This window comes from Streptomyces sp. NPDC057702, from assembly GCF_042799315.1.
Taxonomy (GTDB): domain Bacteria; phylum Actinomycetota; class Actinomycetes; order Streptomycetales; family Streptomycetaceae; genus Streptomyces.
On the sequence record NZ_JBHVJC010000032.1, the window covers coordinates 1 to 113,090 of the forward strand.

Annotated in this window: 87 protein-coding genes, 1 tRNA gene, 2 pseudogenes, 5 CRISPR repeat arrays and 1 riboswitch; of the genes and pseudogenes, 51 read left to right on the plus strand and 39 right to left on the minus strand. The window is 74.8% G+C overall.

Annotated elements, in window-relative coordinates:
* Nucleotides 1–206, minus strand: a 206-nt coding sequence (locus ACFVFR_RS23710; protein WP_383704922.1) for a biotin carboxylase N-terminal domain-containing protein, incomplete at its 3' end; no start/stop codon positions are given.
* Between the two features lie 426 nt (nt 207–632).
* On the opposite strand from ACFVFR_RS23710, the gene ACFVFR_RS23715 reads away from it, so the two are divergent.
* Entirely contained in the window at nt 633–1,082 is a 450-nt protein-coding gene (locus tag ACFVFR_RS23715; RefSeq protein ID WP_383704924.1) for a hypothetical protein, read from the plus strand.
* Between the two features lie 46 nt (nt 1,083–1,128).
* Here the strand turns inward: ACFVFR_RS23715 and ACFVFR_RS23720 are convergent, their stop codons facing one another.
* The 4 genes from ACFVFR_RS23720 to ACFVFR_RS23735 form a co-directional block, all read right to left on the minus strand.
* Nucleotides 1,129–1,764, minus strand: a complete 636-nt coding sequence (locus tag ACFVFR_RS23720) for a Maf family protein (protein WP_383704926.1) — start codon at nt 1,762–1,764, stop codon at nt 1,129–1,131.
* Nucleotides 1,765–1,903: 139 nt separating this feature from the next.
* Nucleotides 1,904–2,035: a morphogenic membrane protein MmpB gene (mmpB, locus tag ACFVFR_RS23725; protein ID WP_383704928.1), complete on the minus strand. Its 132-nt coding sequence runs from the start codon at nt 2,033–2,035 to the stop codon at nt 1,904–1,906.
* Nucleotides 2,036–2,138: 103 nt separating this feature from the next.
* On the minus strand, nt 2,139–2,348 hold the full coding sequence (locus tag ACFVFR_RS23730; RefSeq protein ID WP_383704930.1) for an acyl-CoA carboxylase subunit epsilon: 210 nt from the start codon (nt 2,346–2,348) through the stop codon (nt 2,139–2,141).
* A gap of 13 nt (nt 2,349–2,361) precedes the next feature.
* On the minus strand, nt 2,362–3,951 hold the full coding sequence (locus ACFVFR_RS23735; protein ID WP_383704932.1) for an acyl-CoA carboxylase subunit beta: 1,590 nt from the start codon (nt 3,949–3,951) through the stop codon (nt 2,362–2,364).
* Between the two features lie 212 nt (nt 3,952–4,163).
* Between ACFVFR_RS23735 and ACFVFR_RS23740 the strand changes: the two genes are divergently transcribed.
* The 6 genes from ACFVFR_RS23740 to hutH all read left to right on the plus strand — a co-directional run bounded on the left by ACFVFR_RS23740 (nt 4,164) and on the right by hutH (nt 15,402).
* Nucleotides 4,164–5,147 carry a biotin--[acetyl-CoA-carboxylase] ligase gene (locus ACFVFR_RS23740; protein WP_383704934.1) on the plus strand — a complete coding sequence of 328 codons (984 nt, stop codon included), beginning with the start codon at nt 4,164–4,166 and terminating at the stop codon, nt 5,145–5,147.
* Nucleotides 5,148–5,393: 246 nt separating this feature from the next.
* The gene (locus ACFVFR_RS23745) at nt 5,394–6,629 is read left to right on the plus strand and encodes an adenylate/guanylate cyclase domain-containing protein (RefSeq protein WP_383704936.1); all 1,236 of its coding nucleotides are present in this window, start codon (nt 5,394–5,396) and stop codon (nt 6,627–6,629) included.
* Nucleotides 6,630–7,887: 1,258 nt separating this feature from the next.
* Complete coding sequence (locus ACFVFR_RS23750) at nt 7,888–8,682, plus strand: enoyl-CoA hydratase/isomerase family protein (RefSeq protein ID WP_383704938.1); 795 nt, start codon at nt 7,888–7,890, stop codon at nt 8,680–8,682.
* A gap of 283 nt (nt 8,683–8,965) precedes the next feature.
* Complete coding sequence (locus tag ACFVFR_RS23755) at nt 8,966–10,198, plus strand: diguanylate cyclase domain-containing protein (RefSeq protein ID WP_383705086.1); 1,233 nt, start codon at nt 8,966–8,968, stop codon at nt 10,196–10,198.
* A gap of 1,244 nt (nt 10,199–11,442) precedes the next feature.
* Nucleotides 11,443–13,812: a hypothetical protein gene (locus tag ACFVFR_RS23760; RefSeq protein WP_383704941.1), complete on the plus strand. Its 2,370-nt coding sequence runs from the start codon at nt 11,443–11,445 to the stop codon at nt 13,810–13,812.
* 39 nt (nt 13,813–13,851) lie between these two features.
* Nucleotides 13,852–15,402, plus strand: a complete 1,551-nt coding sequence (hutH, locus tag ACFVFR_RS23765) for a histidine ammonia-lyase (protein WP_383705088.1) — start codon at nt 13,852–13,854, stop codon at nt 15,400–15,402.
* Nucleotides 15,403–15,505: 103 nt separating this feature from the next.
* Here the strand turns inward: hutH and ACFVFR_RS23770 are convergent, their stop codons facing one another.
* Nucleotides 15,506–15,790: a hypothetical protein gene (locus tag ACFVFR_RS23770; RefSeq protein WP_383704943.1), complete on the minus strand. Its 285-nt coding sequence runs from the start codon at nt 15,788–15,790 to the stop codon at nt 15,506–15,508.
* Between the two features lie 110 nt (nt 15,791–15,900).
* Here ACFVFR_RS23770 and ACFVFR_RS23775 point away from each other — a divergent pair, with 110 nt between their 5' ends.
* The 3 genes from ACFVFR_RS23775 (at nt 15,901) to ACFVFR_RS23785 (ending at nt 19,489) form a co-directional block, all read left to right on the plus strand.
* Entirely contained in the window at nt 15,901–16,395 is a 495-nt protein-coding gene (locus ACFVFR_RS23775) for a hypothetical protein (protein ID WP_383704946.1), read from the plus strand.
* 292 nt (nt 16,396–16,687) lie between these two features.
* On the plus strand, nt 16,688–17,965 hold the full coding sequence (locus ACFVFR_RS23780; protein ID WP_383704947.1) for an Ig-like domain-containing protein: 1,278 nt from the start codon (nt 16,688–16,690) through the stop codon (nt 17,963–17,965).
* A 219-nt stretch (nt 17,966–18,184) separates the two neighbouring features.
* Nucleotides 18,185–19,489, plus strand: coding sequence for a DUF2786 domain-containing protein (locus tag ACFVFR_RS23785; RefSeq protein WP_383704949.1), 1,305 nt, complete (start codon nt 18,185–18,187; stop codon nt 19,487–19,489).
* A 307-nt stretch (nt 19,490–19,796) separates the two neighbouring features.
* Here the strand turns inward: ACFVFR_RS23785 and ACFVFR_RS23790 are convergent, their stop codons facing one another.
* Nucleotides 19,797–20,933, minus strand: a complete 1,137-nt coding sequence (locus tag ACFVFR_RS23790) for a helix-turn-helix domain-containing protein (protein WP_383704951.1) — start codon at nt 20,931–20,933, stop codon at nt 19,797–19,799.
* Between the two features lie 439 nt (nt 20,934–21,372).
* Between ACFVFR_RS23790 and ACFVFR_RS23795 the strand changes: the two genes are divergently transcribed.
* A complete protein-coding gene (locus ACFVFR_RS23795) occupies nt 21,373–21,942 on the plus strand; it encodes a class I SAM-dependent methyltransferase (RefSeq protein WP_383704954.1) in 570 nt (189 codons plus the stop codon).
* Between the two features lie 86 nt (nt 21,943–22,028).
* Here the strand turns inward: ACFVFR_RS23795 and ACFVFR_RS23800 are convergent, their stop codons facing one another.
* Both ACFVFR_RS23800 and ACFVFR_RS23805 read right to left on the minus strand, forming a co-directional pair.
* A complete protein-coding gene (locus ACFVFR_RS23800; RefSeq protein ID WP_383704956.1) occupies nt 22,029–22,451 on the minus strand; it encodes an acyl-CoA thioesterase in 423 nt (140 codons plus the stop codon).
* 235 nt (nt 22,452–22,686) lie between these two features.
* Entirely contained in the window at nt 22,687–24,183 is a 1,497-nt protein-coding gene (locus tag ACFVFR_RS23805; protein ID WP_383704958.1) for a DUF2079 domain-containing protein, read from the minus strand.
* Between the two features lie 393 nt (nt 24,184–24,576).
* On the opposite strand from ACFVFR_RS23805, the gene ACFVFR_RS23810 reads away from it, so the two are divergent.
* From ACFVFR_RS23810 to ACFVFR_RS23820, 3 genes are all read left to right on the plus strand, one after another.
* The gene (locus ACFVFR_RS23810) at nt 24,577–25,302 is read left to right on the plus strand and encodes an HNH endonuclease family protein (RefSeq protein WP_383704960.1); all 726 of its coding nucleotides are present in this window, start codon (nt 24,577–24,579) and stop codon (nt 25,300–25,302) included.
* Between the two features lie 285 nt (nt 25,303–25,587).
* Nucleotides 25,588–26,232, plus strand: coding sequence for a SurA N-terminal domain-containing protein (locus tag ACFVFR_RS23815; protein WP_383704962.1), 645 nt, complete (start codon nt 25,588–25,590; stop codon nt 26,230–26,232).
* Nucleotides 26,233–26,250: 18 nt separating this feature from the next.
* Nucleotides 26,251–27,402, plus strand: coding sequence for a MazG family protein (locus ACFVFR_RS23820; protein ID WP_383704964.1), 1,152 nt, complete (start codon nt 26,251–26,253; stop codon nt 27,400–27,402).
* Nucleotides 27,403–27,764: 362 nt separating this feature from the next.
* Here the strand turns inward: ACFVFR_RS23820 and ACFVFR_RS23825 are convergent, their stop codons facing one another.
* The 3 genes from ACFVFR_RS23825 to ACFVFR_RS23835 form a co-directional block, all read right to left on the minus strand.
* A complete protein-coding gene (locus tag ACFVFR_RS23825) occupies nt 27,765–29,027 on the minus strand; it encodes an MFS transporter (protein WP_383704967.1) in 1,263 nt (420 codons plus the stop codon).
* The gene (locus ACFVFR_RS23830; RefSeq protein ID WP_383704970.1) at nt 29,024–30,196 is read right to left on the minus strand and encodes a PLP-dependent cysteine synthase family protein; all 1,173 of its coding nucleotides are present in this window, start codon (nt 30,194–30,196) and stop codon (nt 29,024–29,026) included. Before ACFVFR_RS23830 ends, ACFVFR_RS23825 begins: the two co-directional genes overlap by 4 nt.
* Nucleotides 30,197–30,337: 141 nt before the next feature.
* Nucleotides 30,338–30,781 carry a hypothetical protein gene (locus ACFVFR_RS23835; protein ID WP_383704973.1) on the minus strand — a complete coding sequence of 148 codons (444 nt, stop codon included), beginning with the start codon at nt 30,779–30,781 and terminating at the stop codon, nt 30,338–30,340.
* A 174-nt stretch (nt 30,782–30,955) separates the two neighbouring features.
* On the opposite strand from ACFVFR_RS23835, the gene ACFVFR_RS23840 reads away from it, so the two are divergent.
* Together ACFVFR_RS23840 and ACFVFR_RS23845 are read left to right on the plus strand one after the other, a co-directional pair.
* Nucleotides 30,956–31,309 (plus strand): MerR family transcriptional regulator, encoded by a 354-nt coding sequence (locus tag ACFVFR_RS23840; protein WP_383705091.1) that lies wholly within the window; start codon nt 30,956–30,958, stop codon nt 31,307–31,309.
* A gap of 170 nt (nt 31,310–31,479) precedes the next feature.
* A complete protein-coding gene (locus ACFVFR_RS23845; RefSeq protein ID WP_383705093.1) occupies nt 31,480–32,421 on the plus strand; it encodes an arsenic resistance protein in 942 nt (313 codons plus the stop codon).
* A 242-nt stretch (nt 32,422–32,663) separates the two neighbouring features.
* Here ACFVFR_RS23845 and ACFVFR_RS23850 read toward each other — a convergent pair whose 3' ends face one another.
* The gene (locus ACFVFR_RS23850; RefSeq protein ID WP_383705096.1) at nt 32,664–33,845 is read right to left on the minus strand and encodes an MFS transporter; all 1,182 of its coding nucleotides are present in this window, start codon (nt 33,843–33,845) and stop codon (nt 32,664–32,666) included.
* 1,408 nt (nt 33,846–35,253) lie between these two features.
* On the opposite strand from ACFVFR_RS23850, the gene ACFVFR_RS23855 reads away from it, so the two are divergent.
* The 8 genes from ACFVFR_RS23855 (at nt 35,254) to ACFVFR_RS23890 (ending at nt 47,734) form a co-directional block, all read left to right on the plus strand.
* The gene (locus ACFVFR_RS23855) at nt 35,254–35,712 is read left to right on the plus strand and encodes a DUF6479 family protein (RefSeq protein ID WP_383704976.1); all 459 of its coding nucleotides are present in this window, start codon (nt 35,254–35,256) and stop codon (nt 35,710–35,712) included.
* Between the two features lie 2,275 nt (nt 35,713–37,987).
* Nucleotides 37,988–39,214 (plus strand): cytochrome P450, encoded by a 1,227-nt coding sequence (locus tag ACFVFR_RS23860; RefSeq protein WP_383704979.1) that lies wholly within the window; start codon nt 37,988–37,990, stop codon nt 39,212–39,214.
* A gap of 1,635 nt (nt 39,215–40,849) precedes the next feature.
* Nucleotides 40,850–42,007: a transglycosylase family protein gene (locus ACFVFR_RS23865; RefSeq protein ID WP_383704982.1), complete on the plus strand. Its 1,158-nt coding sequence runs from the start codon at nt 40,850–40,852 to the stop codon at nt 42,005–42,007.
* A gap of 275 nt (nt 42,008–42,282) precedes the next feature.
* A riboswitch (cyclic di-AMP (ydaO/yuaA leader) is annotated at nt 42,283–42,448 on the plus strand.
* A gap of 2 nt (nt 42,449–42,450) precedes the next feature.
* Nucleotides 42,451–43,215: a transglycosylase family protein gene (locus ACFVFR_RS23870; RefSeq protein WP_383704985.1), complete on the plus strand. Its 765-nt coding sequence runs from the start codon at nt 42,451–42,453 to the stop codon at nt 43,213–43,215.
* Between the two features lie 711 nt (nt 43,216–43,926).
* Complete coding sequence (gene eno, locus ACFVFR_RS23875) at nt 43,927–45,213, plus strand: phosphopyruvate hydratase (RefSeq protein ID WP_383704988.1); 1,287 nt, start codon at nt 43,927–43,929, stop codon at nt 45,211–45,213.
* 260 nt (nt 45,214–45,473) lie between these two features.
* Nucleotides 45,474–45,944 carry a septum formation initiator family protein gene (locus tag ACFVFR_RS23880; RefSeq protein ID WP_383704991.1) on the plus strand — a complete coding sequence of 157 codons (471 nt, stop codon included), beginning with the start codon at nt 45,474–45,476 and terminating at the stop codon, nt 45,942–45,944.
* A 117-nt stretch (nt 45,945–46,061) separates the two neighbouring features.
* On the plus strand, nt 46,062–46,742 hold the full coding sequence (locus tag ACFVFR_RS23885) for a DUF501 domain-containing protein (RefSeq protein WP_383704993.1): 681 nt from the start codon (nt 46,062–46,064) through the stop codon (nt 46,740–46,742).
* Complete coding sequence (locus ACFVFR_RS23890; RefSeq protein ID WP_383704995.1) at nt 46,739–47,734, plus strand: exopolyphosphatase; 996 nt, start codon at nt 46,739–46,741, stop codon at nt 47,732–47,734. Before ACFVFR_RS23885 ends, ACFVFR_RS23890 begins: the two co-directional genes overlap by 4 nt.
* A 67-nt stretch (nt 47,735–47,801) precedes the next feature.
* Nucleotides 47,802–48,685: a CRISPR direct-repeat array (repeat unit 28 nt; unit sequence GGGCCATCCCCGCGTGCGCGGGGACCAG).
* Nucleotides 48,686–48,830: 145 nt separating this feature from the next.
* On the opposite strand, the gene ACFVFR_RS23895 is transcribed toward ACFVFR_RS23890, so the two are convergent.
* From ACFVFR_RS23895 to ACFVFR_RS23930, 8 genes are all read right to left on the minus strand, one after another.
* Nucleotides 48,831–49,370, minus strand: coding sequence for a Scr1 family TA system antitoxin-like transcriptional regulator (locus tag ACFVFR_RS23895; RefSeq protein WP_383704998.1), 540 nt, complete (start codon nt 49,368–49,370; stop codon nt 48,831–48,833).
* Nucleotides 49,371–49,551: 181 nt separating this feature from the next.
* Nucleotides 49,552–49,992: a hypothetical protein gene (locus ACFVFR_RS23900; RefSeq protein WP_383705000.1), complete on the minus strand. Its 441-nt coding sequence runs from the start codon at nt 49,990–49,992 to the stop codon at nt 49,552–49,554.
* 93 nt (nt 49,993–50,085) lie between these two features.
* A complete protein-coding gene (locus ACFVFR_RS23905) occupies nt 50,086–51,669 on the minus strand; it encodes a hypothetical protein (RefSeq protein ID WP_383705002.1) in 1,584 nt (527 codons plus the stop codon).
* A 24-nt stretch (nt 51,670–51,693) separates the two neighbouring features.
* A complete protein-coding gene (locus ACFVFR_RS23910; protein WP_383705004.1) occupies nt 51,694–52,524 on the minus strand; it encodes a hypothetical protein in 831 nt (276 codons plus the stop codon).
* Complete coding sequence (locus ACFVFR_RS23915) at nt 52,521–52,868, minus strand: helix-turn-helix transcriptional regulator (protein WP_131123849.1); 348 nt, start codon at nt 52,866–52,868, stop codon at nt 52,521–52,523. Before ACFVFR_RS23915 ends, ACFVFR_RS23910 begins: the two co-directional genes overlap by 4 nt.
* A gap of 14 nt (nt 52,869–52,882) precedes the next feature.
* The gene (locus ACFVFR_RS23920) at nt 52,883–53,242 is read right to left on the minus strand and encodes a tyrosine-type recombinase/integrase (protein WP_383705098.1); all 360 of its coding nucleotides are present in this window, start codon (nt 53,240–53,242) and stop codon (nt 52,883–52,885) included.
* A gap of 1 nt (nt 53,243) precedes the next feature.
* Nucleotides 53,244–54,127: a CRISPR direct-repeat array (repeat unit 28 nt; unit sequence GGACCATCCCCGCACGCGCGGGGAGCAG).
* Nucleotides 54,128–54,388: 261 nt separating this feature from the next.
* Nucleotides 54,389–55,423 (minus strand): transcriptional regulator, encoded by a 1,035-nt coding sequence (locus ACFVFR_RS23925; protein ID WP_383705006.1) that lies wholly within the window; start codon nt 55,421–55,423, stop codon nt 54,389–54,391.
* Nucleotides 55,424–55,471: 48 nt separating this feature from the next.
* Entirely contained in the window at nt 55,472–56,395 is a 924-nt protein-coding gene (locus ACFVFR_RS23930) for a transcriptional regulator (protein WP_383705008.1), read from the minus strand.
* Between the two features lie 881 nt (nt 56,396–57,276).
* Between ACFVFR_RS23930 and ACFVFR_RS23935 the strand changes: the two genes are divergently transcribed.
* Both ACFVFR_RS23935 and ACFVFR_RS23940 read left to right on the plus strand, forming a co-directional pair.
* Nucleotides 57,277–57,657, plus strand: a complete 381-nt coding sequence (locus ACFVFR_RS23935; protein WP_383705010.1) for a hypothetical protein — start codon at nt 57,277–57,279, stop codon at nt 57,655–57,657.
* On the plus strand, nt 57,650–58,150 hold the full coding sequence (locus tag ACFVFR_RS23940) for a hypothetical protein (protein WP_383705012.1): 501 nt from the start codon (nt 57,650–57,652) through the stop codon (nt 58,148–58,150). Before ACFVFR_RS23935 ends, ACFVFR_RS23940 begins: the two co-directional genes overlap by 8 nt.
* Nucleotides 58,151–58,255: 105 nt before the next feature.
* A CRISPR array of direct repeats spans nt 58,256–59,016; the repeat unit is 28 nt; unit sequence GGACCATCCCCGCACGCGCGGGGAGCAG.
* A 304-nt stretch (nt 59,017–59,320) separates the two neighbouring features.
* Here the strand turns inward: ACFVFR_RS23940 and ACFVFR_RS23945 are convergent.
* Nucleotides 59,321–59,581 (minus strand): hypothetical protein, encoded by a 261-nt coding sequence (locus ACFVFR_RS23945; protein WP_383705014.1) that lies wholly within the window; start codon nt 59,579–59,581, stop codon nt 59,321–59,323.
* A gap of 30 nt (nt 59,582–59,611) precedes the next feature.
* Nucleotides 59,612–60,063: a CRISPR direct-repeat array (repeat unit 25 nt; unit sequence CCACCCCCGCACGCGCGGGGACCAG).
* A 396-nt stretch (nt 60,064–60,459) separates the two neighbouring features.
* On the opposite strand from ACFVFR_RS23945, the gene ACFVFR_RS23950 reads away from it, so the two are divergent.
* The 3 genes from ACFVFR_RS23950 to ACFVFR_RS23960 all read left to right on the plus strand — a co-directional run bounded on the left by ACFVFR_RS23950 (nt 60,460) and on the right by ACFVFR_RS23960 (nt 62,976).
* Nucleotides 60,460–61,674: a helix-turn-helix domain-containing protein gene (locus ACFVFR_RS23950; protein WP_383705016.1), complete on the plus strand. Its 1,215-nt coding sequence runs from the start codon at nt 60,460–60,462 to the stop codon at nt 61,672–61,674.
* Between the two features lie 413 nt (nt 61,675–62,087).
* Entirely contained in the window at nt 62,088–62,483 is a 396-nt protein-coding gene (locus ACFVFR_RS23955; RefSeq protein ID WP_383705018.1) for a hypothetical protein, read from the plus strand.
* Nucleotides 62,484–62,565: 82 nt separating this feature from the next.
* The gene (locus ACFVFR_RS23960) at nt 62,566–62,976 is read left to right on the plus strand and encodes a hypothetical protein (RefSeq protein ID WP_383702974.1); all 411 of its coding nucleotides are present in this window, start codon (nt 62,566–62,568) and stop codon (nt 62,974–62,976) included.
* 165 nt (nt 62,977–63,141) lie between these two features.
* Nucleotides 63,142–63,692: direct repeats of the CRISPR family, unit length 24 nt; unit sequence ACCACCCCCGCACGCGCGGGGACC.
* A gap of 580 nt (nt 63,693–64,272) precedes the next feature.
* Here the strand turns inward: ACFVFR_RS23960 and ACFVFR_RS23965 are convergent.
* From ACFVFR_RS23965 to ACFVFR_RS23980, 4 genes are read right to left on the minus strand one after another with little or no spacing between them, the layout of a single operon-like run.
* Entirely contained in the window at nt 64,273–64,821 is a 549-nt protein-coding gene (locus ACFVFR_RS23965; protein WP_383705021.1) for a MarR family winged helix-turn-helix transcriptional regulator, read from the minus strand.
* A gap of 51 nt (nt 64,822–64,872) precedes the next feature.
* Entirely contained in the window at nt 64,873–65,301 is a 429-nt protein-coding gene (locus ACFVFR_RS23970) for an STAS domain-containing protein (RefSeq protein ID WP_383705023.1), read from the minus strand.
* Complete coding sequence (locus ACFVFR_RS23975; RefSeq protein WP_383705025.1) at nt 65,298–66,392, minus strand: B12-binding domain-containing protein; 1,095 nt, start codon at nt 66,390–66,392, stop codon at nt 65,298–65,300. The genes ACFVFR_RS23970 and ACFVFR_RS23975 overlap by 4 nt, the downstream gene beginning before the upstream one ends.
* Nucleotides 66,389–67,966 (minus strand): PP2C family protein-serine/threonine phosphatase, encoded by a 1,578-nt coding sequence (locus ACFVFR_RS23980; RefSeq protein ID WP_383705100.1) that lies wholly within the window; start codon nt 67,964–67,966, stop codon nt 66,389–66,391. The genes ACFVFR_RS23975 and ACFVFR_RS23980 overlap by 4 nt, the downstream gene beginning before the upstream one ends.
* A gap of 796 nt (nt 67,967–68,762) precedes the next feature.
* Between ACFVFR_RS23980 and ACFVFR_RS23985 the strand changes: the two genes are divergently transcribed.
* The gene (locus ACFVFR_RS23985) at nt 68,763–70,154 is read left to right on the plus strand and encodes an NAD(P)/FAD-dependent oxidoreductase (RefSeq protein ID WP_383705027.1); all 1,392 of its coding nucleotides are present in this window, start codon (nt 68,763–68,765) and stop codon (nt 70,152–70,154) included.
* A gap of 1,199 nt (nt 70,155–71,353) precedes the next feature.
* Nucleotides 71,354–72,688, plus strand: a complete 1,335-nt coding sequence (locus ACFVFR_RS23990; protein ID WP_383705029.1) for a class I SAM-dependent methyltransferase — start codon at nt 71,354–71,356, stop codon at nt 72,686–72,688.
* Nucleotides 72,689–72,876: 188 nt separating this feature from the next.
* Here ACFVFR_RS23990 and ACFVFR_RS23995 read toward each other — a convergent pair whose 3' ends face one another.
* Nucleotides 72,877–75,405, minus strand: a complete 2,529-nt coding sequence (locus ACFVFR_RS23995; protein ID WP_383705031.1) for an ABC transporter permease — start codon at nt 75,403–75,405, stop codon at nt 72,877–72,879.
* Between the two features lie 48 nt (nt 75,406–75,453).
* On the minus strand, nt 75,454–76,224 hold the full coding sequence (locus ACFVFR_RS24000; protein WP_383705033.1) for an ABC transporter ATP-binding protein: 771 nt from the start codon (nt 76,222–76,224) through the stop codon (nt 75,454–75,456).
* Nucleotides 76,225–77,363: 1,139 nt separating this feature from the next.
* Here ACFVFR_RS24000 and ACFVFR_RS24005 point away from each other — a divergent pair.
* Nucleotides 77,364–77,448: transfer RNA gene (locus tag ACFVFR_RS24005), tRNA-Leu, on the plus strand.
* Between the two features lie 354 nt (nt 77,449–77,802).
* Here the strand turns inward: ACFVFR_RS24005 and ACFVFR_RS24010 are convergent.
* Complete coding sequence (locus ACFVFR_RS24010) at nt 77,803–78,867, minus strand: DMT family transporter (protein ID WP_383705035.1); 1,065 nt, start codon at nt 78,865–78,867, stop codon at nt 77,803–77,805.
* A 298-nt stretch (nt 78,868–79,165) separates the two neighbouring features.
* Here ACFVFR_RS24010 and ACFVFR_RS24015 point away from each other — a divergent pair, with 298 nt between their 5' ends.
* Nucleotides 79,166–80,032, plus strand: coding sequence for a LysR family transcriptional regulator (locus ACFVFR_RS24015; protein WP_383705037.1), 867 nt, complete (start codon nt 79,166–79,168; stop codon nt 80,030–80,032).
* 117 nt (nt 80,033–80,149) lie between these two features.
* Here ACFVFR_RS24015 and ACFVFR_RS24020 read toward each other — a convergent pair whose 3' ends face one another.
* Nucleotides 80,150–81,028 (minus strand): helix-turn-helix domain-containing protein, encoded by an 879-nt coding sequence (locus ACFVFR_RS24020; protein ID WP_383705039.1) that lies wholly within the window; start codon nt 81,026–81,028, stop codon nt 80,150–80,152.
* A 132-nt stretch (nt 81,029–81,160) separates the two neighbouring features.
* On the opposite strand from ACFVFR_RS24020, the gene ACFVFR_RS24025 reads away from it, so the two are divergent.
* The 3 genes from ACFVFR_RS24025 to ACFVFR_RS24035 all read left to right on the plus strand — a co-directional run bounded on the left by ACFVFR_RS24025 (nt 81,161) and on the right by ACFVFR_RS24035 (nt 84,665).
* A complete protein-coding gene (locus ACFVFR_RS24025; RefSeq protein WP_383705041.1) occupies nt 81,161–82,063 on the plus strand; it encodes an MBL fold metallo-hydrolase in 903 nt (300 codons plus the stop codon).
* Nucleotides 82,064–82,140: 77 nt separating this feature from the next.
* Complete coding sequence (locus ACFVFR_RS24030) at nt 82,141–83,628, plus strand: carboxylesterase/lipase family protein (RefSeq protein ID WP_383705043.1); 1,488 nt, start codon at nt 82,141–82,143, stop codon at nt 83,626–83,628.
* A gap of 152 nt (nt 83,629–83,780) precedes the next feature.
* Nucleotides 83,781–84,665, plus strand: a complete 885-nt coding sequence (locus tag ACFVFR_RS24035) for a Bax inhibitor-1/YccA family protein (RefSeq protein WP_383705045.1) — start codon at nt 83,781–83,783, stop codon at nt 84,663–84,665.
* A 190-nt stretch (nt 84,666–84,855) separates the two neighbouring features.
* On the opposite strand, the gene ACFVFR_RS24040 is transcribed toward ACFVFR_RS24035, so the two are convergent.
* A complete protein-coding gene (locus ACFVFR_RS24040; protein ID WP_383705047.1) occupies nt 84,856–85,086 on the minus strand; it encodes a DUF4287 domain-containing protein in 231 nt (76 codons plus the stop codon).
* A 121-nt stretch (nt 85,087–85,207) separates the two neighbouring features.
* Here ACFVFR_RS24040 and ACFVFR_RS24045 point away from each other — a divergent pair, with 121 nt between their 5' ends.
* Nucleotides 85,208–85,567 (plus strand): hypothetical protein, encoded by a 360-nt coding sequence (locus tag ACFVFR_RS24045; protein ID WP_383705049.1) that lies wholly within the window; start codon nt 85,208–85,210, stop codon nt 85,565–85,567.
* 80 nt (nt 85,568–85,647) lie between these two features.
* Here ACFVFR_RS24045 and ACFVFR_RS24050 read toward each other — a convergent pair whose 3' ends face one another.
* From ACFVFR_RS24050 to ACFVFR_RS24060, 3 genes are all read right to left on the minus strand, one after another.
* Nucleotides 85,648–86,526, minus strand: coding sequence for a hypothetical protein (locus ACFVFR_RS24050; protein ID WP_383705051.1), 879 nt, complete (start codon nt 86,524–86,526; stop codon nt 85,648–85,650).
* A 281-nt stretch (nt 86,527–86,807) separates the two neighbouring features.
* Nucleotides 86,808–88,028: an acetyl-CoA C-acetyltransferase gene (locus ACFVFR_RS24055; RefSeq protein ID WP_383705053.1), complete on the minus strand. Its 1,221-nt coding sequence runs from the start codon at nt 88,026–88,028 to the stop codon at nt 86,808–86,810.
* 406 nt (nt 88,029–88,434) lie between these two features.
* Nucleotides 88,435–89,430, minus strand: coding sequence for an SGNH/GDSL hydrolase family protein (locus tag ACFVFR_RS24060; protein ID WP_383705103.1), 996 nt, complete (start codon nt 89,428–89,430; stop codon nt 88,435–88,437).
* A gap of 922 nt (nt 89,431–90,352) precedes the next feature.
* Here ACFVFR_RS24060 and ACFVFR_RS24065 point away from each other — a divergent pair.
* The gene (locus ACFVFR_RS24065) at nt 90,353–91,741 is read left to right on the plus strand and encodes a cystathionine beta-synthase (protein ID WP_383705055.1); all 1,389 of its coding nucleotides are present in this window, start codon (nt 90,353–90,355) and stop codon (nt 91,739–91,741) included.
* Nucleotides 91,742–92,269: 528 nt separating this feature from the next.
* Here the strand turns inward: ACFVFR_RS24065 and ACFVFR_RS24070 are convergent.
* Nucleotides 92,270–93,358 (minus strand): DMT family transporter, encoded by a 1,089-nt coding sequence (locus tag ACFVFR_RS24070; RefSeq protein ID WP_383705057.1) that lies wholly within the window; start codon nt 93,356–93,358, stop codon nt 92,270–92,272.
* 200 nt (nt 93,359–93,558) lie between these two features.
* Here ACFVFR_RS24070 and ACFVFR_RS24075 point away from each other — a divergent pair, with 200 nt between their 5' ends.
* On the plus strand, nt 93,559–94,458 hold the full coding sequence (locus tag ACFVFR_RS24075; RefSeq protein ID WP_383705060.1) for a LysR family transcriptional regulator: 900 nt from the start codon (nt 93,559–93,561) through the stop codon (nt 94,456–94,458).
* A 126-nt stretch (nt 94,459–94,584) separates the two neighbouring features.
* Here ACFVFR_RS24075 and ACFVFR_RS24080 read toward each other — a convergent pair whose 3' ends face one another.
* Nucleotides 94,585–95,022, minus strand: coding sequence for a hypothetical protein (locus ACFVFR_RS24080; protein WP_383705062.1), 438 nt, complete (start codon nt 95,020–95,022; stop codon nt 94,585–94,587).
* Between the two features lie 302 nt (nt 95,023–95,324).
* Here ACFVFR_RS24080 and ACFVFR_RS24085 point away from each other — a divergent pair, with 302 nt between their 5' ends.
* Nucleotides 95,325–96,743, plus strand: coding sequence for an acyl-CoA synthetase (locus tag ACFVFR_RS24085; RefSeq protein ID WP_383705064.1), 1,419 nt, complete (start codon nt 95,325–95,327; stop codon nt 96,741–96,743).
* A 125-nt stretch (nt 96,744–96,868) separates the two neighbouring features.
* Here the strand turns inward: ACFVFR_RS24085 and ACFVFR_RS24090 are convergent, their stop codons facing one another.
* Nucleotides 96,869–97,915, minus strand: coding sequence for a helix-turn-helix domain-containing protein (locus ACFVFR_RS24090; RefSeq protein WP_383705066.1), 1,047 nt, complete (start codon nt 97,913–97,915; stop codon nt 96,869–96,871).
* A 96-nt stretch (nt 97,916–98,011) separates the two neighbouring features.
* On the opposite strand from ACFVFR_RS24090, the gene ACFVFR_RS24095 reads away from it, so the two are divergent.
* The 5 genes from ACFVFR_RS24095 (at nt 98,012) to ACFVFR_RS24115 (ending at nt 102,395) form a co-directional block, all read left to right on the plus strand.
* On the plus strand, nt 98,012–98,911 hold the full coding sequence (locus ACFVFR_RS24095) for an alpha/beta hydrolase (protein WP_383705068.1): 900 nt from the start codon (nt 98,012–98,014) through the stop codon (nt 98,909–98,911).
* A gap of 95 nt (nt 98,912–99,006) precedes the next feature.
* A complete protein-coding gene (locus ACFVFR_RS24100) occupies nt 99,007–99,399 on the plus strand; it encodes a cupin domain-containing protein (protein WP_383705070.1) in 393 nt (130 codons plus the stop codon).
* A gap of 264 nt (nt 99,400–99,663) precedes the next feature.
* Nucleotides 99,664–100,515 (plus strand): MurR/RpiR family transcriptional regulator, encoded by an 852-nt coding sequence (locus tag ACFVFR_RS24105; protein WP_383705072.1) that lies wholly within the window; start codon nt 99,664–99,666, stop codon nt 100,513–100,515.
* 299 nt (nt 100,516–100,814) lie between these two features.
* Nucleotides 100,815–101,411, plus strand: a complete 597-nt coding sequence (locus ACFVFR_RS24110; protein WP_383705074.1) for a hypothetical protein — start codon at nt 100,815–100,817, stop codon at nt 101,409–101,411.
* A gap of 771 nt (nt 101,412–102,182) precedes the next feature.
* Nucleotides 102,183–102,395 carry a cupin domain-containing protein gene (locus ACFVFR_RS24115; RefSeq protein WP_383705076.1) on the plus strand — a complete coding sequence of 71 codons (213 nt, stop codon included), beginning with the start codon at nt 102,183–102,185 and terminating at the stop codon, nt 102,393–102,395.
* A 480-nt stretch (nt 102,396–102,875) separates the two neighbouring features.
* On the opposite strand, the gene ACFVFR_RS24120 is transcribed toward ACFVFR_RS24115, so the two are convergent.
* The gene (locus tag ACFVFR_RS24120) at nt 102,876–103,970 is read right to left on the minus strand and encodes a hypothetical protein (RefSeq protein WP_383705078.1); all 1,095 of its coding nucleotides are present in this window, start codon (nt 103,968–103,970) and stop codon (nt 102,876–102,878) included.
* A gap of 308 nt (nt 103,971–104,278) precedes the next feature.
* Here ACFVFR_RS24120 and ACFVFR_RS24125 point away from each other — a divergent pair, with 308 nt between their 5' ends.
* Complete coding sequence (locus ACFVFR_RS24125; protein WP_383705080.1) at nt 104,279–104,782, plus strand: AAA family ATPase; 504 nt, start codon at nt 104,279–104,281, stop codon at nt 104,780–104,782.
* 348 nt (nt 104,783–105,130) lie between these two features.
* Here ACFVFR_RS24125 and ACFVFR_RS24130 read toward each other — a convergent pair whose 3' ends face one another.
* Entirely contained in the window at nt 105,131–106,738 is a 1,608-nt protein-coding gene (locus ACFVFR_RS24130; protein WP_383705082.1) for a diaminopimelate decarboxylase, read from the minus strand.
* A gap of 463 nt (nt 106,739–107,201) precedes the next feature.
* Here ACFVFR_RS24130 and ACFVFR_RS24135 point away from each other — a divergent pair, with 463 nt between their 5' ends.
* From ACFVFR_RS24135 to ACFVFR_RS24155, 5 genes and pseudogenes are all read left to right on the plus strand, one after another.
* The gene (locus ACFVFR_RS24135) at nt 107,202–107,894 is read left to right on the plus strand and encodes a helix-turn-helix domain-containing protein (RefSeq protein ID WP_383705084.1); all 693 of its coding nucleotides are present in this window, start codon (nt 107,202–107,204) and stop codon (nt 107,892–107,894) included.
* A 39-nt stretch (nt 107,895–107,933) separates the two neighbouring features.
* Nucleotides 107,934–109,118 (plus strand): annotated as a pseudogene (locus ACFVFR_RS24140) (NAD(P)/FAD-dependent oxidoreductase); the annotation flags it as partial.
* A gap of 381 nt (nt 109,119–109,499) precedes the next feature.
* Nucleotides 109,500–110,084, plus strand: coding sequence for a 2Fe-2S iron-sulfur cluster-binding protein (locus ACFVFR_RS24145; protein ID WP_383705105.1), 585 nt, complete (start codon nt 109,500–109,502; stop codon nt 110,082–110,084).
* A pseudogene (locus ACFVFR_RS24150) lies at nt 110,081–110,167 on the plus strand (FAD-dependent oxidoreductase); the annotation flags it as partial. The gene ACFVFR_RS24145 and the pseudogene ACFVFR_RS24150, both read left to right, overlap by 4 nt.
* A gap of 828 nt (nt 110,168–110,995) precedes the next feature.
* Complete coding sequence (locus tag ACFVFR_RS24155) at nt 110,996–112,999, plus strand: FAD-dependent oxidoreductase (protein WP_383705107.1); 2,004 nt, start codon at nt 110,996–110,998, stop codon at nt 112,997–112,999.
* Nucleotides 113,000–113,090 lie beyond the last annotated feature (91 nt).

Sequence of the window (113,090 nt, forward strand, 5' to 3'; positions counted from 1 at the left end):
GCCGCCGCCAACACCTTCCCCATATCCAGATAACTGGACGCCGGAGTCTCACCACCCAACGCATACGCCTCATCCGCGACCCGCACATGCACCGCGTCCCGATCCGGATCCGCGTACACCGCCACACTCCCGATCCCGGCATCCCGACAAGCACGGGCAACACGGACAGCGATTTCGCCACGGTTGGCGATGAGCACCTTGCGCACGATGGCTCCCTCCTTGAAACAAGCAGAGTTTAGGTACAGGCGACACTGCGCGCCGAGAAGCCTCCGGGAGTGAGCTTGACCACAGAGTGCGCGCATCGGGGCCCGTCAGAGGGACCACATCCCCCGATGCACCACGGTACGCCCCGGTTTCGTGCTGGCCGGAGGCCTTCCGGGTGTGGGCAAGGTCTCGCCCTGGTGCCCGGCTGGCCGAGGGGGATTCTTTGTGGGGAGTCTACTAACGGAGGGCGGAAACTTTGCCTTCTCGTCGTCCACGCCTGATGCTGCGGCGATCTTCGACTCGTGGGCGCGGCCGGCCGGTGCGGCCCCCTTGTCCGGGCGCCTTACCCGTTAGTAGCGTTCCGGAGATGGCATACCGCGGGTAACTGCTGTGGCCGGCGTGGCAGAGGCACGGAAGAGGTGACGTGAGTGGCGCGGAGAGCGGTGGCCGCCGTGGCGGCTGTGGTGCTGGTGATCGAGGCGGCCGTCATCGCGCTGCTGCACTGGATTCTGGGTCTGGTCGTGGACCACCAGGACATGTCGCTCGCCGACCTGGACCCGGGGGCGATGACCCTCGCCACCTGGGTCGCGGGCGGCCTCGTCGGGCTCTATCTGCTCGGCTGCGGGGTGGCGCTGTCGCGGATGGCCGTCCGCGACCTGCCGCCCGGCCGCTTCGCCCGCGTCCTGCTCATCACCTGCGCGGTCACCCACGGCCTGCTGGGCGCCTTCTCGGTGGGCCTGGTCGGCTGGGCCGCCTTCGCGTTCACGATGGTCGTGCTCGGGCTCATCGTCCTCAGCCTCTTCAACTACGACGGCGCGTACGAGGGTGAGGACCGTCCGGGGCCCGGGGGCGCGCCGGCGCCGCACGCGAGCGCGTAGCGCGCTCGCGCGCGGGTGCCGGGCGGTCTGGCGCCGGGCGGGGGCGTCAACGGGTCGGCGGCTGCCACAGGTCGGTGATGGCGGTGCCCAGGTCGGCCAGCAGGCGGCGCAGCAGCGGCAGCGAGAGCCCGATGACGTTGCCGGGGTCGCCGTCGATGCCGTCGACGAAGGGCGCCGAGCGGCCGTCGAGGGTGAACGCGCCGGCCACGTGCAGCGGTTCGCCGCTGGCCACGTACGCCGCGATCTCCGCGTCCGTCGGTTCGCCGAACCGGACGGTGGTGGCGGCCGTGGCGCTGGCGCGCGTACCGGTCGCGGTGTCGATGACGCAGTGGCCGGTCTGGAGGACGCCGGCGCGGCCCCGCATCGCCTTCCAGCGCGCGGTGGCCTCCTCGGCGTCCGCCGGCTTGCCGAGCGCCTGGCCGTCCAGCTCCAGCACCGAGTCACAGCCGACGACGAGAGCGTCCGCCGCCTCCGGGCGCTCCGCCACGGCCCGCGCCTTGGCCTCGGCCAGCAGCAGCGCCAGGCGGGCGGGTGTGTCGGCGCTGAGCGCGTCCTCGTCCACGCCGCTGACGATCACCTCGGGGGCCAGCCCCGCCTGCCGGAGCAGGCCGAGCCGGGCGGGGGACTGCGAGGCGAGGACGAGACGTCGGGGGCCGGTGTGGGCGGCGTGGTGGGCGTTCATGGGCACATCGTAGGAGGGCGGCCCCGCGACGCCGGACGGGCCCGCGCCCCACGCCACCGGTGCCGCCGCCCGGGCCGGTGCCGCGCCCCGCGCCCACCCGTGGCGCGTCCCGGGCGCCTCGCCGGGCGCCCGGTGGATGTCAGGCGCTCAGCGTGATGATCAGCATGAGGATGATCGCCGCGACCGCGAGGACCTTGCCCGCCCGGCGCACCATCGACTCCGTCACGCGGAGCTCGTCGGGCGGTTCATCGGGCGGGTCGGACCACAACATGCGGAACATGGTGCGCCGGAACGACGGTCGGCGCCTGAGTACGGGTACTCAGGCGCCGACGCGTGCCGTGCTGGTTTTCTGGCGGTTTACTCCCGGGCGGGGATCAGGCGGGCCAGTACGTGGTGCGCCACGCCTTCGGGCCGGGGTGGGGAAGCCGGCGTGCGGCGACGGTGCGGGCCGGGTCGGACCACTCCTGCGGCGTTCCCTCGCCGGGCGCGGCGGCTCCCAACGCCGCCGCGCGGGCACGGACCACCGCCAGGGCGGCGGCGAGCTCCTCGGGGGTCGGGTTGCCCCGGACTACCTTGATCACCATGTGAACGGCCCTCCTACAGCGGGATGTTGCCGTGCTTCTTCGGCGGCAGGGACTCGCGCTTGTTCCGCAGTGTGCGCAGGCCACGGACGATGTGACGGCGAGTCTCCGACGGCATGATCACAGCGTCCACATACCCCCGTTCGGCCGCGACATACGGGTTGAGCAAGGCGTCCTCGTAGTCGGCGATGAGTTCCCCGCGCAACTCCTCGGCGCGCTCGGGCGTCTCGGCCGCCGCGATGGCGCGCCGGTGGAGGATGTTGACGGCGCCCTGCGCGCCCATGACCGCGATCTGCGCCGTGGGCCAGGCCAGGTTGAGGTCGGCGCCCAGGTGCTTGGAGCCCATCACGTCGTACGCCCCGCCGAACGCCTTGCGGGTGATCACCGTGATCAGCGGAACGGTCGCCTCCGCGTACGCGTAGATCAGCTTGGCGCCACGGCGGATGATGCCGCTGTACTCCTGGTCCACGCCGGGCAGGAAGCCGGGCACGTCCACGAAGGTGAGCACCGGCACGTTGAACGCGTCGCAGGTGCGCACGAAGCGGGCGGCCTTCTCCGACGCGTCGATGTCCAGGCAGCCCGCGAGCTGGAGCGGCTGGTTGGCCACGATGCCCACCGGGTGACCCTCGACGCGGCCGAAGCCGGTGATGATGTTGGGCGCGAACAGCGCCTGCGTCTCCAGGAACTCGGCGTCGTCCAGGACGTGCTCGATGGCCTGGTGCATGTCGTAGGGCTGGTTGGCCGAGTCCGGGATCAGGACGTCCAGCTCCAGGTCCTCCGCGCTCACCTCCAGGTCGGCCGGCTCCGGGAAGGCGGGCGGCTCGGAGAGGTTGTTGGAGGGCAGGTAGGACAGCAGCGCCTTGACGTACTCGACGGCGTCCTTCTCGTCGCCCGCCATGTGGTGCGCCACGCCCGAGGTGGTGTTGTGCGTACGGGCGCCGCCCAGCTCCTCGAAGCCCACGTCCTCGCCGGTGACCGTCTTGATCACGTCGGGGCCGGTGATGAACATGTGCGAGGTCTGGTCGACCATCACGGTGAAGTCGGTGATGGCGGGGGAGTAGACCGCGCCGCCGGCGCACGGGCCGACGATCAGGCTGATCTGCGGGATGACGCCGGAGCCGTGCACGTTGCGGCGGAAGATCTCCGCGAACAGGCCGAGCGCCGCCACACCCTCCTGGATGCGCGCCCCGCCGCCGTCGTTGATGCCGATGATCGGACAGCCGTGCTTGAGCGCGAAGTCCATCACCTTGACGATCTTCTCGCCGTAGACCTCGCCCAGCGAGCCGCCGAAGATGGTGAAGTCCTGCGAGTACACGCACACCGGGCGGCCGTCCACGGTGCCGTACCCGGTCACCACGCCGTCGCCGTACGGCCGGTTCTTCTCGATGCCGAAGTTCGTCGAGCGGTGGCGGGCGAACTCGTCCAGCTCGACGAACGACCCCTCGTCCAGCAGCAGGTCGATCCGCTCGCGCGCGGTGAGCTTGCCCTTCGCGTGCTGCTTCTCCACCGCGCGGGCCGAGCCCGCGTGGGTGGCCTCCTGGACCCGGCGCTGGAAGTCCGCGAGCTTCCCCGCGGTGGTGTGGATGTCGTACTCCGGCTCGGACATCGGGATGCGGCTCCTGCTCGTCCTCGGGGGTGTGAGCCGCCCACGCTCCCTGCTCGTGCCGCGCGGGCCGCCTTGCTACCGACTCGTAGGGTATCGGCGCGCCCACGGCCCGGCGGTGCGGCGTTGGCCACACTCGGCGGGCCGGCATCGCTCCGCTTCGACCGGGTGTGACCTCCCCGGATCACGCGCCGCCGACTCCTAGGCTGGCCCGTATGACCTCACCCAACGCCCCCCAGCCCCCCCGCTTCTCCGGCGGCGAGCGCTGGTCCGACCTGGACCGGCCGCCGCTGAACGAGTCCGCGCTGCGCCGCGCCCTGGTGCGCCCCGGCGGGCTGTGGACCGCGCTCGACGTGCTGCCCCGCACCGGCTCCACCAACACCGACCTCGTCGCCCGCGCCGCGGCCGGCTCCGGCGAGGGGCAGATCCTGGTCGCCGAGGAGCAGACGGCCGGTCGTGGTCGGCTGGACCGGGGCTGGAGCGCGCCGCCGCGCTCCGGGCTCTTCTTCTCCGTCCTGCTCCAGCCCGGCCCGAGCGTCCCGGTCGAGCGGTGGGGCTGGCTGCCGCTGCTGGCCGGCGTCGCGACCGCCAGCGCGCTCTCCCGTACGGCGGGGGTGGACACGGCGCTCAAGTGGCCCAACGACCTGCTGGTGACGGTGCACGGCGAGGAGCGCAAGCTCGGCGGCATCCTCGCCGAGCGCACGGCGGCGCCCGCGCCCCGCGCCACGGACGCCGACCCGGGCGTCAGCTCCCGGACCGACGCGCACGGGGCGCACGTGGCCGGCGCGCACGCGGGCGGCGGCGCGGGCGTGGTGGTCGGCATCGGCCTCAACGTCTCGCTGCGGGCGGCCGAGCTGCCCGTGCCCGGCGCGGGCTCCCTGACCCTGGCCGGCGCCGGGGAGGTGGACCGCGACCCGCTGCTGCGGGCGGTGCTGCGGTCGCTGGAGGACTGGTACGGCCGGTGGCGGGACGCCGACGGCGACCCGACAGCCTGTCGGCTACAGGAGGCGTACGTGGCCGGCTGCGCCACGCTGGGCCGGCGGGTGCGGGCCGTGCTGCCGGGCGAGCGGGAGTGCGTCGGCGAGGCCGTGGCCGTCGACAGCCACGGCCGGCTGGTCATCGGGACCGAGGGCGGGGGGCAGGAAGCGGTCTCGGCCGGGGACATCGTCCACCTGCGTCCTGCTTCGACGGGAGAGTGAGCTACGGCACACCTGTCGTATCGTTGTGCTGGTCCGTCCGGCCGGCCCGCTGGGGGCGATCGGTGACAGGTGGTGCGTGCGGTGTCCGCGTGAGAGGAGTTCGCGCGGTGGTGCGCGGGGCGCCGCGCGCGAGGGCGGGCGGGGCGTCACGGGCGAGCGGAAGAACGGAAGGGCAGTGCGCAGGGACCGGACAGGGATTGGGGCCTTCTCGCCGAAGGCGACCACGCCGCGGACGGGGGAACGCCGGTGACCGTCGACGACTCGGGTGCCGGCGACACGGCCCCCCCACACCCTCCGCGCACCGCGGCCCGTGCCGCGCGGGCCACCCCGGACGCCGACGGGCCCCCGGTCGCGGAGCCCGAGGCCGAGGAGGGTGAGGCGCCTCCCTCGCCGACCGACCCCGGCGCCGGGCACGACCGGAACGCGGCGGCCGAGCGGGCCGCCGCCGTCGGGGACGACCCGATCGCGCTCAGGCTGGAGCAACTCATCCTGGGCGCCGAGCGGCGCTACACGCCCTTCCAGGCGGCGCGCAGCGCGGGCGTGTCGATGGAGCTGGCCTCCCGGTTCTGGCGGGCGATGGGCTTCGCGGACATCGGCCAGGCCAAGGCGCTGACCGAGGCGGACGTGCTGGCGCTGCGCCGGCTCGCGGGCCTGGTCGAGGCCGGGCTGTTGAGCGAGCCGATGGCGGTGCAGGTCGCGCGCTCGACGGGGCAGACCACGGCCCGGCTCGCCGACTGGCAGATCGACTCCTTCCTGGAGGGGCTCACCGAGCCGCAGGAACCGGGGATGACGCGCACCGAGATCGCGTACCCGCTGGTCGAGCTGTTGTTGCCGGAGCTGGAGGAGTTCATCGTCTACGTCTGGCGACGCCAGCTCGCGGCGGCCACCGGGCGCGTCGTGCAGGCCCAGGACGACGCGGAGATGGTCAACCGCCGGCTGGCCGTCGGCTTCGCGGACCTCGTCGGCTTCACCCGGCTGACCCGGCGCCTTGAGGAGGAGGAGCTGGGCGAGCTGGTCGAGGCGTTCGAGACCACGGCCGCCGACCTGGTGGCCGCGCACGGCGGCCGGCTCATCAAGACGCTGGGCGACGAGGTGCTGTACGCGGCGGACGACGCGGGTGTCGCCGCCGAGATCGGGTTGCGGCTCATCGAGACGATGTCGCACGACGAGACGATGCCGGCGCTGCGGGTGGGCCTGGCCTTCGGGGCGGTCACGACGCGGATGGGCGACGTCTTCGGTACGACGGTCAACCTCGCGAGCCGGCTGACATCGATAGCACCCAAGGACACCGTGCTGGTGGACGGCGCGCTCGCGGACGAGCTGGCCCGCACCGGTGACGCGCCGCGCTCCGAGGCCGAGGCGGCGGCGGCCCGCAAGGAGGGCGAGACCGTGAAGTACCGGTTCGCGCTCCAGCCCATGTGGCAGCGCGCCGTGCGCGGACTCGGCGTCGTGGAGCCCTGGCTGCTGACGCGCCGAAGCTGAGCGCGGACCCGCGTGGGTGCGGGCCCGCGCGGGGACCGGGGGCGGCCCCGGCGCCGTGTGCGGTGGGCTTCCCCCCCCGTGCCTTGTGTGGGGTGGGGCTTGTCCGCCGCGTGCCATGGGGGGCGCCGGTGTCGGGTGCGGGGGCTCTCCGGTGTCGTAGGTGGCGGGCCCGGGGATCGGGCCGGGCTGGGGCTGGGTCTGGTGCCGTGCGTGGCGGCCCCTCCCGGCGCCGTGCCCGGTGGGCTCCCCCCTGCCCCGTGCCGTGGGGCTCCGGTGTCGGGTGCGGGGGCTTTTCGGTGTGTGGCGGCTCGGGTGGGGCCCGGCCGGTCCCGGTGCCGGGCGTGGTGGTCTCCCCGGTGTCGGGTGTGTGTGGGGGGCTTCCCCCAGCCCTGTGCCGTGGGGGCTCTGGTGTCGGGTGCGGGGCTCCCCGGGTGTATGGGGGCTCGGGTGGGGCCCCGGCCGGTCCTGGTGCCGGGCGTGGTGGTCTCCCCCGGGGGGGAGGGCTCCCCGGTGTCATGCGTAACGGACTCTTTGGTGTCGTACGTGGCGGACTCCGGTGGCGTGGGCGGGTGGACTCGTGCCCAGGCCGGGGCCGGCCCTGGTGGCGTGTGCGGGGTTCCCGGTGTCGTAGGTGGGGGGGCCGGGGAGCGGGCTCAGGTGGGGGCCGGCCCTGGTGCCGTGATGGGGCGGATTCCCCGAGATCGGGCTCGGGCCGGGGCTGTGCGTGGCGGGCTCCCGGTGGCGTGGGCGGCGGCGGTGGGCTCGGTGCCGCGCGTGGCCGTGGCGGTGCGCCGCGCGGCCACCGGTCGCGGGCCGGATGCTGGCGTACGCGGTCTCGGGGCGTGCCGCCGGGGGCGCTCGGTGTACGGGGTGCCCGCGCGGGATGCGGTGCCGGGGCGGCGTCCGGGGGCGTCGTCGTACGGCGTGGGCCCGAGGGCGGCAGGTGCGCGGGTGTGGCGTGTGTCCGGGTACGTCACGTGCTCGGGGGGCGTGTGCCCGGGGGCGGAGCGCTCGGGTGGCGGCGTGTGCTCGTCGTGCGCCGCGCGGGAGTGCGCTGCCGGCCGACGCTGGGGCCCGCCTCCCGTAGCCCGTCCCCCCGTGGTCCGTCCCCCGCCCCCCTCGTAACTTCTGGCCCGAAACGCGTCGGCGTGGTCGTGGACGTACCTGTGGCGCGTGGTCGTGGGTGGTAGCGGGGGTGCGGGTGGGGCTGCGATGATCCGATGGCAGGTTCACGATCGTTAACCGGGAGGGTGGCGTCATGGCGGAGCAGCGGTTCGGGGAGTGGGTGGCCGTGCGGCGGGACGGCTTCGTGGCCGAGCTGGTGCTCGACCGACCGAAGGCCATGAACGCGGTGTCCACGGAGATGGCCCGCTCCATCGCCGCCGCGTGCGCCGCGCTCGGCGAAGACCGGGACGTACGGGCCGTGGTGCTGAGCTCGACGCACGAGCGGGCGTTCTGCGTGGGCGCCGACCTCAAGGAGCGCAACTCCTTCACCGACGCCGACCTGGGCCGGCAGCGGCCTGTCGCGCGCGCCGCGTACACCGGCGTGCTGGAGCTGCCGGTGCCGGCCGTGGCCGCGGTGCACGGCTACGCGTTGGGCGGCGGGTTCGAGCTGGCCCTGTCGTGCGATGTGATCGTGGCCGACAGTACGGCCGTGGTGGCGCTGCCCGAGGTGTCGGTGGGCGTGATCCCCGGTGGCGGGGGTACTCAGTTGCTGCCGCGCCGGGTGGGCGCGGCGCGCGCCGCCGAGCTGGTGTTCTCCGCGCGCCGGGTCGCCGCCCCGGAGGCGCGCGAGCTGGGCCTGGTCGACGAGCTCGTGGACGCGGGCCAGGCGCGGACCGCGGCCCTGGAGCTGGCCGGCCGGATCGCGGCCCACTCGCCGGTGGGGCTGCGGGCCGCCAAGCGCGCGCTGCGCCTCGGCCAGGGCCTGGACCTGCGGGCCGGGCTGGAGGTCGAGGACGCGGCGTGGCGGTCGGTGGCCTTCTCCGGTGACCGGGCGGAGGGCGTGGCGGCGTTCAACGAGAAGCGGGCGCCGCGGTGGCCGGGTGAGTGAGCGGGGCGACGGTCACGGGGCGTGGCGAGGGGCCCGGTCGGTGTGGATGAGGGAGGACATGGGCGAGCGGCGTTGACCGTCCCAGCGCCGTGACCCACACTCCGGGGGCGGGAGAGTGCCGCACGTGCGAGCCTCTACCCGTTCCTAAACCTCCCTCAAGCGAGATGTGCCGAACATTCTTACGCTGAGGTGTAGGCATGTACGGACAGTGAGGGAATGCGAGGCGTGCGTGACGGACCGGGGCGATGCGCGGCTGACTGCCGTGGTGGGGCTTGCGCAGGCGATGGCCGCCGCGCACACGGCACGGGAGTCGCTGCGGGCCGCCGCGCTGAGTGCCCTGACGGCGCTGGAGGGCTCGTTCGCGGCGATCTGCGTGTGGGAACGCGAGCTGGGGCGGCTGCGGGTGCTGGTCAACGTGGGGGAGCTGGCGCCGGGGGAGGAGCCGTTCCCGGCGGACGAGGCGTACCCGGTGCACGACTTCCCGGAGATCGCCGAGTTCCTGCACGAGCGCTGGATCAACGGCGGCGAGCCGCGCGCCTGGGTGGAGACCGTGGCGGGCGACGCGACCCGGGGCGACGGTGGCCCCGGTGACGCCGGCCGGGGCGGGTCGCGGACGGGCCGGGTCGCGGCGTTGCGGCAGCGCGGCCGGGGCTGCTGTGTGGTGGCGCCGATCGTGCTGCGCGGGCGGGCGTGGGGCGAGCTGTACGTGGCGCGGCCGGTGGGGCGGCCGGCGTTCGGCCGGGCCGACGCGGACTTCGCCACGGTGCTGGCGTCGGTCACCGCCGCCGGGATCGCGCAGAGCGAGCGGCTTGAGGAGGCGCACCGGCTGGCCTTCACCGACCCGCTGACCGGGCTGGCCAACCGGCGCGCTGTCGACATGCGGCTGGACGAGGCGCTGGAGGCGCACGTGCGGCAGGGCGCGGTGGTGAGCCTGGTGGTGTGCGACCTCAACGGGCTCAAGCGGGTCAACGACTCGCTGGGTCACGAGACGGGCGATCGGCTGCTGGAACGATTCGGCTCGGTGTTGTCGGTGTGCGGCGCGATGCTGCCGGGGGCGCTGGCGGCGCGGCTGGGCGGCGATGAGTTCTGCCTGCTCGCGGTCGGCCCGCCGGCGCGGGAGGTGGTGGCGGTCGCCGAGGAGCTGTGCCGCCGGGCCAGCGCGTTGGAGCTCGGCGAGGGGGTGGCCTGCGGTGTGGCCTCCACCGGCGACCCGATCGGCCCGGTGCGTTCGGCGCGGCGGCTGTTCCGGCTGGCCGACGCGGCGCAGTACCGCGCCAAGGCCGCTCACGCGGACGGCCCGGTGGTCGCCGGGCGTGACGGCGGCACGGAGGACCCCGTGGTCCGGCTCGCCGACGCCCCGGCCCCCACCGCCGACCGCCGCCGCATCCGGGGCCGCGGCCGGGGCAACGGCACCCCGCGCGGTGCCGCGCCCGGCGGTGGCGTACCCGGTGAGGGCCTGTCGGGCGGCGGCGTCTCGGGCGGTGGCGGCGTGGCGGGCGGTCGCGGACGCCGGTGACGCGGACCGCGTGCGGTGGGGCCGGCTTACCGGGTGGGACGGGCCCGGGTGGGGTCGCTGAGGGTGGGTGGCCGGGTGGCCGGGTGGGTGTGGGTGGCTGGGTGGCGGGCGTGTGGGGTGAGGGGTCGGCCGGAGGTGGGTTGGTGTGGGTGGTGACGAGTGGTGGCGGCCTTGGTGCGGGGGGCGCTGTCCGGTGTGGCTCGATGGCGGCGTAGGGGTGGTGATGGTGGGCCTGCCTCGCGCGGGGCGGGTGTCCGTGTCGGGTGTTCGCTCGCGGTGGGCGTGACCGGGCCGCGCCGGGGTTGTTCGGGCGAGGTGGGTGCGCGGACGAGGGGCGTACGCGGGGCGGGTTGGTGTGTGTTGGTGAGGGCGGGCGTCGGCCTCGGGGGTGAGGCCGACGCCCGGGTGGGGTGTCAGCGGCGTTGGGCCCAGACGACCAGCAGGGTGACGAGTGCGGAGCCCGCCGTGCTCGCGGCGCCGGCCAGGGCCTGGAGGGCGAGGCGGCGGGTCAACCGCCGCCAGCGGGCTGGGGGTTCGGGTGGCGGGTTCTCCTCGCCGTCGGCCTGGGGGGCGTGGGGCGGGCGGGTGGTGGTGATGACTCCTCCTCGGGTTGAACGCCGGTGACGTGACCAACCCTGTTCGGTCGGAGGGGAGTTGCGGCAAGCGGTCACCGGGGGTGCGGGGGGAATCGGCGACGTCGCCCGGCGTCCGGCGCCGGGCCGCCCGGGGTGTCGCGCCAGTTGGCAACGGGGGCCGTGGGGGACGTAGCCGGGATACGCCCACGGGCGCCGGCGGCGGGTGCCGTGGAGGCGTGACCGGGGGAGCGCCTCGACGCGCGGCCGTGGGGGACGTAGCCGGGGATACGCCTCCTCGGTGTGGGCGTCGCCGTCCGGCGCCGGGCGGCATGTGGCCGCCCGCCCCGCCCGGCGTCGCGCGAGACGGGGCCGGTCCGGGTGTCGTCCGGGGTGTGGCGGTCGTGGTGGCGCGTTGGCGGAGGGCGTGGTGGGTGGTGCCGGGGGTGTGGCGGTCGCCCGTGGGGCGTTGGTCGAGGTCGTGGTGGGGGCTGTCGGGGCGGGGTGGGTGCCGGTGGCGGGGGCGGTGGGTGTCGCCGATGCGACTGGCAACAGGTGGAACGCCGTCGCGGGGCCATCGAGCCGCGATAGTGGGGGAGTTGGCGGTCGCCCCCGTCGACGGAGCGGCGGGACGGATGAGCGAGCCCGCGACCGAGGAGTCAAGGGGCAGGCGTGGCAGGCGAGAGCACGGCAGGGGCACTGGCCCCGCTGAACACCGGACTGGCCGAGGACAAGAAGGCCCTGGCGGAGACGCTGCGCGAGTTGTTCGCGAGCATGGACATCAGTATTCGGCGCTACGCGATGCGCCGGCACCTCGACAAGGGCACGGTCTCCCGCTACCTCAACGGGAACCGGACCCCGCCCTGGTCGTTCATCGCGGACCTGATGGCCGACCTCGCGGAGGTGGGCAAGCCGGTCACCGACGAGGTCGAGCGGCTGTTGCGGGAGTTGCACGGCAGGTCCCGGCGGGCGGGTTCGGCCGCCTCCGAGGTCCAGCGGCTCCAGGACCGGCTGGCCGTGGCCGACGAGGAGGCCAGCCAGGGCAAGGCGCTGGCCAGCGCGCTGACCGAGGTGCTGCGGGACCGGCAGCGGCGGCTCGCGGAGTTGCAGAGCCGGATCAACCGGCTGGATCGCGAGCGCGCGGAGGACCGGCACGCGTACGGCCAGGCCCTGATCGCCTGGCGCGGCACCTACCAGGAGCTGCGGGAGGAACGCGACCGGCTGCTGCGCGAGGTGAGCGACCTCCAGGGCGCGCTGGCCGCGGCCAAGCAGGAGGTGTTCGCGGCCGAGGAGCACTGCGCCGAACTGGAGGGGCAGCTCGCGGACGCCGAGAAGCGGGCCGGGGAGGCCGGGGAGCGGCTGGGCCTGCTGGAGATCCTGGAGACGACGGACCGTACGGCCTCGGTGCCGCAACTGGTGGACCTGGTGACCCACCTGAGTGTGCCGGGGCGTACGGCGATGGCCACCGAACTGGTGAAGTCGGCGGGCCAGTCGCGCCCGGTGGAGGAGGCCGCCACGCTCATCGAGGCGCTGTACGGGGCGGGGCACCACCGGCAGGCGGCGGCGGCCCTGCCCGCGCTGGTGCTGGTGCGGCCGGCGGCCGACGCCGCCGTGTTCATCGGGCACTTCACGCGGGAGGGCCTGGACGCGGCCACGGCCGCCGTCATGCGGACCTCCCTGGAGATCCACTCGGTGCCCGACATCGCGGACGTGGCGCTGCGCCTGGCGCGTTCGGGTCAGGCGGAGAGCGCGCGCGTGTATCTGGGGGCCGCGACCACCGTGAAGCCCGTCGAGGACGTGGTGGACCTGGTCCTGCTGCTGAACGGGGCGGACGCCCCGCAGGTGGCCGGGACCGCCCTGGAGGTGTGCGCGCGGGAGCGGCCCATCCAGGAGGTGGCCGAGCTGTGCCGGCTGTTGGCCCTGGAGGAGGGGCACGGCGCGGCGGTGTGGCTGGAGCGGGCGGTGGCCGAGTCGCGGCCCGCGCGCGACGTGGTGGACCTGGCCGTCATGGTCTCCCGGCTCACGGGACCGGGCGCGGACTGGCTGCTGTGGCACAGCGTCACCCACCGGCGGCACGAGCGCACCCACCTGGTCGCGCTGGTCACGGCGCTGCACACGGCCAGCCTCCAGGAGGGCGCCACCCGGCTGCTCTCACACGCGGTGGGCGACTGGAGCGTGGCGGAGGTGGGGCGGCTGGTCGGCGCGCTGTACGCCGCCGGGCACTGGCAGCACGCGGTCGGCGTGCTGACCGAGGCGCTGCGCGGGTACGCCGTGCCCGAGGCGGCCTCGCTGGTCGCCGTGGTGGACGAGGCGATGGACGGCGGGGCCTGGACGGTGCTCGCGGACGCCTGCGTGGTCCAGCCGCCGGAGGAGCTGGCGGTGTTGATCGCCCAGCTCGGCGCGTGCGGGGCGGGCGAGCACGCGAGCCGGGTCTTCTGGAAGGGCCTGCGCGGCCACGCCGCCGGCCACGCCGTGCAACTGGTGCACAGCATGCGCTACGGCGACAGCGACCTACTCGGCCCCGCCGCGCTGCGCTCCTACGCGCACCGCGTCCCCGCCGCCGACGTCGTGGAGCTGGCCTGCGCGCTGGAGGGCGCGCGGCGGCGCGCGGACGCCCGCGCGATGCTGGCCCAGGCCGGCGGCGGCAACCGGTCCCGGTTCCTGAGCATGCTGTACCACCTCGCGGGGCGCGACGCGCGGCTCGCGGAGATGCTCGTCCACGACGTGGCGCTGGCCGCGCCGGTGCCGGAGCGGGTGGAGCTGGTGCTGGCGCTGGCGGCCTCCCCGGCCGAGACCGCCGCGTACGAACGGTGCTTCCTGGAGGCGCTGCGGCGGGGGGACGCCGAGGAGCTGGCCGAGTTCACCCGGCTGCGCAAGGCCGCCCGCAAGGAGCGGAAGAAGGTGCTGGACAAGGCCGCCCGGGACGGTATCCGGCGGGAGCGCAAGCAGCGGCGGCGGGAGTTCGTGCGGACGATACCCGGGATCGCGAGGCGCGAGCCCGACCAACGGGCGGAGGCGGAAGCCGTACCGAGCGGATGGTGACAGCCTGCGATTCAGTCTCTAGGGTGCCTGAATATGGATATGCACTCTGTGGTGGTGGGGACGTCCGGTACGACCGCCGAGGACGTGATCGCTGTGGCGCGCGGGTTGGCGCGCGTCGAGCTGTCGCCGCAGTCCCTGGCCAGCGTCGCCGCCGCGCGCCAGGTCATCGACGATCTGGCGGCCAAGCCCGAACCCGTCTACGGGGTCTCCACGGGCTTCGGGGCGCTGGCCGTCCGGCACATCAGCCCCGAGCTGCGCGCCCAGCTCCAGCGCAACATCGTGCGGTCGCACGCGGCAGGCATGGGGCAGCGGGTGGAGCGCGAGGTGGTCCGCGCGCTGATGTTCCTGCGTCTGAAGACGCTCGCCTCCGGGCACACCGGGGTCCGCCCGGTCGTGGTCGAGACGATGGCCGCGGTGCTCAACGCCGGGATCACCCCCCTCGTGCACGAGTACGGCTCGCTCGGCTGCTCCGGTGACCTCGCCCCGCTCTCCCACTGCGCGCTCACGCTGCTGGGCGAGGGCGAGGCGGAGGGCCCCGACGGTGTGGTGCGGCCCGCCGGAGCGCTCCTGGCCGAGCACGGCATCGAGCCCCTGGAGCTGCGCGAGAAGGAGGGCCTGGCGCTGCTCAACGGCACCGACGGCATGCTCGGCATGCTCGTCATGGCCTGCGCCGACCTGGCCCGCCTGGTCACCTCGGCCGACGTCACGGCGGCCCTGTCGCTGGAGGCGCTGCTGGGCACGGACGGCGTGCTCGCCCCCGAACTGCACGCCATCCGACCGCACCCCGGGCAGGCGCTGAGCGCCGACAACATGCTGCGGGTGCTGGCCGGCTCCGGGCTGACGGGACATCACCAGGACGACGCGCCCCGGGTGCAGGACGCGTACTCGATCCGCTGCGCGCCGCAGGTCGCCGGCGCCAGCCGGGACACCCTGGCGCACGCGCGCCTGGTGGCCGAGCGCGAGCTGGCGGCGGCGGTGGACAACCCGGTGGTGGTGCGCGACGCCGACGGCACCGGCCGGGTCGAGTCCAACGGCAACTTCCATGGCGCGCCCGTCGGCTACGTGCTGGACTTCCTGGCCATCGCCGTGGCCGACCTGGGCTCCATCGCCGAGCGGCGCACCGACCGGCTCCTGGACAAGAACCGCTCGCACGGCCTGCCGCCCTTCCTCGCCGACGACGCGGGCGTGGACTCGGGCCTGATGATCGCCCAGTACACGCAGGCCGCGCTGGTCAGCGAGCTCAAGCGGCTGGCGGTACCGGCGTCGGTGGACTCCATCCCGTCCTCCGCGATGCAGGAGGACCACGTGTCCATGGGCTGGTCGGCCGCGCGCAAGCTGCGTACCGCGCTGGACAACCTGACCCGGATCATCGCGGTCGAGCTGGTGGCGGCCACCCGCGCCGTCGAGTTGCGTACGGGCATGACGCCGGCGCCGGCCACCCGGGCCGTGCTCGCGGCGGTGCGCGCGGCGGGCGTCGAGGGCCCCGGGGCGGACCGTTTCCTCGCTCCCGACCTGGCGGCGGCCGAGGCGTTCGTCCGCTCGGGCGGGCTCGTGGCGGCCGTGGAGCCGGTGACGGGCCGACTCGCCTGAGCGAGCCGGGCGGCGCGGCGGGCGGCGGTCCCCGACGGGGCGGGCGCCCGCCGTCGCCCGGTGTCCGGGGCGGTCCGGCCCGCTCGGCCGGCGCCCGGGTCGCTCAGAGGGGGCGGGAGCGGCGCAGCGAGACGGCGACCATCGTCGCGCCGAGGCCCAGGAAGCCGGCGCCGCCCACCACGTACGGAGTGGTGTCCACGCCGCCGGAGTCGGCCAGCCGCACCTCCTGCGCGGGGGCGCGCGGGCCCGGGACGGAGGCGGACCGCGCGGGGGACTGCCGGATGGCGGGCTCGTCCCCGGAGGCGTTGGCGGAGGGCACGAACCACAGAGCACACAGCAACGCGCCCGCGGCAGCGGCGGTCAGCAGTGGTCGGCGTGCGGCGCTCACGGTCAGAGATCCCCCTTGTACTGGCGGCCAATTGGCCCTGTATCGGCCGATGGTAGTGACCGCTGCGGGTCGCGCGGAAGGCCGGGCGCGGGCCGCTTACGCTCCGGAACATGAGCACTCCGGAAACATCCACGTTCGTACGGCTTCGCGTGGAGCTCGTACTCGACATCACCGACACCGAACAACTGGCCGTCGCCGCCCGGGAGCAGATCGACGGCGACGCGTTCATGCCCGAGGAGGAGCGCGAGCACGCGCGCCTCGCCGTCCGCGACGACAGCGCCGAGGCGCTGGCCTACCTCATCGACCCCAACGACCTGGTCAAGGAGGTGCCGGGGCTCGAACTCGCCCAGGCGTCCTGGAGCAGCGAGCCCGTCGACTACGACCCGGACGCGGAGGTGTGGGGCCTGGACGACGACGAGGACCCGCTGGACGACGACGTGCTGGGCCACGGGGGCGCGGGCGACGTGGCGGGGGCGCTCGACGAGGACCGCGCGGCAGCTCACGACGTGGGTCTCGGCGGGCGTATCGACCCGGCCGCCGACGACCCCGACGCCACCTACGACCCGGCCGGCGGCTGGGCCGGCGGCGGCTACCGCCAGACGTGAGGCGCGGCACGGGCGGGGGGCGGGGTCGGGCCACCGGGCGACGCGTGGTGGCGGCCCGTGGCGTGGGGGCGGGAGGATAACGAAACCGCCGCGGGAAGGGGCCCGCGGAGGCTGATCCGTATCACCGGAGCCCCGGTCAGGCATATGGTCTGACCGGGGTCTTTTGGTGAGTGGCCTTGCCCACAGTTTCACTGGGAGTGGAACGGCCCAAAAGGTGCATGCGTTCCTATGCAGTGGCCGGTGCGTGTGTCTGCCCGACGGCCGGCTCGGGGATTGACGGGGTTCAGCAGCAATGGAGAAGCGTGTGATGACGGACGGCAAGCGGCGCAAGGGCCTGGTGGCCGTGGCTGCTCTGCTCGGCGGCGTACTGACCCTCTCCGCCTGTGGCGGGGACGGCGGTGGCGACGGCGACGGCGGGAGCGACAAGGAGAAGTCCGGCAAGTCGCAGTCCCAGGTGGACGCGGCGGCGGCCGAGGACGCGTCCGACGCGCACATCAAGATCACACCCAAGGACGGCGCCACCAACGCCGGCATCAACAGTGACGCCAAGGTCACGGTCAGTGGCGGCAAGCTCTCCGAGGTCACCATGACCAACGCGACGGGCACCGCCGTTCCGGGCGTGATATCCCCCGACGGCACCTCCTGGAAGCCCAGCGGACAGCTTGAGCGCTCCGCCGTCTACAAGATCAAGGCGACCGCGAAGGACTCCGAGGGCCGCAAGGCGACGGAGAACACGTCCTTCACGACCGTCTCCCCCAGCAACAGCTTCATCGGCAACTTCACGCCCGAGGACGGCTCCACCGTCGGCGTCGGAATGCCCGTGTCGATCAACTTCGACAAGCCCGTGACCAACCGCAAGGACGTCCAGTCCGCGATCGACGTCACGAGCACCGGCGGTCAGGAGATCGTCGGCCACTGGTTCAGCGCCAACCGCCTCGACTTCCGGCCCAAGGAGTACTGGAAGGCCGGGTCGCAGGTGACGATGAAGATGAAGCTCGACGGCGTCGAGGCGTCCAACGGCGTCAAGGGCGTCCAGGACAAGACCGTCAACTTCACGATCGGCCGCTCGCAGGTCGCCACCGTCGACGCGAAGACCCACCGGATGACCGTGGTCCGCGACGGCAAGCAGATCAAGGACATCCCGATCTCCGCGGGCAGCAAGGCCAACCCGACGTACAACGGGCAGATGGTGATCTCCGAGAAGTTCAAGGAGACCCGGATGAACGGCGCCACCGTCGGCTTCACCGACGACGACGGCAAGGGCGAGTACGACATCAAGGACGTGCCGCACGCGATGCGCCTGTCCACCTCGGGCACCTTCATCCACGGCAACTACTGGGGCGCCGACTCGATCTTCGGTGCCGCCAACACCAGCCACGGCTGCATCGGCCTGAACGACGCCAAGGGCGCGGGCGACGCCTCGCAGGACGGCGCCTGGTTCTACGAGCAGACCATCATCGGCGACGTCGTCGTGATGAAGAACTCGCCGGACGCGACCATCAAGCCGGACAACGGGCTCAACGGCTGGAACATGGACTGGAACGAGTGGGTCGCCGGCAGCGCCGTCTGATCCCGTCCCGCCCCGTGCACCCCACCCCGGGCCACGCGCTACCGCGCTGACCCACCCCGGGCCACCCGCCCGGACCCCTTCCCCGCCGCCGGGCGGTGGTCGGCCACCCGTCGACCACCGCCCGGCGGACGTCGTGTCGGGGGTGGCGGCCGGGGGCAGGCCGGGGGCGTACGGGCGGGCTGTGGGGCGGATCGGTACGCGCGGACAGGAGGCGGTGTGATGCGGGAGCGGGCGGATACGGGCGCGCTGGTGGAACGGGTGCTGCGGGAGACGCTCGGCGTGCCGGCGGGCGCCGGCGAGGAGGCCGTGGACCTGGCGCTGGACGCCGGCGCGTCCGCGCTGGCCGCCGCGCCCGGCGGCTGGCCGGCGACCAGTCGCGCCCTGCTGCGCGCCGCGCGCGCGATGCTGGCCCAGCGCTGGGCCAGCGGCTGGGACCCCGCTGACCTGGTCCGACTCGCACGGCGCGAACGCCCCGCCGACCGCGTGCGGTTGACCCTCGACCTGATCGCCGACGACGCCCGCCGCCGTCCACCGGCCGAACTGCCCGAGCGCTGGAGCGCCCAACTGGCCGCCCTCCAGGCCCGGGTGTGGTGGCAGGGCGGCGCCGCCGGCTATCTGGAGGCCCACGCGCAGCGGGAGCGGGTCGGCCGCTTCGAGGCGGCGCGCTGCGCCCTGGACGCGTTGCGGTTCGTCGGCCGGTTGCCGCCGCTGCCGCCGGTCGGCCCACCGCCCGGCCCCCACGCCGGCCCGGGCGGTGGGCCCCGCGCGGCGGGCGCCGCCGACCGGGCCACGCACCCCGGTCCCGGCCGGCGCGTCGACCCACGGTTCCTGGAGCGGGTGCGGGCGCTGCTGGCCAAGGCCGAGTCGACGGAGTTCCCCGAGGAGGCCGAGGCGCTGTCGGCCAAGGCCCAGCAGCTCATGGCCCGGCACAGCATCGACGAGGCGCTGCTCGCGGCCGGCGACCCGGCCGGTCCCGGCGGGCCCGGTGCCGCGCCGGACGGCCCACGGGCGTGCCGGATCGGCGTGGAGGGCCCGTACGAGTCGGCCAAGGCGCTGCTGCTGGACGCGGTCGCCGAGGCCAACCGCTGTCACGCCGTGTGGTCGGCCGAGTTCGCCTTCTCCACCGTCGTCGGGTACGCCGCGGACCTGGAACTCGTCGAGCTGCTGCACACCTCGCTGCTCGTCCAGGGCACGACCGCGATGCACCGGGCGGGCGACCGCCATCACGCCGGGGGCCGCGCGCGGCGTACCCGTGACTTCCGCGAGTCGTTCCTGATCGCCTACGCCGGGCGGGTCCGGGAACGGCTGGCCACGGCGGCGCGGCTGGCCGAGCGGGAGGCCACCGACGAGGCCGCCCGGACCAGCGCGGCGGACCCGCTGCCGGTGCTCGCGGCCCGCGACGTGAGCGTGGGCGAGACCGCCGAGCGGATGTTCCCGCGCACCGTCGCGCACCGCCTGCGGGGCCGCGACGCCCACGGCTGGGCGTCGGGCCTGGCGGCGGCCGACGAGGCCAGGCTGCGCTGAGGCGAGCTGAGCGGGGACGGCGTGGCGGGGCTTCGTCGTGAGACCCCGCCGTGGGGCCCGCTGCGGCGCGGCGGCCTGGGCTGTGGGGGCTGAGCTGTGGTGGGGCCCGCCGTGGTGGGGCGGCCCCGGGGCGCTGAGGGGGTCGCTTGATCGTGAGGCGTTCGGCGCCTGGGGCGTGTGGGTCCCGCCGTGGTGGGGCGGTCTGGAGTGCGGAAGCGGGTGCGCCTGAACTGTGGTGGGGCGGCCTGGGCCGTGGCGGGTGGGCGGTCGGCCCGGCCTGGGGCCGTCCTCGTGTGGGCGGGTCGGTCTACGGGCTGATGGGTGGGGTCGCGGGAGCGAAGTAGGTACGGGGTGGGACGCCCACCACGCGGCGGAAGGCGGCGACGAAGGCGCTCGTGGACGCGTACCCGACCCGCCGGGCCGCGGCGGACACCGGCGCGCCCGAGGCCAGCAGCGGCATGGCCGCCTGGAGCCGTAGCCGGGTGCGCCACTGGCCGAAGGACAGGCCCGTGTCGGCGACGAACGCGCGGGCCAGGGTCCGCGCGGACGCGCCGACGGCCGTGCCCCAGTCGGCGAGGGCGCGCGCGTCGGCCGGGTGGGCGCGGAGCGCTTCGGCCACCTCGCGGGCGCGCGGGTCGCGGGGCACGGGCGCCAGCACGGTCGCCACCGAGACCGGCCGCAACTGGTCGAAGACCACGGCCTCCGCGCGCCGGCGCGGCCCCGCGCCCAGCGAGCCGTCCGCGAGCGCGCCGATCAGCTCGCGCAGCAGCGCGGAGACCGCGACCACGGTGGGCGCGGTCCAGTTGACCGGGCACTGCGCCGGGTTGAAGTACAGGCTGCGGAGCAGTGCGGCGGGGCTGGTCGCGCCGGTGTCGTGGACGAGGCCGGCCGGCAGCCACAGCGCCATCGAGGGCGGCAGTATCCAGGTGCTCCCCAGGGCGCGTACCGCGAGGACGCCCTCCCTGGCCCAGGCCAGTTGGTGGGCCGTGTGCCGGTGCCGGCCGAACCACTCGCCGCCCGTCAGCGTGAAACTGCCGACGGCCAACGCCTCCCGCGGCCACTGCTCCGGCGTGAGGTCGGGCACCAGCTCGCCGGCCCACGGGCCGACCGGCCGCCCCGACGGCGGCTCGGCCGACGACCCGAACGGCCCCGCGAAGGACCGCACGGCCGCCGGCCCGAGCCACGGCCCCGCGGCGGGCTCCTCCGGGGCGAGCTCCGCCGAGCCGGCGACCTCCCCGCCGGGTTGGCCTGACCTGGGCTCCGCCGAGCCGGGCTGCCGCGGGAGGGGTTGGCCTGGTATGGGCTCCTCCGGAGCGGGTTGGCCCGGGGTGGGTCGGCCGGGGGCGGGCGGCTTCGGAGTGGGTTGGCCCGGGGTGAGCTCCGCTGAGTCAGGGTGCCCCGAGGCGAGTTGGCCGGGGGCGGGCTCCGCCGTGATCGGCTCCACCTGGCCTGGCTCATCCGGAGGGTGGCCCAGCGCGCCGGGTCGTCCGGCGTTCGCGTACGTGAAGTCGGGGCGATCCCCGGCGGGTTGGGCCGGATCCCCGGCGGGTTGGGCCGCGCCCGGCCGCCCCAGGGCGGCCCGAACCAGCCCGACGTGCCCCGCAGCGGGTCGCCGCCCGCCCCGCCGACCCGCGTCCAAGCGGTCCGCGTCCGGCGAGCCCGCCTCCGGCGGACCCGCGTCCGGTCGCCGCCCGTCCGATCGACCCGCGTCCCGCCGGCCCAGCTCGGGTGACGTCAAGTCCGTTACCGCAGAGGCTTGTTGGGGCAAAGCGGGGCGTTCCGTTCCGGAGGTGGCGGGCGGGGTGGGGGGCTGTCCGTCTCGCGACATCCGTTGGCACTCCAGTGCGTAGCGGCCAGTAGCGCGGGCTTCCTAGCATCGCGGCATGCCGATGAATCTCCTACACCGCTGGCTGTGCAACTCCGACCGATGGGCCCGCTCGGTGGAGCAGCGGTTGCTGCCCTGGGCGCTGGAGGACGTGGAACTGGGGGAGGACGCGCTGGAGATCGGCCCCGGGTACGGGGCCACGACGCGGGTGCTGGTCCGCAAGGTGCCCAGGCTGAGCGTGGTGGAGGTGGACGGGGACTCCGCGCGCAGGCTGCGCGCGCGGTACGCCGACCGGGCCGAGTCCGTGGAGGTCGTCCACGGCGACGGCGCGGCCATGCCGCTGCCCGGGGGCCGCTACTCCTCCGTCACCTGCTTCACGATGCTGCACCACGTGCCCACGCCCGCGCTCCAGGACCGGGTGTTCGCCGAGGCCCGTCGGGTGCTGCGGCCCGGCGGCGTGTTCGCGGGCTGCGACGCGCTGACCAGCTGGGGCTTTCGGGCCCTGCACATCGGCGACACGTGTGTGCCGGTGCCGCCCGAGACGCTGGCCGCCCGGCTGCGGGAGGCCGGCTTCACGGACGTCGACGTGGCCGTGGGTGAGGGGAACTTCCGCTTCCGCGCCTGGTGAGCGGTGCCGGACACGCCGGGTCCCGGTCGCCGGGGCCGGGCCGGCGGCGCCTGCCGCACGGCACCCGCCGTGCCGGCCCGCCCGGCTCAGAGGCCGAGGAGCTTCAGGTCCGCGCCCAGGTCACGCAGGGTGCCGCGCGGGTCGGCGACCATGCGGCGCTCCTTCAGGTCGAGCATCCCGGCCACGCTGTCGAGCTGGGCTGCGACCGTACCGTCCCGCTTGGTGATGGTCTGCTCGATATGGAACGTCTTGCGCTCGCCCCACACGATCGCGCAGCTCACCTCGACCTCGTCGCCCGCGCGCAGCTCGCGCAGGTACTTGATGGTGGTCTCCAGGTTGACCGGCCCGATGCCCGCCGTCAGCAGCGCCTGCTGCGAGATGCCCGCCGCCTGGAACAGGGCCCAGCGCGCGTGCTCGGCGTACTGGATGTACACGCTCATGTTGAGGTGTCCCTGCGAGTCCGTCTCATAGCCACGTACGGTGACCGGCACGGTGATCGGCTGCGCCACGGGAACCCCTCGTTCCGTCATCGGTCCGCCGGGTCGGTGTGACCGATGTGCCGGACCTGGATGATCTGTTGACCACTCGTGACTATCGCCGGTGCGGGCCCCCGAGGCAAACGCCGCGCGATGTGGTCCCGCACACAACGCGGCCAGTCCCGCGGGCCGTCACCGGGGCCGCCGACCCCTCGGCCGACCCCGGCGCCGGCTGTCGGCACGGCGCCCGGCCGGCGCCGGCGGCCCGCTAGCCGATGGCGCCCCGGCCGCCGACGCGGGCCAGGAGTTCGACGCCGCCGGCGCTGCCGAGGTGCGTGTAGTGGGCGGTGGGGTGGAGCTGGTGGGCGTACTCGACGAGTTGGTCGGGGGTGCGGCCCTGCTGCTCGTGCAGGGCGATGTAGTCCGGTAGCAGGCCCCGCGTGTCGCCGATCCACAGCACCCGGCACCGCTGGGTGAGGCGGCTGATCGGCCCTATGTTGGCCTCGACCGTCGCGTCGTCGGGGATGCGGTCCAGCAGCCGTTCGGCCTCGTGGACCGCGGCCGGCTTGCGGTAGGTGTCGGGTTCGGTGAGCCCGGCCACCGGTAGTGCCGTGCTCAGCGCGAGCGCGGCGGCGGCGACCGCGGCCGGCGCCTGCTCGGCGTACGAGCGAAGCCACGGGCGGGAGCTGTCGCGCGCGCGGGAGACGGCGTCCACCAGGGCGAGGAAGACCACGGGCATCAGCACCGCGCTGTAGTGCCAGTCGGTGCCCCAGTAGTGCTCCTCGTGTGAGACGAAGCGCCACCCCAGCGTCGGCAGCGCCACGATCAGCAACGGGGAGCGCAGCGCCAGCAGTCCGGTGGTCGGCAGCAGCACCCAGGCCAGCGTGCGCAGTGCCGTCTCCAGCGGAATGGTGGGCGCCGGGCCACCGCCCTCGGCGTCGATCTTGTTCCAGTAGTCGTACGAGCCACTGGTGTTGAACTCCGGGATGGCCACGCCCAGCGCGAACGCCGAGGCCAGCACGCCGAAGCCGATCAGACCGAGAGCCAGCGGCGACACCCGGCCGTGCGTGTGGCGCCCGCGCCAGAACAGCACCACGCCGATCGCCGCGACCGTGACGCCCAGGTCCTCTTTGACCAGGACCAGCGGCGCCGCCCAGCAGGCCGTCGCGACCCAGCGTTCGCGCAGCAGCGCCTCCAGCGCGAAGGCGATCAGCGGGACGGCGAAGCAGATCTCGTGGAAGTCGAAGTCCACGGCCCGCTGGACGCCCCAGGACAGGCCGTACGCGATGCCGACGGCCAGCCCCCGGCGCCGGCCCAGCAGCCGCGCCGCGACCCGGGTGACCGGCACGGCCGAGATCGCGAACAGCACGGCCTGCGCCACCAGCAGCGTCACCGGGCTGGGGAAGATCCGGTAGAACGGCGCGAGCAGCGCGGTGACGGGGCTGAAGTGGTCGCCCAGGACGTTGGTGCCCGGCCCCTTGAGGTCCACGATGGGCGCCTGGAGATGGGCGTAGCCGCGTATCGCCTGCTCGAATATGCCCAGGTCCCAGGACATGGAGGCGAAGCGGCGGTAGCGGGTGACGGACAGCGTCGCGTACGCCACGAACAGCGCCGCGGCCAGCCAGTACGGGTCGTACCGCGCCTCGCGCAGCCGCCGCTTCCACGGAGGCCGCTCCCGCGCCGGCGGCTCGCCGCCGGTGGCGGTGGCGGGGTCGGCGGGCTCGGCGGCCCCGGCTGAGGCGGCGACGGGATGAGCCGAGTCCATGGTGCGGTCCTTTGGGTGCGGGCGGCGGTGGCGGCGCGAGGCCGGGCGGGGGAGGGCCGCGCGGTGTCGTGCGCCGCCGTGCGCCGTGCCCCGCGAGAACGCCCCGCGGCGACGGTACGCGCGGCGACGACCACCCACCCCCGCCGCAAAGATACGCGAATCGGACCCGCCCCCAGCAGGGGGCGGAACCAGGGGGAGAAGGGGAGGGGGAGCGGGCGGAAAAGAGGGGAGATGGCGGGGGAGAACGGGCACCGTGGCCGCCGGCCGCGCCGATCGCGACGGGTCCGGCGTCCGCGCCCGCGTCGGCCCGTACGGTGATGCCGCCGCACGGCACCTCTCTCTCCGCGCGCCCGTCCACCCGGGCCGCGCGCCCGACGAACGGACGAACACCCCGTGATACGCGCCCGCCGCACCGCCCCGCCCGCCGTGGCCCTCGCCGCGCTCCTCGCCCTCACCGGCTGTTCCCCCGACGGGGACGGGGACGGCTCGGACAAGGCGCCGGGCGGCGGGCCCACCGCGTCCGCCGGCGCGGCGCGTACGGCGCTGGACGGGCTGACGGTCAAGGGCCGCGCGCCCAGAACCGGCTACGAGCGCGGCGAGTTCGGCCGGGCGTGGATCGACACCGACCGCAACGGCTGCGGCACCCGCGACGACATCCTGGGGCGCGACCTGAAGGACGTCAGGTTCCGCGACGGCAAGTGCGTCGTGGTCTCCGGCACTCTGGTCGGCGACCCGTACACCGGGCGGGACGTCACCTACCGGCGGGGCCGCAGCAAGGTGGACATCGACCACGTGGTGGCGCTGTCGGACGCCTGGCAGAAGGGTGCCCGGGGGTGGCCCCGGGGCAAGCGGGTCGCCTTCGCCAACGACCCGCTGAACCTCATCGCGGTCGAGGCGTCGGCCAACCGCCGCAAGAGCGACGGCGACGCCGCGACCTGGCTGCCGGGCAACACCGCCTACCGCTGCCCGTACGTGGCGCGGCAGGTGGCGGTGAAGAGGAAGTACGGGGTGTGGGTCACCCGCGCCGAGAAGGAGGCGATGGCCACGGTGCTGCGCGGCTGCCCGAGGACGGCGCTGCCCCTCGTCGGCGACGCCCCCACCGAGACGCCGGGCCGCTGAGAGCTCGGGGCCCGGAGAGCTCGGGCCGCGCGCCGGCCGGGGGCGGTGAGGCGGCGGGGGCGGCGGTGGCGGGGTGGGCCCGCTCCCGGTGGCGATCCGTCCGTGAATTCGCCCGTACGTCCGGTCGCGCATCCCGACCCGACACGAATCGTTGGTCGAACCAGTGGCTACCGCCGCTTCGACTCCTTACCATCGATCAACGCTAGGTCAGTGCGCACGCCCTGGAGGGGGCCGGACCGCTCCTCGCCGGGGTCGTGTAGGTCATGAACCGTGCCGGGAGGCTCCATGCTGCGTTCCCTTCGAAGCCGCAGGACCGTCAAGAGCCGCAGGGCCGCGCTCGCCGTGTCCACCGCGGCGGTGCTCGGCGCGACGCCGCTGCTCACGGGCTGCGGCAGCGACGCGCACCCGGGGGCCGCAGCCGTGATCGACGGCGACCGGATCACCGTCTCGCAGCTCCAGGCGCAGGTGCGGGACGTACGCGACGCCCAGCGCGCCTCGCCGCAGGCCGAGCAGCTGATCAAGGGCTCGGGGCGGCTCAGCCGGGACACGCTGATCCGGATGATCCACACCCGGGTCGTCGAGCGTGCCGCGAAGGACCAGGGCATCACCGTCACGCGGCGCGAGGTGCGGCAGGAGATCAAGCTGGCCGAGAGCCAGTCCGGCGGCGCCAAGGCCCTGCGCGCGGCCCTCGTCCAGCAGGGCATCGCCCCGCAGCGCATCGCGGACACCGTGCGCGTCGACCTGTTGCGGAACAAGCTGGTCCGACAGCTCGGCGAGGGCCCGGCCGTGACCGAGTTGCAGGCCACCTCCAAGCGGCTGGACATCGACGTGAACCCGCGCTACGGCGCCTGGGACGGTCAGCAGGGCACGGCCGTGCTGGTCCAGGAGCCGTGGATCAAGATGCCGGAGCCGGCGAAACGCCCGGTGTAGGTGGGTTACGTTCGAGGGGTGAACGCTCCTCGAACGTCGGCCGCCCAGGCCGCCCCCGGCACCGGCCGGCTCGTCCTGCTCACCACCACGCACCGGGTCGCCCCGGGGCTGCTGTCCTGGCCCGCGTGGCAGGCGCTGCGCGCGGCGGACCGGGTGCTGTGCGCCGACGCGAACCACCCCCAACTCCCGTATCTGCGGGACGCGGGGGTGCGCGTCGAGATCGCCGAGCCCACCGCCCGCGACCTGGTGGCCTACTGCGTCGTCGACGCGGCCGACACCGCCCCCGACCCGCACAGCCCGCCCGCCCCCGCAGCGCCCGCGCCAGCGGCGACCGCCGCCGAGCCGGGCGACGACGCGCGGGGCGGGCGGTACGTGGTCGTGCTGACCTCGGCCGACGGCGAGTCGGCCCTCACCAACGATCTCGCGGCCCTGGCCGGTTCGGGCCGCGCGGCCGTGCCGGACCTGGAGCTGCTGCCCGGCTCGTACGACCTGCCCGGGGCCCGACTGCTGGACCTGGTGCAGGTGATGGACCAGATCCGGCTCGCGTGCCCGTGGAGCCGCGAGCGTACGCACCAGGACCTGGCCAAGTACGGCATCGAGGAGGCGTACGAGCTGGTCGAGGCCATCGAGGCGGGGGACCGAGAGGAGCTGCGCGAGGAACTGGGGGACGTCCTGCTCCAGGTCGTCTTCCACGCGCGCATCGCGCAGGAGGACGCGGCGGAGCCGTTCGGCATCGACGACGTCGCCGCCACCATCGTCGACAAGCTCGTCCACCGTCACCCGCACGTCTTCGGCGACGCGGTCGCGCTCACGCCCGACGACGTCAAGGCGCACTGGCTGCGGACGAAGGCGATCGAGAAGCGGCGGGCGTCGGTGACCGAGGGCGTTCCGCTGGGCCAGCCCGCGCTGGCGCTGGCCGCCAAGCTCGCCTCGCGGGCCCGCATGGCGGGTGTCTCCGCGCTGCCGGAGGGCCCCGGTGTCGGTTACGCCCTGCTGGAGCTCGCGGCCGGCGCCGAGGCGGAGGGCATCGACCCGGAGACGGCGCTGCGCGCCGCCGCGCGTACCTACCGGGACGCGATCCGCGCGGCGGAGGCGGCTGCCGGAGGCCCGGCCGGACCGACTGAAGCGGCGGACGCGGCCGACGCGGATGCGGAGGCCGACGAGGGCTGATGCCCGGCGGGGGTGGGTGCCTTACGGGGCCTGACGCCCGGTGAGGGCTGACGTCCCACGGGGGCTGACGCGTGCTCGGGCCCTGGCCAGGGGCCTGGCCGCTCGGCGGCGGTGCGGCTGACCGCCGACGGGGCCGGGGGTCGGGACCGGGGCCAGGGCCAGGGCTGGGGCTGGGCGGGGGGTCGGGGTCCGGATCGGGCCAGGTCGGCCGGCCGGTCGCGGCTGGCGGCCAGCGGGTCGGGCCGGCCGCTCGGCGGGGTCGAGCCGAAGGGTGTGCCGGGGGTGCGTGTCGTTCGGCGGGGGTCGGGGTGCGGGCCCCGGTGGCCGGCCCGGGAGGGCCGGCGCCGGGGCCCGCGAACGGGTCAGGCCGTGGCGGGGCGCACGGCGGGGGTGGTCAGATGTCCGGTGCGGGCGAGCGCGGCGACCGCCGCCGCGCAACCCGCCCCGGTGAGCGCGAGCGCCACCCACACCGCCCAGGGGGCGTCGGCGTGGGTGGTGTCCCACAGGGCGCCCAGGGCCAGGTTGCCCAGGGTGATGCCGAGCCCGGAGACGGTGTGGTAGAGGCCGTAGTGGGTGGCGACCAGCCGGTTGCCGGACAGGGCCACGACGGTGTCCATCTCGAAGGGGTAGACGACGGCGCCGGCGGCGGCGAGCACCGCGACCGTGACCACCAGCGCCACCAGTGCCCCGGCCCCCGACCCGGCGGGGACCAGGACCAGCGGCACGAACGCGGCGCCCATCGCGGCCAGGCCGAGCACCAGCGCCCGGTGGGGCGTGAGGCGCCGCTTGGCCCAGCACGTCAGGCGCAGCTGGCCGGCGACCGCCACCGCGGCCGAGACCACGAACAGCCCGCTGGTCACCCGGGCCCCGTCCGCGCCCAGCGCGGAGTCGGCGGCCAACGGCAGCACCAGATAGACCTGGAAGGTCAGCACGTACGAGCCGATCATGGCCGCCGAGAACAACAGGAACGGCCGGTTGGCCACGACCTGCCGCCACTGCCCCCACACCGAGGGGCCGGCGGTGCCACGGGCCGCCGGGCGCGCCCCGGCGTCGTGCCGGGCGGGCAGGGCGCGGGCCTGGAGCACGCTCAGGGCGGCGAAGATCGCGGCGGCCACCGTGCACACGAGCCGGAAGTCGGCGGCCAGCAACGCGAGCCCGACGACCGGGCCCAGCAGCATGCCCGCCTGGTAGTAGACGTTGAACGTGGCGAAGGCGTCCACGCGCCGCTCGCCCGCCTCGGCGGCGAGGTAGGCGCGTACCGCCGGGTTGAACAGCGCGCCGGCGAACCCGGTCGCCGCCGACGCGGCGACCAGGGCGGGCAGGCTGTCGACCCATCCCAGCAGCGCGAAGCCGCCGGTCCGCAGCAGACAGCCGGCCAGGATCGGGGCCTTGTAGCCGAAGCGGTCGGCGAGCGTGCCGCCGATCAGGAACATGCCCTGCTGGGAGAGGTTGCGTACGCCCAGCACGAGGCCGACGGTCCACGCGGTCAGGCCCAGGTCCCCGGACAGATGGGTGGCCAGGTAGGGCATGAGCATGTAGAAGCCCAGGTTGATGGCGAACTGGTTGACCATCAACAGGCGGGCGGCCGGGCTGAACGAGCGGGTCTGGGCGAGCACGTGCCTCATCGCGTCGCCTCGGGGGTGCCGGTCGTGGGGCGGGGGTCGGGCGCGGTGGCGAGCGCGGCGCGCGGGCGGGCGACGGCGCGGCAGCGGGTCCAGCGTGTGACGACCGCCTGGTCGGGGTGGGCGATCTCGTCGGGGGCGTCGGCCGGTTCGTGGCCGAGCAGGTGGTGGGCGCGGCAGTAGTCGTCGTCGAAGACGGTGGAGACGTAGCGGTGCGGGCCGTCGGGGAAGACGGCGGCGATCCGGTCCTCGGGCGCGCCGGTGCGGGCCAGGTGCCGGGCGACCAGCGCGACGGCGCCCACGCTCCAGCCGCCGGTGGCGTAGTGCGCGCGGGCCAGGGTGCGGGCGGCCCACACCGCCTCCGGGGCGGCGACCCAGTGGACCTCGTCGAACATCTCGTACGCCACGTTGCGCGGGTAGATCGACGAGCCCAGGCCGCGCATCAGCCGGGTGCCGGCGGGCTGGCCGAAGATGGTGGAGGCGCAGGTGTCCACGCCGACCACGCGCAGCGCGGGGAAGAAGGAGCGCAGCACCTGCCCGACGCCCGCCGAGTGGCCGCCGGTGCCGACCGAGACGACGAGCGTGTCGATCCGGCCCAGTTGGGCGACCAGTTCGTGGGCCAGGGGCCGGTAGGCGGCCACGTTGTCGGGGTTGTGGTATTGGTCCGGGCACCACGCGTCCGGGTGCGCGGCGAGCAGTTCGGCCACCCGGTCGCGGCGGGCCTGCTGCCAACCGCCGTGCGGATGGGGCGTGCTGACGGTGTGGACCTCGGCGCCGTAGGCCCGCAGCAACCCGGCGACCTGCGGTTCCATACCGGGATCGGTGACCACCGAGACGGGGTGCCCGAAGGCGATGCCGGCCAGGGCCAGTCCGAGGCCCAGCGTGCCGGAGGTGGACTCCACGATCCGGGCGCCGGGCAGCAGGGTGCCGCGTTCGCGGGCGGCGGCCACCATGTGCAGGGCGGTCCGGTCCTTGATGCCACCGGGGTTGTGGCCTTCGAGCTTGGCCCAGAAGCCCCGGCCGGCGGCGACGAACGGGTCGCCGATCCACAGCACGGGGGTGTCGCCGACCAGGGCCGCCGGGGTGGCGGCCGAGCGCGCCGAGGCGGCGAGCAACTGGGCGGGGGAGGCGGGAACGGGTTCGAGAACGGCGGAGCGGTGACGGGGGTTCATCGATGACGGCTCTCCCACCGCTGTCCGCGCGCGAAGGTCCGCACGCGGACAGCGGTGCACGTTGGGGGACACGGGCGCGCGTGCCCGCGCACCGGCCGGCCCCGGCGTACGCCGGGTGGGGCCGGGGCGGGCGTGGCCCGGTCAGTTCCGCCAGACCTGCAACAGCGCCCGTGGCCCGGCGCCGGGGCGCGGCCCCGCGTGGCCGGGGGGAGCGCGTACCGGCCGCGCGCCCGGCACCTCGGCGACGTCCAGCGACGCCGAGGCGAGCGGCGGCACCTTGGCCCCGTCGGTCTGCGGGAGCGCCGGCACGTCGATGCCGGCGCACTCCTGGACCTGGTGGCGGTGGCCACACGCGCCGGGCGCGGCGCTCTCGGGCGCGGGCAGCGGCGCGGGGCGTGGCGTGGGCTGCGGCGCGGGTGGGGCCGACGGGGCGGTGAGCGCGGTGGCGTCCACCCGGCCGGGGCCGTTGCTGAGGGGCCCGTGGACGCAGCCCGTGACGTGCGCCAGCACGGCGAGCAGCAGCGCGAGCCACAGCGCTCGCACCGCCATCCCCCGCACCGGCCGCCCCTCGATCATCACCAGCACACGGTAACGGAAGGGCTACATACGGTTTGCGCCAGAATCGCGGGGCCGCACGCCGGGCGCGAGGCCGGATTCGGGGTCGTCGGCGGCTTGATCCGACGGGCTCGCGGCCGGCCACGGCACGGGTGGCCTGACCTTCGCCTCGGAGCGAAGGTCTACCGTCGCCCTGTGAGTGCGATGCGGATGTCCCAGCTCGGCGCGCGGTCCGGGGTCCCCGCGAGCACGCCGCGGTTCCACGGGGGCGCCGGCCCGCTGCCCGTGGACCGGCTCCCGGCCGGATACCGCCTTTACGCCGAGGACGCCGTCGACCGGCTGGCGTTCATCGGCCCGGCCAAGCGTCCGGGGCTGCCGCGTGGGGCCGCGCCGGTCGGCACGCGGGGCGGGACGGACCCGCGGCCCCGCGTCGCGGCCCGCGTCGCCGACGCGCCGGCCCGGGCGGCCGACCTGGCGGCCCGCACCCCACCCGGCGGCGCGCTCTGGCCCACGCTGGACGCGGTGCGGCGGCGGCCCGTCGACGGGGCGTACGGCTGACGCTGCCCGCTGCCGAGGCCGCCGCGCGCGCGGCACTGACCGCCGTCGGCTGAGACCACCCGCCGAACCCACCCCACCCGCCCAGCAATCACCCCACCCCACCAACCCGTCCGCCGCGGACGCCGCGAGGAGCACGTACGTTGTCGCAGTCATCTGGCCTGGTCGCGAACATGGAACGCCATCAGATCGCGGTGTACGTGGGGGCGCTGGTGGCCGGCGCGCTGGTGGGCTGGGCCGCCCCGGGGGCGGGGCCGACGCTGGAGCACGCCATCAACCCGGTGCTCGCCGCGCTGCTGTACGTGACGTTCCTTCAGGTGCCGGCCGCCGAACTGGTCCGCTCGCTGCGCGCGGACCGTTTCCTGGCCGCCGCGCTGCTCGTCAACTTCGTGGTGGTGCCGCTGGTGGTGGCGGCGATGTTCGTGTTCCTGCCGAGCGACCAGGCGGTGCGGCTGGGTGTGCTGCTGGTCCTGTTGGCGCCCTGCGTGGACTACGTGATCGTCTTCAGCGGGCTCGCCGGCGGTGCCCACCAGCGCCTGCTGGCCGCCACGCCGTTGTTGCTGCTGGCCCAGATGGCGCTGCTACCGGGCTTCCTCTTCCTCTTCATGGGCGCGGACCTGGCCGACGTGGTGGAGGTCGGGCCGTTCGTCGAGGCGTTCGTCGTGCTGATCGTCGTTCCGCTGGCGCTGGCCTGGCTCACCCAGGCGTGGGCGGCCCGGCGTACGGCCGGGGCGCGGGTGGTCGAGGCGGTCGGCACCACGATGGTGCCGCTGATGGCCGCCACCTTGCTGACGGTGGTCGCCTCGCAGGCGCCCAAGCTGCACGACAGCGGGGCCGACGTGGCCCGCGTCGTGCCGTTCTACGCGCTCTTCCTGGTGGTGATGGCCTTCGCCGGGGTCGGGGTCGCCCGCCTGTTCCGACTCGACGTACCCGCCGGCCGCGCCGTCGTCTTCACCGGCGCGACCCGTAACTCCCTGGTCGTCCTCCCCCTCGCGCTGGCCCTGCCCGACGAACTGGCCGTCGCCGCCGTCGTGGTCGTCACCCAGACCCTGGTCGAGGTCATCGGCATGGTCGTCTACATCCGGGCCGTCCCCCGCCTGCTCCCCACCCGCTGACGGGCGGGGGCGGGGACGGGCCCCGCGAGGGGCTGGCGGGGCGGGGCTCCGGCCGTGATCCCCCACCGCGTGGGCTTCGACCGTGGTCGCCAGCCACCCGGCTCCCCCCGCCCCGGTGACGTGCGAGGGGGCGGGCGCCGGGCGCCGCGCGGCGGGTCGCGGCGGGGCGGGCTGGTGTGGGCCGTGGCGGAGGCGTCGCGGGGTTCGGCCTCACCCGGTGCGCCCGGCCCGCCCCGGTCGGGCTAGCGTGGCGCCGTCGCCCTGGCGGGCCCCTCGTGTGGCGCTGTCGGGTGGGGCTCGCGGGAGGTGACCAGGAGCAGCGCGCCGGTGGCCAGGGCCGCGCCGGCCACGCAGGTCGCGGGCCAGCCGCCGACCGCCCAGACGCCGGAGGTGAGCGCCGAACCGGCCGCGCCGCCCGCGAAGTAGCTGCTCATATAGGCGGAGTTGAGGCGGTTACGGGCCTCGGGGCGTACCGCGTACACCAGGTGTTGGCTGCTGATGTGGACGGCCTGCACGGCCAGGTCCAGCAGTAGCACGCCGAGCAGCAGCGCGGCCACCGCCCAGCCGCCGCCGGGGCCCGCCGCGAGCAGCGGTGCCCAGGACAGGACGAGGATCAGCGCGCCGACGCGACTGACCCGGTGGGCCAGCCCGCGATCGGCCAGCCGGCCGCTGAGGGAGGCCACCAGGGAACTGGCCGCGCCGACCAGGCCGAGCAGTCCGATCGCCGAGTCGGACCAGCCGTAGTCGGGGCCGGACAGCAGGAACGTCATCGACGTCCACAGCACGCTGAACGAGCCGAACGTCAGCGCCCCGATCGCCGCCCGCCGCCGCAGGACCGGTTCCCGCCGCAGCAGCCCGGCCGTCGAACGCAGCAGCGCCGGGTAGCGCAGGGTGGCCGTCGGCCGCAGCCGGGGCAGGTGGCGGTGGAGGAGTACGGCGAGGATCGCCATGAGGGCCGCGTTGACCCAGTAGACGGTGCGCCAACCGCCGAGGTCGGCCAGCACCCCGGCCGCCGTACGGGCCAGCAGGATGCCGAGCAGCAGCCCGGACATGACGGTGCCGACCGTACGCCCGCGCTCGTGCGGCGCGGCGAGGGTGGCCGCGTACGGGACGACGACCTGGGCGGCGACCGACGAGAAGCCGGTCAGCGCGGTGCCCAGCAGGAGCAGCGCGCCGCTCTGGGCGCTGGCGGTCACGGTCAGGAACGCCGCCGTGGCCCCGGTGAGGCCGACCGCGAGCCGCCGCCGCTCGACCAGGTCGCCCAACGGGACCAGCAGCACCAGGCCCAGCCCGTACCCGACCTGGGCCACCGTGACCACGAGCGCGGCCAGCGAGGACCCCAGCCCCAGGTCGTCACCGATGGTGTCCAGCAACGGCTGGGCGAAGTAGTTCCCCGCCACGGAGAGCCCGGCCGCCACCGACATCAACAGCAGCAGCCCCCGCCCGATCCCCGACGAGCCCCCCTCGCCACGCGGAACGCCGTCCCCGCCGCCCGTGCCGCTCGTCGCCGCGCGGCTTCCCGCGTCGGGGGTGGGCGTGCCGGGGTCCGGTGTCCCGGCGGCTCGTGTCGCGGGGTGCGCCGTCCCGGGGACGGGCGCCGTCACCTCTGCCGCCCCGGGAGTCGCCTTCGGGGGAGTCGCCGTCGTGGGGTCCGCCGCCTCGGCGGCCGGTGTCGCGGGTCCCGCCGCCTCCGGGGGTGTCCCGGTGGCGGATGGTGCCGGGGCGGGTATCCCGGAGTCCGGCGCCCCGGCCCGCGCCGGCGCGGGTGGCGGGGGTGCCACGTGCCGCGACGCGGCGCCGCGCGGCACGCTCCGTGCTGCTGGCGTGGGCGCGTCCGGCGCCGCCTTCCGTACGCCGTCGTCCCGCATGATCTCCTCCGCCGTTCTCGCCGTACGCCGCACGCGCCGACCGGTGGTGGCCCACGCGCCGGGGCGCGGCCGTCGCGCCCCCCGTACCGGGCGCCGGTGGCACCCGCCCGCGACCCTCTCCCGACCGCCACCAGCGAGTCCAACAGTTAATGCCCATGCCCCCCACCGCCCCGCCGCGATCACCAGGCGAAGCCCACGGAGGAGCCGCTACGCGACCGGCGCCGGGCCCCGGCGCCGGCGCCGCCCGGAGCCCCGACCCGGCACCGCCTCGGGTGCGGCTACGGCGCCGCTTCGGGTGCGGCCACGGCGCCGTCCAAAGCCCCGACCCGGCGCCGCCTCGGGTGCGGCTACGGCGCCGCCTCGGGTGCGGCCACGGCGCCGTCCAAAGCCCCGACCCGGCACCGCCTCGGGTGCGGCTACGGCGCCGCTTCGGGTGTCGGTGTGTCCGCCCCCCACGAGGCTGGCGGGTCACTGCCTTGGCCGGTGACTTGCCATGGGCCCCGCGCGCCGCCGTGAGACCGCCCCGGCCACGACTCGGGCGTCGCCGCGCCGACGCCTCGTCCGGCCGCCGCACCGTCCCCCCGGCCGCCACGCGGTCACTCCGGCCGCCGGCCGGCCACCACCCCGGTGGGTACGTCACCGACTCGGGCGCCGGTACGCCGTGGCCCCGGCGGGCGCTGCCCGGGTGTGCGCGCGTCACCGCCTCGGCCGGTGGTTTCGGGCCGTCTCGCGGTCTGGCCGCCAGGCGGGGCCGACCGCGCGTCGGGTCGGCGCGCCTCCCGTGCCACCTCCCCTCCGTGGTGGGCCCGGCGCGCGAGGGCGGCCCGGGGCGGCGTGCCGGCGGCGTGGGGCCGCGTCGAAGTGGGCACCCCGACGGCCGGCGGCCGGGGCCTGCCGTGCCGTGTGTGCGCCGTTTTGTCCAGCCGGGCTGACTGACCACGGGCAAGCCGGGTACCCGTGTCGCATGAGCATCCAGAGCATGGCCCACACCAGAGGTTTCTCGGGCGGTTCGGCTTCCGACGCGGTCGTCGAGCTGGCCGTCAAGCGCGACTACCTGGTCGGCATCGGCCCCCTCGTGGCCGGGCTCGCCGTCGTCGCCGTGCTGATCCTGGCCGTGTCGTACGGCCTCCGCCGCCGAGATCGCGAGCCGCCGCCCCCGCAGGAACCCCAACGCCGCTCCGGCGCGTGGGAGACATCCGAGGAGCACCGCACCGGCCACGTCGCCCCGGACCACGGCCCCGGCCACCAGGAGGACGAGGAGATCGGCTACATCTCCCAACACCGCGTCCCGGACGAGGTGCCCAAGCACGACGGACGGCACCGCCTGATGCCGAACGAGTTCAAGGACTACGGCAACGAGGGCACCAGGCCCGCCCGAGAGGGAGAACACACCGACCGCCGCCGCCACCATCACCACCGATAACCCCTCCGCGCCCCGCCCACCCGGGTAGGCCGCACGCACTGTCGGAGGCCCCGCCCTTTCCGGGCAAGCTGTGCCCTTTCCGGGCAGGCTGTGCCCTTTCCGGGCTGGCTGTGCCCTCTCCGGCTGGCTGTGCCCGCTCGGGTGAGCCGTCTCCTTTCCGGTCGGCTCCGGCTACGTGGGTTTGGCGTGCCTCCGGCTGGCCGCGACCTCTCGGGGGTAGGCCCTGTCTCCCCGGCTGGCTGTGCCTGTTCGGGGTGGGCCGTACGCGGTCGGGTGGGTCGCGTCCTGGTTGTGCCCGTTTGGGTGGGCGGTCTCTTTCCCGGTCGGCTCCGGCTACGTGGGTGTGCCGTGCCCTCTCGGGTAGGCCGCGTCCTCTCGGGCCGGTCGTGCCTCCTCGGGGGTGGGTGCCGTTTCCTTCGGCTGGCTGTGTCCGCTCGGGTAGGTCGCGCCCTCTCCGGTCGGCCGCCTCCTCTCCGGATAGGTCGCGTCCCCCGGCCGGTCGGGCCCGCTCTGGTGGGCACGTCCCCTCCGGCCGGCCCCGCCTACTCGGGTGGGTCACGTCCCCTCCGGTCAGCCCCGTTCACTCCGGTCGGCCGCGTCCGAGACGGCTCGATGTCCCTCACACCTGCCGGCGTACCCGAGGCGGCGAGCCACCCGGCGGCCGGCCGACCTGGCTCCCCCCGCCGCGCCCGCGCGCCGAGCGGACCCGCCGCGCTGCCCAGCGTGCCGCCGCCCCCGACGCGCCCTGCTCCGGTCGGGGCACCCCCCCCCGACATGCCACCGCCGTCCGGCGCGCCCCGCTCCCCGCACGCCCTCGCCGTCCGGCGTGCCTCCCTCCCGGCGGGCCATTCCCACCCGGCGGGCCACTCCCTCCCCGCACGCCCTCGCCGTCCGGCGTGCCTCCCTCCCGGCGGGCCATTCCCACCCGGCGGGCCATTCCCACCCGGCGGGCCATTCCCACCCGGCGTGCCCCGCTCAGGCGCGCCTCGCTCCCGGCGGACCAACGCCATCCGGTGGGCCCGGCCCCCGGCGGGTCACCCCCTCCCACCGTGTCCCCGCGCCCACCGTGCCCCGCACCGTGTCCCGCGCCCGGCACGGAACCGCGCGCCCCGTGGCCGGTCCGTACTCCCCGCTCAGTGCGCGCCAGCGGCCCCGTGGGGCGGGTAGCGTCGGAGGGGTGCCCGAAGAGACTGCTGCCCGCGCGTCGGCCCCGATCCCCGGCCCCGTCCCCGACCAGGCCCCCGCCGCCCCTCGCCCGGCCCGTGACGACGCCCCGCCCCCCGCCGCCGGGTGTCCGATGGCCGCGCTCACGGCAGCGGGCCCCGCCGGCGCCTCGGTCCACGCCACCGGCGGCCACCCGGCGCCAGCCCGCGACTCCTCGGCCCCCAGCACCCCGACCCCCGCGTCCACGGTCCGCGACACCCCGGCCCCCGAGCTGACGGTCCGCGACTCCGCCGGCCACGACACCACGGGCGGCCACTCCCCGGACCGGGCCGCCCACCGCATGAGCTCCAACGTCCCGGCCCGCAGTCGACCGAGCACGGATCCGACCGCTCAGGCCACACCACCCAGCCCCCCGGCCGGGCGACCACCGACGGGACGGGGCACCGAGGCGCGCACGGCGCCCACGCCCACGGCCACCGACAACGCCCCCGCGCGCCCCGACGCCGCCCCCGCACCGGAGACCGTCGCCCGACCCGACGCCACCACCCCACGCGACGCACCCCCACACGCCGACGCCGCGACCACACCAGAAGCGGCCCCTCGCCCGGGGGCCAAGCCCCTGCCGGACACGGCGCCGCGTCCCGCTGCGGAGGTCGCGCCGGACGCGTCCCCTCGCCCCGCCGTCGAGACCTCGCCGGGGGCGGCCCCACCTCCGGGTGCGGAGGCCGCGCCGGAGGTGGCATCCCACCCCGCCACGGAGGCCGCGCCCAAGGCGACCGCGCGCCCCGGCACGGAGACCTCGCTCCCCGCCGCCGAGACCTCGCCGCAGGCGCCCCCACTTCCCGATGCGGAACCTTCGCCGCAGGCGTCCCCTCGCCCCGCCGCCGAGACCTCGCCGAGCGCGGCACCACATGCGAGTGCCGCGACCTCGCCAGCCGCGACCCCGTGCCCCGCTGCCGCGGCCACACCAGAAGCGGTCCCGCCCCTGCGGACCAAGCCCCTGCCGGGGGCGGCGCCACGTCCTGACGCGGAACCTTCGCCGCAGGCGGACGCCTCGCTGGAGGTGCCCCCACACCCCGACGCGGAACCCCCGCCGGAGGCGACCCCCGCGATGCCCGAGCTGTTCACCTGGGAGTTCGCCAGCGACCCGTACCCCGCGTACGCCTGGCTGCGTGAGCACGCGCCGGTGCGGCGGACGACGCTGCCCAGCGGGGTGGAGGCGTGGTTGGTGACGCGGTACGAGGACGCCAAGCGGGTGCTGGCCGATCCGCGGCTGTCCAAGAACCCGTTGCGGCACAGCGCGGCGGCGCACGCCAAGGGGCGGGTCGGGATTCCGGGGGAGCGCAGTGCCGACCTGATGACGCATCTGCTCAACATCGACCCGCCGGACCACACACGGCTGCGCCGCCTGGTCTCGGCGGCGTTCACCCCGCGTCGGGCCGCCGAGTTCGCGCCGCGCGTACAGGAGCTGACGGACCGGTTGATCGACGACTTCGCCGAGCGCGGCAGCGCCGACCTGATCCACGAGTTCGCCTTCCCGCTCCCCATCTACGCCATCTGCGACATGCTCGGCGTCCCGCCCGAGGACCAGGCCGACTTCCGGGACTGGGCCGGCATGATGATCCGGCACGGTGGGGGCCCACGCGGCGGGGTGGCCCGCGCGGTGCGGAAGATCCGCGACTACCTCGCCGACCTGATCCGCCGCAAGCGCGAGAACCTGGGCGATGACCTGATCTCCGGCCTGATCAGGGCCAGCGACCACGGCGAGCACCTGACCGAGAACGAGGCCGCCGCCATGTGCTTCGTCCTCCTCTTCGCGGGCTTCGAGACCACCATCAACCTGATCGGCAACGGCACCCTGGCCCTGCTGCGCCACCCCGACGAGCGCGCCCGGTTGCGGCGTGCCCTCGCGGCGGGCGACGAGGCGCTGCTGCACACCGGCGTGGAGGAACTGCTGCGCTACGACGGGCCCGTCGAACTGGCCACCTGGCGGTTCGCGACCGAGCCGCTGACCATCGACGGCCAGCACGTCGCCACGGGCGAGCCTGTCCTGGTGGTGCTGGCCGCCGCCGACCGTGACCCGCGCCGCTTCCCCGACCCCGACCGGCTCGACCTGAGCCGCCGCGACAACCAGCATCTGGGGTACGGCCACGGCATCCACTATTGCGTCGGCGCCCCGCTCGCCCGCATCGAGGGGCGTACCGCGATCGCCACCCTGCTGACCCGGCTGCCCGACCTGGAACTGGCGGCCGACCCGGCCGAACTGCGCTGGCGCGGCGGGCTCATCATGCGCGGACTGCGCACCCTCCCCGTCACCTTCACCCCGCCCACCAACTAACCCACCCACCACCACCCCCCACCCACGCCACTGGCCCGCACCCACGCCCTCGGCCCACCCACGCCGCTGGCCGGCACCCACGTCGCTGGCCCGCGCGCACCGCTGGCCCGCACCCACGCCCCCGGCCCGCCCACGCCGCTGGCTCGCACCCACGTCGCTGGCCCGCGCGCACCACTGTCCCGCGCCCACACCGCTGCCCCGCGAGCGCACCGCTGGCCGGCACCCACACCGTCGGCCCGTGCGCGCACTACTGGCCCGCGCGCCATCGGACCCGCCCCCGCCCGGCGCCGCACTCCGGTCCGCCCCCCGCCTCGGCCGCTGGCCCGCGCGCTGGATCGATCGGTTCTCGCCCTACGCCCCGCGCCGCTGGCGCCTACGCGCGATCGATCCGCTCCCGCGCCACGGGCCCGTGCCTGGGCCTCGCGCCATCGGCCTGCTCTTACGCCTCCGGCCCGCGCGCGCTCGGCCGACCCGCCCCGCCCCCGCTCCCGCCTGCCCGGCGGGCGTGGGGGCGACCTGACCGACCCGCCCTCGCTTGCCCGCTTACCCGGATCGCCCTGCCCCCGACCCGTCTGCCCGACGGGTCGCCGTCTCGCCGTCAGCGTGTGCCCGCCCGACGCCCCGCGCCACCGACCCGCACGCGATCGATCCGCCCCCGCGCCACGGGCCCGCGTCCGCCCGGGCCTTGCACCATCGCCCTGCCCCCACACCTCTGATCCGCGCGCGATCGCCCTGCCCCCCGCGCGCCATCGACCCGCCCCCCCTGCCCGGCAGCCGGCCACCGCATCCCCGCCCGCCCCCGCTTGCCTGGCGGCCCGCGTCCGCCAGGTGCCCCGTGCCATCAACCCGCTCCACCTGCCCGACAGCCGGCGGCCGGTGGCCGACCACCCCACCTCCGCCCACCACCGCTCGCCTGACGGCCCGCGTCCGCCCGGCGCCCGCGCGCCATCGACTCGCCCCCCTCCCCGGCAGCCGGCCACCGCATCCCCGCCCGCCCCCGCTCGCCTGGCGACCCGCGCCGACCCGGCCCCTCGCGCCATCGCCCGCACCCGCGCCCCGCCCCACCTCCGCCCGCCGGCCCGCACAGCCCCCCACGCCCGCCGGCCCGCACCGCCACCCCGCGCCCGGCGCCCCACCCCACCCCACCCCGCGCCCGGCGCCCCGCACCTCGCGGCACCCGCACCACCCGCCGCTCCCCACCCGCCAAGCGCCAAACGCCAAACGCCAAGCGCCAAGCGCCAAGCGCCAGCTACGTAAGACACGTACGGCGACGGACGGAGCCACCCCCCTCGCACCCGGGTGGCCGAATAGGTCCGCGGGCGCCCCGCGCGCCGGCCGTTCGGCGTGCCGCGCAGCGCGACGCCGCCCGCTCCCGCCGGCGCCATGTGGCCGCGCGCCCGTCCCTGACCTCCCGCGCCCCCTCGTCGCGGCCCGCGCGCCGGGTGTTCCGCCGGCCGCGCGCGAGCGCGTCAGCGCACTGTGCTAGGGCGCGGCTAAACCGTCGCGCGCACCCGTGATCTGACGCCACGTCAGCGACGTGATCGCCGCGTGACCTCCACTACATCAGCTTGTGACGGTCCCGGGCCGGCAGTATGTTCGACCGTCAAAATCTGCCGCCACACGAGAGGCCACCGCATGCGATCCGGCAACGGCAAACACCGACGCCCCCGTCAGGCCCCGGCCATCGTCGTCGCAGCGGGGGTGACCGGCGCGGGAATCGCTCTCCCGCTGCTGGGTGCCACCGGTGCCGGCGCCGCCGACACGGCCACCTGGGACCGGGTCGCCGACTGCGAGAGCGGCGGCACCTGGAGCGCCAACGAGGGCAACGGTCGCTACGGCGGTCTGGGGTTGAGCCTGGACGCCTGGCAGCTCTACGGCGGCAAGGACCACGCGGCCCGCCCGGACCTGGCCAGCCGCGCGCAGCAGATAGCCGTCGCCCAGACGATCCTGTCCGAGCGCGGCCCGGCGGCCTGGAACGACTGCGCCCAGTCGGCCGGCCTCACCGAGGACGGCGAGGTTCCCGACGTCAACCCGGGCGACACCACCCAGGACGACCGGGGCACCGACCGGGGCGACTACGGCCACACGCCAAGCCCCAGACCGGACGCGCCCGACGCGAAGCCCACCCCGGACACCAAGCCCAGCCCGGACGCCACCTCGGAGCCGGCCGGCAAGCCGAACTCCGACACCAGGCCGACCCCGGACGCCGAGCGCACCGACCGGCCCACCCCCGACGCGGACGCCCCCGACGACGCGAAGCCCACCGACGACGCCAGCCCGAGCCCGACCCGGGACGAGGACACGCCGGCCGACCGTGACGGAGCCGGCCGCCAGACGCCGGGTCAGACGCCCGACGCGTCCCGGGGCGACCAGGACGACGCGGGGCGGGACGCCGCGGGGCGGGGCGAGGCCGGGCGGGGCGACGCTCAGCGGCCCGGCGACGCGCGGGAGCGCGAGGACGGCGCGGGCACCGGCAAGCACCGGGGCGAGCCGAGCGAGGAGCCCGGGACGCCCGACGGCGCCACCGGCGACCGCGACACGGACCGGGAGCGCCCCGAGGGTCGGCACGCCGACCGTGGCGAGCGCGGGCGCGCCACCGACCGCACGGGCGATGTCGCCCGGAGTGAGCACAAGGTGCGCGACGGTGACACGCTGTGGGCGATCGCCGAGAAGCACGAGACCCCGGGCGGCTGGCCGGCCCTCTACGAGGCCAACGAAAGCGTCATAGGGGACGATCCCGACCTGATCCTGCCCGGCCAGAAGCTGGACCTGGAGGCCACCGCCAAGCGCTGACCGGCCGCCGCATGGGGGGTTTCGTACGCGAACACCCCGCTTTGCGAAAGTGAGACATGGGTCTCTTCGGATCTCCGGCGTGTCTTGCTTGTCCGGCCTTTGTGCGTGCTGTCTGACCTGCGGGGATGTGATTTTCTTGCGGGTAAACCCCACTGACTTTCCAGGGATGTTGGGGTTTGAGCACTCCGGGGATCTGTGATTACGGTCTTCATCGCTCGCCACCGCGAGCGCCACTGGTCGTCACGCCGAATCCTGCCGGCGGCCGGGGGGAACCGACGCGTCAAGCGCCGAAGGCAGGAGCGGGGGAACCACAGGTAAGTGCCGGACGGCCCGTGGAACGAGGGGGCTGCACGGCTTGGGGTGAAGCCGCGGGAAACCGCGGCCGGGCAACTCACAGTCCGAACCCGACAGCTCACCTCGTAGGCGTCGGTGAGGAAACCAACATGCTGATTTCCAAGGGCAAGCACCGTCGTCCGTCCAAGGCCACCCGCATCGCCACGCTCGCCGGTGTCACCGGTGCCGCCGTCGCCGTGCCGCTGATGGGGGCCACCGGCGCCAACGCCGCCACCACCGGCCAGTGGGACCAGGTCGCCCAGTGCGAGTCCACCGGCAACTGGTCGATCAACACCGGCAACGGCTACTACGGCGGCCTGCAGTTCTCCGCCTCCACCTGGGCCGCGTACGGCGGCACCGCCTACGCCTCGACCGCCGACAAGGCGTCCAAGGCCCAGCAGATACAGATCGCCGAGAAGGTCCTGGCCAGCCAGGGCAAGGGCGCCTGGCCGCACTGTGGCGTCAACCTGACCCAGGGCGGCTACACCGCGCCCAAGCAGACCGCGCCCAAGCAGCAGGCCCCCAAGCAGCAGGCCGCGCCCAAGCAGCAGCAGGCCGCCCCGCAGCAGTCCGCGCCGAAGGCCGCCCCGAAGCACGCCGGGCCGCGCGCCACGGACGAGCAGGCCCCGAGCCGCAGCTCCGAGCGGTACGTGCCCAAGCACGCCGCCCCGAAGCAGGCCGCGCCGCAGCAGACCGCCCCCAAGACGATCAAGAAGGGCGACGGCGAGTACAAGGTCGAGGCCGGCGACACCCTCGCCAAGATCGCCGAGGCCGAGAACGTCAAGGGCGGCTGGGCGAAGCTGTACGACCTGAACGACGACATCGTCACCGATGCCGACCTGATCTACCCGGGCCAGCAGCTCCACCTGAGCTGACCCCTCGTCTGAGGCGCTCGGCCGGCCCCGCCCCGAGCCGGCCCGGCGCCGTCCCGCCCGCACGCCGGGCGCGACCGCAGACCGCCCCGTCACGGTGCGCCTTCCCCCGAGCGCACCGCGGCGGGGCTCCGCGTTTCCCGGCCGCCCCACGGCGCACGGCGCGCCCGTGGCGTACGGGAAACGCGACGTAGGGCCGTACGAGCCCGCGGCGGGGCGCGCCGTACGAGGCGCCAGCGCCGCGCGGGCCGCGGGGGACGCCAGCGGCACCCACGCCGGGCGGGGCGCCGGTAGCGGGCCGGCCCGCACGGGGTGCCGGTGCCGCGCGGGAGGCCGCGGCGTCGCGCTCCGTACGGACCCCTGGCGGGATGCCTCGACCCCCGCGCCCGGCCCGGCCTCCGCCCGTCCCGGCGCCGGCCGTACCCGCCCGTACCCGCCGACGCGGCGTGGTCGACCGGCGGTCGGCTGACGGACGGCTGGTGGTCGGCGGACCGTCGTCCGGGGCGCGTAAGCATGCCGCGGGCGCCCCGCGCGAGGACCCCGGCCAGCGCTGCCCGGGGGAGCCGCGCCGCCGATTCGGTTGCGTCATTCGCCCGACGATCTGCGCTTTTGCCCCTCTTGTCGTCTCGTCGGGCGGGCGCGCGGCGAGCCGGGGTGCCGGGGCCGGTTAGGCTCGTGTCGCAGAAGCTCAGACCCACACGAAGGAGACCGCTCGTGCCGTCTATCGACGTCGTCGTAGCTCGCGAGATCCTCGACTCGCGAGGCAACCCCACGGTCGAGGTCGAGGTCGGCCTCGACGACGGCAGCACCGGCCGTGCTGCCGTACCGTCCGGCGCCTCGACCGGCCAGTTCGAGGCCCTGGAGCTGCGGGACGGCGACAAGGCCCGTTACGGCGGCAAGGGTGTGGAGAAGGCCGTGCTCGCCGTCATCGAGCAGATCGGCCCGGAGCTGGTCGGCTACGACGCCACCGAGCAGCGCCTGATCGACCAGGCCATGTTCGACCTGGACGCCACCCCGGACAAGTCCTCGCTCGGCGCCAACGCCATCCTCGGCGTCTCGCTCGCCGTCGCGCACGCCGCCTCCGAGGCGTCCGACCTGCCGCTCTTCCGCTACCTGGGCGGCCCCAACGCGCACCAGCTCCCGGTGCCGATGATGAACATCCTCAACGGCGGCTCGCACGCCGACTCCAACGTGGACATCCAGGAGTTCATGATCGCGCCCATCGGCGCGGAGTCCTTCTCCGAGGCGCTGCGCTGGGGCACCGAGGTCTACCACACGCTCAAGGGCGTCCTGAAGGAGCGCGGCCTGTCCACCGGCCTCGGCGACGAGGGCGGCTTCGCGCCGAACCTGGACTCCAACCGCGAGGCGCTCGACCTCATCGTCGAGGCCATCAAGAAGGCCGGCTACACCCCCGGCCAGGACATCGCGCTCGCGCTCGACGTCGCCGCGTCCGAGTTCTTCAAGGACGGCGCGTACGCCTTCGAGGGCCAGGCCCGCAGCGCCGCCGAGATGACCGCGTACTACGCCGAGCTGGTCTCCGCCTACCCGCTGGTCTCCATCGAGGACCCGCTGAACGAGGAGGACTGGGACGGCTGGAAGACCCTGACCGACGAGCTCGGCGACAAGGTGCAGATCGTGGGTGACGACCTGTTCGTCACCAACCCCGAGCGCCTGGCCCGTGGCATCGACTCCGGCACGGCCAACGCCCTGCTGGTCAAGGTCAACCAGATCGGCTCGCTGACCGAGACGCTGGACGCGGTCGAGCTGGCCCAGCGCAGCGGCTTCAAGTGCATGATGTCCCACCGCTCCGGCGAGACCGAGGACGTCACCATCGCCGACCTGGCCGTGGCCACCAACTGCGGTCAGATCAAGACCGGCGCCCCGGCCCGCTCCGAGCGCGTGGCCAAGTACAACCAGCTCCTGCGCATCGAGGAGATCCTCGACGACGCGGCCGTCTACGCGGGCCGCAGCGCCTTCCCGCGCTTCCGCTTCGCGGGCTGAGTCGGCGCCCGCCGCGCCCACCGCGCGGCGAGCCCGCCGCTTTTCCGTCCGTCCCCGGCCCCGGTCCCGTACCGTGGCCGGGGACGTACGTGTGTGCTGGCGGTGCGCGTTCGGCCGGCCGGCATCCGCCGACCGACCCGCGCGCACGCCGCCCAGGCGCGCACGCCCGACCAGGGCCGACGGCGGCTGACCAGGGCTCACCACGGCCCGTGGCAGCCGGTCACGGCCGCCACGGACGACCACGGATGAAGGGGAGAGACGTGCCCGCGGACCGGTTCTCCACCGCGACCAGGCTGAGGGTGCTCGGCGAGAACGCCGCGGCCCGGGTCTACCGGGCCCGCACCCGGGCCAGGCCACCCCGCCGCGGCCGGCTCACCGGCCGCGCCGCGCTCCTCGCGCTCGTCGTCTGTTCCCTGGTCGTCGCGCTGGCGTACCCGATACGGCAGTACGTCTCCCAGCGCTCCGACATCGCCGACCAGCGCCGGCAGGCCGAGCGCATCCGCGAGGACGTCGAGCGGCTGCGCGAGCGCAAGGCCCGCCTGGCGGACCCCGCGTACATCGAGCGGCTGGCCCGCGAGCACCTGCACTACCTGCGCCCCGGCGAGACCGGGTACAGCATGCTGGGCCCGGACGACGAGGACGCCGAGCGCTCCGACGAGGACCGCTCCGCCGACCAGCCCTGGTACGGCAACCTCTGGGGTGAGGTGGACGCGGCCGACGCCCAGCGCTGACCCCGCGCGTACCGGCCACCGGCGCGCACCCCGCACCCCGTCCGCCACCCGCTGCCCGCCACACCGGGCACCGGGCGCGGCGCCCGACGAACCGAACGAAGAGAAAACCCTTCACGCATGGACACGCCCCCACCGCAGACCGCCCACGCCGCCCCGACCGACGCGGACGTCACCGCCGTCGGCGACCAGCTCGGGCGCGTCCCACGCGGCCTGCGCGCGATCGCCCACCGCTGCCCGTGCGGCAACCCGGACGTCGTCGAGACCGCGCCCCGGCTGCCGGACGGCTCGCCGTTCCCGACGCTGTACTACCTGACGTGCCCGCGCGCCGCCTCCGCCATCGGCACGCTGGAGGCCGAGGGCGTGATGCGGGAGATGACGGCGCGGCTGGCCACCGACCCGGAGCTGGCCGCCGCCTACCGCGCCGCCCACGAGGACTACATCGCCCGCCGCGACGCCGTCGAGGTCCTCGCCGGCTTCCCCAGCGCCGGCGGCATGCCCGACCGCGTCAAGTGCCTGCACGTCCTGGTCGGCCACTCGCTGGCCGCCGGCCCCGGCGTCAACCCGCTGGGCGACGAGGCCATCGCGCTGCTGCCCGAGTGGTGGCGCAAGGGCCCGTGCGTCACCCCGGGCGGGGCGTGCGCGAGCGGCGGGCCGGTCGCCGAAACCGGTCCGGGCGAGCCGGCGGGCACCGCCGCCCCGGGCGCGCACCCGACCGAGGCCGCCCCGGGCGAAGCCCCGGCCGAGGGCGGCCCGGGTACGTCGGCGGGCACCCCCGACCCCGAAGGAGACCGCGAGTGAAGCGCGTCGCCGCCATCGACTGCGGCACCAACTCCATCCGCCTGCTCGTCGCCGACATCGACCCGGACACCGGCGCGCTGCACGAGCTGGACCGCCGCATGACCATCGTCCGTCTCGGCCAGGACGTGGACCGCACCGGCCGGCTGGCCCCCGAGGCGCTGGAGCGCACCTTCGCCGCCTGCCGCGAGTACGCCAAGGTCATCCAGGACCTCGGCGTCCCCGGCGGCCCGCGCCCCGCGCTGCGCTTCGTCGCCACCTCGGCCTCGCGCGACGCCTCCAACCGGGCGGACTTCGTCCGTGGCGTACGCGAGATCCTCGGCGTCGAACCCGAGGTCATCACCGGCGACGAGGAGGCCGCCGTCTCCTTCGCCGGCGCCACCCGCGAGCTGACCGCCGACCCCACCGCGCCGCACAGCGGCCCCTACCTGGTGGTGGACATCGGCGGCGGCTCCACGGAGTTCGTCGTCGGCGACCGCACGGTACGCGCCGCGCGCAGCGTCAACGTCGGCTGCGTCCGGATGACGGAACGCCACCTGGCCGACGACAGCGGCCACATCGCCGAGCCCGGCATCCCGACCCCGGACCAGGTCGCCGCCATCCGGGCCGACATCGAGGCCGCCCTCGACGACGTCGAACGCACCGTCCCGCTCCGCCCCGCCGACGGCCCTCCCACCCTGGTCGGCCTCGCCGGCTCGGTCACCACGGTCGCCGCCATCGCCCTGGACCTGCCCGCCTACGACTCGGCCGCCATCCACCACGCGGTCATCCCCGTCGAGCGCGTCCGCGAGATCACCGACCGCCTCCTGAACTCCACCCACGCCGAACGCGCCGCGATCCCCGTCATGCACCCCGGCCGCGTGGACGTCATCGCCGCCGGCGCCCTGGTCCTCCTCACCCTCATGGAACGCGCCGGCGCCCACGAGGTCGTCGTGAGCGAACACGACATCCTGGACGGCATCGCGTTCTCAGCGGCGGAACCGGCCACGAAGTAGGCCCGCCTCCCGCCTCCCGGCCCCGCGAACCCCGGCGGGGAGCCCTGCCGGGGGCACCGCAGACACCGGAGGCATCCCCGCGTACGCGGGGACCAGCACGGGAGGAAGCTGTCGTTCAGGCCGACGATGGGACCATCCCCGCGTGCGCGGGAACCAGATCCTCGGCGCGGAGGCCGACGTGCCCCGCGAGGGACCATCCCCGCGTGCGCGGGGACCAGCCCAAGATCAGATGCAGCTCACGACCCAGGTGAGGGCCATCCCCGCGTGCGCGGGGACCAGGTCGAGCGTGAACGCGCGCTCCACTGTGCCGTGGGGCCATCCCCGCGTGCGCGGGGACCAGCTTGGCCTCCGTCTCGCGGAGCTTGGTGCGGTAGGGGCCATCCCCGCGTGCGCGGGGACCAGAACGGTTGGCACCCGCACCTGCACGTCGCCGTGGGGCCATCCCCGCGTGCGCGGGGACCAGCGCAGCTGACGGAGGATGGGCGGGGCGGGTGGCGGGCCATCCCCGCGTGCGCGGGGACCAGACGGTCGGTCACATCCGCGACGGGCTGGACTGGGGGCCATCCCCGCGTGCGCGGGGACCAGTACGAAGAGGCCGCTCGACACGGCGGTGCGCACGGGCCATCCCCGCGTGCGCGGGGACCAGAGGCTGCTCGCTCCCGGGCCGACGCCGGCGACGGGGCCATCCCCGCGTGCGCGGGGACCAGCTCGTCGCGTGGATGGAGGAGGCCGCCAACACGGGGCCATCCCCGCGTGCGCGGGGACCAGTGCTGGTCCAGCACGGCACGGCCGGGCCTACTGGGGCCATCCCCGCGTGCGCGGGGACCAGTCCGTGTGGGCCACGAGCACCCGGCTCTCCGCGGGGCCATCCCCGCGTGCGCGGGGACCAGCCGTTGAGCCGCACGCACAAATCTGCCGTCCCGGGGCCATCCCCGCGTGCGCGGGGACCAGAGTTATTGACCTGCGGTTTTACTTGGCGGGAGGCCGGTTTTCTGCAACTTCCGCTGAGCGCGACCTATCGCCCAAGGCCGGCAATTCGCTCACCCGCGCCTCTCCTTGACCTGCCGGGCGTAGAAGCCGCCCGCCCTGTCTCCAGTCACGAACGCTGACGATACCTGGAGCCGAGACAGGGGGCGTTCGGCTCCCTTTCCTTGGGTGGCCGGTGGAGACCGGACGGGTGGGGTGCACGACCATGGACCCTCCGGGTTCCGGACTCCGGGTCGGGCACCCAGGTCGCCTCGTCCGCGAACACGGGTCCGTCGCAGATGGTTGGCCAGCACCTCGGGGGAGGGGGGCACGGACGGGCGAACAGCGCGCCCTCCCAGATCAGGAACCGGAAGCTGCGGCCGGGCTCGTACAGCACCTGTTGATGCCGCATGCGTGTGCGTATCGCGTCCTCCGCGTCCCGTGGAACGCGTCGGAAGGTCGCGGCAGCGGCGAACACGTGGCGTGCGTAGTCGGCTGTCTGGGCCAGCCCAGGCGCGAGGGCGACCTCCAGTGCGCGGATCGCCCGAGTGGCTTCCGTCTCCGCGATGGCCACATCCTGTCGCGGCCGGAACCCGTCGGCGAGCTGACGACGCCACGACCGGTACGTCGTCTCCAGGCCGGCTAGTCGGCCCTTTAGCTCGCCCGCCACGTCTTGCCGTCCGACGGCTGCCGCCCAACTCGTCAGGTCGGCGGGTGTCGCGGTTTGTTCGCCGGTCTCCAGGCGCGGGACCTTCGACGGGTGCCAACCCAGCGCCTCGGCCAGATCCCTGCCGGTCGTGTCAGCCTTGGTAATGGTGGAGTCGGGTATTGGAACCCTCTGAATACCCCGCTCACTGATGCACTTCGCGGATGCTTTTGAACGCCTCTCTGAACGCCGGCAGGCACTCCTGGGGCATCCGGAAGCCCCCAGTGCGCTGGTAAGAGCGCTTGTTGGGGTCGTTGTTGGCCGCGATCGGTTTGGGGAGCCCGGGCGGCAGCTCCTGTCGCTTGATCAGCGCGTTGATGGTGCGGGTGATCGAGCCGGTCCGCCCCTTGAGGGAGGCTCCGTCGTCGCCTCGTAGCTTGGCCGCATCGCCCCATCCGTCACCTTCCACGGTGACCTGGAAGATGTTGCGTTGGAGATCAGGCAGAGCTCGCAGCAGGATCTGTGCGTAGTCCCCTGTCCATTGAGGAACAGGAGGTGCGACCTCCATGTGCAACCCTCGCCCCGCAGCAAGTTGCACAAGCTCGCGAGCGAACTCCTCGGGGACATCCTCAATCACGATCTTCATGTGAACCTCCATAGCGGTTCATGAGCCTCGATAGACCCAACTTAGAGACCTGGTCCGCTGTATGTCTAGGCTTAATCGCGGCTCTTTGGAGGGTTAAGTCGTTGGGGGGCCGGGCTCATCGGCACTCGTCGAGCGGCGCTGGGCGACGTCGGCGGCGTAGGCGGCCCAGTCCCCGCCCGATGCCTGCTGCCACTGGACGGCCACTTTGATGTGGACCCCGAGCATCCGGGCGAGGATCGCGGCGGGCACTTCGGTGGCGAGGGCGAACAACGCGGTGGAGCGGTCCTGCTTGGGCCGGATCCCGATCTTGTGGAGGCGCTGGCCGATCCGGTCGTCGCCGAGGGGGCGTCCCGGCTGACCTCCGGGGAAGAGCCAGGGAGCGTCCTCCGGGGTGCCGATCTTGGCCTTGCCGCGGCGGGTCGCGACGAGCTCGCGGACCAGGCTGGCCAGCGGCGCGGGGAGGACGACCGGCGAGGTGCCAAACGTGATGGCGACAGAGTCGCCGTCGAAGTCGACGTCACCGACGGCGAGTTGGCTGATGGTGGCGATCTTCTGTGCGTAGAGGATCAGCAGCAGTCCTGCGACGCGGTCCGGGGTCGGCAGCGTGTCGTCGCTGAGGAGGCGCCGGGCGTCCGCCCAGCGTTTCTCGCTGTCGATGGTGCTGAGCGGGCCGGTCCAGCGGACGGTGCCATAGGTCAGGTCGCGGGCATGCCGGTGCTGTACCGACCAGCGGACGAAGTGGCCGGTCTCGTCGGGGTAGCTGACCGTGGGGTCGGCCATCCAGCGTTCCAGGTCCGTCTGGGTGCAGGTCCCGATTGCGAGCCCTTCGCCGACGAGCCAGTCGAGGAAGTTGTTCGCCGCGGTGACGTGGCAGCGCACGTTCAGGTCCTGGAGCCGGGTGGTGTGGTCTTCACCGAGGCGGCGCCGGAGCCGGCGCATGTGGTGCCAGACCGCGTGGCCGTGCAGGATTCGCCGTTCGGCGAGATCGGTGCGGGCCTGGACCGTCGCAGTGATCCATTTCTCCAGGGCGACCAGCCGTTCGTCGCGGGGCGGCAGGGCGCCGGTCGCGACCAGGACACTGCGCAGGTGGGCCAGAACCTTGCCCGGGGGCAGTTCGTCGAGGACCTCGTGGGTAACGGGCCGCTCGTCGCGGCCTATGCGTTCCAGGAGGTCACGGGCCTTGGAGCGGGAGACCCAGGCGAAAGCGACGTCGGGACGATCGGCGCTCGTCAACGCGTCGTGGAACGGGGCGAGTTCGGGGCGGATGGCCCCGTCCGGGCCGCCGAGGAGGTCACATACTTGCTGGTCGAGGACGCATCGTTGGCAGGGGCGGGTGCTGAGCTGCCAGGTGATGGTGCAGACCGGGCAGCGACCCCAGAAGCCCGGGTCGGGGTTGGTGCACTTCGCGCACAACGGCTCCTCCCAGGTTCCGCTGCGGGCCTGGGCGACGGTGCCGCAGCCGCTGCAGGCCACCCATCGCTGCTGGCAGCGGTCGCACCAGGGCTGGCCGGTAGCCCGGGACATGTCGCAGAGCGCCGTCCGCCCGCAGATGCCGCACTCCGCGGTAATCCTCGGCCGGCAGTTCTGGCAGCGTGGGCCATCAGGCAGCCGGTTCGCGACGGGCTTGCGTCGGCCGCAGTCGACGCACTCCTCCAGGTTCTCGGGCTGTCTGATCATGCAGTTCGGACACAACGGCCGGCCCTAGGCGTCGCGGGTGGCGGGCTCACGCACGGCGCCGCAGCCGAAGCAGGAGACGGCTGCGTGGTGGGCGAAGCAGGCCCGGCAGATCCTCTTGCCGTCCAGCAGCTTGGACAGCGTCTTCACTCCGTGGCAGCGTGGGCAGGCCGGTCGGACGACCTTGGTCGCTCCGGCCCTGACGAGTTCGTCGATAAACCGTAGGGCGGCCGGGGTGGGGGCTTCGTAGCCGGCACCGGTCAGCAGCTCAGGATAGGCGACGACGGCCCAGGCCAGGCGGCGCTGGCCGGCGGGCCGGACGGTGGCCCGCCCGAGCGCGGCCAGGACTGCGACGTCGTTGAGGGCGGGGTCGAGGTTCGTGACGAGTTCGGTGAGTTCCTGGAGTGGATCGCCCTCGCTGTCCGGGCAGTTCGCGCAGCGGGGCTCACCGCGGCGGTCCCGGCTGACGACGCGTCGTACTTCGTGGCATCCCGCGCAGACGGCGGGCTTGTCGAGGCAGGGTGAGCATCCCCACCGGCCTCCGGTGCTGCTGCCGACGTAGCGGCATGCGCGGCCGCACTCGCCGCAGTGGGGCAGTGCAACGTCCTGGGAGCCCGTCTCGTTCAGGGCCATCAGCAGTTTCGCGACGCAGTAGGGCGCCGGCGGCTGTCCGGTCCGCAGCAGTGACGGGTCGTCGTGCAGGGCCTGGGCGAGGCTGCGGCGCCCGGCTCGTGTGCGTACGACCGTGAGGACGATGTCGCGGACGCGCTCGGCGGGGAGGCTCTTTTCGACGTTCCCGATCAGCCGCACGACCAGGCCGACCGGATCCGCGATGACCTCCTCGGCGAGACCTGTCACCGGTCGACCCCGCTGATGCGGGCTCGCCGGGGCCGCAGGTCGCCGACTCCTTCGGAGACCGACGTGCCACCTGCGGCGGCCTTCTTCGGCTTCGTCGCGGAGCCGGCCACGGCGATGGGCTCGATGAGGTCGTCCATGGTGCAGTCGAGGATGTCGAGCAGGGCCATGAGGATCTTCAGGCTGAGGCGTTCGGGCCGCTCGACGACGAGCCGGTAGACCTGGCTCGACGACAGGCTGATACCGCGTTCCTTCAGCGGCGGGATGAGGTCGGTGGTGGAGAACATCCCGCGGTCCGCCATGACCTTGCGCAGGTGCCAGTGGTAGTCGAGCTTGGCGGCCATCATCGGGTCCTTCCTCGTCAGACGCCGGCGAACGCCGGGGCCAGGGCCTTGCTCAAGGCAGCGTTCATGAAGTCGTCGCTGACGTGCGTGTAGATGGTCGTGGAGCTGTCGCACTCGTGACCGACCTGCTGCTGAATGAATCGCCTATCCACTCCGTCTTCGGTCAAATGCGTGACATATGAATGACGGATTGAGTGCGGGACGAGTTCTTTTGGGAGCTTTAGGGCGTCGCGGTATGCCTCGAACCGGTCGTTGATGGAGCCGGGCTGGAGGCGTCCGCCGCGTTCGGTGATCCAGAGAGCCGGGTGGTCGGGGAACCCGAAGCGCGGCCGGACGTTCTCGACGTAGTCCGCGACCGCCTCGACGGCCCAGTCCAGCGGGACCATCCCCGCACGCGCGGAGAGCAGGCCTAGGGAGTTGCCAGGGAGAAACGGCCCACGGGACCATCCCCGCACGCGCGGGGAGCAGGCCTGGCTGGTCCTACGACGCGGTGGCCGCGACGGGACCATCCCCGCACGCGCGGGGAGCAGATGGCTCGCAGGGTGTCGCTGCCACCGAGCTCGGGACCATCCCCGCACGCGCGGGGAGCAGCCCGGCCGGTACGACAAGGCCGACGCCGCCTCGGGACCATCCCCGCACGCGCGGGGAGTAGCGGATGTCGGCGGGCGACGGCGGTGTCTTGGCGGGACCACCCCCGCACGCGCGGGGAGCAGAGCTCGCCGGTGCGCTTGCGGTAGCCGGTGGCGGGACCATCCCCGCACGCGCGGGGAGCAGCAGGCCCACCTGGTCGGGCGCCAGGTGCCACGTGGACCATCCCCGCACGCGCGGGGAGCAGTGCCGGCCTGCTCCGCCTCGACCGTGTAGGCGGGGACCATCCCCGCACGCGCGGGGAGCAGACCATGCCGTCACTCAGGCAGGTGTGCGACCAGGGACCATCCCCGCACGCGCGGGGAGCAGACGGGCCCCGACCTCGCCTGCGCCCCGCCCGGGGGACCATCCCCGCACGCGCGGGGAGCAGTGCATCAGGGCGAGTTGCGCGCGGCTCGCGCCGGGACCATCCCCGCACGCGCGGGGAGCAGGCCCGCCGCCGGGGGTTGTGGGCGATGGACCAGGGACCATCCCCGCACGCGCGGGGAGCAGGCGGCGTTGCTCCAGTGCCGGGTGTCCAGCGCGGGACCATCCCCGCACGCGCGGGGAGCAGGCGACCCACGACTCACGGCACGCCACCCCGAGAGGACCATCCCCGCACGCGCGGGGAGCAGAGTAACTGACCTGCGTGTTTACCTGGCGGAGCCCTGGTTTTTTGCAACTTCCGCTGATCGCGACCTATCGCTCAAGTCTGGCAAATTACCCACGCATGCCTCTCCTTGGCCTGTCGGGTGCCGAAGGCGCCTGCCCTGGCGCCAGGCACGAGCGCTGACGATACCTGGGACTGCGGGCAGGAACGGGCCGCCCAGGCTCGTGTCCCGGGCGAGGCCCCGAGTGGCTGCGCCCCGGTATTCCTGCTGGGGCGCGGCCAGTTGTCAGGTCGCGGAGAGCGCGTTCCGTCGAAGGAGGAGGGAACGCGCTCGATCGCGGGTGTGGCGCGCGCCGGCGTTCGCCTGGTGTCGGGCGAGGCGCTTGACGATCGCTCGCACGCGGTCGTCAACCCGCCCTGAGTGCATGGTGGGGTACTCGTCCAACACGCGGTTCCAGGTGAAGCAAGCGGCGTCCAGGTGGCCGATTTCCAGCTGACGTTCGGCGAGCAGACCGCCAAAGATCATCGATGACCGATGGCTGTCCGTGTCGCGGCGCAGCCTGAAGTGATCTTGTAGCGAACTCACGCTGCCCTTGGTGTCGCCCATCTCGTATCGCACCTGCGCCGTGGCGTACGCCAGAGTGGAGTAGCTGAAGCCGCCCACGGACCCGGGCCCGCTCGTGGCGGTGTCGAGTGCGCGTTCCGTCTCGCGCAAGCTGTCCAGAGCCAGCCGGCCGGAACCGGCCATGGCGTACCCGTGTGCCTGCTGCCCAGCCATGAACGCGCGCATGTACGGGCCACGCGAGGGAGCGACGTCAGCGGCGGCGTTCGCGTACCGCGTGGCCGGCGCACCGTGCCCCAGATTCGCGGCCTGCACACTGATGCCCCGCAGGATGTGGCAGTACGCCATGTAGTCATCCGCTGCGCCGGCCAGCTCCAGGCCCTTGACGTAGTACCGCTGCGCCAGCCCCTGAAGCCCCTCGTCCATGGCCATCCACCCAGTTGAGTAGCACGCCATCGCCGCTGACGACAGCATCGCCTTGCGGATGGGCTCGCGCGCGGACGCGCGCAGATACGGGGCCACCGTGTTGACGATGAACGCGCCGGCCATCGGCCGCGATTGCTGCCCGCCAACATCCTGTCCGATGGTCCGTAGACGCGACATCATCGCGTCTACCGAGTCCACCTCGGCCTGTCCGATCGTGGTGTGCGCGTTCCGCTGTGCGGCCTGCGCGCGCCCGACCACATCCGGCCAGCCGGGGACGACGAGTGCGGCGGAAATGACGCCTACCTGTGCGACGCGTCGCCGTGCCGGATTCATGCGCAACCTCCGGATGGGAACTCGTCCGCCAGAGTGTCGAATTGATCGTCAGAGCGCCTGGACGCGCGCGCTTCGTTGAGCGAGGAGGGAACGTGCCCGGTCATGCGTCTGACGGGCGAGGGGGTGGGCCAGGTGTGGTGTGAGGAGTCGGGTAGCGGAACGTACGCGAGCATCCACACGGCCGGAGTGCATGGCCGGATATGCCGTCAGCACGCGGTCCCACGTGGCGCAGGCGGCATCCAGGTATCCGGTGGCGATCTGTCGTTCAGCCAGAAGGCTTGCGTGGAGCAACTCGCTTCGGCGGCTGTCTGTGTGGTCACGGAGCTTGAAGTGGTCGTGCAGTGATCGCACGCTGCTCTTCGTGTCCCCAAGCGATACGTGTACCTGCGCTGTGGCGTACGCGAGCGTCGCCGCGGAGAAGCCGCCCAGCCGCCCGACAGGGCTCTCCGCCTGGCTGACCGCCCGCTCTGCCTCACGCAGCGCGCTCCATGCTCGTGTACGGTCGCCGGCGACCGCGTAGGCGTACGCCTGCTGCCCGGTGATGAAGGCGCGCATCCGGGGCGAGGACGAGGGGGCGGCACCGGCCGAGACTTCGGCTAGATGGCGTGCCGTCGGCCCGTGTCCCAGGTCGGCTGCCTGTACGGACATGCCACGGAGGATGTGGCAGTACGCCATGCGGTCGCCACTCATACGAGCCAGTTCGAGGCCCTTGACGTAGTACTGCTGCGCCAGGCCGTGCAGCCCCTCGTCCACGGCCATCCATCCGGTGACGTACGACGCCATCGCCGCCGCGTGCTGCATGGCCCGTCGTACCTCTTCCGATGCTTCGGCCCGTAGGTACGGAGCCACGGTGTTGACGAGGAACGCCGCCGCCATCGGCCGTGCATGCTGACCGCCGTACTCGTCGTCGAGTGCACTGAGCTGGTTAGTGAGTGCTTTGACCGCCTCCACCTCGCCCATCCCCACACGCATATGCGGTGTTGTCGTGACAGCGGAGAGCCGGTCTGCGGCGTCGGCCCACCCCGGAACGGCCAGCGCGGCTGAGAATGCCCCAACGCCGGCAACGACACCACGTCGCGTCGGGTCCACGGACTGCCTCCCCAGGGCTACGAGACTGTCGACCAGATCTCTACCCGTATTCGTGTGCGATACCTCGCCCGGAGCGGGGAACCCCGCGTCGGTCAGGCTGAGGGCGCGGCCCAGGCGCCGCGCCAGAGTTTCGACGATGAGGGAGCGGGATTCGGTTTCGCGCGGCATCGCTCCCTGAAGCCAGGCCCATGCCGTCTGCGCGCTGTACGTCCTGGGGGCGCCTCGCTCGGTGCCCAGTCGGTTGGTGTGCTGGGCGAACTGTCGAAGTGTCCACTGTGTCTCGTGGAAGAGATGTCGAAGTTTCTCGTTCGGTGCCCGATCGGCCATGACCGCCCCTGGCGTTGACGGGAATTGAAGCCCGGCGGGGCCGCCACAGTACCGCTGTCCGTAGTGGCGCGGTTGCCTAGAGCGAGTAAGGCCCCCGCGACCGTGCGACCGGTCCGGGGGTGTGGACCACCCGAACGAGGCAGGTAGTCATGTTCCAGCGTACGGGCCCGTGTGGCCTTGTTCGCTGTGTTCGGCGGGGGTGGGTTGATGAGTGAGACTCCGGCTCCCACCCCCGTCGACGCGAGGTTGGCGGCGTTGATCGACAAGCACGACCGGCAGGCGCGGGAGGACGCGCCCGGTTCCTGTGCCCGGTGTCGGGCGATCTGGATTGTCGCGGAGCGGGCGGACGCTCTGGGGGATGTGCGGCGGCGGCGTAAGGCCGTTGAGGTGCTTGGCGCGCATCGCCGGCGGGCCCACCGGGTTGAGGAGGGTGGGAGGTGAACCTGGGTGATCGGGTCAGGGCCGTGCTGACCGGTGAGCACGAGGTGCGTACCGCGCAGGGTGTGGTGTTGCGCTTCTTCCTCGCCGACGGTCCGCTGGCCGCGCCCGGCGCGCGGTGGATGCGGGCGAGCGACGTGGAGTTCCAGTACGCGTACGAGCTGGCGCAGTTCGACGAGGGGGAACGCGCGGGGGATGGCGTACGGCCCAATCCGGACTGGTTTCAGGTGGCGTTGGACGCGTTGGTGGGTGCGGGGGGTTTCTTCTGGTCGGACGGCGCGGCGGCGTCGGGTGTGTTGACCACCAACGGAAAGGCGCCGGAGGAGTGCGGGCTCAACCTCGGCGCGCTGCGCGCTCGCGCGGGGGTGTCGGGTGAGTGAGCGTGAGGTGCGGGTGAACGTGTTGGTGTGGCGACCGCGCGACCCGCGCGCACCGGGTGATCTGGCGGCTGGTTGGCCGCGTGTGCTCCAGGTGCGCAGCGCCCGTACGGTGTGGCAGGTGCCGGGTGTGGTGCTGCGCCCGTACGAGTCGGTGATGGCGGCGGCCGGCCGTGCGGCGTACGCGCTGGGGCTGGAGCTGCCGACGGTGCACCGCGCCCTGACCATCGACCAGCGTCCGGCCCTCGGTCGCCATCCGGAGCAACTGGTCATCGTCGTGGACGGCGGCTGGACCGACGGCGAGGACGTCCGGGTGGTGTCCGGCAGCCGGTTCCCCCGCTCGGCGGGTTGCCTGTACGAGTGTCGCTGGGCGGAGGCGGAGGACCTGGCGGAGGAGATCGCCGTCGCCACGGCGTTGAGCGCGGCGCTGGGCAAGACCCCGGCGTTCATCGTCAACCAGCCACCGGCGGGCGCCTGCCACGGCGAGGGCGGGTGAGATTGTCCACGCCGAGGCGGCCCCCGGGCGCCGGGGGCTGGGTCGGGTGACCCCCGCTGCTTGCGGGGAGGTCGCCGCCCTCAACATCTGAGCCGCCGCGATGGCGGGGCCAGCCCCGCGTGCGGGGAGCAGCACACGGGTGATGGGGTGGCGGGTGCGCCACAGGGGCCATCCCCGCACGCGCGGGGACCAGCGTGAACAGGGACGGGTGGTCTAAGTTCGGGCGGGGCCACCCCCGCACGCGCGGGGACCAGGGCGTCACGCTGCGATCGACCCGCGTCACCCAGGGACCATCCCCGCGCGCGCGGGGAGCAGCCGGGGCCGTACGTCGCTGCCTGATGTGCGCAGGGACCATCCCCGCACGCGCGGGGAGCAGACTCGCAGCACCCAGGCGCCGGGGAGCCTGGAAGGACCATCCCCGCACGCGCGGGGAGCAGCGCTCCGACACTGCCTTTTCCGGGCTTTGTGTCGGACCATCCCCGCACGCGCGGGGATCAGAGCGCGACTCTTTCGAGCTGCGGCAGATGGTCAGGGACCATCCCCGCACGCGCGGGGAGCAGCGTGTGCCGTACGCCAGTTCGTGCAGATGGCGTGGGACCATCCCCGCACGCGCGGGGAGCAGACACCGGCCGACACGAGGAGCGCCGTCTCCGCGGGACCATCCCCGCACGCGCGGGGAGCAGCGCACGGGCTGCCAGTCCGCGCCGGCTTTGCCGGGACCATCCCCGCACGCGCGGGGAGCAGCGTGCGGCCAGGATGTCGTCCATCTGGGGGAAGGGACCATCCCCGCACGCGCGGGGAGCAGCGGCTGCCCTCGCCCACGATGGCTGTCGGTCGAGGACCATCCCCGCACGCGCGGGGAGCAGAGTAATTGACCTGCGGCTTTACCTGGCGGGAGGCCGGTTTCTTGCAACTTCCGCTGATCGCGACCTATCGGCCGAAGTTCGCAATTCGCTCACCGTGTCCTCTCGGTCGGGCAGGCTGCCCAGCCTAGCGTCGGACCTCGCCGGCCCGCTCCAGTCGCATCTGCGTGCAGCGCGGCCTATCCGAGGCTCGGCGGGAGCGGCTGGCGGCCCCACTCGCCCCGACGTGCCCAGGGCGCCGCGTGACGCGGCCACCGCCGAAGAGGGGCCCGTACAGATAGCGGCCCGTGACCGGTGTGCGGAGGCTTCACGCGAACGGATCGCCCGCCACCCCGGTGAGACGGATCAGGCCGGGCTTGCCTCCGTCGGTGACGCGCACATACAGCGTGTAGGTCGAGCCCGTCTCCTCGGTCTTCGCGCGCACCCAGGCCAGGACCTCCCCGACGTCGGCGCCGGTCAGTTCGTACTCGTCCGCTACCCCGGTCGACCTGTCCCAGAAGTACGCCCGATAGGTGGCGTCTTCCTGTTCCCAGGACGTGTCTCGCGGGTCCACTCCCCGTACGCGCATGGAGTCGAGCGTAGCGACTGGCCCCGCTGGGGCCACCCCCGCGTGCGCGGGGAGCGGGCCGCGATCAAGCACGGCGTGGGCGCGATGCTGGGACCATCCCCGCGCGCGGGGACCAGATAAGGCCGACCGACGGATGTCCCGCCCGCCAGGGACCATCCCCGCACGCGCGGGGACCAGGGGTACGGGTGGGGGGCCAGCGTCAGGGAGGAGGGACCACCCCCGCACGCGCGGGGACCAGGAGACGTCAAGATGACCGACGTGCACGACTGGGGGGCCACCCCCGCACGCGCGGGGACCAGCCGGCTCCTCCTGGCCCGTGTGCTCGCGGGCCGGGGCCACCCCCGCACGCGCGGGGACCAGTGCATCAGCCCGTAGTGACCCATTAGGTAGTCGGGGCCACCCCCGCACGCGCGGGGACCAGCTCTGGGGTGGTCTGGCGGGCGCCTTCGGCGCGGGGCCACCCCCGCACGCGCGGGGACCAGAGCAATTGACCTGCGGGTCTACTCCGCGAGAGGCCGGTTTTCTGCAACTTCCGCCGATCGCGACCTATCGTTCAAGCCTGGCATAACGCCCACCTCGCCTCGTACTGGCCCGTCGGGCGCTGAAGTCGCCTGCCCCGGCTCCAGCCGCGAACGCTGACCCTACCTGGGGCCGTGGGCGCGCGTGCGGTAGCGAGGGCTCCTTCGAGTCGCGGGTTGAGGCGGCGCCGGTAGGGGATGCGGAACGGCGCTTCCAGAGTGTTCGGAGCGGTCAGCGGGAAATGCGAGCAGCGCCCCTGACGGGCCCCGCCGGAGGCGCTGCGGGTGGGGCTACTCCCGTACACGCGGGGGGAGATGAGCGCGCGGCGGCCCGCTGGCGAGCGGAGTACCGTCCTACGTATGGCAGTTGAGCACCTGGGCGATCGCATCGCAAAGCTCCGTCGCCTCGCTGACCTCACTCAAGAGGGCTTGGCCGAGCGATCCGGCGTCTCCGTCGACGTGGTGCGGAAGCTGGAGCAGAACCGTAAGCACGGCGCCCGCCTCCCTACGCTGCACGCACTCGCCAAGGGGCTCGGCGTCGAGTTGACGGGTCTGCTGGGCGATCCCCCCGGAGTGCCGTCGAGCGGAGACATTGAACCTCCGCAACTGGTCGCCGTACGGCGGGCCATCATGCCGCCGCTCTTCGCCCCGCCTCCCGAACCGACGGCCGCCGATTCGCTGACCCTCCCGCTTCTGCGCGCCGAGTTGGCGGCGGGGTGGACGCTCTACCACGCGGCGGAGTTCGGTCGCGTCATGGAACAGCTCCCCGGCATCATCGCTGACGCCCGCCTGCTGGCGGCGGTGGGTCGGCCCGAGCAGCGAGCGGCGGGACAGGCGGCGCTCGGCAAGGCTCTCCAGCTCAGCGGGCATCTCGCCCTTCGGCTGGGGAAGTCCGACCTGGCCCTTGCCGCGCTGGAGCGCGCCATAGACGCCGCGCGACAGTCGTCCGATCCGCTGTTGGCGCCGATGATCTCCGGCTCCGTGGCATGGGCCTACCAGCGGCAGAACCGTCTGTGCGACGCCAAGCATGTGGCCGTGCGCGCCGGCGACGAGGTGGAGCGGGAGTACGCGCGGTCCGCCGAAGGCGTCCGAGTCTGGGGCGGCCTCCTGATGTCAGCGGCTACCTCGTACGCCCGGAGCGACGACTACGACACGGCCGACGAGATGATGCGGACCGCCGAAGCCGCGGCCAAGCGGCTGGCCCGGCTTCCGGCGAACGTGGACGGCAGGTTGGTCTCGGTGTTCAACACGTCATCCGTACGCATCGAGCGTGTACGCCTGGCAGCCCAGCACGAGCGACCCGCCGAGGCGCTCGACATCGCCCGTGGGATGCGCCTGAACAAGGACGTCCCCCCCTCGTGGCGTTCATGGCTGCTGCTCGACATCGCTCGCGCGTACGCGGACGTCGGAGACGCGGCCGGAGCCGTGCGTGCTCTCCAGACCCTGCACCGGGTCGCTCCGGCCTGGCTGCGCCACCACACACTCGCCGTTTCCATCGTCACCGACCTGTGGGCCGGGCCGAACCGCCCGCCCGGCCTGCGAAAGCTGGCGACATTCCTGGGCGTGGCCGCCTAAGCCCGCAGAACTGGGACGTTCCGTCCCTGGTTCGCTGCTGCCAGTCGCGGTTCGCTTACGTAGTGCAAGACCCCCGCGACCGTGCGACCGGTCCGGGGGCGTGGACGACCCGAACGAGGCAGGTAGTCATGTTCCAGCGTACGGGCCCGTGTGGCCTTGTTCGCCGTGTTTGGCGGGGGTGGGTTGATGAGTGAGGCTCCGGCTCCCACCCCCGCTGACGCGAGGTTGGCGGCGTTGATCGACAAGCACGATCGGCAGGCGTGGGAGGACGTGTCGGATTCGTGTGCGAGGTGTCGGGCGATCTGGATCGTCGCGGAGCGGGCGGACGCTCTGGGGGATGTGCGACGGCGGCGTGAGGCCGTTGAGGTGCTTGGCACGCATCGCTGGCGGGACCACCAGGTTGAGGAGGGTGGGTGGTGAACGTGAGTGATCGGGTCAGGGCTGTGTTGACCGGTGAGCACGAGGTGCGTATCGCGCAGGGTGTGGTGTTGCGTTTCTTTCTCGCGGACGGGCCGTTGGCCGTGCCTGGTGTGCGGTGGGTGCGAGTGAGTGATGCGGAGTTTCAGTACGCGTATGAGGTGGCGCAGTTCGATCCTCGGGCGCATGCGGAGCACACCGTTCGGCCCAACCCGGGGTGGTTTCAGGTGGGGTTGGACGCGTTGGTTGGTGCGGGGGGTTTCTTCTGGTCGGACGGCGCCAATGTCTCGGGTGTGTTGACGACCAATGGGAAGGCTCCGGGGGAGTGTGGGCTCGACCTTGTGGCGTTGCACGCTCGCGTGCGTTCCGGGTTGGGGGTGTGGGGTGAGTAGGCGTGAGGTGCGGGTGAATGTGTTGGTGTGGCGTCCGCGTGATCCGGGTGCTCCGGGTGACTTGTCGGGTGGTTGGCCGTGTGTGTTGCAGGTGCGGAGTGTTCGTGCGCCGTGGCAGGTGCCGGGTGTGGTGTTGCGTCCGTATGAGTCGGTGATGGCGGCGGCGGGGCGGGCGGCGTTCGCGTTGGGGTTGGAGTTGCCGGTGGTGCATCGTGCGTTGACTATCGACCAGCGTCCGGCGTTGGGGCGTGATCCGGAGCAGTTGGTGATTGTGGTGGATGGTGGTTGGACTGATGGTGAGGATGTGCGGGTGGTGGGTGGTGGTCGGTCTGCGCGCTCGGGGGGTTGCTTGTATGAGCGTCGTTGGGCGCGGGCGGAGGACTTGGCTGAGGAGATCGCTGTGGCCACGGCGTTGAGTGCGGCGTTGGGTAAGACTCCGGCGTTCGTTGTTAATCAGCCGCCGGGGGGTGAGCTTCGTGGTGGGGGCTGGTGAGGGTTGTTTGTGGCGGGGCGTCCGTGGAGTGGTGGGGGTGGGTGTGGGGGAGCCCCGCGACTGCGGGGACGGAAGTGCCCTGAACATCTGGGCCGCCGCGATGGCGGGACCAACCCCGCGTGGGGGCCAGGTCCACACGATGCCGGCCTACACGATCTGTCCGGGGCCACCCCCGAGCGCGCGGGGACCAGCGGATCGTCGCGACCGGCCCGAGGGGCTGGGCCGGACCACCCCCGCACGCGCAGGGACCAGCAGGGAGCGATCCGGCAAGCCCTCAAGATCAAGGGACCACCCCCGCACGCGCGGGGACCAGGGGATCGGGCACGGGTGTCACCAGCCGGGACCACCCCCGCACGCGCGGGGACCAGCAGCGCGGCCACTTGGGACCACCCCCGCACGCGCGGGGACCAGCCGGTGACACGGTCCGCAGGGCCAAGAGAGCAGGGACCACCCCCGCACGCGCGGGGACCAGTGAGCACCGCAACAGCCGCCGAGTGGGAGAGCAGGACCACCCCCGCACGCGCGGGGACCAGCCGTTGCCCCGCTTGCCTGCGTCCCAGTAGCAGGGACCACCCCCGCACGCGCGGGGACCAGCCATCGTGGAGCTCTACGGGCGCGGCGAACCGGGGACCACCCCCGCACGCGCGGGGACCAGATGCTGCTGGATCGGCCCCACCAGCGGCTGATGGGACCACCCCCGCACGCGCGGGGACCAGTAATTGACCTGCGGGTTTACCCGGCAGGAGGCCGGTTTTCTGCAACTTTCACCGATCGCGACCTATCGCCTAAGTCTCGCAAGTCGCCCGCAACCCTCTCGCAGAGTCGGTCGCCCGGGAGGCGCGCTCGGGCTTGCCCCCACCGTATCCGCATCCGCGTACGACGCGACTGTCGCGATATCCCTTGCCAGCCAGGCCGGTTGACGAAGCGTGGCTTGGTGCCGCCTCGGGGGTGGCAACGCGGGGCACCCCCACGCGAGGGGCCAGGCCGCCACCCCACCGAACTGGATGGGAGAAGGCGGGCCACCCCGCGTAGGCGGGGAACAGCCCACGAGCGCCCCGCCCGGCACGCGCCCACCAGGCCTGGCCCCACCCGACACGCCCCCGGGGCCCACCCGACACACCTCCACCGGGCCTCGCCCGACACACCCCCACCGGGCCTCGCCCGGCACACGCCCCGGGCCTCGCCCGCACACTCCCCCCGGGCCTCGCCCGCACACCCCCACCGGGCCTCACCCGGCACGCGCGCTCCTGCGGGCCCCGCCCGCCCCGCCGCTGCCCCCACCTGCTGGCGACCCCGTCAGCACGGGGCGTGGTGACCGGCGGTGAGGAGAGGGGAGTCGGGGGCGGGGAGCGGGGGGACGGCGGGCCCGTCGGGGGTGGGGTCGTGGGCCGTGAGCTGGGTGGCGAGTCCGGCCAGCCCCTCGGCCAGTGCGTGGCGTTCGCGTACGGACATGCCGTGGATGGCCTCGTGGAGCATGCTCTCGCGTTCCTCGCGGACGTGCTGGAGGTGCCTCTTGCCCGCCGTGCTGAGCCTCAGCGCGACCTCGCGCCCGCTGTCGGGGCAGGGGAGGCGTTCCAGGAAGCCGATGGTCTGCAGGCGGTCGCACATGCGGCTGACGTTCGGCGGTGAGGAGGCCAGCAGGTGGCACAGCCGGCGCATCCGCATGCCGTCCTGCCGGTCGACGACGTACATCAGTCGCAACTGCGAGACGGACGCGGGCGCGGTGGCCTGCGCGGTGGAGTCTCTCGCGCGTTCCCACATGACGTCGAGGAGTTCGGCGATGCCGCTGGCGGCGTCGGTGGCCTCCGAGCAGATGCTGCTGGCGTCGGCGTCTGGTGCGGGCATGGCTCCCCGTCGGCTGTGTGCTCGTGCCCGGTGGTTGACCCGGCAGGTGGCTCAGGTGCTGTTGTTGGGCCCGGTGGGGCGGGTCGCTCTCGGTTCCCCCTCGGTCGCGGGGGGTGCCGAGGCCGGGTGGGGGGTCGCGGTGCCGGCGGGGGGCGGCGCCGTGAGGTGTTCGAGCGTACCGGTGACAACGAGGAGCCGGTCCAGCCGCGCGGGCCGGTTCTCCAGGTGCAGGCGCACGCCCGCCGAGGTCGCGCGGCGGGCGATCATCAGCAGGGTCGACAGGCCCATGGAGTCGATGACGCCGACGTGGGCGAAGGACAGGCGCAGGCTCGCCAGGTCGCGCCGGGCCGCGAGGCGGGCGGTGACCTCCTCCAGGAGGAAGTCGGCGTTGTCGTAGTCGAGGTCTCCCGTGATCTCCACGCGGACGCCGCCGTCGGCCTCGACGGTGGACAGGCGCAGAGTGGGGGGCAGGGTGGTCATACGCGTCGTCCGGTGTCGGTGGGGGTGGCGGTGGTCAGGGCGGCGGAGCCGTGCTCCAGGATGCGGACGGCCCGGGGGAAGTCCTTCAGCTCGCGGGCGAAGAGGGCGAGGGCCGCCGGCAGGGACCGCGTGGGCACCCCGCGCGCCGCGAGGATCCGCGCGGTCCAGGTGAGGAAGCTCCGGAAGAGGTCCTCGTCACCGAGGTAGAGGGCCGTACCGAGGAACTCCACGATGTGCGCGAGGTCCTCCGCCGTGCGCTCCCGCTGGGCGTCGTCGTACTCCCGCATGAGGGGCAGAGCGTCCTCCAACGCGTGGAAGACGGCCCGCACGAGGGCGTCGCTGTTGCGGACGACCATCGTGTACTCCTGGTCGGCCAGGTGCGGCAGGTCGTCCATCTGCTGGTGGTCGAGGCGTGGTTGCGGCAGCGGCCCCAGGGCCAGGATGTCGGCGGCGGTACGGGCGTCGGGGGCCCACGCCTGGGCGCCCAGCAGATGCGCGTACCGGCCATCCGGTCCGAACGCGGCGCCGCCGACCAGCACGGGCACGCCCACGGCCTGGCAGGCGGTGATCGCCGCGTGCGCGGTGGGCAGGCGGGTGGCGATCGAGCTGGAGAGCGCGACCGCGTCGGCGTGGGTGTGGTGCAGGTGCGCGATCAACCGGGCGGAGGGGACCTGGGCGCCGAGGTAGTCGACCTGCCAGCCGCGCAGCGTCAACACCTCCGCGACCAGGCGGGCGGGCAGTGCGTGCCATTCGCCGTCGACACAGGCCACCGTGATCCGGCCCAGGTGCCCGCTGCCACGGGCGGCGGGATGCGCGGCGAGCGCCGCGACCACGCGTTCGTTGATGGCGGTCGCGGCGTGTTCCTGGGCGACACTGATCCGGGCGGCGGCCCACTCCTCGCCGACCTTGCCCTGCACCGCGGCGATGACGTCCAGCAGGAGGAACTCGGGGTCGACGCCCTCGTCCAGGGCGCCCAGCACGACCTCGGTGGCGGAGTGCAGGTCCTTGGCCGTGACGCTGTCCCACAGCCGGTCGGCCAGCTCCCCAGGACGCGTGCCGTGGGGGAGCCGGGACGGGGTGCTCGTGTTCATGCGGTGTACCTGCCCCGGGTGTGCCCGTCCACCGCGCTCAGATGGTGGGTGCGGGGCGCCGAGATGGCCACGACGGCCATGTCGTCGTGACGGCGCCGGCCGAGCCACTGGGAGGCCAGCATCTGAAGGTGCTCCACGACACCCTCCGACGGCATCCCGACGCATTCGGACAGGGCACGCCTGAGACGGTCCTCACCGAACTGGGCATCACCCATCGGGCCGCCCTTGGCCTCGGTGAAGCCGTCGGTGTAGAGGATGCAGGACTCCCCGGGAGAGAGCGTGACGGTGACCGTACGGGAGGGAACCTCCGGCATCACCCCGACCAGGGTGCCGCGGGTGTCGGCCTCCTCCACGGTCCCGTCCGCCCGGACGATCAGTGGGCTGGGGTGGCCGGCGCTGGTCAGTCTCACCTCGACGCCGTTGCGCTTGCGGGCGGCGGAGGCCAACACCAGGGTCGCGAACCGGGTGTGATGGGAGTTCAGCAGCGCTGTGTTCAGCAGGGTGAGCATGCGCTGGTGGTCGTCCGCCATGGGAAGCAGGGCGTGCAGGGTGTTACGGATCTTGCCGGTGAGCACGGCGGCCTCCAGGCCCTTTCCGCACACGTCCCCGAGGGCGACGAGCGAGGGCTGGCCCTCCACGGGGGCGGGGTGCACGTCGTAGAAGTCCCCACCCACCCGCTCGTGGTCCGACGAGGCGCGGTAGCCGCCGGCGAAGTCCACGCCGGAGATCTGACGCAGCGTCGGCGGTAGCAGCTCCCGCATCAACACCTCGGTGATGCCCGCCTGCTCCGCGTACAGGCGTGCCGCGGACATCGCCGCACCGGACCGGGCGGCGAAGAGCCGGGCGAAGACCTCCTCCTCGTCGGTGAAGGAGGCGCTGCCCACCTTGCGGAGCAACACCAGGGCTCCCGCCGGGACGCCGTGTCCGGGCAGCGGGGTGATGACGATCGAGCCGACCGGGCCGAACCCGGGCGGGATCATCCAGTCCGGCGCCGAGGCGGGGTCGATCCACCGGGAGGGCACCGGGGGGAACCCGCGCAGCGCCTCGCCGAGGCCGGGGACGTCCTCGGGCTCCACGTCCTCCTGGGACGTGCGGGGCGAGTCGCCGCGCAGGCAGGTCACCACGGGCAGCCGTCGGCCCCGCGCCGGCGCGATGGCCAGGGCGGCGTCGGCGAGGTGCTCGGCGGCCATCCGCGCGGTCACGTCCATGCAGCGACCCAGGTTGAGACTGGAGAGCAACAGGCTGGACGCCTTCGCCAGGAACGCGGTCCGCTCTCGCTGCGTACGGAGTTCCTCCCGGGCGAGCTGGTGACTGGTGTCGTCCACCAGCCACCACGCCACCGTGCCGTTGTCGCACACGGTGGGGTGCGCCTCGAAGCGGAGCCCGTCGATCTCGCCGCACGGGGGGAGCCCCGGCTCCCGTTCCTCTCGTGGGTTGGTCGAGGACGCCGCCCGGTGAGCCGTGGCCAGCCAGCTCGGGGCCACGTCGGTCAGACGCGCGCCCGCACGCGCCGCGGGCAGGAGGGCCAGAGCGGCGTCGTTGCGCTGGACGAGGATGCCCGACGCGTCAGCCACCAGTACCGGGTACGGGGCCTGGGCCCAGGGAAAGTCCGGCTCCGCGTACGTGACGGTGTCCGCTTGGGTGGAGACCACGTTGGAGGACCCGCTGCGCGAATCCCTCACCTCACTCGCTCGAACGGAATCATTGCTTTCAGGAAACCATCCCCCACGGCCCGGCGCGCTGACAAGCCATCCCCGTGCCCACCCGCCCATCCGCACACCTGTGAAGGTGGCGTGCGCGCCGGCGACCACCGAGTGCCGCGCGCAGGCCCTTCCACACCAGACGCGGCGTGGGCGACCCGGTGCCCCGCCCGCCGCCACCGCCGACGCGCGGCCTCCGTCCCGCCTCCCGACAGCCGGTGGGCCCACCCCGCCCCCGCTCCTCCCCGGCCGTCGCCGAGGAGGGAGGCAATCGGGGCCGAAACCGGGGCGTTTGGCGCTCTCCGGGCGGCCTGGAGACCCCGGCCGCCAGAAAGTTCGTGAAATCCTTCACATGAAAAATGTCCTGGTGGCCACCTCGGAGCCGGCCGGCGGGCCAGTTCCCGGCCCTTGCGGAGTCCCGTGTCGGGTCGCGCCCTGTTTCGGCCGAGTTAAACGCGAGATACGGAACAGCCGCCGGGGCCGTCGACTTACTCGCGCGTAGCCCTACATCGCCTGATCAGTGAGGGTGTGCAACGCTTCGGGAAGGCGTGCGGTTCCCCGTGGAGAGTATGGGATCGATCACGGGGGCCGCGCAGTGTAGCAGAGCCACTCGGCATCCTTGTGAAGGGGCTCACGAGCAACCCTCCTGGGGGTGCTGGATACTCGAATCATGAGCACCACGGAGCGTCCCCGAATCCTCGTTGTAGGCGGTGGGTACGTAGGTCTGTACGCGGCACGCCGCATCCTGAAGAAGATGCGGTACGGAGAGGCGACCGTCACGGTCGTCGACCCGCGGTCGTACATGACGTACCAACCCTTCCTTCCCGAAGCTGCGGCCGGCAGCATCTCCCCGCGCCACGTCGTGGTTCCGCTGCGACGCGTGCTCCCGAAGGCGGAGGTCCTCACGGGCCGCGTCACGACCATCGACCAGGACCGCAAGGTCGCCACCGTCGCCCCGCTGGTCGGCGAGGCGTACGAGCTGCCCTTCGACTACCTGGTCATCGCGCTCGGCGCGGTCTCCCGTACCTTCCCGATCCCCGGCCTGGCCGAGAACGGCATCGGTATGAAGGGCGTCGAGGAGGCCATCGGCCTGCGGAACCACGTCCTTGAGCAGCTCGACAAGGCCGACTCGACGACCGACGAGGAGATCCGCCGCAAGGCGCTGACCTTCGTCTTCATTGGTGGCGGCTTCGCCGGCGCCGAGACCGTCGGCGAGGTCGAGGACATGGCCCGGGACGCGGCCAAGTACTACCCGAACGTCAAGCGCGAGGACATGCGCTTCGTGCTGGTCGACGTGGCCGACAAGATCCTTCCCGAGGTCGGCCCGAAGCTGGGCGCCTGGGGCAAGGAGCACCTGGAGGGCCGCGGCGTCGAGGTCTACCTCAAGACCGGCATGGACTCCTGCGTCGACGGTCACGTGGTGCTCAACAACGGGCTTGAGGTCGACGCCAGCACCATCGTGTGGACGGCGGGCGTCAAGCCCAACCCCGCGCTGGCCCGCTTCGACCTGCCGCTCGGCCCGCGCGGCCACGTGGACACCGCCCCCACCCTCCAGGTCCAGGGCAGCGACTACATCTGGGCCGCCGGCGACAACGCGCAGATCCCCGACCTGGTGGGTCGCGCGGCCGGCAACGAGAACGCCTGGTGCCCGCCGAACGCGCAGCACGCGCTGCGGCAGGCCAAGGTCCTCGGCGACAACGTCATCTCGGGCATGCGGGGCTTCCCGCAGCGCGAGTACAAGCACGCCAACAAGGGCGCGGTGGCGGGCCTCGGCCTCCACAAGGGCGTCGCGATGATCGTCGTCGGCAAGATGAAGCTCAAGCTCAAGGGCCGTCTCGCCTGGTACATGCACCGTGGTTACCACGGCATGGCCATGCCGACCTTCAACCGCAAGATCCGCGTCTTCGCCGACTGGACGCTCGGGATGTTCCTCAAGCGCGAGGTCGTCTCGCTGGGCGCCATCGAGAACCCGCGCGAGGAGTTCTTCGAGGCCGCCTCGCCGGTCTCGACCCGGACCGCGGCCCCGGTGGAGAAGAAGGACGACGCCAAGGCCAAGGCGTAGTCCCCGGTCGCCGAAGCCCCTGACCCGGGCTTCCCCGACGACCGCACACCGGGCGGGCCGCACGGCCCGCACACAGCACACGACGAGGGCGTCCACCAATCCGTGGGGTGGGCGCCCTCGTCGTACCCACCCCGGCCAAGCCCCGCCCCGAACACCCTCGGCGTTCCTCGTACGCGGCCCCCGCCGCCGTCACGGCCGCCCCGCGCCCCCGCCGCCGTCACGGCCGGCTCCCCTGTACGCCGCGTGCCCGCTCCGTTCCGTACGCCCGGCCCGGTACGCCGCCCGTCGCGTACGGCACGCGCTCACCCGCCGCCGTCCGTACGCCAAGCGTTGCCGCGCCCGGCCCACCCCCACGCCGCCGCGCGCACTCGATCCGCGCACCGCCGGCCCCGTACCCGGCTCGCTCCGGCACGCCGCTCCCGCCCCCGCACGCCACCCAACCGGCACCCGCGCCACCCGTCGCTGTACGCGGCCCGCTCGCGCGCCATCGCACGCGCGGCCCCGCGCCGCGCACCCCGCGCAAGCCCCCGCCCCGCGACGAGCCCGACGCCGCCGCACGCCGCGCCGTAGGCCGCACACCCCCGCAAGCCGTACAGCCGTACCCCGCCACGCACGGGCATGCCACGCACCCAGCGCGTCCCCCAACCGCGTGGGCAAGCCGCGAGGCCCGTGCACCCGGCGCACCCCCCAGCCACGTGCCCGCGCCCGCAACGCGCCGGTCCGCCCCCGCCCAGCGTCCCTGGGCCGCTGAGCCGGGCCCCCAAGCCGAGCGGCCGAGCCGCCACGCCGCGCCCCAGCCCATCCCCGACGCGGCGCGCCAGCGCACCTGCGGGCCGCCGCGCTGCCCAGCGCACCGCCGGGCCCTCACACCGCGCCCCGGCCCATCCCCCTACGCCGCGCGCCAGCGCACCCCGCACCCCGTAACGCCAGTGCGGTGGTCTCGGGTCGCTTCGGCACGCGTCGTCGGGTGGTGTGGGGTGGGGCGACCTACGCTGAGGGCGCTCGCTCGCCGGCGGCGTTCGCGGGGGAGCTCGTGGGGTGGGGCGCGTGGTCGGTCGTGCGGCCGGGTGGTGGGACTTTGCCGTTTCCACAACCGCGATCGGGACTGCCGTGCGGGCGGCGGGTGTTTTACGTGGCAGGTGAATCTTTCTTGAGATGTGCCGCTACGCGATCACCGCGTCTCCCTGGAGGTGTGCGACATGGCCGATGCCGCTGGACGGCTCTCCGCGCTCGCTGAGGAGGTCCTCGGGGCCCCCTTCCCGGTCCGGATCAGGGCCTGGGACGGTAGCGAGGCCGGGCCCGCCCCCGGTGCCACGGGGGCGGGTGCGAAACCGCCCACCCTGGTCGTCCGCGACCGGCGCGCCGTGCGCCGGCTGTTGTGGCGGCCGGGTGAGCTCGGCCTCGCCCGTGGCTGGGTCGCCGGCGAACTGGACGTCGACGGCGACCTGTACGCGGCGCTCGACCTGCTCTCGGGCGTGCTGTGGGAGCGCGGCGAGGACGCCGCGCCCCGGCGCGGGCTGCGTTCGGCCCTCGGTGCGGCCCGCGACCCCAGACTCCGCGCCGCCGCTCGCGACCTGTTCGCCCTCGGCGGCCCCTGGCCACCCCCGCGCCCGCCGGTCGAGGAGGCCCGCCCGCCGCGCGGCCCGCTGCACACCCTGCGCCGCGACCGGGCCGCCATCAGCCACCACTACGACGTCGGCAACGACTTCTACGCACACGTCCTCGGCCCCTCCATGGTCTACTCCTGTGCCTACTGGCCGACCCCGGACGCCACGCTGGAGGAGGCGCAGCGCGCCAAGCTGGACCTGGTCTGTCGCAAGCTGGGCCTGACCAGCGGGCAGCGCCTGTTGGACGTGGGCTGCGGCTGGGGCTCGCTGGTCCTGCACGCGGCGCGCGAGTACGACGTACGGGCCGTGGGGATCACGCTCTCCCAGGAACAGGCGGAGTACGCCCGCAAGCGGGTCGCCGAGGAGGGGCTCACCGACCGGATCGAGATCAGGGTCCAGGACTACCGCCGGGTCGACGACGGCCCCTACGACGCGATCTCCTCCGTCGGCATGGCCGAGCACGTGGGCGCCGAGCGGTACGCGCGCTACGCCGCGTTGCTGCACGGGCTGCTGCGGCCCGGCGGGCGGCTGCTCAACCACCAGATCGCGCGGCCCCCGCGGCACCACGAGGAGTCCTACCGCGTCGACGAGTTCATCGACCGTTACGTCTTCCCCGACGGGGAGCTCGCGCCGGTGGGGCGGACGGTGAGCCAGTTGGAGGATGCCGGGTTCGAGGTGCGCGACGTGGAGTCGATCCGCGAGCACTACGCGCTGACGCTGCGCAGCTGGGTCGGCAATCTGGAGCGCGAGTGGTCGCGGGCGCTGCGGCACGTCTCGCCGGGCCGGGCCCGCGTGTGGCGCCTGTACATGGCCGCCAGCGCGCTGTCCTTCGAACGCAACCGCATCGGCGTCAACCAGGTCCTGGCCGTCCGCACCCCGGAGGGCGGCGCCTCCGGACTGCCGCTGCGCCCCCGCGCCTGGCACTGACCGCCCCCGCGCGTACGCGCCCGCGTCCGTGACGCGCGACGGCCGGTGGCGGCGCGTCAGCCGGCGACGGCGTGAGGCCGGTGGCGGCGTGACGGCCGGTGGCGGCTCGACCGTCGGTGACGCGCGGGGGCCCCGGGACGACGTGGTGTCGTCCCGGGGCCCCGGGGTGCGTGCCGTGCTCGGGTCGGCTACTCGGCCTTGATCGCCGCGAGCATGTTCAGCTTCGCCGCCCGGCGGGCCGGCCACAGCGCGGCCAGCACACCGACCACGGCGGCCAGGGCGAGGAAGATGCCCATCCGGCCCCAGGGCACGACCAGTTCGTAGGTGCCCAGGCTCGGGGCGATCAGTTCGCCGGCGGCCCAGCCGAAGAACACGCCCAGGCTGATGCCCAGGACGCCACCGAAGAGCGAGATGACCAGCGACTCCAGGCGCACCATCCGCTTGATGCCCTTGCGGTCCAGGCCGATCGCCCGCAGCATGCCGATCTCCTGCGACCGTTCGAAGACCGACATCGCCAGGGTGTTGACCACACCCAGCACCGCGACGATCACGGCCATCGCGAGCAGTCCGTAGAGCATGTTGAGCATCAGGTTGATCAGCTTGGCGATGTCGTTGGAGACGTCGTCCATCGTCTGGACCTTGATGGCCGGGTTGTCACCCAGCGCCTTCTCCAGCGACTTCTGGGTGTCCTCGCTGACGCCGTCCTTGGCCTTGAGCATCACCTGGAAGTCGGCGATGTCCTTCACGTGCGGGGTCAGGGCGGCGTTGTCGATCATCACGCCGGAGATGATCACGTTGCCCTCGTAGACACCCGAGACCACCAGGCGGCTCTTCTTGCCGTCCTCGAAGGTCGTGGTGAAGGAGGAGCCGACCTTCCAGCCGCGGTCCTTGGCCAGGTCCTTGTCGACGACGACCTTGTTGCCGCCGAGGCCGGCGAAGGAGCCCTCGACGAAGTCCAGCTTGGTCAGGTTCTCGATGGCCTTGCCGTTGACGCCGGCCAGGTCGGTCTTCTTGCCGTCGATCCGGGAGGGGGAGAGCCGCAGCGGGCTGGACTCCTTGACCTCGGGCAGCTTCTCCAGCTTCTGGCCGACCTCGGGGGCCAGCGGGGTCATGCTGGCCATGCTGACGATGTAGTCGGCGCGCAGCGAGTCGCGGGCCATCTTGTCGATGGCGTTCTGTATGCCGCCGGCGATCACGGTCAGGCCGGTGATCAGGGTCAGGCCGATCATCAGCGCGGAGGCCGTGGCGGCCGTACGGCGCGGGTTGCGCACCGCGTTCTGCCGGGCGAGCTTGCCGGGCATCCCGAAGATCCGCAGCACCGGCGCGGCGGCGGCGATCATCGGCCGGGACAGCAGCGGCGTCAGGACGAACACGCCGACCAGCAGCAGCACGGCGCCCAGACCCATCGGGCCCTTGCCGTCGTCCATGCTGGTCGCGGCCAGCACCAGGGCGACACCCACACCGGAGAACAGCGCACCGATGGTGTTGCGCACCACCAGGCCACGGGTGGACGGCGGGGCGTGCACGCTGCTCATCGCGGCGACCGGCGGGATCTTCGCCGCGCGGCGGCCCGGCAGCCAGGCGGCCAGCACGGTCACCACGATGCCGACGAACAGCGAGGCGCCGACCGTGCTGGGCGTGATCACCAGCGGGCCGTCCGGGACGGTGGCGCCGGTGGAGTTGAGCAGCGAGCGCAGCCCGGCGCCGATGCCGATACCGGCGAGCAGGCCGGTGAGGGCGGCGATGGTGCCGACGACGGTGGCCTCGATGAGCACCGAGCGGGTCACCTGGCGGCGGCTGGCGCCGACCGCGCGCATCAGCGCCAGTTCCTTGGTGCGCTGGGCGACCAGCATGGTGAAGGTATTGGCGATGATGAAGATGCCGACGAACAGGGCGATCCCGGCGAAGGCGAGCATGCCGGTCCGCATGCCGCTCATGCCGTTCTTGATCTCCTCGGCCTGGTCGTCCGCGAGCTTGGTGCCCGTGTCGGCCTCGGCCCGCTTCGGGAGGATCTTCTCGACCTGCGCCTTGAGCGCGTCCTGCGAGGTGCCGGCCTTGGCCTTGAGCTCGATGCCGGTGTACTTGCCGGGGTCCGCGTACAGCTTCTGCGCGGTCGCGGTGTCGAACAGGGCGAGGCTGCCGCCCGCCGCGACGTTGCCGTCGTCGGTGGTGAAGACGCCGACGACCTTCTGCTTGAGCACCGGGCCGTCGACCGAGACGTTGATGCTGTCACCGACGACGTAGTCGGCGCGGTCGGCGGTCTTGGAGTCGAGCGCCACCTCCCGCTCGTTGGCCGGGCCGCGCCCCTCCTTCATCACGTAGCGGGCGTCCTTGCCGTCCTTGCCCGGGAAGTAGTTGGCGCCGGAGGAGGCGAACCCGTCACCGACGAGCTTGCCGTCCTTGTCGGGTATCGCGGCGAAGCCGGTGACGACACCGGTCGCGGACTCGGTGCCCGGCAGCTTGGCCGCCCGGTCCAGCAGGGACTGGTCCAGCTTGGGGGCTTCGCCCGGGTTGTTCTTGTCGTCGGAGTCGTCGGGGCTGATGGCGACGTCGACGTGGTCGAACCCCTTCTCGGAGCTCTTCTGGTACGCGTCGGAGATGGTCGAGGTGAAGACCAGGGTGCCGGCGACGAACGCCACGCCGAGCAGCACGGCGAGCACGGTCATCAGCAGCCTGGCCTTGTGCGCGAGCACGTTGCGCAGGGCGGTACGGAACATGGGTCTGTCAGTCCTGGGGGAGAGGGCCGGTGGTCGGGGTCGCCGGGATCAGCTGGTCCGGCCCTTGGCGTCGAAGCGCTTCATACGGTCGAGCACCGCGTCGGCGGTCGGCTCGTACAGCTCGTCGACGATCTGACCGTCGGCGAGGAAGACCACGCGGTCCGCGTAGCCCGCGGCCACCGGGTCGTGGGTGACCATCACGACGGTCTGGCCCAGCTCGCGCACGGAGTTGCGCAGGAAGCCCAGCACCTCGGCGCCGGAGCGCGAGTCGAGGTTTCCGGTCGGCTCGTCGGCGAACATGATCTCGGGCTTGCCGGCCAGGGCGCGGGCCACGGCCACGCGCTGCTGCTGACCACCGGAGAGCTGGTTCGGCCGGTGCTTGAGGCGACCGGACAGGCCCACCGTCTGTACGACCATGTCCAGCCACTGCTGGTCGGGCTTGCGGCCGGCGATGTCCATGGGGAGCGTGATGTTCTCCAGCGCGTTCAGCGTGGGCAGCAGGTTGAACGCCTGGAAGATGAAGCCGATCTTGTCGCGGCGCAGCTGCGTGAGCTTCTTGTCCTTCAAGGTCGTCAGCTCGACGTCGCCGATGCGGGCCGAGCCGCCCGAGACCGAGTCCAGACCGGCCATGCAGTGCATGAGCGTGGACTTGCCGGAGCCCGAGGGGCCCATGATCGCGGTGAACTCGGCCTGCCGGAAGTCGACGGTGACGCCGCCGAGGGCCACCACCTGGGTCTCGCCGTGTCCGTAGACCTTGCGAAGATCCGTCGCGCGTGCTGCCACCGCGGTGTTCCGGGTGGCGGTGGGGGTGGTGGTCACGGTCGAACTCCTGTCGGTGCGGTGCCTGGGGACTCGACCATCTTCTCTGGTGATACGACAAACGAGATCAGCCCCTGCGCCCGTTCCCAGGGAGACTCACGAGGTACGCGGACGGCGCCGGGTCCTCCTTGGGGAGGAGAGGAACCCTGACGCGCGGAGCCCCGCCGCTGGCAGCCGCCCCGCCCTACCCCGACCTGTGACGGGGGTGACGGGGGTGGCGGGTGGGACTGATCGGGCGCGGGGGACAGGGGTGGCGCTGCGGTCGGTATCCCGGCGCGGGCTCCTGACCGGGGACGCGGGCGGGGCGCGGGCAGGGGTGGGGGTGGGCCGGGGCACGGGCGGGGTGGCGCCGTGGCCGGGTGGCCGTCCGGGCCGGGGCGCTCGGGTGCGGTCGGGTGGTGGGTGGGGGCCGGTTCGGGTCGGGGCTCGGCTCGGGGTGGGGCGCGGGGTTCGCGTCGGGGTGGGGTGCCGGCTTCGCGTCGGGGTGGCGGGCGGCCGGGGTGCGGCGCCGGTGTCGGGGTGCGGTGTCTGTGTCGGGGCGTGGGGTGCGGAGCGGGTGTCGAGGTGCGGTGCGGGTCTCGGTTGGGCCCGGGTCCTGGCGGAGGGCTGAGCGCGTGACGCGTGGCGCGGGGGAGGAGCGGTGCCGGGTGCCGGGGGTGGCGGAAGGTGGAGAGCGCCGGGGGTGGCGGGCCGGGCGGGTGGGGTCGGTGGGCTGTGGCGCCGTGTCCCGTGCCGGGGCTTTCGTCGCTCGGCGGTATCGGCTGGAGCGGGCGCTTCGCGGGGTCCCGGGGCGCCTTCTCGGGCGGTCGGTCGCGGCTCTCGGCGCCGCCTCGCGCGTACGGGAGGTGTACGGCCTGTGGGGGATGGACCGGAAGCGCGTTCGTCACTTTTCTCAACGCTGCGTCGAGTTTTCGTCAATTCGCCCTGCTGGGCGTGACGTGCCGCACCAACAGCCCTGATCGGCCAGGGGCATGTGCCAGTGGCGCGTTCCTCCGGCTGATGCTCCCTCAGTTGCCCATAAAATAAGACAACGGCGATCGACCGTTCAGCCGTTCGTGACGCCTTCCCCGGCTAGGCTCGTGCTGCTCTCCTATGAGGGGACGGCCGTGCACCGTACGCGCGGCAGCGGGAGCGCCCCTGCCCGGATGGTGGAATGCAGACACGGCGAGCTTAAACCTCGCTGGCCTACGGGCCGTGCCGGTTCAAGTCCGGCTCCGGGCACCACTCCGCTCATCCGGTCTGACCAGCGGAAACGTCCCTATTCCGGGCATCCTCCGGTGCGGCGTCGGAGCACGGCGCGAGCGCGAGCGCACTTGGCGTCGGGCGACCTCGGGCCGTCGCGGAGACGGTAGCGGACCGACGTGTCGTAGCGGTAGCGCCCGCTCCCCTTCCCGGTGTCCCGCGCCACGGTCCGCCCCCTCGGTTCGGGGCCGCTCGCGGCCAGTTGGCGCCGATCGCACCTCGGGCGCCTCACTCGTACGCGCGGCACACGCGAGCGAAACCAACCTTCTGCGGATTTGCCTGATTTCTAGAGCTATCCCGAGAATAGGCCGTCTTGGCCCGGCTCTTGCGCCCGCCTCATCGCGCCCGTCGCCCCGCTCGCCTCGCTTCGGGTTCCGAACGCGGCCCGGCGCCGGCCCTGATGGCCCCGGCGCTGGCGGCCACCACCAGCGCGATGGCCGCCCCGTCGGCCGCCGCCAGCCCCTGGCCCAGGACGAGGTATCCGGCGAGGGCGGCGACCGCCGGCGACAGGCTCATCAACACGGAGAAGGCGGCCGGCGCGAGACGGCGTAGCGACAGCAGTTCCAGCGTGTAGGGGAGGACGGAGGAGAGCAGGGCCACCGCGCCGCCCAGGGCCAGCACCGCCGGGTCGAGCAGGACGCCGCCCGCGCCGGCCACGCCCAGCGGCAGGCTGAGCAGCGCGCCGAAGGCCATGGCCAGCGCCAGCCCGTCCACCCGGGGGAAGCGGCTGCCGGCGCGGGCCGACAACAGGATGTACGCCGCCCACAACGCCCCCGCCCCCAGCGCGCAGCCGGCCCCGACCGGGCTCAGGTCGCCCAGCCCGCCGCGCCCCAGCAGCGCCACCCCGCCCAGCGCGAGACCGGCCCACAGCCAGCGGCCGGCCCCGCGAGCCGCGACGACCGACAGCGTCAGCGGGCCCAGGACCTCCAGGGTCACGGCGGTGCCCAGCGGTACGCGGTCGATGGCCTGGTAGATCAGTGTGTTCATACCGGCCACGGCCACGCCGAAGCCCGCGACCACGGCCCAGTCGGCGCGCGCGTAGCCGCGTACGGCCGGCCGGCACACGGCGAGCAGCACCAGGGCCGAGACGGTCAACCGCAGCGAGACCATGCCCAGGGCCCCGACCCGGGGGAACAGCGCGGCGGCGACCGCCGCCCCGAACTGCTGGGAGCAGATGCCACCGGCCACCAGCCCGACCCCGACCCACGCCCCGCCCCGACCGGCCCCGCCGGCCCCACTCCCTCCCGCGGGCGCACCCGACCCGCCAGCCGACCCCGTCGCGACCTCGCCCCCGCCCGCGACGCGTCCCGCTGCGCGCGCTCCGCGCGGAGCGCCGGGGGCGGCGGCCGAGTCACCCGGGTCACCAACCGGGCCGGCCGAGGCGGCGGCTGGGTCACGCACCAGACCGGCCGGACCAACCGAGCGCCCCGAGCCGTCGACCGGGCCACCACCCGGAGCGCCAACCCCGCCACCCGGGCCGCCCGAGGCGTCGGCGGAAGCACCACCCGGAGCACCGCCCAGGCCACCCGAGCCCGGTGCGGCGAGTGGGCCCCGACCGTCGGGGCATGGGCCGGTGAGGGCCCGGCCGCTCGGGCCGGTGGGAGGTGACGCGGGGTGCGCTGGGGTCATGTCCGCCACGCTAGGCAGCCGGGCGGCGGGTAGGGAAATGCCCGTTGGGCGGCGATTATGCTTTTCCGTCATGACCATGGAGCTGCGCCACCTGCGGCACTTCCTCGCCATCGCCGACGAGGCCAACCTCACCCGCGCGGCGGCCCGTCTCCATCTCACCCAGCCCGCCCTCTCCCGGTCCCTGCGCCAGCTCGAACAGCACCTCGGGGTGCGGCTCGCCGACCGCTCCACGCACCACCTGCGCCTCACGGACGCGGGCCGGGCCTTTCGTGTGCGGGCCGCCACCGCGCTGGCCGCCGTCGACGCCGCCCTGGACCCGGGGCGACCGGGCGGCTGGCCGCTACGGCTCGGACACGCCTGGTCCGCGCTCGGCGCGCACACCACGCCGCTGCTGCGCCGCTGGCACCAGACGTATCCGGACACGCCGCTGGAGCTGTCGCGCATCGACGACCGAAGCGCCGGCCTGACCGAGGGGAGGACGGACGCCGCCCTGCTGCGCGGACCGCTGACCGAACCCGGCCTGCACAGCACGCACCTGCTGGACGAGTCCCGGGTCGCCGCGCTGCCCGACGACAGCCCGCTGGCCCGGCGCGCCGAACTGACCCTGGCCGACCTGGCCGACCAGCGCGTCAGCCTCAACACGGTCTCCGGCACTACCCACGGCGAGCTGTGGCCACCCGGTCGCGGACCCCGCGACACCGTCGAGGTCGGCAACACCGACGACTGGCTGGCCGCCATCGCCGCCGGCCGCGCGGTCGGCGTCAGCACCGAGGCCACCGCCGCGCTCCACCCGCACCCGGGCGTCAGCTACCGACCGCTGACCGACGCGCCGCCCGTACCGGTCCTGCTGGCCTGGACCGACCCGCCGAGCCACCCCGCCGTGGCCGACCTCGTGGCCCTCGCCCAACAGGTGACCCGCCAACCCGCCGGGCCGTGACGCGCGTGGGGGACGAGTCGAGGCGTACGCGAGGGGGCGTGACAGCGGTACGGGGCGGGGCAGGCGGCGCGGTGTCGTACGGGACGCGGTGTCGTACGGGGTGCGGCGGGGTCGGGGTCAGGCGCGGGGCGCGGTGGTGTGGGGGGTGGCCGGCGGACGGAGGGGGCGGGCCAGGCGGGTCAGCGCCTGCCGGGAGGCGTCGTCGGCGGTGGTGACCAGGACCAGGGCCTGACCGGGGGAGCGCGGCAGCAGCAGGGTCTGCTGGGTCACGGTGAGCGGGCCCACGACGGGGTGGCGTAGCGCGTACTCGTCGCCCTCGCAGGGGTGCACGCGGTGGTCGGCCCACAGCGCGGCGAACTCCGGGCTGCCGGCCGCCAGTTCCCGCACCAGCGCGGCCAGCGCGGTGTCCCTCGGGTGGTGGCCGGCGGCGTGCCGCAGGGCGCTGACGACGGCGCGGGCCTTGCGCCGCCACTCGACGTACAGGTCGCGCCCGTGGGGGTCGAGGAAGAGCAGCCGGGCCAGGTTCGGCCGGGCGGCCGGGCGGTCGGGGCCGCCGGCGTCGAGGTGCCCGGCCAGCAGCGCGTGCCCGAGGCCGTTCCACGCCAGGACGTCGGTGCGCCGCCCCACGACGAGCGCGGGCACCTCGCCCACCGTGCGCAGCAGCGCGCGCGTCGCCGCCGACACCCGCTCCGGCCCCGCGTCGGCCCCGGCCCCGGGCCGGCACGTCGGCGCGCTCAACCGGTCCAGGTGGGCACGCCCGTGCTCGTCGAGCCCGAGGACGCGGCCGATGGCGTCCAGCACCCGCGGGGACGCGCCGCGCGCCCGGCCCTGTTCCAGGCGGGTGTAGTACGAGACGCCGACCCCGGCGAGCAGCGCCAGCTCCTCCCGCCGCAGCCCCGGCACCCGGCGCCGCCCCGCGTCGGGCAGCCCGACGTCCCGGGGCCGCACCCGGGCCCGTCGCGCGCGCAGGAACTCACCGAGCCGCCCGTCGTCCATGCCCCCAGCCTGGCGCGCCCCGCCCCCGCGAACCAGACCCTGTCAGGGGTGGGCACGGGCGGGGCTGGTTCGCGCGGGGCGGCGGACGGAGTCTGGGCGGGTCCGATCCACCCCACACCCGCCGGAGCAGCCATGCGCGAGATCGTCCTCGGCGACGTCACCATCACCCGGGTCAGCGAGTACTACGGGTCCGTCCGGATGGGGCCACGGGAGTTCTTCCCGGACAGCCCCGAGGCCGCCTGGCGGGCCCACCGACCGTGGCTGACACCCGACTTCCTGGACCCCGACACCGACGTCTGCCGCTCCGCCGTACAGACCTGGGTGCTGCGCAGCGAAGGCCGCGTCATCCTGGTCGACACGGGGGTGGGCAACCACAAGGAGCGGCCGTACTCCCCGGTGTGGAGCCATCTGCGGACCGGGTTCCTGGACGACCTGGCGCGTGCCGGCGTCCGCCCCGAGGACGTGGACCTGGTGATCAACACGCATCTGCACGTCGACCACGTCGGCTGGAACACCGTCCTGGACGCCGGCCAGTGGCGGCCCACCTTCCCTCGGGCGACGTACCTGATGCCGCGTCGCGACTTCGAGTTCTGGGACCCGGCGCGCGGCCACAGCCCCCGGCTCGGGCGGGGCAACCAGAACGTGTTCGAGGACAGCGTGGCGCCGGTACACGCCGCCGGCCAGACCCTGCTGTGGGACACCAACCACACCATCGACCCACATCTGCGCCTGGAGCTGGCCCCCGGCCACACGCCCGGCTCCTCGGTGCTGCGGCTCGACTCCCGGGGCGAGCGTGCCCTCTTCGTCGGGGACCTGCTGCACTCGCCCCTCCAGTTCGTCGAGCCCGACGTCAACAGCTGCTTCTGCGAGGACCCGGCCCAGGCGCGGACCTCCCGGCGCCGGCTCCTGGGCTGGGCCGCCGACCACGGCGCGCTGGTCCTGCCGGCCCACCTCGGTGGGCACGGCGGCGCGCGCGTGACCCGGCGCGGCGCCGGCTTCGCGCTCCGCGAGTGGGCCCCCTTCGCCCGCCTGTGACCCCGACGGACCAGCCCCCCGCACCCCACCCCGTCGGCTCCCACACCGGACCCGGCGCGTCGAAGAAGCGAGGAACCATGACCCGGTACGGCCCGACCCCGACGCCGATCACCGTCGCAATCGCGTCCGGCACCCTGCGCGGGTACGACATCGACGGCGTCCAGCGCTTTCTGGGCGTTCCCTACGCCGCCCCGCCGCTGGGCCCGGCCCGGTTCGCGCCGCCCGCCCCCGTCCGGCCGTGGCCTGGCGTGCGCGAGGCGACCGCGTACGGCCCGACGGCCCCGCAGCCACGCCGGGACGTCTTCGGCTCGCTGGACATGAGCCCCTACTTCGGCCCCGGCTGGGTGCCCGGCTCCGACTACCTGACGCTCAACGTCTGGGCACCCGCCGCGCCGGCGCCGGGCGGCGGGCTGCCGGTGATGGTCTTCGTGCACGGCGGCGGCTTCGTGGCGGGCTCGGCGCGGGCGCCGCTGTACGACGGGACGGGCTTCGCCCGCGGCGGCGTCGTGCTGGTCACCGTCGCCTACCGGCTGGGCCTGGCCGGCTTCCTCGACCTGCCCGGCGCCCCGCCCAACCGGGGGCTGCTGGACGTGGTGGCGGCACTGCGCTGGGTGCGGCGCGACGTGGCGGCCTTCGGGGGCGACCCGGACAACGTCACCCTCTTCGGCCAGTCGGCCGGCGCGACGCTGGTGGCCGCCCTGCTGGCCGCGCCGGCGGCGGCCGGGCTGTTCCGGCGGGCGATCGTGCAGAGCGGCAACGGCCTGGGCGCCCACACCCCCGAACAGGCGGCCCGGGTCACCCGGGCCGCGGCCGACGCGCTCGGCGTCGCCCCCACCGTGGCGGGCTTCGCGACGCTGCCCGACGAGCGCCTGGTGGCGGCCCTGTCCCAGCTCGCCGGCCTCGACCTGCGCACCGCGACCGCGCGCGACCCGCTGCTGGGCCTCGGCCCGCTGAGCCCGGTGCTGGCCGAGCAGCCGGCCGAGACCCTCGCGCGCCGCGCCGCGCGCGCCGACGTGGCCCTGCTGGTCGGCACCACCACCGAGGAGGGCAACCTCTACGTCGCCCCGCGCGGCGAGACGGTCACCGCCGCGCGCGCGGAACTGGCCGCCACCGCCGCGCTGGCCCACGCCGACCCGGCCGCCCACCTCGCGGCGGTCCGGGCCCGCGACCCGGGGGCCGGGCCGGGCGCGCTGCGGGCCGCGATCCTGGGCGAGGCGCTGTTCGCCCGGGGCAGCCGGCGGCTGGCCCAGGCGCACGCCGGGCACGCTCGCGCGGCGACGTACGCCTACACCTTCGGGTGGCGTTCGCCGGCCCTGGCGGGCGCGCTGGGCGCGGCCCACACCGTGGAGCTGCCCTTCGTCTTCGCGCGCACCGACCTGCCGGCGCTGCGCGGGCCGCACGCCCTGCTCGGCCCCGGCGAGCCGCCGCGCGCGCTGGCCGCCCGCGTGCACGGGGCCTGGGTCGCCTTCGCGCGCGGCGGCGACCCGGGCTGGGCCCCGTACACCCCGCGGGGGCGACACGCCGAGCCGTTGGGCCACCGCGGCGATGTCGACGCCGCGTGGTGACGTCGTCGCCCGGGGTTCGCCGCATGGCCCCACGGCGTGTGGGTACCGGCTAAACGGGGGCGAAAAGATCCTCCCCTGGCACTAGGGTGATTCTTTTGCTTACCCATTACCCTTGACTGCAAGGTCGCGCAGGGCGGCCATGGAGGAGTGAGATGAGGAGCAGCAACCCGGTCTTCTCGCGACGGGGCTTCAGCCGCGACAACGCCTACGCGGGCTTCAACACGCCGCCGCAGGCCGGGGGCCCCACGGCGACCCAGGGCAACCCGTACGCCACCGGCGCACAGCCCACCAACCCGTACGCCGCGGGCGCGCAGAACATGACCCCCGAGCAGATGCAGCAGCTCTACGGCGGTCAGGTCGCGCCGCCGCGCGCCGACCGCATGACGATGGACGACGTCGTCATGCGCACGGCCATGACGCTGGGCACCGTCATCGTCGGTGCCATCGTCGCGTGGGCCGTTCTGCCGGTCTCCAGCAAGAGCTACGGCATCGCGATCGGCGCCGCGCTGATCGCGATGGTGCTCGGCCTGGTCCAGGCCTTCAAGAGCAAGCCCGTCCCGGCCCTGATCCTGGGGTACGCGGCGTTCGAGGGCGTCTTCCTCGGCGTGATCAGTGAGATGTTCAACGCTCGCTGGTCCGGCATCCCGATGCAGGCGGTGCTCGGCACGATGGCGGTCTTCGCCGGTGTGCTGATCGCCTACCGGACCCGGCTGATCCGCGTCAACGCGCGCTTCCAGCGCTTCGTGATGGCGGCGGCGATCGGCTTCGTGCTGCTGATGGCGGTCAACCTGCTGTTCGCCGCCTTCGGTGGTGGCGACGGTCTCGGCTTCCGCAGCGGTGGTCTGGGCATCGTCTTCGGCATCGTGGGCGTCGTCCTGGGCGCGGCCTTCCTCGCCATGGACTTCAAGCAGGTCGAGGACGGCGTGGCGTACGGCGCCCCGCGTGAGGAGTCGTGGCTGGCCGCGTTCGGCCTCACGCTGACGCTGGTGTGGATCTACCTGGAGCTGCTGCGGCTGATCGCCCTGTTCCGGGAGTAGTCGCGCGGGCGCGGCCGGCCCCGGCCGCGCCGCGTACCCCGGTGGACGCGCTCGCCCGAGTCGGCGGCCCGCGACCCACCCCGCGTCCCGCGTGACGTGGCAGAGACGAGAGAGCCCCGGAGGCGACTGCCTCCGGGGCTCTCCCGCGTTCCGGGGTGTTGGCCGGCCCCGCCGCGCGGCCGGCGGGCGTCTAACGCAGCTTGCGGGCCGCACGACGCAGGTCGTGCTCGTGGACGATCGCCTTGGCGTGTCCGTAGGCGAGCTGGTGCTTGCCACGCAGCCAGTTGACCTTCTCCTCGAAGCGGAAGAGGGCGGGGCCTTCGTCTACTGTGCGCAGCCAGTCGGCCACGTCACGGCCGGTGCAGTGGGGGATTCGGGAGAGTAGGTTCTGGTGGGTCTCTTCGGAGAAGACATGGGACATCGGCGCCTCCGGCGTTGTCCTGTGCCCTGCCGCCACATGGTGGCCCAGGAGTCCTTCACCTCACCGTGCCTGAGCGTTTGGGCGTTGGCAACAGTCCACGACTGGCGCATATGGTCGCGTCGTGGATGATGTGACCGCCTTCCTGGCCGACGTGGACCGTCTCGCCGACCGACTGCGGGCCCTGCCCCAGTCCCGCCTGGGCCGGGGTCCGGCAGCCGAGGGGCTGGCGCTGGCCCGCGAGTTGGCGCTGCGCGCCCAGCGGCTGGAGGAGCCCGACGCTTCCCCTCGTACGCTGCCCGACGCGGGCGTCTTCGTGGTGGCCGACCAGGTGGCGGTGGCGGGGCACGACCTCGCGCACGCGCTCGGCTGGGTGCCCTCCGACGGTGCCGGAGGCCAGCGGGTACTGCCCGAGGCGGCGCGCGAGGAGGCGGTGCGGGCCGCGGCGCTGGTGGCGGCGGCCCAGGCACGCTGCGGGCTCTAGCGTCGCGCGGGGCGAGGGCGTCGCGCGGGGCCGGGACGTCGCGCGGCGCGCGGCGCGGGGCGTCGACCGTGGGGGACGGGTCAGAGCGAGGCGATGACGCGGTCGGCCAGCACGTAGACGCTGGTGTCGCCGTAGCCGAAGGTCAGGGTGTACGCGCCGGAGACGCCCGAGCCGCCGAGCAGAACGGGCGCGTCGCCCGCGCGCAGGGCCCGCGCGAGCTGGTCGGCGGTCTCGCGGTGGCCGGGGGTCATGCACACGGTGGTGCCGTCGGCGAAGACGTAGACGTCCAGGGTTCCCAGCGGGCCGGGGCGCACGTCGGCCAGCGGGGTGTGGGAGTCGGCGAGTTCGCCCAGCAGCGCCACGGTGCGCTCGTGGCCGACGACGGCGGACTGCTGCGCGGCGTCCTTGGCGGCGTGCGAGGGGTGGGAGGGGTGCCGGCGGCGGGCGGCGGCCAGTTCGGCGGAGTCCGGGACGTCGAGTTCGCCGGCCAGGTCCAGCGCCGGGTCGAAGGCCGCCTCCAGGGCGGCGTCCAGCAGTTCGGCGTCGACCATCGGCTGGGAGCCGGCGAGGTCGGCCTGGCGGGGCACGTACGGGGTGGCGTCGACGGCGGGGTCGTCACCGAAGCCGGCCAGGCCACCGAGCAGCGCGGAACCCTCGCCTCCGGTGATCGCGTCGCGGGCCTCCTGGGCGGCCCAGAACGCGCGGGCCTCGGCCAGTTCGCGCTCCCGCTCCTCCGCCAGCGCGTCGGCGACGGCCGCGCGTATCTCCTCGGCCGGGGTCTGCCGGGCGGCGGGCACCTCGGCGGTGGCCGCCCGGGCACCGGCGGCCGTGGCCAGGGCGACGTCGGCGCGCAGGGCGACGATCTGGCGGCGCAGCCCGCGAGTGGTGTGCAGGGCCGCGACGCCGACGGTCGTGGCGATGCCCGCGGCCAGCAGTACGGCAAGGGACGTAGCGCTCACTGACAGACTCCCGGTTGCTGTTGATCCCCCGAATTCCTACCTCAGCTTGGCGGGTGGCGTCGCCCGGTGTCAGTGCACAACGTCATGGATTGGGTGGGTATAAAGACCCAGACAGTCTGTACCGAACACGCCTGACCTGCACGATCGGTTGCCCTGGGGGCGTAGGTCACATCCTGGGGGAGATTCGGTCACGGCCCGGTGGGTGGGCACCGTCCCGCGCCGGGCGACGCGGGACGGCGCGGGAGGGGCCCAGGGCCCGGGGTGCGGCGCGGGTCCGGGGGTCAGCTCAGCCGCTCGATGACCATGGCCATGCCCTGGCCGCCACCGACGCACATGGTCTCCAGACCGAACTGCTTGTCGTGCCACTGGAGCGAGTTGATCAGGGTGCCGGTGATGCGCGCCCCGGTCATGCCGAAGGGGTGGCCCACGGCGATGGCGCCACCGTTGACGTTGAGCCGGTCCAGGTCCACGCCCAGGTCCCGGTAGGAGGGGATGACCTGCGCGGCGAACGCCTCGTTGATCTCGACCAGGTCGATGTCGCCGATCGTCAGGCCGGCGCGCTTGAGGGCCTGGTGGGATGCCTCGACGGGGCCGTATCCCATGATCTCGGGGGACAGGGCGGAGACGCCGGTGGAGACGATGCGGGCGAGCGGGGTGATGCCCAGCTCCCGGGCCTTGGTGTCGGACATGATCACCAGGGCGGCGGCGCCGTCGTTGAGCGGACAGCAGTTGCCGGCGGTGACCAGCCCGTCGGGGCGAAAGACGGGCTTCAGGCCCTGGACGCCCTCCAGTGTGACGCCCGCGCGCGGCCCGTCGTCCTTGGCCACGACGGTGCCGTCGGGCGTGGTGACGGGCGTGATCTCGCGCTCCCAGAAACCGGCCGCGATGGCCTGCTCGGCCAGGTTCTGCGAGCGCACGCCGAAGGCGTCCATGTCCTCGCGCGTGACGCCCTTGGCGCGGGCGAGGTTCTCGGCGGTCTGACCCATGGCGATGTACGCGTCGGGGACCAGCCCGTCCGCGCGCGGGTCGTGCCACTCGCTGTCGCCGTGCTCGGCGCGGTGCGCGGTGCGCGCCTCGGCCTCGGCGAACAGCGGGTTGTGGGTGCCGGGCATGCCGTCGGAGGTGCCGTTGACCGAGCGCGAGACGGTCTCGACGCCGGCGGAGATGAACACGTCGCCCTCGCCGGCCCTGATGGCGTGCAGGGCCATCCGCGAGGTCTGCAGCGAGGAGGCGCAGTAGCGGGTGAGGGTGCAGCCCGGCAGGTGGTCCATCCCCATCTGGACGGCGACGATCCGGCCCAGGTTGTGGCCCTGCTCGCCACCGGGCAGACCGCAGCCGAGCATCAGGTCGTCGATGTCGCGCGGATCGAGTTCGGGCACCTTGGCGAGCGCCGCCCCGATGATCTCGGCGGTCAGGTCGTCCGGGCGGACGTCCTTGAGCGACCCCTTGAAGGCGCGACCGATGGGGGAACGAGCGGCAGAGACGATCACGGCTTCGGTCATCACGGCTCCAGAGAGGGACGGCGGGACACTGCGTCGGAAGCTACCCGCCCGTAGCCGCGAGGTCACGGGCCGCGCGCTGTGATGCGGGACTCTTTTCTAAGCGCTTGCTCATCTGTGGGGTGGTGGGGGTGGACGCGGTCCGTGAGGCCGGGGGTGCTGGTGGTGTGGGTCCGGGTGGGGGCAGGTGGTCGGGGCCGTGAGTGGGGTGCGGGGGCGGGGCCGTGCTCGCCGCTCCGGCCTCCGCCTGGCTGACGCGGTCCGCGCCCACCGCGAGGTCGCGCCCCCGGGCCTGCCCCCGGGCCCCCGGTGCGTCAGGGGCCGCCCTCCCGCGTGCCTACGTCGCCCCGCCCGCCCGCCGCCGCATCCCTCGCCCGGCCGGCGTTAGCACCGCTCATGACCAGTACAGCTAGCCGCTCAGGGCCGCCGACTCGGGGTCCGCCGGCAGCCGCCGGCGCCGGCGGCGGAAGAGCTGGGCCCACGGGCCCCGGGCCGCCGCCACCTCCGTACCGCCCTCCGCCGCCGCCTTGGCCGCGGCCTGCGCCACGGGCCAGAACCCCTCGCGGCGGGCCGGGTCGGGCCGCTCCTCCTCCGGCCACAGCCCGAGCGCCGCACACAGCGTGGGCAGGATGGCCATCGCGGCGGTCATGTACCCCTCGGCCGACGGGTGGTAGTTGTCGGGCCCGAACAGCTCGCTCGGGTGGGCCGCGAACTCGGGGCCGAGCAGGTCGCCGAGCGAGACCGTACGCCCTCCGTGCTCGACGACCGCGATGGTCTGCGCGGCGGCGAGCTGCCGGCTCAGCCGCCTGGCCACCCAGCGCAGCGGCTGGTAGACGGGCTCGATGGTGCCGAGGTCGGGACAGGTGCCCACGACCACCTCGCAGCCGGCGGCGCGCAGCGCGCCCACCGCGTCGGCGAGCAGCCGTACCGACTTCGCGGGTGGCATCCGGTGGGTGACGTCGTTGGCGCCGATCATGATGACGGCGGTGTCGGGGTACCAGGCGGCCGACCACGCCGGTCCCGTACTGCGCGCCGGGCCGGCCACCGGGCCCCGCGCCCCGCCCGCACCGGCTCCCGCACCGCCCGCCGGGCCGGCTCCGGCCCCGCCCGCACCGCCCGCCGCGTCGCCACCACCGCTCCCCGGGCCGGCCGCCCCGGCCTCCGCCGCGCCGTCACCGTTCCCCGGGCCGCCGCCTGGGCCGCTCCCCGGGCCGGCCTCCGCTGTGACGCCTCCCGCCGCGCGGTCCGTCGTCGCCCCGCCCGCCTCCGGTCCGCGGCCGGTCCCCGGGCCGCCGCCGGCCTCCGCGCCGTGCCCCGCGCCGCCGTGCCCCGCGCCGCCCGTGGTCGCCGTGTCCTTCGCCGTACGGTCCGCCGTGGCGCCCTGGGGGTCGGCGGCGGTGACCAGGGGGGCGGCCGCCGCGTCCGCGTCGCTCAGCGCGGCGGGGGGCACGTCGGTGGGCACGTCCGTGCCCAGCAGCAGCGCGACCTGGCGCGCGAGGTCGTCGGACTGCGCGCCGGGCTGGGCCACCACGCGCAGCTCCACCGGCCGCTCGGCCACGGCGGCCAGGCCCGAGGCCAGCAGCGCGCCGGGAGTCTGGTGCGCGTGGCGTACGCCCTGGCCGGCGGCGGTCGAGTCGCCCAGGAAGGCCAGGCGCAGCGGCGGGGCGGTGGACTCGCGGTCGAAGGCCGTGCCGTAGCGGCCGTCGGCCCGGGGCGGCAGGTCGCCGGAGCCGCCGACCACGCGCTTGGCCAGCCGCACCTCGGTGAGCAGCAGTCCGACGGTCGCGCCTCCCAGCAGCCCGATCCCGCCACCCCCGTACGCCGCGGCGGTCGCGATCCGCCGCGCTACCCGCGCTCTCGACATCGACATGGGCCCGCTCACCTCCGTGCTCTCTCGCGTGCGTCGGTCTCCCCCCGGCCCGCCCGACGGATGCGCGGGGCTGGCCGCGGTCTACTGCTGTGTTGCCCGGTGAGAGGCCGCGCGCAACGCGCCGGTCGGGCGGTTGCGCCGCACGTCGGGGGCCGGTCGGGGCGGGGGCAGCGGAACACGGCCGGCCGGCGCGCGCGGGGCCCGCCGGGGGGCGCGCGGCCGTGCGCGGCGCGGGCCCGGTCACGAGCCGCCCCGGCGCGCTGGCCGAAAGAGGGCTCGTCGAGGTGAGCGGTGGGGCGCGCGGGGGCGGGGGCGACGCCCGTTCGCCGGCGGGTGGTCGCGGTGCGTTATCCACAGGGCAAGGGTCGTCGGGCCGGGGAGCCATAGGCTTGTGGGTGGGCCCGCGCCGGCGGCAGCCCCTTGACCCGCGGAGATCCCGCTGAACCTGGAGTAGGGCGTGCAGTTTCACGAATCGATGATCGACCTGGTGGGCAACACCCCGCTGGTGAAGCTCAACAGTGTGGCCGAGGGGATTCAGGCCACCGTCCTGGCGAAGGTGGAGTACTTCAACCCGGGCGGCTCGGTGAAGGACCGGATCGCCGTGCGGATGATCGAGGCGGCCGAGGAGTCCGGCGCGCTGCGGCCCGGTGGCACGATCGTGGAGCCGACCTCGGGCAACACCGGCGTGGGCCTGGCGATGGTCGCCCAGCGCAAGGGGTACAAGTGCGTCTTCGTCTGCCCGGACAAGGTCTCCACGGACAAGATCAACGTGCTGCGGGCGTACGGGGCCGAGGTCGTGGTGTGCCCGACCGCCGTCGACCCCGAGCACCCCGACTCGTACTACAACGTCTCCGACCGGCTGGTGCGCGAGATCCCCGGCGCCTGGAAGCCCGACCAGTACAGCAACCCGGACAACCCGCGCTCGCACTACGAGTCCACCGGCCCGGAGCTGTGGGAGCAGACCGACGGCCGGATCACGCACTTCGTCGCGGGCGTCGGCACCGGCGGCACGATCAGCGGCACCGGCCGGTACCTGAAGGACGTCAGCGAGGGCCGGGTCAAGGTGATCGGCGCCGACCCGGAGGGCTCGGTGTACTCGGGCGGCTCGGGGCGGCCGTATCTGATCGAGGGCGTCGGCGAGGACTTCTGGCCCAGCGCGTACGACCGGACCGTCGCGGACGAGATCGTCCCGGTCTCGGACAAGGACGCCTTCCAGATGACGCGCCGCCTCGCCAAGGAGGAGGGGCTGCTGGTCGGCGGCTCCTGCGGGATGGCGGTCGTGGCCGCGCTGCGGGTCGCCGAGCGGCTGGGCCCCGACGACGTGGTGGTCGTGCTGCTGCCCGACAGCGGCCGGGGCTACCTCTCGAAGATCTTCAACGACGAGTGGATGGCGGACTACGGCTTCCTGGAGGAGGCCGGCCCCGCCGTGCGGGTGGGCGACGTGCTCAGCGGCAAGGAGGGCGGGCTGCCCTCGCTGGTGCACATGCACCCGGAGGAGACCGTCGGCGAGGCGATCGAGGTGCTGCGCGAGTACGGCGTCTCGCAGATGCCCATCGTCAAGCCCGGCGCGGGCCACCCCGACGTGATGGCCGCCGAGGTCATCGGCTCGGTCGTGGAGCGGGAGCTGCTGGACGCGCTGTTCGCGCAGCGCGCGGCGTTGACCGATCCGCTGGAGAAGCACATGAGCCCGCCGTTGCCCCACGTGGGTTCGGGCGAGCCGGTCTCGGACCTGATGGCCGTGCTCGGCGCGGCGGACGCCGCCGTGGTGCTGGTGGAGGGCAAGCCGACGGGTGTGGTCAGCCGTCAGGACCTGCTGGCCTACCTGGCCCAGGGCACGGCCAAGTAGCCGCTGGTCAGAGCCGGGGCGCGCGGCGCGGACGGCGGCGCCGGGGGCCCGCGCCAGGTGGGGGCGTCGGCGGGGGCGTGCCGTCGCGTAAGCGGTACGTATGCGTCACGCGCCAGCAGCACGCATTTAACACGCGTCCGGCACATTGGTGGACGTCGGCAGGACGACACCGACACCCGATGAACGGCGACACGGACCTCCGGAGCGGCTCCCGGACCTCCCTGGTCGCCCGGACGCGGCGAGCCCGGCCGTTGCCCGGCCCGCGTCCCCCGCGGGGACCGTCGTCGTCCCGCCCTCGGCGTACGCGCCGGGGTGCGGCGGTCCCCGCCTATGCCACCGCGTGGCCCGCGACCCACCCGGTCGCGGGCCACGCGCGCGTCGGTCCTCCCCGCGCGCGACCCGGGCGGGCGAACACCCCCACGCCAGACCGTCGCGGCGGAACCGGCCGCTGCCCCGCGCGCGGCGTCGCCTCGGGCGACGGGGGCCGGTGGGGTGGGCGCGCGCCGGGGGCGACCGGCCTCCTTCACGTCAGGACGGGGTGGGCCGGTCCGTGGCGTGGGCCGTGCCGGCGCCCGGGGCACCCTCCGCCGGCGGGGCCGGGACGGACGGCTCCGGGGGCGGCGGGGCCGGGGTGGGGCGGCGGGTTCGGGTGGTGTCCCAGACGGCCAGCACGACGATCACGCAGCCGGCCGTCTGCCAGCCGCTGAGCCGCTCGTCCAGCAGCGCCATGCCGAGCAGCACCGTCAGGACCGGCTGGCCCAGCAGGATGGAGCCACCGACCCGGGCCGGCAGCCGGGGCAGCGCCGCGCCGATCAGCAGCCAGCCCAGGAACTGTCCGGTCACCGCGAGCGTGGCCAGCCAGCCGAGGGCGGGCAGACCTGGTGTGAGGTCGAGGTCCCGGCGCAGGAGGCCGACCACCAGCGGCAGGGCCCCAGCCGCGACGGTGGCCAGCGTGGCCGGCACGAAGCGGTGGCGTGGGCCGGTCGGTGTGCCGCGCCCGCGCAGCAGGAACAGGTAGCCCGCGTACGCCACGCCCGCGCCCAGGCCGGCGAGCACGCCGCGGACCGGATCGCCGGGCGCCCCCTGGGTCTCGACGACGCCACCGGCCAGCGCCACGCCGGCCAGCATCACCGGCACGGTGAGCGCGAAGCGGCGCGAGAGGCGCTCCCGGAAGAGCAGCAGGGCCAGCAGCGGCACGATGACGACCTGGACGTTGACGACCACGGTGGCGATGCCCGCGCCCAGTTCGGGGATGGACGCGCCCCACAGGACCAGGTCGGCGCCGAGGAACAGGCCGGCCGCCAGGTCGACGCCGGTGTGCCGGGCGGGTCGGGGGCCGAGCCGGCGGCGTTCGCGCAGCGCCAGCGGCAGCAGCAGCGGGAGCGCCAGCGCGCACCGGAAGAACGCGGCGGTGGTCGGCGAGGTCTCCGCGAGCCGGACCAGGATCGCCGACACCGAGATACAGCCGGCCCCCGCCACCGCGAGCAGCCGGGGGTCCCGCAGCAGTCGGCGCGCGTGAGGGCCGGGCGGGCGGGCCCGGCCGGGCTCGGCGCCCGCGACAGCGGGACGGTCGGGGGCGCCCGTGACGAGCGGGGCGGAGACGTCGGGGGTGGTCACGTCGGGGGTGGTCGCCGCCCGCGTGCCGGGCTTGGCGCGGGCCGTACGCGGGGGTGTTGTCGGGCCGGTCGGTGAGGGGGGCGCCACGGATCGCGCGGTGGGTTCGTTCGGCGTCACGATCACCAGCATGAGCGCGGGCGACTGTCGGGTCTAGCTCAACTTTTTCCGCGGTAATCGGTAGCGGCACTACTGTGTCGGCTGTGTTCAGCCTCGACCGGCTCCGGGCCCTGCACCTGGTCGCCACCCACGGGACGGTGGCGGCGGCAGCCGCCGTAGCGCACGTGACGCCCTCCGGCGTCAGCCAGCAGCTGGCCAAGCTCGAACGCGAGGCCGGTCACCAGCTCCTGGAGGCCGACGGCCGGGGGGTGCGACTGACACCGGCCGGGGAGGTGCTGGCCGGGCACGCCGCGCGCATCCTGGGCGACGTGGCCGCCGCCCGCGCCGAACTGGACGCGCTCGGCTCGACCGTCGCGGGCCCGCTGCGCGTGGGCTCCTTCTCCACCGCGATCATGACGTTCCTGCCGCGTGCCCTGGTCGCGTTGGACGAGCGGCACCCGCGCGTGCGGACCACGGTGCTGGCCGGCGAGGCCGAGGAGACGCTGGCCGGTGTGCGCAAGGGCGAACTCGACCTCGCGGTCGTGGAGAGCTGGGAGGAGCTGCCGACGGTGCTGCCGGCCGGCCTGGCCTCGGTCGAGCTGCTCTCCGACGTCGCGGACGTCGCCCTGTCCGTACGTCATCCGCTGGCCGAACGCGGCGTGGTCGAGCTGGACCAGCTCGCCGACACGCCCTGGGCGTCGTGGACCGGCGACGGCGTCTGCCACCAGTTCCTCGTCCAGACGCTGCGTCAGCGGGGATTCGAGCCACGGATCAGTTGCCACGTCGCCGGCTACCCCGCCCAGCTCGCCCTGGTGGCGGCCGGACTGGTGGCCGCGCTCGTGCCGCGCCTGGGGCGCGGCCCGTTGCCCCCCGGGGTCCGCGCGCTCGCCACCCGCCCGGTGCTGCGCCGCAAGGTCCTGGTCGCCCACCGGAGCGGCGAGGCCGTGCGGCCGGTGGTGGTCGCCGGCGTCACCGCGCTGCGGGAGGCCGTGGCCCAGCCGTGAGCCCCCCGCCGCGGGCGGCGTCGGGCAGGCGGCGTACGTGCCTCGGCGGTGCGGGGCGGCGCGCTCGCCGCCGCGTGGCGGGGGGCGCGACCGGGCGGCGGGATGTTCCCACCGCCCGCGGAGCCGCTAGTCCCAGTCGCTGACGGACTTCTTGCGATCCCGGCGCAGGAACGCGAAGCCGCCGAGGGCGTGTACCGCGTTCACGCCGAAGATGCCGGCCCACGCGACGAGCAGGCCGGGCAGGCCCTCGTTGACCACGGCGATCGCCGACAGCGGGATGGCGAGCACCAGCGAGACCGCGACGAAGCCGAACCGCTCGCCGACACCGATGCCGGCGGCGGGATCGGTGCCCGACCCCGCGGGGGAGCGCACGCCGCGCGCGGCGGACATCTGCTGTTCGGCCAACTGTCGGCGCACATGCCGGTCGGCGGTGTCGTTGAAGCGCTGCTCGACCTTCTCCAGGAAGGAGTCGACCAGCTCAGACTCGTACTCAGGACCGAGCTCCTTGCGGGTCTGCAAGGTGGCGTCGAGTTCCTTCTTCAGCTCTGGGTCGCGGGCGTCCATGGTGCTTACGCTACGGGCATCGGTCAGCGGTGTAAGTAGGGTCAGCCCCCCTATCGACCCGGGGGGACAGCACCCTGCCCGGCGCCGGCCGGCCGCGCCCGCCCGCGTCCGGGGCCGTGGGCGGGGCGCGCGGGGCCCGGTGGGCGGGTGGTCCGCGCACGCGAGGGACGCGGGGCTGGGTAACGTCACCTCCGGCGTCGTACGAGACGCACGGGCGCGGCGATCTCCCGGGCAGCCGGCGCGGGGGCGCGACACGGTCGTGGCACAGGTCGCGGTGCGGCCTCAAAGGAGAGGAATCGCTGGTGAGCAAGGCTCTGTTGGCGGCCCTGGCGGGCGCGGTCGATGACCGGCCCGACGCGTTGACCATCGCCGGGCGCTCCTGTTCGTGGGAGCGACTCCTGGGGGCCGCGAGCGCGGTGGCGGCGCGGGTCGCGGGCGCGCCGGTGGTCGCCGTGCGGGCCGAGGCCACGCTGGAGACCGTGGTGGCCGTGGTGGGCGGCCTGCTGGCGGGGGTGCCCGTGGTGCCGCTGCCACCGGACGCCGGGCCCGCCGAACGCGACCACATCCTGCGCGACTCGGGCGCCGCCCTGCTGCTCGTCGGGCCCGGCGGCGCGGGCGACGACGCCGCCGGCGCGGCCCCGGGCGCGGGCGGGCCGGCCGTCGAGGTGGTGCCCGTGGACGTGAGCGCGCGCGGCACGTGGGCCAAGCCGGAACCGGACGAGGCCGCCACCGCGCTCGTCCTCTACACCTCGGGCACCACCGGCGCCCCCAAGGGCGCGCTGATCTCCCGACGCGCGGTCGCCGCCGGCCTGGACGGACTCGCCGACGCCTGGGCCTGGACCCCGCAGGACACCCTCGCGCACGGCCTGCCGCTGTTCCACGTGCACGGCCTGGTCCTCGGCGTGCTGGGCGCGCTGCGTGTGGGCAGCCGCCTGGTGCACACCGGCCGGCCCAGGCCGCAGGCGTACGCGGAGGCCGGCGGCACGCTCTACTTCGGCGTGCCCACCGTGTGGCACCGCGTCGTGGGCGACCCGGCCGCCGCCCGCGCGCTGCGCGGCGCCCGTCTGCTGGTCTCCGGTAGCGCGCCCCTGCCCACGCCGGTCTTCCGGGGGCTTGCGGAGCTGACCGGGCACCGGCCGGTGGAGCGGTACGGCATGACCGAGACCCTGATCACCGTGGCCACGCGCGCCGACGGCGAGCGCCGCCCCGGCCACGTCGGCGTGCCGCTGCCGGGCGTACGCACCCGCGTCGTGACCGAACCGGGCGCCGAGATCGGCGAGTTGGAGGTGACCGGGCCGACCCTGTTCGACGGCTACCTGAACCGGCCGCAGGCCACGGCCGCCTCGTACACCGCCGACGGCTGGTTCCGCACCGGCGACATCGCCGCCATCGCGCCGGACGGCACGCACCGCATCGTGGGCCGCGCGTCGACGGACCTGATCAAGTCCGGGGGGTACCGGATCGGCGCCGGCGAGGTGGAGAACGCCCTCCTGGACCACCCGGCCGTGCGCGAGGCGGCCGTCGTCGGCGCGCCGCACGAGGACCTCGGACAGGAGGTCGTGGCGTACGTGGTGGCCGACGGGGTGGGCGAGCGGGAGCTGATCGACTTCGTCGCGGGCCACCTCTCCGCCCACAAGCGCCCGCGCCGGGTGCGCTTCCTGGACGCGCTGCCCCGCAACGCGATGGGCAAGCCGCAGAAGCGACTGCTGCCACCGGCGTAGGGCCACACCCCGACACGCCCCGCCCACCTGGCGGAGCCCGGCACCACCGGGCGCGGAGGCCGGCGCGACGTACGGCACCACGGGGGCGGGGCCTCGGTGCGCCGGGGAGCCCGGCCCCCCGCCGGCTAGTCGGGTTCGTTCTCGTCGAGCAGGCGCCAGGCGGCCAGCGCGAGTCTGGCCCGCATCAGGCCGGTGGGCTCGGTGAGGTCGAACCCCAGGGCCCTGCCGAGCTGGTCGAGTCGGCGGGCCACGCTGCTGTGGTGCAGGTGCAGCAGGTCGGCGGCCCGGCGGAGCGAGCCGGTGGCGCAGTAGGTCTCCAGGGTCTCCAGATCGCCCGTTCCGTCGGCGAGGCGGGCCAGCGCGGCCACGTCGGCGTTGTCGCGCACGGCCGCCGGCGGCGCCTCGGCGAGCAGGGCGAGCGCCCCCAGCTCGCGGTAGCGGACCAGGGGGGTGCCGGCGGTGGCGAAGCGGAGCGCGGTGCGGGCCTGCCGCCAGGCGGGCGCCGGGCTGTCGGCGGCCCCGACGCCCGCGCGCACCCCCGTCGGGACCCGCTCCGGGGCCGCGCCGCTGGCCAGGACGACCCCCACGTCGGCCAGTGGCGCCGCCTTCACCCGCTGGGCCGGGCACAGCAGGCCCGCGACCCGGTCGAGCGGGAGCCGGGTGCGTACGGCCAGGACGTGGACGGGCGCGTCGGCGGCGAAGCCCAGCAGCCGCAGGGCCCGCGCCCGGCCCGCCTCGTCGCTCTCGGCGCTGATCACCAGCTCCACCAGGGCGGGGTCGGCCATCGTGGTGCGGGCCGGGCCGTACCGCTCGACGACCGCGGCGGCGGCGATGGCCAGCCGGTCGAGCAGGACCTCGTCCAGCGGGTTCGGCGGGCCGGGGCGCTCCAGCCACACCGCGCCGATCTCCTCCTCGTCCAGCACGATCCGCTCCGTGCTGGAGGCCGGCGCCGGCGGGGCGGGCGCCGGCTGGCCGTCGGGCCCGAACCGCAGCACCCGCCCCGTGTCGTGCAGCCGCGCCCCGACCACGCACTCGGCCAGGCCCGCCGAGGCGCGCGCGAGCGCCGGCAGGTCCACGCGGCGGCGCATCAGCGTGTCGTAGAACATGACGACCCGGATCGCGCCCTCGACGTGCGTGTCCAGTCGCGACAGCCGTACGGCCAGTGCCTCCATGGCCGCAGGATAGGCGCCGATCGGCGCGCGATCGCCCCCTGGCGTCCGACGGTTGGCGGATGACCGGGCGGGGCGGGCCCGCGCAGGATGGCCGTCATGGACCCCGAACTCGAAGCGTTCGTCCCCCTGTTCCCCAAGGCCGACCTGCGCGACCCGGTCGTCGAGCGGGCGGGCCTGGCCGCGCTGGCCGGCTCCGTGCCCGCGCCGGACACCACCGGCATGGCCGTCGAGGACCGCACGGTCCCCGGCGACCCGGCGGTGCCCGTACGCCTCTACCGCCCGCACGCGGCGGCGCCCGGCGCCGTCGTCTGGCTGCACGGCGGCGGCTGGGTGATGGGCGACGTGGAGACCGAACACCCGTGGGCCGCGCGGCTGGCGGCGGCCTCCGGCGCGGTGGTGGTCTCGGTGGGCTACCGGCTGGCCCCCGAACACCCCTTCCCGGCCGCCCTGGACGACGCGTACACCGTGCTGAACTGGACCGTCGAGCACGCCGGGGAACTCGGGGTCGCACCGGATCGGATCGCGGTCGGCGGGCACAGCGCCGGCGCGGGGATCGCGGCCGGGCTCGCGCTGCGCTCCCGCGACGAGCAGGGCCCACCGATCCGCTACCAGCTCCTGAACCAGCCGGGGCTCGACGACCGCCGGCGCACCTGGTCGCGACGGAACCTCACCGACACGCCGTGGATGAACAGCTCGAACGTCACCACCGCGTGGGGGCACTACCTGGGCGGTCGCGCGGCCACGCCCTACGCCGCCCCCGCGCGGGCCACCGACCTCACCGGCCTGCCGCCCGCCTACGTCGCCGCCGCCGAGCTGTGCCCCAACCGCGACGAGGACATCGAGTACGCGCTACGGCTGCTCCGGGCCGGGGTCTCCGTCGAACTGCACCACTGGGCCGGCACCTTCCACGGCTCGCAGGCCATCCTCTCCGCCGAGGTCTCGCAGCGGCAGTTCGCCGAACTCGGCGCCACCCTGCGCCGCGCCCTGACCACCTGAGCCGGCCCCGGCCGCTGGCCCCGCGTACCCGCCCGCCCATCCGTCCACCGGCCCGCCACCCACCGACACGCCGTGACCAAGCCAAGGAGCACACCGTGACCGTGACCCCGATCGACCTCTTCGCCACCTTCGTCCAGCTGGACCAGGGCGGCCGGGCCCGGGCCAAGGAGCCGGAGTTCGACCACGCCGGCGAGGGCTGGCAGGTCATGACCTTCCACGCCGCGACCGACGCGGACGTGCACGGCGACCACTGGGAGGTGCACCCGCACGCGGAGGAGGTCGTCTCCTGTCTGGCCGGCGGGATACGCCTGTACTTCCGCCCGGAGCGGGCCGGCGAGCCGGAGGAGGAGGTCGCGCTCCCGGCCGGCAGCGCGGTCATCGTGCCGCGCGGGCGCTGGCACCGCATCGCCCTGGACGCGCCCAGCGACCTGATGTCCGTCACCGTGCCGCGCGGCAGCCGCCTGGAGCCGCGCGCGCCGCGCGGCTGAGCGCGCGGGTCCGTCGCGCGGTGCCGAGCCGACCCGCCCCCGGCCCCCGGTGCCACCGCGTACGCGCCCCCGGCGCCCGCCGCGTACACCCTCCCGGCGGCGGGCGCGTACGCCGTACGGTTCGCCCCGTCGCGGCCTGCTGCATATATTCATGCAGATAAGGCCGTATCTGAATGAGCGGCGCGGCGTGGCCCGGCCCGTCCGGGGTCGGGCCGGGCCGGTGGGCGAGCGCACGCGGGGCGCCGATGTCGCCGGGAGGGCACGATGGATCAGACGCCGGACGCGAGCGGGGCGGCGGCGCGGCTCCAGCGACTCTTCGAGGGCCACCGGCTCACGCCCACCCAGCGCCGGATCGCGCACTGCATGGTCCGCCGCGCCGCCGACGCGCCCTTCCTCTCCAGCGTCGAACTCGCCGAACTCGCCGGCGTCAGCCAGCCGTCGGTGACCCGCTTCGCGGTGGCGCTCGGCTTCGACGGCTACCCGGGGTTGCGCAAGCACCTGCGCGAGGTCGCCCCGAGCGAGCGGAGTGCCGGGCAGGCGGCGGCCAACGAGTACCAGCAGGCCGTCCAGGCCGAGATCGACAACCTGCGCCACCTCGCCACGCTGCTGGCCGACCCGGAGCCCGTCGCCCGCGCCGGCCGACTGCTCGCCGCCTCCCGCCCGCTGCCCGTGCTGGGCCTGCGCGCGGCCTCGGCGCAGGCGGCGGGGTTCAGCTACTTCGCGCGCAAGGTGCACCCGGACGTCCGACTGCTCGACGAGGGCGGCACGATGCTCGCCGACCGCATCGACGCGGCCACCACCGCCGGCGCGAGCGCCCTGCTGTGCTTCGCGCTGCCGCGCCACCCGCGCGAGGTGGTCGCGGCGCTGGAGTACGCGCGCTCGGCCGGCCTGGCCGTCGTCACGGTCGCCGACAGCGCGTTCGCCCCGGTCGCCGGGCACAGCGACCTGCTGCTGCCGGCCGCCGTGGGTACCGGGCTCGCCTTCGACACGGCCTGCGCGCCGATGCTGCTGGGGCGGGTGCTGCTGGAGGCGATGTGCGACGCGCTGCCCGACGCGCAGGCCCGCCTGGAGGAGTTCGACGCCAAGGCGGCGGCGCGCGGCCTCTTCGAGGACTGACGCGCCGCCGCCCTCTCGTGGACCGACGGGCCGACGCCGTCCGGGGGGCCGACGGGCCGCCCGCCGCCGTGGCACCCCGCGCCCACGCGACCCGGGCCCGCGCCCCGTCGGACCGCCGACGACGCGCCCCGGGCTCGGCGACCGGCCCCGCGCCCGCTCGCGGGGCGCCGCCCGGCCGGGTGTCTCAGCGAACTCTCATCCGCGCTGAGTACAGTCCCGCCGCAAGGGGCTCACCCCGGCGCGAGCGCGCGCCGGCGGAGCCGCACGCAAAGTGATGACCGAGATCGAGGAGGCAGGACGTGGGGCGCGGCGCGTACGCGGTGGCACGGGTGGCGGTGTTGGTGCGGGCACCCGCTGGGTGGCTGTGGTGGCTGGGGTGGGGCGCGGCGGGCCTCGGGCTGCTCGTCCCGAGCGTGACCGGCCGCACGATCGGCGTCCTGGCCGGCGCCGCCCTGTTCCTGGTCGCGCTGGCGGTGAGCGCCCTGGTGCGGCGCGGGCGGTACGCCGCACTCGCGCGCTCCGCCTCACGTGCCGGCAAGACCGTCGTCCTCCAGGACCGCGCCGTCAGCGTGCGCGGTTGGCGGCGCGCGCACCGGTGGCACCTGGCGGCGCTGTTCGCGCTGGCGGTCGGCACCTCGTTCGTGGCCCCCGCGACGGTCGGGATGCTGCTGGCCGGCGTGGGCGCCGGGCTGTGGTGGAAGGCCCTGTGGATCGGCCGCTGGGAAGAGGACCACGACGCGCTGCTGTGGGTGCGGACGGACGCGCTGCCGGGCCCGTGGTCGCTCGGCGGCCCGGGGCACGCGTCCGTACGCGGTTACCTGACGACGGGCGCGATCGCGGGCGACGCGCGGCCCGGCGGCGCCAGGCGCGGTGCCACCCCCGCACCGGTCCGCTGACCACCGACCCGCTGGTCTCCGCCCCGCCAAGGGCCCGACGGCCCGGCTCCGCGCGGTGGCCGAGGCTTTGCCGAACGGTCAGCCACCGCCCCAGCTCACCGGACTAACGTGCTGGTCAGGCCGCTCGACCGGGCGGTGATCAGCAGCCGGACCCGGCCCCGGAGCCGCATCCGGCACCCAGGGCGGGAGCACGCGATGCGCGGACGTCAGGACACCGGAACGACCACCCCGGACGAGCGGGAGCCGGCCCCACGGACCGGGGCCGCGACGCCCGGGGCCGCGACGCTCGGGGCCGCGACGTCCGGGGCCACGGTGTCCGGGACCGCGCGCGGCGGGACCGCGCGGCGCGGGGCCCCGACGTCCAGACCCCCGGCTGCCGGGGGCGCGGCGCTCGCGGACGGGGCGGACGGGGACGGGGCGCTTGGGGGCACGGCCCTCGACGGCGTGACCCTTGACGGCGCGTTGCCTGACGGTGCGTTGCCTGACGGTGCGTTGCCTGACGGCGCGCTCCCCGGTGACGCGGTGCCGCCCGGCGCGGCTGCCGGGGACGCGATGCCCGGGGGCGTGGCGGCTGGTGGCGCGGTGTCCGGTGGCGGTTCCGGGGGTGACTCCGGCGGCGGGGCCGACCGTGGTTCCGGTGGGGGTTGCGGTGACGGTCCCGGCGGCGGGCTCGCGCCCGTCGCGCTGCGGGAGGTCGCGGCCGGGCTACCCCGGGCGTGGCACTCGCGGGTGGTCGGCCGTGTCGGTACGAGCGCGGTCAAGGTGTCGCGGATGAGCGAACTGCCGCTGGCACTGGAGAGCCACGCCAGCACCGAGGCGCTGCTCGTGCTCGACGGCTTCCTCGCCGCCGAGGTGCGCGGCGAGCCGGTGGACGTACGCGCCGGCGAACTGCTCGTCGTCCCCGCCGGCGCCCCGCACCGGGCCCGCCCCGGCAGCACGGGCACCCTCCTGATCGTCGAGGTCGACCCGCCGCCGCACCGGTGACCGACGAAGCGGAGTCAGCCCGCGCGGCGCGGTCTCGTGACGTACGCGTCAGAGGGGCCGGCCGGCGACCGTGCGGCGGCGCTCTCTCCGTGGGGCTGGCCGGGCCTGGTGGCTGGTGGCTGGGCTCGTAGGGGTGGGGGCGGCGGAAGCCGGGCGTGGGTGGGCTGGCTGGTGACCGTGCGGCGGCGTTCTCTCCGTGGGGCTGGCCGGGCCTGGTGGCTGGTGGCTGGGCTTGTACGGGTGGGGGCGGCGGAAGCCGGGCGTGGGTGGGGGCCGCGAGGTGGGCCCGTGACCGCGAGGTGGCGCTCTCCCCGTGGGGCTGGCCGGGCCGAGGACGCGCGGCTGGGCTCGTACCGGCTCGGGAGGCGGGCCGCTGGCGGGGCCAGTGGCGTGCGGCGGCGGGGCGTCGTGGTCGTGGTGTCCGGGTGTCGGGCGCGGGTGGGGACGGACGGACGGTCGGGCGGGGGTGGTGGCGGGGCGTCAGTACCGGAGCAGGGCCGCCACGCCGTCCGTCGCGCGTGCGGGCGGCAGGATCTCGGTGAAGGACGCGCCGCTCAGGGCCGCCGCGCGCAGCAGCAGGGGCGCGGCGGGTGCCCGGAACGCCGTCGGGTCATCGCCCAGCGCCGCCGGGTCGGTGCCCAGCGCCAGCGGGTCGCGGCGGGAGGCGTACAGGTCCGGGTCGTCGGTGCGGTCGGCGGCCAGCAGCAGGGTCGCCACCCGGCCCGCCGTCAACGCCTCCTGCACGGCCGGGACGCCCTGCGCGGCCCGCCCCTCGGCCAGCTCGGCCTCCAGGGTCGCCAGGGCGTCGAGGTGCCGGGCCGTCATGGCCGTGCGCATGGCCACGTCCACGCTGGCCCGCAGCGCCGCGCGGGCCGAGACGTCGCTTCGGCCGCCTTCTCCGTAGACCAGTTCCCCGACCGGTGGCCGCTCGCTCAGGTGCTCGCGCAGCAGCCCGATCGCCTTGGGGTCCCCGGCGATCAGCACCACCGCCGCGTCCACCTCGGCCGCCGCCGCCCGGACGTCGTCCGCCACCTGCCGGGTGTTCTCCGTCCACAGGTTGACCGACCGTCGGTGGAAGGACGCCTGTGCCTCGGCGCCCGCCCTGACCCGGCTGATGTGCAGCGTGCTGCCGTTGAACGTGCGCTCCAGGGAGGGCTCGTGCGCGGCGGCCGGGTAGGCGCTGACGTCGCCGCCCTCCCGGTCGACGGCGACCACCACGTGCGGAAGCTGGTGGTCCCGGTCGAGCACCAGGCCCAGCGGGTCGGGCACCGGCAGCAACCGCGCGGTGTCGGCGGCGGGCGGCTCGGCCAACGTGAAGGCCCCCAGCAGTCGCCCGCCCGACGCGAACAGCGCCTCCCCCTGCGGCCCCGGCACCTCGGCGACGCCGCCGACCGCCCGACCCAGCACCGCGAGCGTCTCCGGGTCCGCGCCCTGGTCGGTCAGCGACCGCAGGGCCGCCCGCCAGCGCAGCTCGATCCGCTGGTCGGCGTCGTGCGTCGCACGTGAGGTGTCCAGGTGAACGGAGGCGACAGGGCTCTCGCCCTCGTACAGACGGTGAAGAAACGCGAGATCCATCGTGTGCGGGCCGGGCGGCCCCACCACCCTTCTGCGGAGGCATGCCACGCCGCACTTTAAGTCCCTTCTTCGCCGCTTTGTCGGATACGCGGCCCGCGTCGCCACCCTCCGCCCACGACGGCCGCCGCCGTGCCTCCGAAAGGGGCGCGCGTGAAACCCGGGTGCGCGCGGCCCGATGCGACTGCGACGATGCGGCGAGGTGCGGCCGGGCCCGTGGGACGACGGGTGGCGTGGCCGGCCGGGCACACGACGCGGGAGGGCTCGTGCCGGCAGATCCACGCTCCACGGGGTGCCTGATCATCTCGGGCATGCCCGGTTCGGGGAAGTCCACGGTCGCGCCCCTGGTGGCCGAGCACTACGAGCGCGCGGCCCACATCAGCGGTGACGTCCTGTCGTACATGGTGGTGCGGGGGCGCGTCGGCTTCCTCGGCGAGCCGGCCGCCGAGTCGCGGCGGCAGGCGATGCTGGGCGCCCGCAACATGTGCGCGCTGGCCGCCAACTTCGCCGAGCACGACATCCTCCCCGTCATCGAGCACACCATCGCCGACCGCGAGATGCTCGACGCCATGGTGGGCTGGCTGCGCCCGCGACCCGTGCGGTTCGTCGTGCTGGCACCGCCGCTCGCGGTGTGCCGGGAGCGCAACGCGCGGCGCCCCGAGCGCGCCCGGGTCCACTTCGACTTCGCCCCGCAGTACGAGCGGCTCCGCGCACGCCTGGGCGACACCGGCTGGTGGCTGGACACCGCGACCCAGACCCCACGGGAGACGGCCGCCGCGATCGCGGCCCACGCGCACGAGCGGGCGACCCTGTGAGCCCGCGTCCCGGTGCGCCGGGACGCCCCGACGGCTGGTTCGACGCAGGGTGAGGCTTGGGGTAAAGTGGATCACGCAACGCCGCCCCGAGGGGCGGGGGTTGATGCGTCGGTCGTCTAAGGAAAGATACTCGTCTCCAAACGAGGGATGTAGGTGCAAGGCCTGCTCGGCGCTCTGTTGGAAGCCCTTCTCCGGTCACACTGGGGGAGGGCTTCCGTCGTGTGAGACCGCGTTCGTGCGCGACATGGGCGAACGCACCGGCACGCCGCCCCGTCCGGGGCCCGTGTGGCGGGGCGTCAGGCGCGCGGGACGCGTCGGGGCGGGTGGGCCGTCGCGTACGGCGGGCCGTCAGGCGTCCAGGGCCGCCAGCGCGTCCGGGTGGGCGCCGCCGCTCTCGGCCACGATCTCGTCGACGGTCTGCGGCTCACGCACGGTCGCGAACCGTACGCCCGTCGCCGCGCCCGGATCGAGCACGAAGCCGTAGACACCCGGCCGGGGCAGGCTGTTGTAGGCGAAGTGGTGGCAGAAGTAGTACGCGCCGGTGTCCAGGAGCGCCGTCAGGTCGCCCTCGGCCAGCAGCGGCAGCGGCCGGTTCTGGGCCACCAGGTCGCCGGCGAAGCAGCAGGGGCCGGCCACGTCCTGCGGCACCGGCGCGCCCTCCTTGGGCCGCCCCCGTGAGGTGTAGCCGGCGACGCGGATGGGCCAGGAGCGCGGGGCGAAGACGGTGCGCGTGGCCACCTGGGCGCCCGCGTGGGTGATGGCGATCGCGCGGCCCCCGGCCGACTTGGTGTACTCCACGCGCGCCAGCACCGTGCCCGTCTTGGCCAGCAGAGCCCGGCCGAACTCGGTGACCAGCGCGTACCGGCCGTCGAAGAGCCCGGGAACCGTCGCGTGCAACAGCCGCGCGTAGTCGCCGAAGGTCGGGGCGAGGGTGTCGGAGGCGAAGTTGACCGGCAGCCCGCCGCCCAGGTCGAGTCCGGTGATCTGGCGTCGGCCGGCCGCCTCGTTGATCTCCTCGGCCAGCTCGTACACCTGGCGCACGCCGCTGGCGATCAGCTCCAGCGGAACGCCCTGCGAGCCGATGTGCGCGTGCAGCCGGGTGAGCCACGGGCGGGCCAGCACGGCGGCCACGATCCGGGACCTGACCTCGGCCGGGGAGCCGCCACGCGGGCCGTCGTCGCGGAGTGGCACGCCGAACTTGGACGTCGCCGTCGCCGTGCTCAGCGCGCTGATCGTGCCCCCGCCCACCTGCGGGTTGACCCGCAGGCCCAGCGGCGAGGTGGTCGGTTCGGCGGCCACCAGCGCGTCCAGGCGGGCCAACTCCTGGTAGCTGTCGGCGTTGACGGCCACACCCAGCGACAGGGCCGTGCGCAGTTCGGCCACGGTCTTGGCGGGCGAGTCCAGCACCAGGCGCTCCGGGGGTACGCCCGCCGCCTGGGCCAAGGCCAGTTCGCCGGGGCTGGCCACCTCGCAGCCCAGCCCCGTGTCGGCCAGCAGCCGCAACACCGGTACCAGCCCCGCCGCCTTGACCGCGAACGCGTGCAACACCGGCGTGCCCGGCGCGGTGACCTCGGCGAACGCGGCCTGGAGCGCGACCGCGCCAGCCCGCACCGCGGCCACGTCCACCAGAGCGATCACCGGTGCGTCCGGGTTGATCAGGCCCTGCTCGACGGCGGCCCGTACCGCCACGTCGCGCCGCCGCGCGGCGGCTTCGCCCGGTTCGGCGTCCGTGGCGCCCGGGGTGCGCTCGGCGCGCGCCGCGCGCGTGGGGCCCGCCGCGCGCGCGGCGTCGGCGTTCGGGGACGCGGCGCCCGAGCCCGGCCCGGCTCCCGGGCGCGGCCGGTCTTCCGGGCCCGCCGTCGACCCGCCGCCCGGGGGCGAGTCAGCCCCCGCCGCCGTTGGTCGCCCTCGCGGCGCGTCGTCCGCCGGCTGGTGGCCCGTCTCCGTTGAGGTCATGCCCGCCACTCCACCACCGTGGCCGCGCGCTGCCCAGTACGCGTGGCCGGCCGGGCACGGCGCGTCGGCGAGCGACCACGCCACTGGGCGTAGTACGCGTCGTACCCGCCGAGGGGCGTGCGCGTGGGCGCGGGGCGGGCGCGTGGGGCCCGGGAGCACGACGGGGCGGACGGTGGCGCGTGGGGTCCAAGGCCACGACGGGAGCGGTGGCGGTGGCGAGTGGGGCCCAGGGCGGCGCTTCTCGCCGGGGCGCGTCGCTCGGCCGGGGTCAGGCGCGTATCGGAGGGGCGGAGCCGAGGGTGTGTCGCACGGGCGGGGTCAGGCGCGTATCGGAGGGATGGGGTCGGGGCGTTGTCGTCCGGGCGTGCCCGGGGGCGTGCGTACCGCTCGGTTCTCGGTGCCGACGGCGCGCTGGTTACAGTGACGCGCGGTCGCCAGCCGTCGAGAGCCGAGGAGGGCCAGCATGGGGGAGCCGGGCGGGGAGCCAGTCGACGGGCCGGGCGCGACGGGCCCACCGGGCGCGGGCGACGGGGGGCGGGCCCGGGCCGGCGCGAGCCAGGGCGGCGAGGTCGGGGAGCAGCGGGCCGGGCGGATGCTCGGGGTCAACGTGCGCGCGCTGCGCGTGGAGCGCGGGCTCTCGCTGTCGGAGGTCGCGCGCAGGTCCGGCGTCGCCAAGAGCGCGCTGTCCCAACTGGAGAGCGGCCAGGGCAACCCCACCCTCCAGACGGTGTTCTCTCTGGCGAACGCTTTGCAGGTTCCGGTGTCCGACCTGCTCGCCGAACCGGCCCCGCCCGACGTGCTGGTGGTGCGCTCGGCCGGCCTGGAGGTACTCCGCAGCCGGGCCGTGGACCTGCGCATGCTGCGGCGGATCGAACCGCGCGGCGGAGTGCTCGAACTGTACGACCAGCGGGTGCGGCCGGGCGCGCGCCAGCACTCGGACGGCCACCCCGGACTGGAACACGTCGTGGTCACGCAGGGTTTCCTGCGCGTCGGACCGCCGGCCGACCCGTACGAACTGGGCCCGGGGGACTATGTCTGCCTGCCCGGTTCGCAGCCCCACATCTACGAGAGCGCCGGGCCGGAACCCGTCCTCTCGGTCCTCCTCATCGAGTATCCGGCCGGCACCGGTATTGACCGCCCCCCGATGCCGCACTAGCGTCACCAACGTTCTTTCTGGAGAACGGCGGTGCGCTGCGTGCACGCTTCATGGACGAACCCACGGCATCCCGACGCGGTCGTCGTCGGCGGCGGCATCATCGGCGCGGCCTGCGCCGAGGCCCTGACCCGGCGCGGCGTGCGGGTGCTGGTGCTCGACCGGGGCCCCCTCGCCTCGGCGACCACCGCCAGCGGCGAGGGCAACCTCCTGGTGTCCGACAAACCCCCGGGGCCCGAACTCGCCCTGGCCCTCTCGTCGTTGGCCCGCTGGCCCGTGCTGCTGGCCGGGCTGCGGGAGGAGCTCGGGCCGCGCCGCGCGGCGAGCGAGTACGAGGCCAAGGGCGGGCTCGTCGTCGCGATCGGCGCGGCCGAGTCGGCCGCCCTGCGCGCCTTCGCCGCCACCCAGCGCACCGCCGGCGTACAGGCCCGCGAACTGGGCCCCGGCGAGGCCGCCGCGCGGGAACCACACCTGACGCCGCGCGCCGACACCGTCCTGCACTACCCCCAGGACGCCCAGCTCCAGCCGGTGTTGGCCGCGACGGCGCTGCTGGCGGCGGTCCGGGCGCGGGGGAGCGAGGTGCGCGGCGGTGTCACCGTGCTCGGCGTCCGGCGCGACCGGCGCGGCGGGGTGCGCGCGGTCCGCACCACGCGCGGCGACGTGCCGTGCGGCGCGGTCGTCAACGCCGCCGGCCCGTGGGCGGGTTCGTTCGCCGAGGCGGCCGGCGCCCCGCTGCCCGTCCTGCCGCGCCGTGGCCTGGTCCTGGTCACCGCCCCGCTGCCGCCCGGCACGGTGCGGCACAAGGTGTACGCCGCCGACTACGTCGGCGCGGTCGGCGCGGCCGACGCCGACCTGCGCACCTCGGCCGTCGTGGAGGCCACCCCGGCGGGCACCGTACTGATCGGCTCCAGCCGGCAGCGGGTGGGCTTCGACCCGGCCATCCCGGTGCCGGTGCTGCGTGAACTGGCCCGAGGGGCGATCACGTTGTTCCCCCTGCTGGCCGAGGTGCCGGTGCTGCGCGCGTACGGCGGCTTCCGCCCGTACACCCCCGACCACCTCCCCGTGATCGGCCCCGACCCGCGCCGCCCCGGCCTGTGGCACGCCACCGGCCACGAGGGCGCGGGCATCGGCCTCGCCGCCGCGACCGGCGACCTCCTCGCCGAACTCTTCACCGGTGAACCCCCACACCTGGACCCGGCCCCCTACCGGGTGGCCCGCCCGGGCCTCCGCCCCACGCCCGAGCCCGCGACCGAGGCCGAGGCCACGCGCCCGGCGCGCGCCGGGGCGGCGGGGTCGGTGGGGGAGGCGGGGTTGGCCAGGTTGGTCGGGGTGGCTGGGTTGGCTGGGTTGGCTACGTCCGTCGGGGTGGTGGGTGGTGCGGGGGCGGGTTCGGCGGCGGCTGAAGGGTTGCCGGAGCGTGTCGGATCGGTGGGGGACGGAGAGTTGGCGGCACGCCGGGCAGTGGCCGGGGCGGTGGGGCGAGCCGAAACGGGTGAGGCGGTGGCGTCGGGGCCCGGGGCGGGGGAGGAGCCGGCGGGAGGCGCGGGGGTGTGGGGAGGTTCGGCCGACGCGGCGGAGGCGAGCGGGTTCGGCGCGGTGGGGCTCACCGTGGACGGCGCCGCGCGGCGCGCCCGCCCGGGCGACACGGTGGCCGCCGTACTGCTCGGCATGGGGCGGGCGGCGTGGCGTACGACCCGGGGTGGCGGTCGGCGGCGCGGCGTCTTCTGTGGCATCGGGGTGTGTCACGACTGCCTCGTGGTGGTCAACGGACTCCCCGACGTGCGGGCCTGCCTGCGCGAGGTCGCCCCGGGCGACGTGGTGGAGACACAACGGGGCGCGGAGTTGCCGCGCTCCGCAGCCACCCCCCTCCCACCCTCCTCACCCCGTACGCCGGGGACCGGCCAGGCTGCCACTGACCACACCACCACCGCCCCGGTTGTCACGGACCCCGCTGTCTCCGGGCGGAAGGGCGCCGCCCCGGTCGCTACTGGCCCGGCTGTCGCCGACCCGGTCGACACCGGCCGGCCCGGTACCGGTCCGGCGACCACTGGCCGGCCCGGCGCCACCCCGGCTGCCGCCGGACGGATCGGCACCGATCAGACCGGCCGCGCGACGGATCGCACCGACAGCGGCCCGCGCCGCCCCCGTGGGGCGAGCGCCGACGACGACGGAGACGGAAGGGGCCGGGCATGACGGAGAGACGGCGGATCGTCGTCATCGGCGCCGGGCCGGCCGGGCTGCACGCGGCGCTGGCCGCCGCCCGGGCGGGTGCGCGGGTGGTCCTGGTGGACAACGGCGCTCGCGCCGGCGGCCAGTACCACCGCCACGCACCCCCCGACCCCCCTCCCACGAACCCGGGCACCCCGCGCGGAGGCGACCACCTGGCGCCGGGCCCAGCCTCCGGGCCGGCCTCCGCCCCGAGCTCTTGCGTGGTGGGCCAGTCCGGGGGGTCGGCCGCCGGTCTGGGGGGCCACCTGGTGGTGGGCGCGGCCACGGAGCCGGCAGGCGAGCACCTGGCGGCGGGCCCAGCCTCCGGGCCGGCCCCCGGCCCGGGCTCTTGCGTGGTGGGCCAGTCCGAGGGGTCGGCCGCCGGTCTGGGAGGCCACCTGGTGGTGGGCGCGGCCACGGAGTCGGCAGGCGAGTATCTGGCGGCGGGGCCAGCCGCCGGGCCGGCCTCCGCCCCGGGCTCTTGCGTGGTGGGTCAGTTCGAGGGGTCGGCCGCCGGTCTGGGGGGCCACCCGGTGGTGGGCGCGGCCACGGAGCCGGCAGGCGAGCATCTGGCGGCGGGCCCAGCTTCCGGGCCGGCCCCTGGGCATGCCCTCCGCTCGGGCCTCTCCGTCGCAGGTCAGCATCCGGCGCCGGGGCCAGCCGCCGGGCCGGCCTCCGCCCCGGGCTCTTGCGTGGTGGGTCAGTTCGAGGGGTCGGCCGCCGGTCTGGGAGGCCACCTGGTGGTGGGCGCGGCCACGGAGCCGGCAGGCGAACACCTGGCGGCGGGCCCAGCCGCCGGGCCGGCCCCCGGCCCGACGGGCCACCCCGCGACGGGCCGGCGGCCGGCGTCGGGCTCGCGTCCCGGGCCCCGTCTCCCCACAGCGGGCCAGCGTCTCGTGAGGGATGTCGCCGCTCATCCCGCGATCGATCACTGGCCGCACAGCACGGCCTGGTCCATCGAGCCGGGGCGGGGGACGGGCGGAGCGGCGTCGCCGCATGTCGTCCACGTGCTCACCGGGCCGGCCGACGGGTTCCGTACGCCGCGTACGCTGCACGCCGACGCGCTGGTGCTCTGCCCTGGGGCGTTCGACCGGTCGTTGCCCTTCCCGGGCTGGGACCTGCCCGGCGTGGTGACGGCGGGCGCCGCCCAGGCGTTGGCCAAGGGGCAGCGGGTCGCCGTGGGGCGGCGGGTGGTCGTCTCGGGCGCCGGGCCGTTCCTGCTGCCGGTGGCGGCGGCGCTGCTGGGCGTGGGCGCGCGGGTGGTCGCGGTGCTGGAGGCCGGCTCGCCGGTGGGCTGGCTGCGCTCGCCGCTCGCCGCGCTGCGCGACGGGCGGGGCAAGCTCCCCGAACTCTCCTCGTACGCCGCCACGCTGGCCCGCCACCGGGTCCCGTACCGCACCCGACGGGCGGTCGTCGCCGCGCACGGCGAGGACCGGTTGCGCGCCGTGACCACCGCCCGGCTCGCGCCCGACTGGACCGTACGGCCCGGCAGCGAGCGCCGGATCGACGACGTGGACGCGTTGTGCGTGAGCTACGGGTTCACCCCGCAACTCGAACTCGCCCTCGCCGTCGGCTGCGCCGTCGAGGACGGCCCCGACGGTACGCCGCGTGTCGCGCTGCGCGCGGGGCAGGCCACGACGGTGCCACGGGTGTACGCCGCCGGAGAGTTGACCGGCGTCGGCGGGGCCGAACTCGCGGCACACGAAGGAGAGTTGGCGGGAGTATCGGCCGCCGACGCCTTGGGTCTGCGGGGTGCCGACCCGGAGCGGGTGGCGTGGTTGCGGCGCCGGGTCCGCTCGGGCCGCCGCTTCGCCGCCGCGCTGGCGCGCGCCCATCCGGTGCGGCCGGGCTGGCGCGGGTGGCTGACCGGCGACACGCTCGTCTGCCGCTGCGAGGAGGTGTCGTACGACGCGCTGCGCGCGGCCGTCGCCGAGCGGCACGTGGACGGCGTGCGCGCGCTGAAGCTCACCAGCCGCGCCGGGCTCGGCGCCTGCCAGGGCCGCACCTGCGGGCGCGCGATCACGGAACTGGCCACCGCGCTGACCCCGCCCCCGACGGAGTCCGCCAGCGCGCTCCCACCCGCCACCCGGTCCCGCACCACGCCCCGTTACGCCGACCGGTACGCCATCGACGCCCGCCCCATCGCCCAACCGATCCGCCTCGGCGACCTCGCCAACCCCCCACCCGAACCCTCGCCCCAACCCGCCAACTCTCCGCAGCAGGCGCGGGTGGGGTCTCCCGGGCCTGGTCCCGGTCCCGGTCCTGGGGGGCAGGGTGAATCCGCCGGCCCCCCGTCGGTGCGGGTGGCGGCTCCCGGTCCCGGGGGTCAGGGTGAACCCGTCAACCCCTCGCCGGTGCGGGCGGCTGCTCCCGAGCCCGGTGACCGGGGTGGACTCGCCGACTCCCCGCCAACGCGGGTGGCGGCTCCCGGTCCCGGGGGCCAGGTCGAACCCGTCAACTCCTCGCCGGTGCGGGCGGCTGCTCCCGAGCCCGGTGACCGGGGTGGACTCGCCGACTCCCCGCCAACGCGGGTGGGGGCTCCCGGCCCCGGGGGCCAGGTCGAACCCGTCAACCCCTCGCCGGTGCGGGCGGCTGCTCCCGTGCCCGGTGACCGGGGTGGACTCGCCGACTCCCCGCCAACGCGGGTGGCGTACCTGGGGCCCGAAGGCCCGGTGGGTCCCGCCACCTCCGCCGACACCTCGCCCGCGTCGGACGTAACCCCGGGCCCCGAGGGCTCACCCCAACCAGCCGACCCTCGCCCCGCACCGGAACCCGGCCCCGCACCCGACCCCGCACCCGACCCCGCACCCGGCCCCGCACCCGGCCCCGCACTCGGCCCCGCACCCGACCCCGCACCCGGCCCCGCACCCGACCCCGCGTCGGACCCCACCGCCCCCTAGGGCCTGTCCGGCGGATCACGGTCGGAGCCATAGGTGGATCGCCGCGACCGTGACGGTGCCGTGGAAGACGTAGGCCCTCTTGTCGTAGCGG

Coding starts and splice junctions, on each gene's coding strand:
- ACFVFR_RS23720 (WP_383704926.1), bottom strand. CDS start 1,764: ATGAACGCCCACCACGCCGCCCACACCGGCCCCCGACGTCTCGTCCTC.
- mmpB (WP_383704928.1), bottom strand. CDS start 2,035: ATGTTGTGGTCCGACCCGCCCGATGAACCGCCCGACGAGCTCCGCGTG.
- ACFVFR_RS23730 (WP_383704930.1), bottom strand. CDS start 2,348: ATGGTGATCAAGGTAGTCCGGGGCAACCCGACCCCCGAGGAGCTCGCC.
- ACFVFR_RS23735 (WP_383704932.1), bottom strand. CDS start 3,951: ATGTCCGAGCCGGAGTACGACATCCACACCACCGCGGGGAAGCTCGCG.
- ACFVFR_RS23740 (WP_383704934.1), top strand. CDS start 4,164: ATGACCTCACCCAACGCCCCCCAGCCCCCCCGCTTCTCCGGCGGCGAG.
- ACFVFR_RS23750 (WP_383704938.1), top strand. CDS start 7,888: ATGGCGGAGCAGCGGTTCGGGGAGTGGGTGGCCGTGCGGCGGGACGGC.
- ACFVFR_RS23755 (WP_383705086.1), top strand. CDS start 8,966: ATGGCCGCCGCGCACACGGCACGGGAGTCGCTGCGGGCCGCCGCGCTG.
- hutH (WP_383705088.1), top strand. CDS start 13,852: ATGCACTCTGTGGTGGTGGGGACGTCCGGTACGACCGCCGAGGACGTG.
- ACFVFR_RS23775 (WP_383704946.1), top strand. CDS start 15,901: ATGAGCACTCCGGAAACATCCACGTTCGTACGGCTTCGCGTGGAGCTC.
- ACFVFR_RS23780 (WP_383704947.1), top strand. CDS start 16,688: ATGGAGAAGCGTGTGATGACGGACGGCAAGCGGCGCAAGGGCCTGGTG.
- ACFVFR_RS23785 (WP_383704949.1), top strand. CDS start 18,185: ATGCGGGAGCGGGCGGATACGGGCGCGCTGGTGGAACGGGTGCTGCGG.
- ACFVFR_RS23795 (WP_383704954.1), top strand. CDS start 21,373: ATGCCGATGAATCTCCTACACCGCTGGCTGTGCAACTCCGACCGATGG.
- ACFVFR_RS23805 (WP_383704958.1), bottom strand. CDS start 24,183: ATGGACTCGGCTCATCCCGTCGCCGCCTCAGCCGGGGCCGCCGAGCCC.
- ACFVFR_RS23815 (WP_383704962.1), top strand. CDS start 25,588: ATGCTGCGTTCCCTTCGAAGCCGCAGGACCGTCAAGAGCCGCAGGGCC.
- ACFVFR_RS23825 (WP_383704967.1), bottom strand. CDS start 29,027: ATGAGGCACGTGCTCGCCCAGACCCGCTCGTTCAGCCCGGCCGCCCGC.
- ACFVFR_RS23830 (WP_383704970.1), bottom strand. CDS start 30,196: ATGAACCCCCGTCACCGCTCCGCCGTTCTCGAACCCGTTCCCGCCTCC.
- ACFVFR_RS23840 (WP_383705091.1), top strand. CDS start 30,956: ATGCGGATGTCCCAGCTCGGCGCGCGGTCCGGGGTCCCCGCGAGCACG.
- ACFVFR_RS23845 (WP_383705093.1), top strand. CDS start 31,480: ATGGAACGCCATCAGATCGCGGTGTACGTGGGGGCGCTGGTGGCCGGC.
- ACFVFR_RS23850 (WP_383705096.1), bottom strand. CDS start 33,845: ATGTCGGTGGCGGCCGGGCTCTCCGTGGCGGGGAACTACTTCGCCCAG.
- ACFVFR_RS23855 (WP_383704976.1), top strand. CDS start 35,254: ATGAGCATCCAGAGCATGGCCCACACCAGAGGTTTCTCGGGCGGTTCG.
- ACFVFR_RS23860 (WP_383704979.1), top strand. CDS start 37,988: ATGCCCGAGCTGTTCACCTGGGAGTTCGCCAGCGACCCGTACCCCGCG.
- ACFVFR_RS23865 (WP_383704982.1), top strand. CDS start 40,850: ATGCGATCCGGCAACGGCAAACACCGACGCCCCCGTCAGGCCCCGGCC.
- ACFVFR_RS23870 (WP_383704985.1), top strand. CDS start 42,451: ATGCTGATTTCCAAGGGCAAGCACCGTCGTCCGTCCAAGGCCACCCGC.
- ACFVFR_RS23885 (WP_383704993.1), top strand. CDS start 46,062: ATGGACACGCCCCCACCGCAGACCGCCCACGCCGCCCCGACCGACGCG.
- ACFVFR_RS23900 (WP_383705000.1), bottom strand. CDS start 49,992: ATGAAGATCGTGATTGAGGATGTCCCCGAGGAGTTCGCTCGCGAGCTT.
- ACFVFR_RS23905 (WP_383705002.1), bottom strand. CDS start 51,669: ATGATCAGACAGCCCGAGAACCTGGAGGAGTGCGTCGACTGCGGCCGA.
- ACFVFR_RS23915 (WP_131123849.1), bottom strand. CDS start 52,868: ATGATGGCCGCCAAGCTCGACTACCACTGGCACCTGCGCAAGGTCATG.
- ACFVFR_RS23925 (WP_383705006.1), bottom strand. CDS start 55,423: ATGAATCCGGCACGGCGACGCGTCGCACAGGTAGGCGTCATTTCCGCC.
- ACFVFR_RS23930 (WP_383705008.1), bottom strand. CDS start 56,395: ATGCGTGTGGGGATGGGCGAGGTGGAGGCGGTCAAAGCACTCACTAAC.
- ACFVFR_RS23945 (WP_383705014.1), bottom strand. CDS start 59,581: ATGCGCGTACGGGGAGTGGACCCGCGAGACACGTCCTGGGAACAGGAA.
- ACFVFR_RS23950 (WP_383705016.1), top strand. CDS start 60,460: ATGGCAGTTGAGCACCTGGGCGATCGCATCGCAAAGCTCCGTCGCCTC.
- ACFVFR_RS23965 (WP_383705021.1), bottom strand. CDS start 64,821: ATGCCCGCACCAGACGCCGACGCCAGCAGCATCTGCTCGGAGGCCACC.
- ACFVFR_RS23970 (WP_383705023.1), bottom strand. CDS start 65,301: ATGACCACCCTGCCCCCCACTCTGCGCCTGTCCACCGTCGAGGCCGAC.
- ACFVFR_RS23975 (WP_383705025.1), bottom strand. CDS start 66,392: ATGAACACGAGCACCCCGTCCCGGCTCCCCCACGGCACGCGTCCTGGG.
- ACFVFR_RS23985 (WP_383705027.1), top strand. CDS start 68,763: ATGAGCACCACGGAGCGTCCCCGAATCCTCGTTGTAGGCGGTGGGTAC.
- ACFVFR_RS23990 (WP_383705029.1), top strand. CDS start 71,354: ATGGCCGATGCCGCTGGACGGCTCTCCGCGCTCGCTGAGGAGGTCCTC.
- ACFVFR_RS23995 (WP_383705031.1), bottom strand. CDS start 75,405: ATGTTCCGTACCGCCCTGCGCAACGTGCTCGCGCACAAGGCCAGGCTG.
- ACFVFR_RS24015 (WP_383705037.1), top strand. CDS start 79,166: ATGACCATGGAGCTGCGCCACCTGCGGCACTTCCTCGCCATCGCCGAC.
- ACFVFR_RS24020 (WP_383705039.1), bottom strand. CDS start 81,028: ATGGACGACGGGCGGCTCGGTGAGTTCCTGCGCGCGCGACGGGCCCGG.
- ACFVFR_RS24025 (WP_383705041.1), top strand. CDS start 81,161: ATGCGCGAGATCGTCCTCGGCGACGTCACCATCACCCGGGTCAGCGAG.
- ACFVFR_RS24030 (WP_383705043.1), top strand. CDS start 82,141: ATGACCCGGTACGGCCCGACCCCGACGCCGATCACCGTCGCAATCGCG.
- ACFVFR_RS24035 (WP_383705045.1), top strand. CDS start 83,781: ATGAGGAGCAGCAACCCGGTCTTCTCGCGACGGGGCTTCAGCCGCGAC.
- ACFVFR_RS24040 (WP_383705047.1), bottom strand. CDS start 85,086: ATGTCCCATGTCTTCTCCGAAGAGACCCACCAGAACCTACTCTCCCGA.
- ACFVFR_RS24055 (WP_383705053.1), bottom strand. CDS start 88,028: ATGACCGAAGCCGTGATCGTCTCTGCCGCTCGTTCCCCCATCGGTCGC.
- ACFVFR_RS24080 (WP_383705062.1), bottom strand. CDS start 95,022: ATGGACGCCCGCGACCCAGAGCTGAAGAAGGAACTCGACGCCACCTTG.
- ACFVFR_RS24090 (WP_383705066.1), bottom strand. CDS start 97,915: ATGGAGGCACTGGCCGTACGGCTGTCGCGACTGGACACGCACGTCGAG.
- ACFVFR_RS24095 (WP_383705068.1), top strand. CDS start 98,012: ATGGACCCCGAACTCGAAGCGTTCGTCCCCCTGTTCCCCAAGGCCGAC.
- ACFVFR_RS24105 (WP_383705072.1), top strand. CDS start 99,664: ATGGATCAGACGCCGGACGCGAGCGGGGCGGCGGCGCGGCTCCAGCGA.
- ACFVFR_RS24115 (WP_383705076.1), top strand. CDS start 102,183: ATGAGCGAACTGCCGCTGGCACTGGAGAGCCACGCCAGCACCGAGGCG.
- ACFVFR_RS24120 (WP_383705078.1), bottom strand. CDS start 103,970: ATGGATCTCGCGTTTCTTCACCGTCTGTACGAGGGCGAGAGCCCTGTC.
- ACFVFR_RS24125 (WP_383705080.1), top strand. CDS start 104,279: ATGCCCGGTTCGGGGAAGTCCACGGTCGCGCCCCTGGTGGCCGAGCAC.
- ACFVFR_RS24130 (WP_383705082.1), bottom strand. CDS start 106,738: ATGACCTCAACGGAGACGGGCCACCAGCCGGCGGACGACGCGCCGCGA.
- ACFVFR_RS24135 (WP_383705084.1), top strand. CDS start 107,202: ATGGGGGAGCCGGGCGGGGAGCCAGTCGACGGGCCGGGCGCGACGGGC.